The sequence below is a fragment of the Nonomuraea phyllanthi genome, assembly GCF_006334985.2.
GTDB classification, from domain to species: Bacteria; Actinomycetota; Actinomycetes; order Streptosporangiales; family Streptosporangiaceae; genus Nonomuraea; species Nonomuraea phyllanthi.
This window is the reverse complement of the sequence record NZ_VDLX02000004.1, coordinates 1-115,343: the sequence shown is the minus strand read 5'-3', so window position 1 is coordinate 115,343 and position 115,343 is coordinate 1. Positions and strand designations below refer to the sequence as shown.

Genomic DNA, 115,343 nt, shown 5'->3' with positions numbered 1-115,343 from the left:
AGGCGGGGTCTGACGTCGGAGCCTGGAGGCGGGGTCTAGAGCCAGCCCTGGACGCGGGCGCGCTGCACGGCCTCGATGCGGTTGCGGGCGTGCGTCTTCTGGATGGCCGACGACAGGTAGTTGCGTACGGTGCCCTCCGACAGGTGCAGCCGGCGCGCGATGTCGCCGATGGTCGAGCCGTCCGCCGCCGCGCCCAGCACGTCGCGCTCCCGCCCGGACAGCGGGTTGGGCCCCGCGCTGAGCGCCGCCGCGGCGAGCCCCGGGTCGATCACCCGCTCCCCCGCGTGCACCCGCCGGATGGCCGCCGCGAGCTCCCTGGCAGGGCTGTCCTTGACCATGAACGCCGCGGCTCCCGCCTCCATGGCGGTCCGCAGGTAGCCGGGGCGCCCGAACGTGGTCAGGATCATCACCCGGCATCCCGGCACCTCGGCGGTGATCCGGGCGCAGGCCGCGAGCCCGTCCATGCCGGGCATCTCGATGTCCAGCAGCGCGATGTCGGGCCGCACCTCGGCGGCGACCGCGATCGCCTCCGCGCCGTCGGCGGCCTCGCCGGCGACCTCGATGTCGGGCTCCAGGCCCAGCAGGGACGCCAGCGCGCCGCGCACCATGCCCTGGTCCTCCGCCAGCAGCACCCGGATCATGCCCGCTCCCCCGCCCGCCTCGTGGCCACGCGGACGCCCTCGCCCCGGCCGGGATCGGCCACCCTGATCACGCGCACGCCTCCACCCCGGCCGGGACCAGCACGCGGAGCAGGTGGCCGCCCGGCGACGGGCCCGCCGCCATCGCGCCGCCCGCGCCCGCCACCCGCTCGTCCAGCCCGCGCAGCCCGCTGCCCATCGTGTACGGCCCGTCGCCGCCCTTCCCGTTGTCCATGATCTCCAGGGTGGCCTGCCGGCCGTCGAACGTCATCTTGATCTCGCACCGCGTGGCTCCCGAGTGGCGCACGACGTTCGTGATGCCCTCGCGTACGGACCAGCCCAGCAGCTGGTCGAGCAGGCCGGGCAGCGGCGTGCCTGAGACCCGCACCTCGGCGCGCACGCCGGCCGCTCGTAACACGGCTCTGGCGTTGTCGATCTCCTCGGTCAGGCTGCGCTGGCGGTATCCGGTGACGGCCTCGCGCACCTCGGTCAGGGCCTTCCTCGCGACGGACTCGATGTCGCCGATCTCCTTGCGCACCTGCGGCGACTCCTCCGCCAGCCGCCCGGCCAGCTCGCTCTTGAGCACGATCAGCGACAGGCTGTGCCCGAGCAGGTCGTGCAGGTCGCGGGCGATGCGCAGCCGCTCCTCCGTGGCCGCCAGCCTGGCCACCTCGTCCTGGGCCAGGCGCAGCTCGACGGCGAGCACCCGGGTGTTGCGCACGCTGATGAACAGCACGCCGAGCGTGACCACCTGCAGGGCCAGCACGATGATCGTGCCGGCGTCCGTGCCGGTGGCGAGGCCGGCCCCCACCACGACCCCGAGGTCGGCGAGGACGGCCCAGACGGCCCACACGGGCGGCAGCGTGAACCCGTACAGCACGACGCAGTAACACGGCATGCTCAGCCAGCTGCCGCCGAAGCCGACCGCGCCTGCCACGCCGATCACGGTGGTCAGGCCGAGCAGCGGGTAGGTCCAGCGGCTGCGTTCGAGGAAGCTCCTGGCGCTGAGCGACGTGGCGACGAAGGACGCGACGAACGCGACGAGCAGCGCGCCTCCCCAGACCGCGCGGGCCCCGGTGAGCTTCCCCGACAGGATGTCGAGGACCGGGAAGACGAGGTAGACCATGCCGACGGAGAGCCCGAACATCCGCCGCCGCCTGTTCGACGACGCGGGGTCGGCCCCTCCGAAGCTGATCCTGTCTGCGAAGCTCATGCGCGTACGGTAGCCCGCCGGTAGAGGTGGACGGCAGCTCCCCCCAGCGCGACCGCCCATCCCGCGACGACGAGGACGTCCGTCATGTCCAGGCCATGACCGGCGACGAGGCTCTGCCCGAGCCGCGCGTAGTGGAAGGACGGGGTGAAGTCCGCGACCGTGCTGAGGGTGTCGCCGAGCACCTCGGGCGGGAACCACAGGCCGCCGGCGATCGCCAGCGCGAACATGCAGATCATCGCGGCCGGCTGGGCCGCGTCGGCCGACAGCACCGACCCGATGGCCAGCCCCAGCGCGACGAACGGCAGCACGCCCAGCCACATCACGAGCAGCAGCTCCGCCCACGTGCCGAGCGACAGCGACACGCCCTGCTGCAGCACCGCGGCCAGGCTCACCAGCACCAGCGACGGCAGGACGAGCACCAGGGCGGTGATCAGCTTGGTGACGATGATCGCCCAGCTCGGCAGCGGGGTGATCTGGAGCTGGCGCAGCCAGCCGGACTGCCGCTCGGTGGCCCACGGCACCGCCGAGCTCATCATGGAGGAGGCCAGCGCCCCGTACGCGGCCATCGACACCATCAGGATGACGCTGTACGACACGCCGCCCGGGTTGGTCTGGTTGCCGTAGATGTTGGCGTTGATCAGGTAGAGCAGGACGGGGAAGGCGACCACGAAGAAGATGTAGCGCCGGTTGCGCAGCATCCTCAGCGCCTCGGTCTTGGCGTAGTAGAGCATCAGGACTCCCTGGTGAGCGCGAGGAAGGCGGCTTCGAGGTCGGCGCCGGACAGCTTGAGGTCGCGCACGTCGAGCGTGGTGCCCCGGAAGAGCCCGGCGAGGGTGGCGTCGGTGTCAGTGGTGTGCAGGACGGCCGTGCCGGCGTCGACCTCCACGGCGGTGACGCCCGGCAGCCGGTCGAGCCCGGCCACGGGCTGGTCGCCGAGGGCGAAGCTGACGGTGTGCCCGCCGGCCCCGGCCTTGATCTCGGCGGCGGTGCCGTCGGCGGCCAGCCGGCCCTTGGCGATGACGACCACGCGGTCGGAGTGCTCGTCGGCCTCCTCCAGGTAGTGGGTGGCGAACAGCACGGTCCTGCCGCCCGCCGCGTAGTCGTGCATGCCGGCCCAGAACCGCAGCCTGGACTCCACGTCCATGGCCGCGGTCGGCTCGTCGAGCAGCAGGATCCTGGGCGCACCCGCGATGGCCAGGGCGAACCTGACGCGCTGCGACTGGCCGCCGGACAGCTTGTTCGCGCGCCGCCCGGCCAGCTCGGTCAGGTCGGCCAGCTTGAGGATCTCGTCCAGGCCGAGCGGGCGCGGGTAGAGCCGGCGGACGAGGTCGACGAGCTCCCTGACGGACAGCTCGGGGATGAGCGCGCCGTTCTGCAGCATGGCGCCCATCTCACCGGCCTTGACCGCGGTGTCGGGGGAACGCCCGTGCACGGTGACCGTGCCGGCGGTCGGCTTGAGCAGGCCGAGCAGGAGGTTGATGGAGGTGGACTTGCCGGCGCCGTTGGGGCCGAGCAGGGCCACGGTGTTGCCGGGCTCGATGGCGAGGGAGAGGTCGTCGACGGCGAGCACGTCCCCGTAGTGCTTGCTGACGTGGTCGAACACGATGGCGTTCATGGGAAGAACGCTAGAGCGGGGGGTTCGCGGCGGTTAGTGCGTTCCCTCCGGCGTTGACCATGACATTTGTCAGACGGCCACGCCGGAGGGTTCTCTCAGAGGCGGCAGGCGTAGATGTCGGTGACCAGGATGGCCCGCGCGCCGATGTCCCACAGCTGGTCCATCACCCGCTGGTGGCCCTGGCGGCGCACCATGGCCCGCACGGCGACCCAGCCCTCGCGGTGCAGCGGCGAGACGGTCGGGCCCTCCATGCCGGGCGTGAGCGCGATGGCCTCCTCGATGCGCTCGGCGCGGATGTCGTAGTCCATCATGACGAAGTCGCGGGCGTGCACGACGCCCTGGAACCTCCGCACGAGCTGCTCGACGCTTGCGCTGTCGGGCGTGCTCTGCCGCCTGATGAGGACGGCCTCCGAGCGCATGATCGGCTCGCCGAACACCTCGAGGCCGACGTTGCGCAGCGTGGTGCCGGTCTCCACGACGTCGGCCACCGCGTCGGCCACGCCGAGCCGGATGGCGGTCTCCACGGCGCCGTCCAGCTTGATCACGCGGGCGTCGACGCCCTGGTCGGAGAGGTACTTGTCGAGCAGGCCCGCGTAGGAGGTGGCGACGCGGCGGCCGTTGAGGTCGTCGACCGTGCTCATCGTGCCGGCCGCGGCGGCCAGGCGGAAGGTGGAGCCGCCGAAGCCGAGCGGCATGATCTCCTCGACGGGCGCGCCGGAGTCGATCAGCATGTCGCGCCCGGTGATGCCGACATCGAGGGTGCCCTCGCCGACGTAGACGGCGATGTCGCGGGGGCGCAGGAAGAACAGCTCGCAGCCGTTGGCCTCGTCGACGACGACGAGCTCCTTGCTGTCCCTGCGCGGCCGGTAGCCGGCCTCTTTGAGCATGCTCTGGGCGGCCTCGCTCAGCGCGCCCTTGTTGGGTACTGCCAGTCGCAGCATGTCAGGTCCTTTTCTGTCGCTTCTCCAGGGTCCGAAGGCGGGCGCTCGGCGCCCTAGAGATGCTTGTAGACCTGGTCGAGACCGATGCCTTTGGCGATCATGAGCACCTGCACGTGGTAGAGCAGCTGCGAGATCTCCTCGGCGGCCCTGTCGTCGGACTCGTGCTCGGCGGCCATCCAGCTCTCGGCGGCCTCCTCGACGACCTTCTTGCCGATGGCATGGACGCCGGCGTCGAGCGCGGCCACGGTGCCCGAGCCGGTGGGCCGGGTCCTGGCCTTCTCTGACAGCTCGGCGAACAGCTCTTCGAAGGTCTTCATGGGTCTCTCTCGCGGTTGGCTGACGTGCTCGTCAAGCCTAGTCTGCGCGAACAGGTGGCGCCGCCCCGCGTCCGCCACGCGAGACGCCGCCAACTCGCCGGAGCCGTGGTGCGCTATCCGAGCGTCTTCCTGGCCCGCGCGATCCGTTCCATGGCGTGGGCCGACTCGCCGCCCTCGTGCCCGTTGTACGGGTAGACCCTGATGTCCTTCTCGCCGGCGTAGTGGTTGTAGGCGGCGAACACCGTGGACGGCGGCGTGATCCCGTCCTGGAGCCCGACCGAGAAGAGCGCGGGCGTGGCGGCGCGGGCGGCGAAGTTCACCCCGTCGAAGTAGGCGAGGGTCTCGAAGACCGGCTCCACCTGGTCCTTGAACGCCCGGCAGTAGGCGGCGAGCTCCGCGTAGGGGTGCTCGCCGGTGATCTGGGTGGCGTGCCGGATGTGGCACATGAACGGCACGTCGAGGAAGGCGCAGGCCAGGCCGGGCACCAGCGCGGAAACGGCCAGCGCGATGGCCCCGCCCTGGCTGGCGCCGCCGACCGCGATCTCCCCCACCATGGGGTGGGATCTGGCGGCCTCGACCGCGCGTACGGCGTCGGTGTAGAGCCGCCGGTAGTAGTAGGCGTCCGGGTCGTGGATGCCGCTGGTCATGACGCCGGGCGTCTGCGGCCCCGTGCCGGGGAAGGGGTCGGCGGTGTCGCCGCGCCGCCAGCCGCCGGCGCCCTGGCCCCTGCTGTCCATGGCGAAGACGGCGTACCCGTGGCTGGGCCAGAGCAGCCAGTCGATCGGCAGGCCGCGCCCGCCGCCGTACCCCTGGTACTCGACCACGCACGGCACGGGACCCGCGGCGTCGCGCGGGACGAGCAGCCAGCCCTTGATCGGGTGGCCGCCGAACCCGGCGAAGGTCACGTCGAACACCTCGGCGACGGTCAGCGGCGACGGCACGGGGGTGAACTCGGGGGCGAGGTCGTGCCCGCGGGCCTCGGCGAGCGTGCGCTCCCAGAAGGCGTCGAAGTCGGCGGGTTCGGCGCGCTCGGGGAGGTACTCGCGCAGCTGCGGGAGTGGCATGTCGACGAACATCAGCGCTCCAGTGGACACATAGGGACGAGACGCCCATCACCGTACGCGCGGAAACCCCGTCCGCGCAGGCGGTCCAGAGGGTGGCGGAGAGGGCGCTGATACGGTTCAGTGAAATTTTCAAGGAAAGGAGAGCACGGGGTGAAGAGGCCAACGATCGCCGACATCGCCAGGCGGGCCGGCGTGTCCAAAGGGGCGGTCTCCTACGCGCTGAACGGCCAGCCCGGCGTCTCCGAGGCCACCAGGGCGCGGATCATGGCGATCGCCCAGGAGATCGGCTGGCGGCCCAACCTGGCCGCGCGCTCGCTCAGCGGCGCCAGGGCCGACGCCATCGGCCTCGTGCTGTGCCGCCCCGCGCGCTTTCTCGGCGTCGAGCCGTTCTTCATGGAGCTGATCAGCGGCATCGAGGGCGAGCTGGCGGCCAGCTCGTGCGCGCTGATGTTACAGGTGGTGCCCGACCACGAGACCGAGATCGCGGTCTACCGGCGCTGGTGGGGCGAGGGCCGGGTGGACGGCGCGATCCTGGTCGACCTGCACGCCGACGATCCCCGGGTGCCGGTGGTCGAGCGGCTCGGCATGCCGGCGGTGGTGACCGGGCACCCGTCGGGCGCGGGCTCGCTGACCGCGGTGTGGTCGGACGAGGCGGCCGTGATGCGCGAGGTGATCGAGTATCTCGCGGCGCTCGGCCACCGGCGCGTGGCCCGGGTGGCGGGGCTGCCGGGGCTGCTCCACACCAGGATCAGGGACGAGGCGTTCGCGGAGGTCTGCGCCGAGTCGGGGGTGAGCGAGCACCAGGTCGTCCACACCGACTACACCGGCGAGCAGGGCGCCAGGGCGACCAGGCGGCTGCTCAGCTCCCGCTCCAGGCCCACCGCGATCGTCTACGACAACGACATCATGGCGGTGGCGGGGCTTTCGGTGGCCCAGGAGATGCGCCTGGACGTCCCGTCCGAGCTGTCGATCGTGGGCTGGGACGACTCGGCCCTCTCCCAGGTGGTGAGGCCGGCCCTGACGGCGGTGACGCGGGACATCCCGGCCTGCGGCGCGCACGCCGCGCAGACCCTGCTGCGGCTGATCGCGAGCGGGGAGCGGGGCAGCCACGAGGGGCCGTCCGCGCGCCTGCTGCCCCGGGGTTCCACGGCTCCGGCGGGCCGTGACCGAACCGTTTCACACGTCCCGTAGCCACAGGTCGGTGACCTCGTAGAAGGGGAAACGTCCCGGATTTCTCGGCGGCTGCCTATTGTGACTTATCCGTTTAAGTGGTGAGATCCCTACACCATCAGGTATTGGGCACCGGTCGTGGGGATGCCCTCGCACATCCACACGCCCTGGCGAAGGGAAGTATCCGGCGCCCATCCGACCGATAGATCGGATAGCCCCATGCGACGAACGATGGCAGCGTGTACCACGCTCCTTGTGGCGGCTCTGAGCGCGGCCTGCGCCACGAGCGGCCAGACGCAGACCAAGCAGGCGGACCAGAACGCCCCCGCGACCCTGTCCTTCTGGTCCACGGGCGGAGACGACGAGACCGCGACCTTCCAGAAGGCGGCCGACCTCTACCACCAGAAGCACCCGAACGTGACGATCAAGGTGCAGACCCTGTCGTGGAGCGACGCGTACGCCAAGCTGCTGGCGGCGGCCACCAGCCGCAGCGGACCCGACATCATCTCCGGCGGCATGACCTGGACCATCCAGTTCGGCGCCAGGGGCGCCATGGTGGATCTGCGCAAGCACGGCAGCGACGCGCTCAAGGCGCAGGCGCTGCCGGCCCAGTGGGAGTCGGCCGTCTCCCCCGACGGCTCGGTGTACGGCGTGCCGCTGGACATGTCCACCATGGCGCTCTACTACCGCACCGACCTGCTGGAGAAGGCCAAGGTCGAGCCGCCCAAGACGTGGGAGGAGCTGACCGCGGCCATCGACAAGCTCAAGGCGGCCGGGGTGAAGAAGCCGTACAGCCAGGACTGGGGCAACCTGGACTGGATCGGCTACTTCAACTACCTCTACCAGGCCGGCGGCTCGTTCTACACGCCCGACTGCAAGCCCTCGCTCGACACCCCGCAGGCCGAGCAGGCGCTGACGGCCTGGGCGGACCTCTACAGGAAGCACGGCGCGCCGACCGCCACCGTGGAGGGCTCCGACGCGCTGGACACCGGCACCGCGATGGTGGTGGCGGGCAACTGGATCGCCAAGGGCATCGACATCAACAAGCCGAAGCTGAAGGGCAAGTGGGGGATGACCACGATGCCCGCGGGCCCCGCCGGGCCGACCACGTTCATCGGCGGCCGGGCGGTGGGCGTGACCTCCTTCAGCAAGTACGTCAAGACGGCCGCGGACTTCGTCACGTTCATGTACACCGACGAGGCCATCGCGGCGATCACGGACGAGGCCAGGAAGCGGAACATCTCCTACATCCCGCCGCGCCCCGACAAGATCGTGAACGGCTCGGTGTTCACGCCCGAGCAGGCGAAGGTGTTCGAGGCGTCGATCAGGACGGGCAAGGCCGCGCCGGGCTGCCCGGGATGGGACGAGAGCGCGTCGGACGTGGCCAAGCAGCTCCAGTCGGTCATCCTCGGCAAGTCGGACGTCAAGACCGCGCTGGCGGAGGCCGCGAAGGTCATGCAGCGCAACGCCGGATAGCCGCCCGCCGGGGCCGGCACCGCCCGGTCCCGGCCCCGATCCAGGAGCAGAAGCCTGCCTGAGAATCCGACCCAGGAGCTGACATGGCCTCCCCCATCCCCCTGCGCAGCAGGCTACGCCGCTACGGCACCTCGTACGCGATGCTGCTGCCCTTCCTCGCGCTGTTCGCGGGGTTCCTGATCTGGCCGCTGGCCAACTCGCTCTACCTGAGCTTCACCACGTTCGACGGGATCAATCCCGCCGCCTTCGTCGGCCTGGACAACTTCCGGCAACTGGCGGAGGACGACCGCTTCCGCCACGCGCTGGGCAACACCGGCCTGTACGTGGTGGGCTCGGTGGTGATCGGCACCCTGCTGTCGCTGGGCCTCGCCCTGGCCTTCAACGGCACCGGCTGGGCGCACCGCATCATGCGCACCGTGTTCTTCCTGCCCTCGGTGACCTCCTCCATCGCGCTCATGCTGATGTGGAAGTGGGTCCTGTTCCCCAGCGACGTGGGCCTGGCCAACACGATCATGCACTGGTTCGGCGGGAAGGACGTCGCCTGGCTGGCCACGCCGGGCCTCGCGATCCCGATCCTGGTGATGATGTCGGTGTGGGGCGGCATGGGCTACGGCATGGTCCTGTACGTGGCCGGGCTCGGCGCGATCCCCCAGGAGTACTACGAGGCCGCGAGGATCGACGGCGCGTCCACCTGGGCGCAGTTCCGCCACATCACGCTGCCGCTGCTGCGCCCCGTCACGACGTACGTGGTGGTGACCGGCCTGATCGGCGCCTTCCAGGTGTTCGAGGCCGTCTACATCGTCTTCCAGACGGGCGCCAACAACGTCGGCGGCGTGCTCGACTCGGGCCTGATGATCGTCCCCTACCTCTACGACCAGGGGTTCACCCACTTCAAGCTGGGCTACGCCTCGGCGATCGCCTGGGTGCTCTTCCTCATCATCTTCGTGCTCAGCCTGGTCAACCTGCGCGCGGGCCGCGCCATGAAGGAGCTGTGATGGCCGTCGCCCCGATGGACACGATCGCCCCCGTCCAGCGGCCCCGGCACAGGACGGTGAGCGGCGGCCGGCGCTCCCGGATCAACGGGCACCTGCTGCGCCTGCCGTTCTACCTGCTGTCGCTGACGATGATCGCGCCGTTCTACTGGCTGCTCATCACGGTGTTCAAGCCGCCGACCGAGCTGGCCAGGACGCCGCCGTCGTTCGTGCCGCAGTCGCCCACGTTCGCCAACTTCTACGACCCGGAGTGGACCGCCGAGGGCGTCAACCCCGGCCATCTGCAGGGCATCTTCCAGCGCTACCAGGTGGACTTCGGGTTCTGGCGGTTCCTGTTCAACAGCCTCGTCATCACCACGACCATCACCGTCGTGTCGCTGCTGATCTGCTCGCTGGCCGCGTACGTGATCGCCAAGCACGACATCAAGGGCCGCAGGACGATCTTCCTGCTGATCATCGCCTCGATGATGGTGCCCTGGCAGACCACGCTGATCCCCAACTACGTGATCATGCGGAACCTGGGCTGGCTCGACAGCTACGCCGCCTACATCATCCCGGCGCTGGCCAAGGCGTTCGTGCTCTTCTTCCTGGTGCAGTTCCTGCAGTCGATCCCGAACGAGCTGATCCAGGCGGCCCGGGTGGACGGCGCAGGCGAGTGGCGGATCTGGTGGAAGATCGTGCTGCCGCTGCTGCGACCGGCGCTGGCCGCGATGTCGATCTTCATCGTGCTGGCGGAGTGGAACAACTTCCTCTGGCCGCTCATCATCGTGCAGAGCGACGAGATGGCCAACCTGCCGGTCGCGCTGGCCAGGCTCAACTCCTATTTCGCCGGCCCCGACCACCAGGGCGCGATCATGGCGGGCGGGCTGATCGCGTCCGTCCCGACGATCGTCTTCTTCCTGATCTTCCAGAAGTACTTCACGCGCGGCATCGCGCTCAGCGGCCTGAAGGGCTGACCCGGCGCGCTTGGAGCATCCCGCGCCGGGCTGCCCCAAGCGCCGCCTTCGTGACGGCCGGTCCCCCATTGTGTGATGAAACGATGACAGCGCGGTTGATCTGCTGATCCGTCTGTTTTCGTGATGGTCATGCGATCGATGAACCTCTCCCCCGGCTCCTCCGTGTCCCCCGGCCGCCGCCGCGCCGGAGCGATCCTGGCCCTGGCGGCCGGGATCGCTCTCGCCGGGTGCGGGACGTCCACCGCCTCCTCCGGCGACCAGCCGGCGCCGACCCCGGGCGAAGGCGGCGTCAGGGTGCTGTGGATGGGCGACTCCATCGCGGGCGCGCAGGCCCCGGCCCTGGAGGCGGCGCTGGAGGCGGGCGGCGCGGCGTTCAGGAACGCCACGTCCGACGGCGGCGGCAACGTCGTCGCGGGCGACCATCCGGTGACGGCCAAGGCGGCCGAGGACACCTGGAAGACCCTGAAGGAGAACCTCGCGTCCTTCCGCCCGACGGTGATCGCCTACCAGATCACGAGCTACGACTGGGGCACCGCCCGCGAGCAACTGTCGGCCTACCGGAGGCTCGCCGGAGCGGCCGAGGACGCCGGTGCCCGGCTCGTGCTGGTGTCCGCGCCGCCGTTCAAGATCGACGACTTCTTCGCGCCGCACGAGAAGGCGATCAGGCGCGCGCCCGCGATGGCCGCCAAGGCGGCCGGCGCCGGGTTCCTGGACGCCTCCGAGCTGTGGGGGAACGACTACGCCGCCGGCAAGGCCCAGCGCGCCGAGGACGGCATCCACTCCTGCCAGCAGGGGTCGGCGGCCTTCGCCACCTGGTTCGCGAAGAAGCTCGGCGGGCTCACCGGCTTCGCCCCGGCAGCCCCCGGTGACTGGGCCACCGGGCCGTGGACCGGCGACGAGCGCTTCGTCAAGCTCGGCTGCGGCTGATGGCCCCTCGCAGGGCTCCCCGCACGGCCCCTCGCATGGGCCCTCGCACGGGCCCTCGCACGCAGCCCCACGCGGCCCTGCGCGCAGGGCCGGAGCCCCACCTGGCCCCAGGCCGGCCGCACATCGGCGCGCTCGACGGGCTGCGCGGGCTCGCCGTCGCCGCGGTCCTGCTCTTCCACGCCGGGCACCTGCCCGGCGGGTTCCTCGGCGTCGACCTGTTCTTCGTGCTGTCCGGCTTCCTGATCACCGGCCTGCTGCTGGAGGAGCTCGGCGGGCACGGCCGTCCGGCCCTGGTGGCGTTCTGGGGGCGCAGGGCCCGCCGCCTCCTGCCCGCGCTGACCGTCATGGTCATCGCGACGCTGCTGCTGGCCTGGGCGTTCGCCCCGCCCGCCATGCTGGGGCCCGCGCTCGACGACGCGCCGTGGGTGGCCGCCCAGAGCGTGAACTGGCACTTCATCGGCGAGCGGATCGGCTACTGGAACGCCTCCGGCACCCGCCTGTTCGCCCACCTGTGGAGCATCGGCGTCGAATGGCAGTTCTACCTGGCCTGGCCCCTGGTCGTGGCGGTGGCCGGGAGGGGGCGCGGCGGGCAGCGACGGGTCGCGGTCGTCGCGGTCGCCGGCGCGCTCGTCTCGCTCCTGCTCATGATCAGGCTGGGGGTGGCCGTGGACACCACCCGCGCGTACGAGGGCACCGACACCCGGGCGTTCTCGCTGCTGCTCGGCGCGGCCGCCGCCACCGCGCCGCATTTCGGGCCACATTTCGGGCCGGTCCGGGACGCCGTGGCCGCCCTGCCGCGCGCGGCCGCGGACGCGATCTGCGCCGTGCTGCTGGGCGGGCTGTGCGCCGCGTGGCTGCTGACCGCCGGGGAGAAGGCCCCGGGCCTGTTCCAGGGCGGGATGTTCGCCCACTCCCTGGGCTGCGCCGTACTGATCGCGCTGCTGGCCCGCTCCCCGGACGGACGGGCGGGCCGGGTGATCGGCAGCGCCGTGCCGCGTCGGCTGGGCGAGCTGTCCTACAGCCTTTACCTGTGGCACTGGCCCGTCTACCTGCTGCTCCCCCGGCCGCCCGCCGGGAACTGGGTCTGGGACTGGGGCTGGACGCTCCTCGCGGTCGGGCTGTCGCTGCTGGCTGCGGTAGTGTCGAAGGCCGCCGTCGAGGATCCCGTACGGCTGCGCACCCGGTGGGCCACCGGCCGGCGCGGATGGGCGGCGCTGGCCGTGGCCGGGGCGGTGGCGGCGGGGCTGTGGGCGGCGATCCCACGGCCGGTGCCCGGCGCCGGCACGGTGGACGTGAGCAGGCTCGACCAGCTGTAGCCGGAGAGATCATGCCGAGGAACGGTGGAGCGAACATGCCGGGGTGGCGCGTGGCGGCCGTCCTGGCCGCGGCGGTGACGCTGGCGGGCTGCGGGATCGGCGACACCGGCGCGCGCCCGGCGGGCTCGCCCGTCCAGGGCGGCCTGACCGCGAGCAGCGGCAGCCTGCTGCGGGTGTACTTCGTCACCCCCGAGGGCACCTGGCCGGTGTCCCGGCCGGCGTCCTCCGGAGACCGGTTGCAGCAGGCCATGGACGCGCTGCTGGACGGCCCCACGGCGGAGGAGCGGGCCAGGGGCCTGACCACGAAGGTGCCCTCGTCGGCCCGGCCCGTCCGGGCCGAGCCGGCCGGAGGCAAGGTGCGGCTGCGCCTGCCGTGGCTGGTGCGCGACCTGCGGCCGGTGGCGGTGAGCCAGCTGGTGTGCACGGCCGCCGCGGCCCCCGGCGCCGGCGGCGACCCCGTCGTCGAGGTGTTCGAGCCCGGCATGGGAGACCGGCCCTGGCAGGTCCGGTGCGACGAGAGCGGGGCGGCCGCCCCGGTCGGAGAGGACGCCTCCTCGTGACCCGCGTGCTCGTGATAGAGGACGACCCGGCCGTGCGCCGCGGCGTGAGCCTCGGCCTGCGCCACAGGGGCCACGAGACCCTGCTGGTGTCGACCGGCGAGGAGGGGCTGGCCGAGCTGGTCGCGAGCGCGCCCGAGATCGTGCTGCTCGACCTGATGCTGCCCGGCATGAGCGGCCTGGAGACCTGCCGCCGCATCCGCGCCTTCAGCCAGGTGCCGATCGTGATCCTGTCCGCGCGCGACGACGACGTGGACGTCGTGGTGGGCCTGGAGGCCGGCGCCGACGACTACGTGATCAAGCCGGCCAGCAGCGAGGTCATCGAGGCCCGCATGCGGGCGGTACTGCGCCGTACCGGCCGGCCCTCCTCCCCCGACCTGGCCCGCGGCACCTACGGTGACCTGCTCGTCGACCGGGTCGCCCTGCGCGTGCTCAAGCACGGCGAGCAGCTCGCGCTGGCGCCGACGGAGCTGAAGCTGCTGCTGTTCCTGTCGGCCGCGCCCGAGCAGACCTTCAGCCGCCAGCAGCTCCTGGAGCAGGTGTGGGAGCACAGCTTCCACGGCGACTACCGGCTGGTCGACGCCTGCGTGATGCGGCTGCGGGCCAAGATCGAGGACGATCCCCGCAACCCCCGCTACATCCAGACGGTGCGCGGCTTCGGCTACCGGTTCGGGCCGCTGTGATCCGCCCGCGCCTAGCCCGCGGCCTGCGGGCGCAGCTGGTGCTGGTGTTCCTGCTGGTCTCGGTGATCAGCGCGCTGACCGCCGCCACGGTCACCTTCCGCCAGGGCCGCACCGCGATCGTGGAGCGCGCGCAGGCGGACGCGCTGCAGGAGCTGCGCGCCCACCTCACCTCCCGGGCGCCCGACCTGCCCGCCGACCCGGGCGAGGCGGACCTGCGCACGCTGGCGCTGCAGCTGGACCGCGCGGGCACGCGCGGCTGGCGCACGGCCCTGTCCTATCGCGACGGCCCGCTCGTCACCGCCGGGGCGCAGGCGCCGCCGCTGCCCGGCCGGCTGCGCGCCCAGGCCGCCTCGGCGACCACCGCGCTGGCCCAGCGCTTCCACCACGACCGCACGCCCTGGCTGGCCGTGGCCCTCCCCGTCACCTCCGCCGCCCGCCCCGACGGGCCCGCGCCGCTCGTCGTCTACGCCTCCTTCTCCCTGGCCTCCCAGGAGCAGGACGTCGGCACCCTGGCGGCCGCGGCCCGCGCCGGGGCCCTGCCCGTCGCCCTGGCCTCGATCATCCCGGCGCTGCTGGCCGCGCGCAGGCTGCTGCGGCCGGTCCGGCGGCTGCGGTCGGCCGCCGAGCGGATGGCGGCGGGCGGCCTGGACACCCGCGTCACCGTCACCGGCGACGACGAGCTCGCCGACCTCGGCCGCACCTTCAACGCCATGGCCGCCCGGGTCCAGGCCGACGCGGCCACGCTGCGCGACATGGAGGCGCGGGCCCGCCGGTTCGCCGCCGACGTCTCCCACGAGCTGCGCACGCCGCTCGCGGCCATGACCGCCGTGACGGACGTCCTCGACGCCGACGCCGCCTCCGGCCGCCTCGCGCCGCTCACCGCCGAGGCGCTGCGGCTGGTCTCCGGCGAGACGCGCAAGCTCACCCACCTGGTGGAGGACCTGATCGAGGTGTCCAGGTTCGACGCGGGCGCGGCCGTGCTGACTCTCGACGAGGTCGACGTGGGCGAGCTCGTGGTCAAGACGCTCGCCCTGCGGCACTGGTCCGGCCGGGTCCGCACCGACCTGCCGCCGGGCCTGCGCGCCCGCCTCGACCCGCGCCGCGTCGACGTCATCCTCGCCAACCTCGTCGGCAACGCGCTGCGGCACGGCGGCACGGCGGTGCTCGTGCGGGTCCGGGCCGGCGACGACCGGATCGCCATCACGGTCTCCGACGACGGGCCCGGCATCCCCGCCGGGCTCCTGCCGCACGTCTTCGACCGCTTCACGAAGGCCGACGCCGCCCGTACGCGTACCGAGGGCAGCGGGCTGGGCCTGGCGATCGCCCTGGAGAACGCGCGCCTGCACGGCGGCACCCTCACCGCGGCCAACGCCCCGGACGGCGGAGCCGTCCTGACCCTCACGCTCCCCCGCGATCCCGGCACGGAGGACTAGCGGCGCGCCGCCTCGTCCCGGAGGCCCAACGCCGGAGCGCCTCGTCTCGGAGGGCTAACGCCGGGCCGTCTCGTCCCGGAGCGGGGCCACGTCGTTGACGCAGCGCAGCACCGGCGCGCCGGCCAGGGCCCGCTCGTCCAGCCCGGCCGCCCCGCTGATCAGGAACTCGGCCCGCTCCCCCGGCAGCAGCGTGACGAGCTGGTCGTCGGCGTGCGCGGCCGGGTCGAGCCGGTCGGGGAAGACGGCCAGGTCGCGGAGGAGCGTGCGCGCGGTGACCGTCAGCCGCAGCCCGCCCGGCACGGCCTCGGCCGCCGTGTCGTAGCGCGGCTCGGGCAGGCGCAGGTCACGGTCCTCCGCGAAGAACCACAGCGCCCGCGCGCACCCCTCGCTCTCGATCGCGATCAGCTCGTCCGCCGGGTCGCCCGGCCCGGCGACGGGCGCGGCCAGCGGCAGGGTGACCGCCGCCCGCGGCGGCACGTCCAGCGCGAGGTCCTGAGCGGCGAGCGCGGCTCCGTCGAAGCGGTGCCGTACGGCCCGCGCCGAGGCCCGCCACGGGCGGCCGGTGTCGTTGACGGCGACCAGCGCCAGGCCGCCCTCGTGCGGCTGCACGGTCAGCAGCCGGTCGGCGTAGGCCCGGCGCAGCGCGTGGAACAGCGGCTTCTCGCGGCCGTCGCCGTCGACGGCCGACCACGACGTCACCGGCCAGCAGTCGTTGAGCTGCCACACCACGCTGCCCGCGCAGTGCGGCCACAGGGCGCGGAAGTGCTCCACCCCGAGCTGGATGGCGCGCGCCTGGTTGACCTGGGTGAGGTAGTGCCAGTCGTCGAAGGTCTCGGGCACGGGGAAGTGCGGCTTGAGCCCGGCGGCCAGCTTGAGGTTGCCGTCCACGGCCTTCTGGTGGTGCAGCAGGCCGCGGGAGTCGGGCAGCAGCGGCTCGTCGCTGAGCGCCCGGCGGATCGTGGCGTACGCGGCCGGCCCCTGGAAGCCGAACTCGGCGGCCATGCGGGGGCGGTAGTCGCGGTAGACCGTGTAGTCGCGCTGGTTCCACACGTCCCAGATGTGCATGGTGCCGTGGCCCGGGTCGTTGGGCGGCAGGTCCATGGAGCCGGAGTAGGGGCTGCCCGGCCAGTACGGGCGGGTCGGGTCCAGCTCGGCCACGACGCGCGGCAGCGTCTCCAGGTAGAAGCCGCCGCCCCAGCTGCGGCCCTGGAGCGCCTCCTGCCAGCCCCAGTCGGCGTACCCCTCGATGTTCTCGTTGTTGCCGCACCACAGGACCAGGCTCGGGTGCGCGCTCAGCCGGGTGACCTGCTCGCGGGCCTCGGCCTCGACCTCCGCCCCGATCGGGTCCTCCTCGGGGTAGGCGGCGCAGGCGAACGTGAAGTCCTGCCAGACCATCAGTCCGAGCCGGTCGCACAGGTCGTAGAAGTCCTCGCTCTCGTACAGGCCGCCGCCCCACACCCGGACCAGGTTGACGTTGGCCTCGCACGCCTGGGCGAGGCGGGCGGCGTAGCGGTCGCGGCCGACCCTCGTGGGGAAGCAGTCGTCGGGGATCCAGTTCACCCCCTTGGCGAACACCTCGACGCCGTTGACCGCCAGCGTGAACGCGCCGCCCTCGGTGCGCAGGCGCACCTCGCGCAGGCCGATCTCGCGGCGCCACACGTCGTCGCCGGCGGTGACCCGCAACTCGTACAGCGGCTGCTCGCCGTAGCCCCTCGGCCACCACAGCCGTGGTTCGGGCAGCTCCAGCGTGATCACAGCCTCGTCGCGGCCCTCGGGCACCACGGCCCGCCCCGACACGCCGCCCATCGACGCGCTGACCTCGGCGGCGCCGGTCTTCTCCACGTGCACGTGGACGTCCACGCGGGCCGTGCCGTCGCCGAGCGTGACCAGCGGCCGCACGCCGGCGATCCTGGCGCCACTCCACCCGTGCAGCCCGATGGGCCGCCAGATGCCCGCCGTGACCAGCGCGGGGCCCCAGTCCCAGCCGAAGTTGCAGGCCATCTTCCTGATGAAGTTGTACGGCTCGGTGTAGGCGCCCGGCCGCTCCCCCAGCTCCTCGCGCAGCCGCTCGGCGTACGCCGGCGCCGACCCGAACGTCACCGTCAGCCGGTTGCGGCCGACCCGCAGCGCGTCACGCGCGTCGAACCGGTAGGAGCGGTGCATGTTGGCGGTCTCGCCCAGCCGCACGCCGTTGAGCTCGACGACGGCCACCGTGTCGAGCCCCTCGCACACCAGGTCGGTGCGCTCGTGCCCGGTGCCGTCCCACGAGAACTCCGTCTCGTAACACCACTCGGTGCGCCCGATCCAGGTGAGGCGGGTCTCGTTGTCGTCGAGGTAGGGGTCGGGGATCAGGCCCGCGGCGAGCAGGTCGGTGTGCACGCAGCCGGGCACGGCGGCCGGGGCCCGCACGTCGCCGCTCGCCGAGCGGACGGTCCAGGCATCATGCAGGGGACGGAACGGGGTCATCAACCCTCCGAGCGTGAGCAGCGACGCTTGCCATCGCACCACTAAACCCGTTTAGTTTCAATATTCTCAGCCGATCACTGAACGGGTTCATGGCGCGGCCTCATGGTGCGGGATATGTGGCGGTTCATGGGGCGAATTCAGGCATCGGCGTCCGGCGGGCACGGGGCGGTGCTGCCCCTGCTGACGAGACGCGGGTCGCCCTGCCGGGTGTCGGTCACCTCGCCGCCCTGGACCAGGTCGAGCAGCGACCGGGCGGCGTGCGCGCCGAAGGCGGCGATGTCCCTGCTGACCGCCGTCAGGTGCGGCCGGGCCAGCAGGCACAGGGCGGAGTCGTCCCAGGCCACGACCGACAGCTCGGAGGGCACCGAGATCCCGGCCTCGCGGGCGGCGGCGGTGCCGGCGACGGCCATCACGTCGTTGTCGTAGACGATGGCGGTCGGCCTGCCGGGGCCGCGCAGCAGGTCGAGCGTGGCGCGCTCGCCGCTCTCGCCGCTGTAGTCGGCGTACACGGTGCTGCTCCGGACGCCCAGCCGGGCGGCCGTCGCCCGCATGGCCTCAGTCCTGACCTGGGTGTGGCGGAGCTCGCGCGGGCCCGCGACCCTGGCGATCCTGCGGTGCCCCAGCCCGGCCAGGTGCTCGACCACGGCGCTGAGCGCGCCGCCGTCGTCGATCCAGACGGCGGGCAGGCGCCCGGTGCCCTCGGGGCCGCCGATGACCACGGCGGGCAAGCGCAGCTCCTCCAGCACGGCGATCCTGGCGTCCTCGGCCCGCAGGTCGACGACGAACACCCCCGCCACGCGATGCTGCGCCCACCATCGCCGGTATATCCCGATCTCCGCCTCGTGGTCCTCGGTCATCTGCAGCAGCAACCCCACGGACGCCGCCGACAGGGTGGCCTCGATGCCGGAGATCAGCTGCATGAAGAAGGGTTCCAGACCCAGCGTGCGCGCCGGCCGGTCGACGACCAGCCCCAGCACGTCGGGCCTGCCGTCGAACAGCGCCCGGGCCAGGCTGTTGGGCTGCCAGCCCAGCTCGGAGGCGATGGCCTGGATGCGGCGGCGGGTCTCGCTGGAGACGCCGGGGCGGCCGTTCAGCGCGAACGACACCGCCCCTTTCGAAACACCGGCCCTGCGCGCGATGTCGTCGATGGTGGGTCGCTTCATCGGCCGCCTCTCGCATTTACCGGTTCACATCATGCCCCGGCGCGACTCTACGACAAACCACATGTGCGGGTGCATTCCCCCGGCCTCGCCGGTGACGCCTCACGGGTGCCACGGATCCGGCGGGAAGATGGCCGTCATCGGGTGGAGGGCACCTCGGGTGGAGGGCACCTCGGGTGGAGGGCACCTCGGGTGGAGGGCACCTCGGGTGGAGGGCACAACGACAACCGCCCGCCGCCCCATTGCGGGCGGCGGGCGGGTCGGCGATCTGGATGACTACCCGGCGTCGGGCCGAGCGCTCGTGTCAGCGCTTGTCGCGACGCTCGGATCGGCGCTCATGGCGACCGTGGCGCCGCCCCGATGGGCGCTCGGGGCGACCTTCGGGTCAGCGCTCGTGGCGGCGGGTGGACTTGCGGCGGAAGCCGCCGTTGGCGCGCTCGTCCGGGCGGCCGCTGCCCGGGCGGTAACCGTCGCGCGGCCCGTCGGCGCGGTAGCCGCGCTCGCGGTCGGCCGGGGCCGAGAAGGGCCGGCCACGGTCGGAGCCGTAGCGCCCGCTCCGGTCCTCGGAGCGGTAGCCGCCGCGCTGGCCGCGATCGTCCTGCCGGAACGGCCGGTCGTCGGAGCGGTACCCGCCACGCGGCCGCCCGTCGCGGCGCCGGTCGTCGCCGAAGGTGCGCGGCTCGGACGAGCGCCCGAACGGCCGCTCCCCCTCGGCGTGCCGCACGGGCCGCCGCTCGCCGTCGAACTCCCGCCGCGGCCGGCGGTCACCGTCGAAGTCCCGGGCAGGACGACGCTCGCCGTCGAACTCCCGGCGCGGGCGAGCCTCGCCGTCGAAGTCCCGGCGGGCACGACCCTCGCCGTCGAAGTCCCGCCTGGGGCGGCGGTCGGCGTCGAAGGCGCGGTACGGGCGGCGCTCGCCGTCGAACTCACCCTGGCCGCGGCGCTCGTCGCCGGAGCCGAAGGCGCGGTCGCCCTCCTCGTGACGCCGGGGGCGACGGTCGCCGTCGAAGGAGCGGCGCGGGCGGCGGGAGCCGCGGCGTTCGGCGGGGCCGCCGTCGCGGCGCGGGCGCAGCGGCTTGCGGACGTCCGGCTCCCAGACCGGGATGGCCTCGCCGCTCGGCGTGCGGGCGCCGGTCACCTCGGCCACGCGGGGGTGGCCGGGCGTGGCCTTGAGGCGGAACGGGTGGATCCCGGCACGCCGGGTGAGCGCGTCGGTGGAGCGGCGCTCGCTGGGCAGCACCAGCGTGACCACGGTGCCCTTCTCGCCGGCGCGGGCCGTGCGGCCGCCCCGGTGCAGGTAGCTCTTGTGGTCCTGCGGCGGGTCGACGTGCAGCACCAGGCTGATGTTGTCGACGTGGATGCCGCGCGCCGCGACGTCGGTGCAGACGAGCACGCTGATGGCGCCCTCGCGGAACTCGGCGAGGATGCGGGTGCGCTGGTTCTGGCGCTTGCCGCCGTGCAGGCCGCCCGCCTTGACGCCGACCCTGGCGAGCTGCTTGCAGAGCCGGTCGACGCCGTGCTGGGTGCGCACGAAGATGATCGTACGGCCCTCGCGGTTGGCGATCTCGGCGACGACGTCGAACTTCTCGTCGCGCGTCACCTGCATCACGTGGTGCTCCATGGTGTCGACCGGCGAGGTCGCGGGCGCCACGGAGTGGGTGATCGGGTTCTTGAGGAAGCGCTGCACCAGCTTGTCGACGTCGCCGTCGAGCGTGGCGGAGAACAGCAGCCGCTGCCCGTCGGACGGGGTCTGCGCGAGCAGGTCGGTGACGACGGGGAAGAAGCCGAGGTCGCACATGTGGTCGGCCTCGTCCAGGACGCTGACCTCGACGTCGGCGAGCGAGCACTCGCCCTGCCGGATGAGGTCGCCCAGGCGGCCGGGGGTGGCGATGACGATGTCGACGCCGCGCCGCAGCGCCTCGATCTGCTTGCCCATGGACATGCCGCCCACGACGACCTTCATGCGCAGCCCGAGGCCGCGGCCGAGCGGCTCGAGGGCGTCGTGCACCTGGAGGGCGAGCTCGCGGGTGGGCACGAGGATCATGGCGCGGGGATGGCCGGGGGTGGGCCTGACGCCCGCGAGGCGGGCCATGGTGGGCAGGCCGAACGCGAGCGTCTTGCCGGAGCCGGTCTGGCCGCGGCCGAGCACGTCGCCGCCGGCGAGCACGTCGGGGATGGTGGCGCTCTGGATGGGGAACGGGCTGTCGATGCCCTGTCTGGCCAGCCCGCTGACGAGCGGCTTGGGCAGGCCGAGCAGCTCGAACTCGGACGGGCCGGTGGCCTCCGAGCCGGAGGCGGTCTCGTCGAGCGCGGGCATGGCAGCGTCAAGCATGGTCACGAAAGTCGTGCCTTTCCATCGAAGTGGCGCGTCACTTCTGCGAAAGGACGAGCCGGGGCGTGCGGCGCTGTGCCGCACAGGGGTCAGGGCACCCGCCATCGGGGCGGGTCAACTCACATCAGGTGAGGGGGACGCACCGGCGCCGGCCGCAGGCGGCGTAAGACGCGCAATGAGACGTCAGGTGCATCTGTTACCAACGCCGGGGATGCTATCGGAAATTCCCCGGATGGGTACGGACCTTCCGAAACCCTCCATGGCACACTGAAACGGCCGACGTCTTACGCCAGCCGTAACAGCAGCAAAGATCAGACGTTAAAGCCTAGCATACGGAGCTGCTCGCGCCCCTCGTCCGTGATCTTGTCCGGCCCCCATGGCGGCAGCCAGACCCAGTTGATCTTGACGTCGGACACCATGCCGTCGAGGGCCGAGTGCGCCTGGTCCTCGATGACGTCGGTCAGCGGGCAGGCCGCGCTGGTCAGCGTCATGTCGATGGTGGCGACCGGCCGGCCGCCGTCGGAGGGGTCGAGGTTGAGGCCGTAGACCAGGCCGAGATCGACGACGTTGATGCCGAGCTCGGGGTCCACGACGTCCTTGAGCGCCTCCATGACCTCGTCGACGGACGTCTCGCCGTCGAACCCGGTCGGAGTCTCCACAGGCTTGCTCATCGGGCACTCCTCACAACTGCATCCTTATAGGCCATCCACGAAAGCAACGCACATTTAACACGTGCGGGGAACTTGGCCACGCCCGCGAACGCGACCGCGTCGCCGAGCACCTCCTCGTCGGCCTCCACCCGGCCCCTGCCCTGCATGAGCCTGGTGAACTCGTCGACCACGGAGAGCGTCTCGTCGACCGTCGAGCCGGTGGCCAGCTCGTGCAGCACGGAGGCGGCGGCCTGGCTGATCGAGCAGCCCTGCCCGTCGTAGGAGACGTCGATGATCTCGCCGCCGTCGCCGACCTTCACCCTGAGCGTGATCTCGTCGCCGCACGTCGGGTTCACGTGGTGAACCTCGGTGTCGTACGGCTCGCGCAGCCCCCGCCCCTGCGGGTGCTTGTAGTGCTCCAGGATCAGCTCCTGGTACATCGACTCGCCGATCATGGCTATGCGAACACCTTCTGAACGTGGTGGAGACCGCGGACCAGGGCGTCGATCTCGCCCGTGGTGTTGTACAGGTAGAACGACGCCCGCGTGGTCGCCGGTATTCCGAAGCGCAGGTGCAGGGGGCGCGCGCAGTGGTGACCGACGCGTACGGCGACGCCGAACTGGTCGTCCAGGATCTGCCCGACATCGTGCGGATGTATGCCTTCGAGCGTGAACGACAGCGTGCCGCCCCGCTCCTCCAGCGAGTCGGGCCCGATGAGCCGCAGGCCGGGCACCTCGCGTAGGGCGTCGAGCGCGTAGGACGTCAGCGTGCGCTCGTGCGCCTCGACGGCCTCCATGCCGACCTCGGTGAGGTAGTCGACGGCCGCGCCGAGCCCGATGGCCTCGACGATCGGCGGCGTGCCCGCCTCGAACTTGTGCGGCACCGGCGCGTACGTCGAACGGTCCATCCAGACCGCCTCGATCATCTCGCCGCCGCCGAGGAACGGGGGCATGGCCTCGAGCAGCCCGGCCCGCCCCCACAGCACGCCGATGCCCGAGGGCCCGACCATCTTGTGGCCGGTGAAGGCCACGAAGTCGGCGCCCAGCCGGGTGACGTCCACCGGGTGGTGCGGCACGGACTGGGAGGCGTCCAGCATGATCAGCGCGCCCACCTCGTGCGCCCGGGCGGCCACCTCGGCGACCGGGTTGACGGTGCCGAGCACGTTGGACTGGTGGGCGATCGAGACGATCTTCGTCCGCTCGGTGACGACCGACGGGTCGTAGTCGAGCCGTCCGTCGTCGGTGACGCCGAACCACTTCAGCGTCGCGCCGGTGCGCTGGACGAGCAGCTGCCACGGCACGATGTTGGAGTGGTGCTCCATCTCGGAGATGACGATCTCGTCGCCGGGGCCGAGGGTGAAGCGCGGGTCGGTGTTGGCGGGGTTGCCGAAGGAGTAGGCGACCAGGTTGAGCGCCTCGGAGGCGTTCTTGGTGAACACGATCTCGTCGCGCGAGGGCGCCCCGACGAACGCGGCGACCTTGTCGCGGGCGCTCTCGTAGGCGTCGGTCGACTCCGCGCCGAGCACGTGCATGGCCCGGCCGACGTTGCTGTAGTGCAGGGCCAGGTGGTCGCGCATGGTGTCGATGACCTGGCTGGGCTTCTGTGAGGAGTTGCCCGAGTCGAGATAGACGAGCGGGCGCCCGTCGGGCAGCTCGCGGGAGAAGACCGGGAAGTCCTTCCTGATCTTCTCCACGTCAAAGCTGATCTGAGTCATGACATCGACTCCGTCGATCTCATGACTAGAGTGCTGTGCTTATTGATGCCCTCACTGCGTTCGGTCATAGAGACGCCTTCGTGTACTGCTCGTAGCCCTCGGCCTCGAGCTTCTCGGCCAGCTCGGGGCCGCCCTCCTCGACGATCCTGCCGCCCGCGAAGACGTGCACGAAGTCCGGCTTCACGTAGCGCAGGATGCGGGTGTAGTGCGTGATCAGCAGCACGCCGGTGTCGCCGGAGGCACGGAAGCGGTTGATGCCCTCCGACACCACGCGCAGCGCGTCGACGTCGAGGCCGGAGTCGGTCTCGTCGAGCACCGCGATCTTCGGCTTGAGCAGCTCCATCTGGAGGATCTCGTGGCGCTTCTTCTCGCCGCCGGAGAAGCCCTCGTTCAGGTTGCGCTGGGCGAAGGCGCCGTCGATGGACAGCGCGTCCATGCCGTTCTTGAGGTCCTTGGCGAACTCGCGCAGCTTGGGCGCCTCGCCGCGGACGGCGGTGACGGCCGAGCGCAGGAAGTTGGAGACGGAGACGCCGGGGACCTCGACCGGGTACTGCATGGCGAGGAACAGGCCCGCGCGGGCCCGCTCGTCGACCGACAGCTCCAGCAGGTCGACGCCGTCGAGCAGCACCTGGCCACCGGTGATCGTGTACTTCGGGTGACCGGCGATGGCGTAGGCGAGCGTCGACTTGCCCGAGCCGTTCGGGCCCATGATGGCGTGGGTCTTGCCCGACTGGACCGTCAGGTTGACGCCGCGCAGGATTTCCTTGTCCTCGACGGCGACGTGCAGGTCGCGGATCTCTAGGGTTGCCACTTATTACTCCTTCGAGAGCGAGACGAGGACGTCATCGCCGTCGATCTTGACTGTGTAGACGTTCACGGGCTGGGTGGCGGGCGGTCCTGTGGGCTTGCCGGAGCGCACGTCGAAGCACGAGCCGTGCAGCCAGCACTCCAGGGTGCCGTCGTAGACCTCGCCCTCGCTGAGCTTCACCTCGGCGTGGGAGCAGACGTCGTGCAGGGCGTACACCTCGTTGCCCCTGCGCACGAGCGCGACCGGCGTCTCGCCGACCTCCACCCCGATGACGCCCCCGTCGGGGATGTCCTCGAGGCTGCACACCTTCTCGAACGAACTCATCGGGCGAGCTCCGCCTCCAGCGCGCCCAGGACGCGCTCGCGGATCTCCGCTACTTCGATCTTCTCGACGAGCTGGCCGAGGAAGCCCCGGATGACCAGGCGGCGGGCCTCGTCGTAGGGGATGCCGCGGGCCTGGAGGTAGAAGATGTGCTCGTCGTCGAGCCGGCCGGAGGCGGAGGCGTGGCCCGCCCCGGCGACCTCGCCGGTGAGGATCTCCAGGTTGGGCACCGAGTCGGCGCGGGCGCCGTCGGTCAGGATGAGGTTGCGGTTGAGCTCGTACGTGTCGGTGCCCTCGGCCTCGACCCGGATGATCACGTCGCCGATCCAGACGGCGTGGGCGTCCTCGCCCTGGAGCGCGCCGCGGTAGTCGACGTTGCTCTTGCAGTTGGGCTGCGAGTGGTCGACCAGCAGGCGGTGCTCCAGGTGCTGGCCGGCGTCCACGAAGTAGACGCCCGACATGTCGGCGTCGCCGCCGGGAGCGGTGTAGGAGACGTTGGGCGACAGGCGGACGAGGTCGCCGCCGAGCGTCACCACGAAGCTGCGGAACGTCGCGTCCTTGGCGAGCTGGGCGTGGTGGTGCGAGACGTGGACCGCGTCGTCGTCCCAGTCCTGGACGCTGACGACCTTGAGCGAGGCGCCCTCGCCGACGACGAACTCGATGTTGTCGGCGTAGACGGCGCTGCCCTTGTGGTCGAGCACGAGCACGGCCTCGGCCAGCGGCTCCACCTTGACCACGATGTGGCCGTAGGCGGCGCCGTCGCCCGAGCCGGTGAGCGTGAGCACGGTCGGCTCGGAGGTGACGGCCTCGCGCGGCACGGTGATCACCGTGGCCTTCTCGAAGCTCGTCCACGCCTGGGCGCTGACCCGGTCGGAGGGCACGAACGACTTGCCGACGCGCGCGTCGTCACGGCCGACCGTCTCGACGGTGACCTCGGGCGCCGCCTCGACGTCCACGCGCACGTGGCCGGCGGCCTCGGCCTTGCCGTTGTGCAGGCCCTTCAGGCGCGAGAGCGGCGTGAAGCGCCACTGCTCCTCGCGCCCGGTCGGGACCTCGAAGTCGCCCAGGTCGTAGGACGCCTTCTCGTGCAGGGTCGACAGGGGCTTCTCGTTCAGGCCCATCAGCCGACGGCTCCTTCCATCTGCAGCTCGATCAGCCGGTTGAGCTCGAGCGCGTACTCCATGGGCAGCTCGCGCGCGATCGGCTCCACGAAGCCGCGCACGATCATCGCCATCGCCTCGTCCTCGTCGAGCCCGCGGCTCATGAGGTAGAACAGCTGGTCCTCGCTGACCTTGGAGACGGTGGCCTCGTGGCCCATCGACACGTCGTCCTCGCGGACGTCGACGTACGGGTAGGTGTCGGAGCGGCTGATCTGGTCGACCAGCAGGGCGTCGCACTTGACGGTGCTGGCGCTGCCGTGGGCGCCCTCCTCGATCTGCACGAGACCGCGGTAGGAGGTGCGGCCGCCGCCGCGCGCCACCGACTTGGAGATGACGCTGGAGCTGGTGTGCGGCGCCAGGTGCACCATCTTGGAGCCGGCGTCCTGGTGCTGGCCCTCGCCCGCGAACGCGACGCTCAGCGTCTCGCCCTTGGCGTGCTCGCCCATGAGGTAGACGGCCGGGTACTTCATCGTGACCTTGGAACCGATGTTGCCGTCGATCCACTCCATGGTCGCGCCCTCGTAGGCCACGGCGCGCTTGGTGACCAGGTTGTAGACGTTGTTGGACCAGTTCTGGATGGTCGTGTAACGGCAGCGGGCGTTCTTCTTCACGATGATCTCGACGACGGCGCTGTGCAGCGAGTCGCTGGAGTAGATCGGCGCGGTGCAGCCCTCGACGTAGTGGACGTAGGAGTTCTCGTCCACGATGATCAGGGTCCGCTCGAACTGGCCCATGTTCTCGGTGTTGATCCGGAAGTACGCCTGCAGCGGGATCTCGACCTCGACGTTCGGGGGCACGTAGATGAACGAGCCACCGGACCACACGGCGGAGTTGAGGGCGGCGAACTTGTTGTCGCCCACGGGGATGACCGACCCGAAGTACTCCTTGAAGATCTCCGGGTGCTCCTTCAGGCCCGTGTCGGTGTCGAGGAAGATGACGCCCTTCTCCTCGAGGTCCTCACGGATCTTGTGGTAGACGACCTCGGACTCGTACTGGGCGGCGACACCGGCGATGAGGCGCTGCTTCTCCGCCTCGGGGATGCCGAGCTTGTCGTAGGTGTTCTTGATGTCGGGGGGCAGCTCGTCCCAGGAGGCGGCCTGCTTCTCGGTCGAGCGCACGAAGTACTTGATGTTGTCGAAGTCGATGCCGGTGAGGTCGGAGCCCCAGGTGGGCAGCGGCTTCTTGCCGAACAGGCGGAGGCCCTTCAGGCGAAGGTCGAGCATCCACTCCGGCTCGTTCTTGAGACGGGAGATGTCGCGGACGACCTCCTCGGACAGGCCGCGCTTGGCCGCAGCGCCCGCGGCATCCGGGTCGGCCCAGCCGAACTTGTAATTCCCGAGGCCTTCCAGCTCCGGGCGGTCGGTGACAGTCACCTTCCGGTCTCCTTGCTTTGGTCTCTATGTGCGGATTCACCCAGCGACTGCGGGCTCACATGTGTCGTGCAGACCCCGTCGCCGTGGGCGATCGTGGCCAGGCGCTGCACCGGTGTGCCGAGCAGCTGCGCGAACGCCTCCGTCTCGGCCTCGCAGAGCTGCGGGAACTCCGCAGCCGCGTGTGCCACCGGGCAGTGGTGCTGGCAGAGCTGGTCGCCGCCCGACTTGGCCTTGCTGGCCGAGGCCGCGTACCCCTCCGCCGACAGCGCCTGCGCCAGCACCTGAACGCGCTGGTCCGCCGGCACCGTCCGCATGACCGGCTCCAGCCGCCTCAGCAGGCCCGAGACCTGTGATCGCGCGAAGTCGGTCACCGCTTCCTGCCCCATGCGCTCGGCCAGGAAGCGCAGCGCGCTCCCGGCCAGGTCGTCATAGGCGTGCTCGAAAGCACTGCGCCCCGCGTCGGTGATGGCGAACAGCTTGGCCGGCCGCCCGCGCCCGCGCTGACCGCGCGGTCTGCCCACCCGGGGCTCGATCATCCCGTCCGCCAGCAGCGCGTCGAGGTGACGGCGCACGGCCGCGGGCGTGAGCCCGAGCCGCTCGCCCAGAGCGGCGGCCGCGACGGGACCGTGCTCCAGGATCAGCCTGGCCACGCGGGCGCGTGTGCTGCGCTCGCTCCCCGGCTCGATCCCTGGCACGTTTTTCACAACATCAGTGTGCCGTAATTCCTTCCCGGTTCACAAACGGATCTGAGCAGCCCGGGGATGGAATTTCTCACGCAGGGTAGCCTTACCTAACTCTTGCGGAGGAAGGTGAACGTGAGGCCGGAGCAGAGGATGAGCCCGAGCATCACGCAGGCCATGGGCAGGGCGCTGCCGGCGCCCGCCAGGCCGACCAGCGGGGCCGCCGCCGCGCCCATGGCGAACTGCATCACGCCGAGCAGGGCCGAGGCGCTGCCCGCCACCCGCGCGGGCTGCGAGGCCAGGGCGAGCGCTCCGGTGCCGGGCATGACCAGGCCCTGGCCGAGCATGATGACGAACAGCCCGCCCACGATGCCCCACAGGCCCAGCCCGGTCAGCGCGGCGGTCAGCAGCAGCCCGGCCCCGGTCAGGGCGGTGGCGAGCCCGACCAGGACCAGCGTCACCGGCGGCACGCGGCCCGACAGCCGGCCGCCGAGCTGGGCCATGCCGGTCAGGCCGAGGGCGTTGAGCCCGAAGATGAGGGAGTACTGCTGGGGCGAGGCGCCGTACACCTCCTGGAGCACGAACGGCGAGCCGGAGATGTAGCCGAACATCGCCGCGAAGGCCAGGCCCGCGGTGAGCGCGCAGCCCATGAAGGCGCGGTCGCGCAGCAGGCGCCCGAACGTGGCGGCGGTGTGCCTGAGCCCGCCGCCCTCGCGCGCGTGGGCGGGCAGCGTCTCGCGCACGCCCGGCAGCACCGTCACCAGCAGCACCAGCCCGGCGAGGCTGAGCGCCACGAACACGCCGCGCCAGGAGGTGACCGACAGCAGCTGCGCCCCCGCGATGGGGGCGAGGATCGGGGCCAGGCCGCTGACCAGCATGAGCGTGGCGAAGATGCGGGCGATGGCGGCGCCGTCGTACAGGTCGCGGACGATCGCCCGCACGATGACCAGCGCGGTGCCGCCCAGCACGCCCTGCAGCAGGCGGAAGGCGATGAGCATGGGGACGGAGGGCGCGAACGCGCACAGCAGCGAGGCCACCGTGAACCCGGCCACGCCGACGACGAGCGGCACCCGCCTGCCGCGCACGTCGCTCACCGGCCCGGCGATGACCTGCCCGACGGACACGCCGATGAGGCAGGCGGTGAGCGTGAGCTGGACCTGCGCGGGGGCGCTGAGCATCTCGGAGGTGATGGCGGGCAGGGCCGGGAGGTACATGTCGATGGACAGCGGGCCGATCGCCGACAGGGCGCCGAGGATCAGCAGGAGCAGTCCGCGGCGGCCCTTCCTGTCTCCGACGGCGACGGTGGGCGTGGCTTCTGCCACGGACATGACGCGGATCCCCTCTGCTCGCAGGCCTGATGGCCCACGGGGGCCGAAAGAATCAAACCAGCATCCGGTCCTCCGGATTCCCGGTTATCAGATATTTCTTCCCTTTCACCCGAAGTCACCGGACTCCGCCGACAGCGGAGCGGCGCGGGTCAAGATCTGTCCAAATCAGGGCATGCCGGGCGGAAGGCCTTGCCAGCGCACCCGCCCGCGGCCCGGACCGCGTGGTGGAGTCCCTAAACTCGTGGCCATGGAATCCCCAGCCGTCGAGATCGTCGACCTGGTCAAACGCTACGGCGGCAGGACGGCCGTGGACGGCCTCACGCTGAGCGCCGGGCGGGGCGCGGTGACGGCCGTGCTCGGCCCCAACGGCGCCGGCAAGACGTCCACGGTCGAGATCTGCGAGGGGTTCCGCAAGGCCGACGCCGGCACGGTCCGCGTGCTCGGGCTCGCGCCCACGCTGCCGGAGCTGCGGCCCCGGGTGGGCGTCATGCTGCAGTCGGGCGGCGTGCCCCCGGCGATGCGCTGCGCCGAGTGGCTGCGGCTGGTCTCGCGCTTCTACGCGCACCCGCTCGACTCCGGAGCCTTGCTGGCCCGGCTGGGGCTGGCCGACCACGTACGCACCCCCTACCGCCGCCTGTCGGGCGGGCAGCAGCAGCGCCTGTCGCTGGCCGCGGCCGTCGTCGGGCGGCCCGAGCTGGTCTTCCTCGACGAGCCGACGGCGGGCCTCGACCCGCAGGCCCGGCACGCCTGCTGGGACCTGGTGGGCGAGCTGCGCGGGTCGGGCGTGTCGGTGGTGCTGACCACGCACCACATGGACGAGGCCGAACGCCTGGCCGACCACGTCGTGATCATCGACAGGGGCCGGGTGGTGGCCGAGGGCAGCCCGGCCTCGCTCACGGGGGCCGAGCGGCAGCTGCGCTTCCGCGCCCGGCCGGGGCTGGCGCTGGAGGAGCTGCTCAACGCGCTCCCGGCGGGCAGCGCGGCCAAGGAGTCGCCCGCCGGCCACTACATCATCGAGGGCCAGGTCGGCCCCGAGCTGCTGGCCACGGTGACGGCCTGGTGCGCGGCGGAGGGCGTCACGGCCGACGACCTGCGCATCGAGCGCCGCACGCTGGAAGACGTCTTCCTCGAGCTGACGGGCAGGGAGCTGCGATGACCGCCCTCGACTTCACTCCCGCGCCCGGCGCGGCGCCGTTCCCCCGCATGGTCCTGGCCCAGGCGGGGGCGGAGATCAGGGCGATGCTGCGCAACGGCGAGCAGCTGCTGCTCACCATGATCATCCCGGTGCTGCTGCTGGCGGGCTTCTCGCTGGCGCCGCTGGTCGACGTCGGCGGCGGCACGCGGGTCGACTTCCTGGTGCCCGGCGTGCTGGCGCTGGCGGTCATGTCCACGGCCTTCACCGGGCAGGCCATCGCGACCGGCTTCGAGCGCCGCTACGGCGTGCTGAAGCGGCTGGGCGCCACCCCGCTGTCCAGGGCGGGGCTGATGCTGGCCAAGACGTCCGCCGTGGTGGCCGTGGAGATCATCCAGGCCGCGGTGATCGTGGCCGTCGGGCTGGCGCTGGGGTGGCGGCCGCACGGGTCGTTCCTGAGCGCGGCGCTGCTGATCGTGCTCGGCACGGCGGCCTTCAGCGGGCTGGGGCTGCTCATGGCGGGCACGCTGCGCGCCGAGGCCACGCTGGCCGGGGCCAACCTCGTCTACCTCGTGCTGCTGGGCGCCGGCGGGGTGGTCTTCCCGCTGTCGAAGTTCCCCCAGGGCGTGCGGCCGGTCCTCGACGCGCTGCCCATCTCCGCGCTGACGAGCGGCCTGCGCGCCGTGCTCGCGCACGGCGCCGCCCTGCCGCTCGGCCCGCTGGCCGTGCTCGCGGCGTGGGCTGCGCTGTCGCTGGGGCTCGTCTCGCGCACGTTCCGCTGGGAGTGACCGCCCGTCCAGATCATGAGGCCGTCCGAGCCGAGGCCGTGGCCGGGGTCATTCGGGCCGAGGCCGTGGCCGGGGTCGTGGCCGAGGTCGAGCCGGGGTCATTCGGGCTGGGGCTGGGGGCGCTCCAGCAGGCCGTAGCGGCGCCTGGTGAGGGCGGCCACCGCGGTGAGCGGGATCGCGGCGGCGGACGCCAGCCCGAACAGCAGCGCGTATCGCCCGTGCTCGGCCAGCGGCCCGGCCACCCAGGAGGCGACCGCGCTGCCCACGAACAACGCGCAGGCGAAGAACGCGATGGCGGTCCCCCTGGCCTCCGGCACCACCGAGGTGGCCCACGTCTGCAGCGAGGAGTGCAGGAACGACCAGCCGCCCCCGAGCAGCAGCGCCGTGACGGCGACGGTGACCATCCCGACGTGCAGGGAGACGAGCAGGAACCCGGCGGCCAGCTGCGCGCCGCCCACCGTCATCAGCGCGGGAGCGGGCCAGCGCCCCGCCAGCCGCTTGACGAGCTTGGCGAACGACCACAGGCCCAGCCCGTACGCGGTGATGGCGAGCCCCGCGACGGCCGCGGCGTATCCGGCGTGCTCCAGCGCGGTGGCGAGGAACGGCATGGCGCCGAGCATGATCGCGCCCTCCACGAACGCCAGCCCGAACACCAGCAGCGCCCACCCGTGCCCGAGCACCGCGCCCAGGTAGCGGGCCGCGCCGAGCCCGGCGCCCTCCACGCGGGCGCGCGGCGGCTCGGGCAGCGAGCCCAGCGTGAGCGCGCAGACCAGGGCGCACACGGCCGGCACGGTGAAGGCCACCCGCCAGTCCACCAGCCCGGCGACGACCCCGCCCAGCCCGGTGGCCAGGGCGGTGCCGAGCGCGGCGGCGGCCATCAGGTCGGTCAGCGCGCGCTGGCGCACCGCCGGCCGGACCGTGTCGCCCACGTACGTCAGCCCGGTGGGGATCACCGCGCCGAAGCAGGCGCCCGTCACAACCCTGGCCACCACCAGCGCCCCGATCACGGGCATGAGGGCCGAGGCCACCCCGGCCAGCGCCGCGCCGAACAGCGCCACGCGCATCACCCGTACCCGGCCGAACCGGTCGGACAGCAGCCCCCACAGCGGCTGCGTCAGGCCGTAGGCCAGGTAGTAGCCGCTGGCGGCGGCGACCGCGGCGGAGAGCGGGACGTCCAGGTCCACCGCGATGAGCACCAGCATGGGGCTGACGGCGAAGCGGTCGAAGCTGCTGACGAACGACGAGACGGACAGGGCCAGCGGCGGCCCGGTGAGGCTCACGGGAGAGGCAGGGGAGTTCATGCGTCCAAGATTCAGTAGACAGTAGTAACACCCTATGACGGAAATGTCGGGTGACTTGAGTACGCTCTGACCGGTCAGCCCACATCCGACCCCACATCCCAACAGGGAGTCCCGTGACCGCCTTCGCCCTCGACGATCCCCTCGATCGCGGCTCCGGCCTGCCCGGACCCGGCCGGCTGCTGCGCTCCGCCGCCGACTCGGTCCCGCCCTCCGGGCTCGTGGTGCTGGCGATCTTCTCGGTGCAGCTGGGCGCCGGCTTCGCCAAGGAGCTGTTCGCGGCGCTGCCGCCGAGCGCGGTGGTGTTCCTGCGGATCGCGGCCGGCGCGCTGATCATGGGCTCGCTCGTACGGCCCCGCCTCAAGGGACTGTCCTGGGGTGACTGGGCCGTGGGGCTCGGGTTCGGGGTGACGCTCGCCGTCATGAACCTGGCCTTCTACGAGGCCCTGTCACGGCTGCCGATGGGCATCGCCGTGGCGGTCGAGTTCCTGGGCCCGCTGGGCGTGGCCGTGGCCGCCTCCCGGCGCAGGATCGACCTGCTGTGGGTGGGCCTGGCGGGCGCGGGCGTGGCGCTGCTCGCGCCGTGGGGGCAGTCGGCCTCGGTGAGCTGGCTCGGCATCGGGTTCGCGATGGTGGCCGGGGCCTGCTGGGCGGGGTACATCCTGCTGTCGTCGGCGGCCGGGCGCCGGTTCCCCGGAACGAGCGGGCTGTCGTTCGCGATGATCGTGTCCGCCGTGGTGGTCGCGCCGGTGGGCGTCGCCTCCGGCGGGGCGGAGCTGCTGCGGCCGGAGCTGCTGCTGATCGGGCTGGGCGTGGGGCTGCTGTCGTCGGTCATCCCGTACTCGCTGGAGCTTCAGGCGCTGCGGCGGATGCCCAAGCACGTGTTCGGCATCCTGATGAGCCTGGAGCCCGCGGTGGCGGCGCTCATCGGCGTGCTGCTGCTCGGCGAGATCCTGCACGCGCAGCACTGGGCGGCGATCATCTGCATCGTGGCCGCCAGCCTCGGTTCGACCAGGAGGCGCAGACCTTAGACACGAACCCTGAGCCGGGGTGATGGGCCGCCGCGCGCCCGTGGGATGGGATCTCGGGCGCGCGGCGGAGGGCTCGGCTCTGGTGGGCGGGGTGTGCCGAGCCCATGGAAGGTCAGCGGAGTGCGGGTGTCCGCGTGACCAGGCATGCGCCATCCACCTCAGTCGGTGGTGGCCGGTCCGCTGGGGACCAGGACGGCGGGGCCGCGAGCGGACGCGTTCGGCGTCGTTCGTCCGGCCCGCAATGAGATTACCGCGATTGGCGGCCGCGCGATCCCGGAATGTCAGACTTTGATGCCAGAAAACTGGGCATCCGGCTCAGTGCTCGGCCCAGATGCCCCGTACGTGGCCGATGTGCTCTCTCATGATCTGCCCGACGGCCTCGGCCTCGCCCCTCTTCAGCGCGTCGAGCAGCGTGAGGTGCTCCCTGGCGGAGTCGCCGAGCGTGCCGCGCTCCGCGAGCTGGGACAGGCCGTAGAGCCTGGCCCTGTTGCGCAGGTCGCGCACCACCTGGACCAGGTGGACGTTGCCCGCCAGGGACAGCAGCTCGACGTGGAAGCGCAGGTCGGCGTCCACGTACGCGAGCAGGTCGCCGCGCTCCGCGGCCGAGACGATCTCCTCGGCGACGGGCCTGAGCCGCTCGAACTCCTCGGCCCGCTCCTCGCCGGCCAGCCTGGCCACCATGGGCACCTCGATGAGCTGGCGGATCTCGGTGAGCTCGTCGAGGTCGCGGTCGGACAGCTCGGTCACCCTGAAGCCCTTGTTGCGCACCGCCTCGACCAGGCCCTCCTTGGCGAGGTCGAGCATGGCCTCGCGGACCGGCGTGGCGGAGACGCCGAACTGGGCGGCCAGCACCGGCGCGGAGTAGACCACGCCCGGCCGCATCTCGCCGGTGATCAGCGCCGCGCGGAGCGCCTGCGCGACCTGCTCGCGCAGGCTCTGCCGCTCTCCCACCATCGGCAGGTCGAGCCGCTCGTCGGTGGCCATCGGGCCCATCCCTTCCTAAGTCCACGCCTCGTAAGCGGCGGCCGCGACCACGAGGTCCTCCCACGCCATGCCCGTGCTCTTGAACACGCGCGGCCCCGTGCCGATGACGACCTCGCCCGCCACGAGCTCGGCGAGGTTACCGGCGAGATGGCCGGCGGCGATCGTACCGCCGCGGATCGGGATGAGCACATCCCCCGCCTCCTCCAGGGCGGCGGCCCTGGCCTCGACGACCACGGTGGCGCGGGCGACGAGGTCGCCGTCGAGCTCGCGGGCGCCGGGCTCGTGCGACCCGACCGCGACGACGGTGACGCCGTCGGGGGCGAGCTTACCGGGGAACAGCGGCTCCCTCGCCGTCGTGCAGCAGGCGACGATGTCCGCCTCCCCCAGCGCCCGACCGACCGCCTCCCGGGAGGCGGGGTCGTGGGTCAGGGCGCGGGCGGTCAGGCCGAGCGCGCGGCAGCGCTCGGCGAGCGCCCTCGCCCGGCCCGCGTCGCGCCCGACCACCGTGACGTCCGTGACCGGCCGCACCACCCGCATCGCCGGCACGTGCCCCCACGCCTGCGGCCCGCTGCCGAACACCACCAGCCGCCGGGCGTGCTCGCCGGCCAGGTGGCGCACGGCGAGGGCCGAGACGGCGGGGGTGCGCAGCGAGGTGAGCGCGATCCCGTCCATGGCGGCGAGCGGTGTCAGGGTCTCGCCGTCGAACAGCAGGTACGTGCCCTGGACCCGGGGCAGCCCGCGCTCGGGGTTGCCGGGCGCGACCGTGGCGGCCTTCACCCCGGCGTACCGCCCGTAGGAGGCCGGCATGAGCAGGAGCTGGCCGCCCGGCACGGGCACGACCGGCCGCTGCGGCGTGGCCTCGGGGTCGAGCCCGGCCAGCAGCGCGTCCTCCAGCGCCCGGGTGGCGCGCCCCATGGGGACCAGCCGCTCCAGCGTGGCGGCGTCGAGGTACGGCAGGCCGGTCATCGCAGCGTGAACCCCGTTCCCAGGGGATCGCCCGGGTCGAGCTCGAAGGCGTGCCGCCCGGTCCGGTACGCCATGCCCTCGATCTCCGGCACCACCCACCCGTCGCGCGCCTCGGCCACCCGCGCCAGGAACGTGCTGCCGACCACGCTGTCGTGGACCAGCGGTGCGCGCAGCCCGGTGTCGTGCAGCAGCGCCAGCCGGGCCGCGGTGCCCGACCCGCAGGGCGAGCGGTCCACCTCCCCGTCGGCGAACACCGTCACGTTCCGCTGGTGCGCCGCCCTGCCCAGGCCGGGCAGGTCCACGTCGGGCAGCTCGTCGTAGAAGATCACGCCGTAGACGCCGGACAGCCGCTCGTCGGACGGGTGCCGGGCCGCCGGGTGGCCCGCCAGGTCCGCCTTGACGCGGCGGGCGTGGCCGATGAGCTCCGTCAGGTGCGCGGGCTCCACGGACAGGCCCAGCGCCGCCGCCGGGACCGACGCGTAGATCGCGCCGCCGTACGAGATGTCGACCTTCATGCCGCCGGCCGCCACGCCGCGCGCCATCACGTACGACGGCACGCTGACGAACGTCACCCCGCGCACCCGCCCGCCCGAGCAGCGCACCCGGGCCGTGACGCGCCCCGACGGCACGTCGACGACCACGTCCGTCTCGCCGTCGGGATCGGCCGCGACCAGGCCCTCGTGGACGGCGTACGCGCCCAGCGCGATCGTGCCGTGCCCGCAGGCCGTGCTGAAGCCGTCCTTGTGCCAGAACAGCGCCCCGAGCAGGGCTCCGGCGTCGTCGGGCGGGACGAGGAAACAGCCGTACATGTCGGCGTGCCCGCGCGGCTCGTGGCACAGCAGCCGCCGCACGCCGTCGAACTCGGGCTCGGCCATGGCGGTGGCCCGCCGCGAGAGCACGTCGGCGCCGGGGATCTCCCGCACGCCGCCGGTCACGATCCGGAACGGCTCGCCACCGGTGTGATAGTCGACCGTCGTGATCGCGGGACTCGCCTGGCTCACGCGCCCCGCCCCCTCACAGCTCGAACCCGGCCGGGAACGGGTCGCGAGGGTCGAGGAAGTACTGGGCGGTGCCGGTGATCCAGGCGCGGCCGGTGATGGACGGGAGCACGGCCGGGGCGCCGCCCACGGTCGTCTCCTCCAGCAGCCGGCCGACGAACCTGGTGCCGATGAACGACTCGTTCACGAAGTCCCGGCCGAGCGGCAGCTCGCCGCGGGCGTACAGCTGCGCCATGCGGGCGCTGGTGCCGGTGCCGCACGGCGAGCGGTCGAACCAGCCGGGGAAGATGGCCATGGCGTGCCGCGAGTGGTGGGCGTCGGAGCCGGGCGCGGCGAAGTAGACGTGGTGGCAGCCGCGGATGCGGTCGTCCTCGCGGTGCACGGGCTCGTCGGCGGCGTTGATCGCCTCCATGGTGGCCAGGCCGGCGGCGATGATCTCGTTCTTGGCCTTGCGGTCGAAGGGCAGGCCGTAGGAGTCGAGGTCGACGACGGCGTAGAAGTTGCCGCCGTACGCCAGGTCGTACGGGATCTCCCCGAACCCGGGCACGCGCACGACGGCGTCCAGCCGGTCGCTGTAGGACGGAACGTTCCGGAGCGTGACCGACATCGCCTGCCCGTCCTCGACGGCCACGTCCACCTCGACGAGCCCGGCCGGGACCTCCAGGCGCACGGTGGTGACCGGCTCGGTCACCTCCACCATGCCGGTCTCGACGAGCACGGTGGCCACGCCGATGGTGCCGTGCCCGCACATCGGCAGCAGCCCGGACACCTCGATGAACAGCACGCCGTAGTCGGCGTCCGGCCTGGTGGGCGGCTGGAGGATGGCGCCGCTCATGGCCGCGTGGCCGCGCGGCTCGGTCATCAGCAGGGTGCGGACGTGGTCGAGGTGGTCGCGGAAGTAGACCCGCCGCTCCGCCATGCTCGCGCCGGGGATCACGCCGATCCCGCCGGTGATGACGCGGGTGGGCATCCCCTCCGTGTGGGAGTCGACGGCGTGGAAGACCCGCTTCGTCCTCATCGCAGCCCTTCTGCCAGTGCCTTCTCGGTCGCCGATCGCACGATAGCGGCCTGCTCGTCCGTCAGCGACTGCCTCGGCTGCCTGCACGGCCCGCCGTGGCGGCCCGCCAGGTCCATGGACAGCTTGATGGCCTGGACGAACTCCGTCTTGGAGTCCCAGCGCAGCAGCGGATGCAGGGTCCGGTAGAGGGGCAGCGCGGTGCCGAGGTCGCGGGCGACCGCCGCGCGGTAGAGGGCGACGGTGGAGGCGGGCAGCGCGTTGGGGTAGCCGGCGATCCAGCCGACCGCCCCGGCGATGGCGAGCTCCAGCAGCACGTCGTCGGAGCCGATCAGCAGGTCCAGCTCGGGGGCCAGCTCGGCCAGCTCGTACGCCCGCCGCACGTCGCCGCTGAACTCCTTGATCGCCACGATCAGCCCCTCCTCGTGCAGCCTGGCCAGCAGCGCGGGGGTGAGGTCGACCTTGGTGTCGTAGGGGTTGTTGTAGGCCACGACCGGCACGCCCGCCCCGGCGACCTCGCGGTAGTGGGCGACGACGGCCCGCTCGTCGGCGCGGTAGGCGTTCGGGGGCAGCAGGAGCACCGAGCCGCAGCCGGCCTCGCCCGCCCGCTCGGCCCAGCGGCGGGACTCGGCGGAGCCGTACGCGCCGACCCCGGCCATCACGTTGCGCCCGCCGACGGCCTCCACCGCGGTCTCCACCACCTTGGCGCGCTCCTCGTCGGTGAGCGTCTGGTACTCGCCCAGCGACCCGTTCGCGACCACGCCGTCGCAGCCGTTCTCCACCAGCCAGCGGCAGTGCTCGGCGTAGGCGTCGTAGTCGACGGACAGGTCGTCGCGCAGGGGCAGCGCCGTGGCGACCATGACGCCGTGCCAGGCCTTGCTGCGGTTCTCCATCGGGAAGTCCTCCATGTCTGGGGTCACGTGAGCGGTGGGGTCGTGGGGTCGTCGTCGGTGAGCTCGGCCAGGGCGCCGAGGGTGACGGGCTGGGCGATGGGGCGGCGGGGCGGCTGCGGCGGCTCCCCGGCCAGGCAGGAGACGGCGTAGCCGCAGATGCGGCCCTGGCACCAGCCCATGCCGGGCCTGGCCAGCAGCTTGATCGAGCGCGCGTCGGTGGCGCCGAGGTCGCGCGCCTCCCGGACGCGGGCCAGCGGCACCTCCTCGCACCGGCACACCAGGGTGTCGTCGCGCAGCCAGCCCTGCCAGCCGGGCCGGACGGGGTAGGCGTGCTGCAACGCCTCCCCGAACGCGCGCCACCGCTCGCGCCGCCGCGCCAGCACCCCGGCCACCTCGCCATCGCGCCCCTCACGGTCGCGCCCTTCGGCGTCGCGGCTTTCGTCGGTGCGGCTTTCGTCGGTGCGGCTTTCGTCGGTGCGGCCTTCAAGGGCACGGCTTTCAGGGGCGCGGCTTCCGGCGGCGCGGCTTTCGGCGGCGATGGTGAGGCCCGCGATGCGCCCCTCGACCTCCGACAGCCGCCAGCCGCCCACGCCGGTGGGCTCGCCCGCGGCCCAGACCCCCGGGACGCTGGTGCGCTGGCCGGCGTCGACCGCGAGCACGGGGCTGCCGTCCACGTCCTGCCGCGTCCGGCAGCCGAGCTGCACGCCGAGCTCGATCTGCGGCACGAACCCGTACCCGACGGCCACCGTGTCGCATTCGACGACGCGGGTGGCCAGAACGTTCCATTCCTTGTCGAGGCGGGCCACGGTGACGGCCTCCACCTCGCGCTCCCCGTGCGCCGCCACGACCGCCTGGCGGGTCCGGTACGGGACCCGGTGGCGGGCCAGCGCGGCGGCGTACCCGGCGGCCTCCCCGGCCTTGCCGAGGGCCAGCAGCGGGTGCCTGGCCAGGCCGAGCCCGCCGTTCGCCTCGAACACCCCGAGCACCCGCGCGCCCGCCCCGGCCAGCCCGGAGGCCACGGGCAGCAGGAACGGCCCGGTGCCGCCGACCACGATCCGCCGGCCCGCCAGGACGCCGTCGCCCTTGAGCAGCGCCTGCGCGCCGCCGGCGGTGAGCACGCCGGGCAGGTCCCAGCCGGGGAACGGCAGCGGCCGGTCGTACGCGCCGGTCGCGATCAGCACGCGCCGCGCCGCCAGCGGGACCGCGGTCCTGTCGGGGGCCGTGGCGTGCACGGTCAGGCCGCCGCCCGGCTCGCGCGTGACGTTCCACACCTGGTGCCGCAGCCGGACGTCGGCGCGGCGGTCGAGGGCGCGGGCCTGGCGCAGGAAGCGGCCGAGCCCGGGCGCGGGGCGCGGGTCGGCGGAGTGGCGGAAGTACTGGCCGCCGAGGCGTACGGAGGCGTCCACGAGCGCCACCCGCAGCCCGGCCTGGGCCGCGGTCAGCGCGCCCGCCACCCCGGCGGGCCCGCCCCCGATCACCACCAGGTCGTACGTCACGCCGCCTCCAGGGCCGCCCGTCCTGCCTGTCACGTCTGTCACGCCGTCGTCACCTCGTCGCCGGGCGCGGCCTCGGCGAGGCAGGCGCGTTCGGGCGTGCGCCCGTTGACGGAGACCAGGCAGTCGAAGCAGACGCCGATGCCGCAGAACAGCCCGCGCGGCCGACCGCCGAAGCGGGTGCTGCGCCACGAGCGCACCCCGGCGGCGTGCAGGGCCGCCCCGATGCTCTGCCCGGGCGTCACCGGGACGGGCCGCCCGTCGATCGTGATGTGGAACGTCAAGAGGACTCCTCCGGGAAGCGGTCCGGCCGGAAGGGCCGCAGGTCCAGGTCCGGCGGGGTGCCGGTGAGCACCTGCGCGAGCAGGTGGCCGGTGGCCGGGGCGAGCCCGATGCCCGCGCCCTCGTGCCCGCACGCGTGGTACAGCCCGGGGGCGCGCGGATCGGCGCCGATGACGGGCAGGTGGTCGGGGCAGTACGGCCGGAACCCGCAGTACGACCTGATGGCCCGCACGTCGCGCAGCGCGGGGAACAGCGCCACCGCCTGCGCGGCCAGCCGGGCCAGCACCGGCACCGACGTGGTGCGGTCGAAGCCGACCCGCTCCCTGCTCGCCCCGATGAGCACGGTCCCCGCCTGGGTGCCCTCCACGACGGCGGAGGTCTCCAGCCCGGCGGAGTCGCTGGCCACGTTGGTGACGTAGGCGGCGGTGTAGACCTTGTGCCTGATCAGCGGCCTCCTCAGCGGCTCCGTGACCAGGATGAACCCCCGCCTGGGCAGGACCGGCAGCGCCACCCCCGCCAGCGCGGCCACCTCGCCGCCCCAGGTGCCGGCCGCGTTGATGACCGCGTCGCCGAGCACGTCGCCGCGGGAGGTGCGCACGCCCGTCACCCGGTCGCCGTCGCGGACGAACCCGGTCACCGCCGCCCCGAGGCGGAGGTGGAGCGTGCCCCGGCCGAAGCTCTCCGCGCCGTGCCGCAGCAGCCGCGCGGCGGCCAGCATGGGCTGCACCTGCGCGTCCTGCGGGTAGAACACCCCGCCGGCCAGGTCGTCCGCCAGCTCCGGCTCGTAGTCGCGCAGCTCGGCGGCGGGCACCACGGCGTGCTCGACGTCCTGCTTGGCGGCCAGCTCGGCAAGCTGCCGCTGGATTTCCGGCGTCTCGGCGACGACCAGGCCGCCCTTCGCCTCGAACTCGAACCCGCCGTCCGCGCCGCCGTGCCCCGGCACGTCGCGCTGCCCGGAAGCACCGGCGTGCCCGTGGGCGCCGGTCCCCCCGTGGGCGCCGGCCAGCTCGCGCCACAGCCGGTTCGACAGCACGGCGAGGTCCAGCTCAGGGCCCGGCTCCTTGTCGGACACCAGGATGTTGCCCTCGCCCGAGCCCGTCGTGCCGCCCGCGACGGAGCCGCGGTCGACCACGGTCACGTCCAGGCCGGCCCTCGCGGCGTAGTAGGCGCAGGCGGCGCCCACGACTCCGGCGCCGACCACGATGACGTCGGACATCCTCACCTCCCATCAGTAATATGTCACATACTCTTCCCTTTGAGAAGCCCCCCGCGGGCGCTCCTCCCGGGCGGAGAAGGCGGGGTGACCGGTGGCGGGACCGGCCACATCGGCCCGTACCATCGATGACGTGAAGCTACCCACGGACCACCCCAACCCTCTCGTGCGCAGCCTGTTCTCCTTCTGGGCTCCCACAGCGGAGTCCATGCGGGGCTGGGCACTGGCGTCCGTGGTGGTCAACGCCGGCATCGCCGTAACCGGCGCGGGGGTGCGGGTCACCGGGTCCGGGCTCGGCTGCCCGACCTGGCCGAAGTGCACGCCCGACAGCTTCATCCCGGTCGCGCACCCCGAGCTCTCGATGCTCACCATGCTGGTCGAGTTCGGCAACAGGCTGCTGACGTTCCTGGTGCTGGCGGTGGGGCTGGCGTGCGTGGTGGCGGCGTGGCGGCTGGCGCCGCGCAGGCGGTCGCTCATGCGGCTGGCGTTGCTGCAGCCGGTCGGCATCGTGGCCCAGGCGCTGTGGGGCGGGCTGGTGGTGAACACCATGCTCAACCCGTTCACGGTGGGCATGCACTACCTCCTCTCCGTCGGCCTGATCGCGGCCTGCTGGATGCTGTACGCCCGCGCGGGCGAGGGCGACGGCCCGGCCAGGCGGGTGACCCACCGTGACATCCGCAGGCTCGGCTACGTGCTGCTGGCCGCCGTGTTCGCGCTGCTGGTGGTCGGCGTCGCGGTGAGCGGCACGGGCCCGCACTCGGGTGACGAGATGGCCTCCCGCTTCGACCTGGACATCGAGGCCGTGGCCAGGCTGCACGCCGACGTGGTCTACATCGTGGTGGGGCTGACGTTCGCACTGCTGTTCGCGCTGCACATCAGCCGCTCGGAGCGGCCCGCCAGGCGGGCGGCGCTGGTGCTGTTCGCGGTGGAGCTGGGCCAGGGCGTGATCGGCTACACCCAGTACTTCCTGGCCGTGCCGGCGGCGCTGGTGCTCCTGCACGTGCTCGGCTCGACGCTGGTCTGGATCGCCGCGCTCAGGGTGGCCACCTCGCTGCGCACCCGCACGCCGCTGAGCACCGCCCCCTCCCCCACCGAAGAGCCCGCCACCGTCTGAGCGGTTCAGCCCCGATATGGGGTGATAGGTCCGCCACTCCCCCACCCGCCCGAGGGTGCGATTTGCCGAGAAATGTCCGCCCCGCTCGGAGGCTCAGCCAGGCGGCGAGAAGGGCCGGGCCTGCGCCGCCACCACCGGGAAGTCGGCCCGCGCGGTGCTCATGCACTCCAGCAGCGCCCGCTGCTCCTCGTGGAAGGTCTGGTCGTCGACCATGCGGCGGGCGGCGCGCTCGTGCAGCAGGCCCAGCTCGGTGGCGGCCAGCTGGTAGTCGCGCATGGCGCGCAGCCCGCGCTTGCCGCCGTGGAGCCTCGCCCACTGCCGGGCCTGCCGCCTCCTGGGGAACGCCGAGAGCATGAAGACGTCGGCCTCGGTGACCAGCTTGGTCGGCTCGTACGGCGGCAGATAGCGCTGGATGAGGGCCACGATGCGCCGCCGGTCTCTGAACACCACCCCGATGAGCACGATCAGCACGACCAGCAGCGCCAGGTAGGCCACCACGAGCCCGGGGAAGCCGCCGTAGGAGGCCAGGCCGTTCCACAGGCCGTGCAGGATCATCGCGCCCGTCCAGCCGGCCAGGATGTAGAAGACCCGCTCGGGGCCGTCACGCTGGGCCGCGTAGGCGACCGCGATGCCGATCATGGAGCTGAACAGCGGGTGGGCGAACGGCGACAGGATGCCGCGCAGCACCACGGTGACCGCCAGCCCCTTGACCCCGGACGTGGACAGCGCGGCGATGTAGTAGCTGACGTTCTCGCTCATGGCGAAGCCCAGCCCGACCATGCTGGCGTAGATGATGCCGTCGGTGGGGCCGTCGAGCTCGGCCCTGCGGAACCTCAGCAGCCCGAGCAGCACCAGCCCCTTCATCGTCTCCTCCACCACCGGAGCACCGAACGTGGCCGCGATGTTGCGGGCGCTGGACTCCGACAGCCGGGCGGTGTCGATGATGTAGTGCAGGTTGAGCGAGTTGATCACGCCGGCGACCAGCACCGCGACGCCCGCGCCCCACGCGAAGGCGAAGATGAGGTTGCTGCGCGGCTCGGGCTCCATGCGGTCGAGCGCGAGCACCGCCGCGAGCAGCAGCGGCACCGGCGCGAGCGCCAGCCCGAGCCCGATGAAGAACTGCACCGGAGCGCGGTCGAACAGGTCGTAGGAGAACGAGACGAGAGCGCAGATGCCGGTGAGGACCAGCCCGATGATCAACGCGAACGACGGGCGGTCCTTCAACACCCAGCGTGGATCACGGGTCGCCATACGGTGACTTTAACGGATCAGAGATTGGGCCCGGCCTCACCGTACGGTCACGCCTCCGGGAGCTCAGGCCAGCAGCGGGTCGATCGCCACGGCGAGGAACAGCAGCGCCAGGTAGGCGTTGGACCAGTGGAAGAAGCGCATGGGCCGCAGATCGACGCCGCTCTTGCCGGCGTTGAGCCGGGCCAGCAGGCGGTGCACCTCCCACAGGCACATGGCGCCGAGCACGGCCGCCACGAGGGGGTAGAACAGGGTGGTGCCGGCCACCGGCCACAGCGCCAGCGAGCACAGCACGGTCGCCCACGTGTAGGCGACGGACTCGAGGATCACCCGCCGCTCGGTGGCCACCACGGGCAGCATGGGCACCTTGGCCGCCGCGTAGTCCTCCTTGTAGCGCATGGCCAGCGTCCAGGTGTGCGGCGGCGTCCAGAAGAACACCACGCCGAACAGCACGAGCGGCGCCCAGTCGACCCGGTCGGTGATGCCGGCCCAGCCGATCATCACCGGCATGCAGCCCGCGATGCCGCCCCACACGATGTTCTGGGCCGTGCGACGCTTCAGGATCATCGAGTAGACCAGCACGTAGAACAGGATCGCCCCGGTGGACAGCAGCGCGGCCAGCCCGTTGGTGGTCACCCAGAGGCCCACGGTCGACAGCGCGCCGAGCACGATGCCGAAGATCAGCGCGCCGCGCGGCGAGACCTGATGCCTGGCCAGCGGCCTGCGGCGGGTGCGGCGCATCTTCTGGTCGATGTCGCGGTCGACGTAGCAGTTGAGCGCGTTGGCGCTGCCCGCCGATAGGGTGCCGAACACCATGACCGAGATCGACGTCCACAGCGGCGGCAGACCGCCGGCCGCCAGGAACATCACCGGCAGTGTCGTGATCAGCAGCAACTCGATGATCCGCGGCTTGGTGAGCGCGATGTAGGCCTTCACGACCATGCCGATCGAGCGCGGCGCCTCCACCTGCGGAGATCGGGCCGTCGCCTGCCTGTTGGTCAGCACCGTCAAGGCGCTTCCAGCCTGTGCGGAGTCAACGCGTAACCTCTGAATAGAGCGGATCCATGGGTGGGCGCCGTAGCGGCCCTGCGGACAAACAAACTGTAGTCGCAGGGACGGCCGGTCCGGCCAATGGGGGGCTTGAGCCGACATGGACCAGTGCGAGTGGGGACGCGCGGGGGGAAGAGGAATTGATCGCCGACTCGACTCGGTTAGGGTCCCTTGTGGGCGGGATTGCCAACCGGCACAACCAATGACAACTAGATTCCGGAGATCGAGCACTTGAGCACCGAACTCGTGCCAGCCCTCGAATGGACCGACCTGGACAAGCAGGCGGTCGATGTCGTTCGAGCCCTGGCGATGGACGCAGTGGAGAAGGCGGGCTCGGGTCATCCCGGCACCGCCATGAGCCTGGCCCCCGCCGCATACTTGCTGTTCCAGCGTGTGATGCGCCACGACCCGACCGATCCCAACTGGATCGGGCGCGATCGGTTCGTGCTGTCCTGCGGCCACTCCAGCCTGACTCTCTACATCCAGCTCTACCTTTCCGGCTACGGCCTCACGCTCGACGACCTGCGGCGGCTGCGCCAGTGGGACAGCCTGACGCCGGGCCACCCCGAGCACGGCCACACGGCGGGCGTGGAGACCACGACGGGCCCGCTCGGCCAGGGCCTGGGCAACGCGGTCGGCATGGCGATGGCCGCCCGCCGCGAGCGCGGCCTGTTCGATCCCGACACCGACAACGGGTCCTCGCCGTTCGACCACACCATCTGGTGCATCGTCAGCGACGGCGACATCGAGGAGGGCATCAGCCACGAGGCCAGCGCGATCGCCGGCCACCAGAAGCTGGGCAACCTCGTCGTCCTCTATGACGACAACCACATCTCCATCGAGGACGACACCCTCATCGCCAAGTCGGAGGACGTCGTCGCCCGCTACGAGGCGTACGGCTGGCACACCCAGAGCGTCGACTGGACCGCCACCGGCGAGTACGCCGAGGACGTCCAGGCGCTCTACGACGCGCTGCAGGCGGCCAAGGCCGAGACCGACCGGCCGTCGTTCATCCGGCTGCGCACGATCATCGGCTGGCCGGCCCCGAACAAGCAGAACACCGGCAAGATCCACGGCTCGGCCCTGGGTGAGGCGGAGGTCGCCGCCACCAAGGAAGTCCTGGGCATGGACCCGGGCAAGACCTTCGACGTGCCGGCCACGGTGCTGGAGCACGCCCGCGGCATCGCCCAGCGCGGCCGCACCGAGCACGCCGAGTGGGACAAGCGCTACTCCGAATGGCGGCTCGCCAACGAGGAGCGGGCGGCCGAGTTCGACCGCATCTCCCACCATGAGCTGCCCAACGGCTGGGCCAAGGCGCTGCCGTCGTTCGAGCCGGGCGCCTCGATGGCGACCCGCAAGGCGTCCGGCGAGGTGCTGAGCGCGCTGGCGCCGGTGCTGCCCGAGCTGTGGGGCGGCTCGGCCGACCTGGCGGAGTCGAACAACACCACGATGAAGGGCGAGGTGTCCTTCATCCCCGAGGAGTACCAGACCAGGGAGTTCCCGGGTAACCGCTACGGCCGCACGCTGCACTTCGGCATCCGCGAGCACGCCATGGGCGCGATACTCAACGGCATCGCCCTGCACGGCGGCACCCGCCCGTACGGCGCGACGTTCCTGGTCTTCTCCGACTACATGCGCCCGTCCGTGCGGCTGGCCGCGCTGATGAAGCTGCCGGTCACGTACGTGTGGACGCACGACTCCATCGGCCTGGGCGAGGACGGCCCCACCCACCAGCCGATCGAGCACCTGTGGGCGCTGCGCGCGATCCCCGGACTCGACGTGGTCCGCCCGGCCGACGCCAACGAGACCGCCTACGCCTGGAAGACCGTGCTCCAGCACACCGACCGGCCCGCCGGCCTGGCGCTGACCCGGCAGAACCTGCCGGTCCTGGAGGGCACCAGCGCCGACGGCGTGGCCCGCGGCGGCTACGTCCTGCGCGAGGCGTCCGACGGCCAGCCGAAGGTCATCATCATCGCCACCGGCAGCGAGGTGGAGATCGCGGTGCAGGGCCGCGAGCTGCTGGAGGCCAAGGGCATCCCGACGCGGGTCGTGTCGATGCCGTGTGTCGAATGGTTCAAGGGGCAGGACTCCGCATATAGGCAGACGGTCCTGCCGTCGTCGATCCGGGCTCGGGTCGCGGTCGAGGCGGGGGTCGCGCTCGGCTGGCACGAGTTCGTCGGCGAGTGCGGCGAGGTGGTCGGCCTCGACCACTTCGGCGCCTCCGCCCCGTACAAGACGTTGTACGAGCTGTTCGGCCTGACGGCCGAGCGGGTCGCGGCGGCGGCACATGCGAGCCTGGCCAAGCTTGGCCAGGAAAAGGGCGAGACGACGGGAAACTGAACAAGATGAGCGAGATCCTCAACAAGCTGTCCGGTCAGGGCGTGGCCATCTGGCTCGACGACATCAGCCGTGAGCGGCTGCGCAGCGGCAACCTGGAGCAGCTGATCCGCGAGAAGAACGTCGTCGGGGTGACGTCCAACCCGACGATCTTCGCCAACGCGCTCAGCAAGGGCGACGCGTACAACGCGCAGCTGCACGACCTGGCCGTGCGCGGCGTGGAGGTCGGCGAGGCCGTGCGCGCCATCACCACCTACGACATCCGCTGGGCCGCCGACGTGCTGCGCCCGGCCTACGACTCCACCGGCGGCGTGGACGGCCGCGTGTCGCTGGAGGTCGACCCGCGCCTGGCCCGCGACAGCGACAAGACCGTGGCCGAGGCGCGGGCGCTGTGGTGGCTGGTCGACCGGCCCAACCTGTTCATCAAGATCCCGGCGACGGTCGAGGGCCTGCCCGCGATCACGCAGGCGCTCGCGGAGGGCATCAGCGTCAACGTCACGCTGATCTTCTCCCTCGAGCGCTACCGCGCGGTCATGGACGCCTGGCTCGCCGGGCTGGAGGCCGCGCAGGCCAAGGGGCTCAACCTGGCCACGATCGACTCGGTGGCCTCGTTCTTCGTCAGCCGGGTCGACACCGAGATCGACAAGCGGCTCGACAAGCTGGGCAAGCCGGAGCTGAAGGGCAAGGCGGGCGTGGCCAACGCGCGCCTGGCGTACGCGGCGTACGAGGACGTCATGAACTCCGAGCGCTGGCAGCGCCTGCGCGCGGCGGGCGCCCGGCCGCAGCGGCCGCTGTGGGCCTCCACCGGCGTGAAGAACCCCGAATACTCCGACACCCTCTACGTCGACCAGCTCGTCGCGCCCGGCACCGTCAACACGATGCCGGAGAAGACGCTCGACGCCACGGCCGACCACGCCAACATCACCGGCGACACCGTGCGCCCCTTCTACGAGCAGGCCTGGAACACCATGGCCGCGCTCAAGGAGGCCGGCATCGACTACGACGACGTGGTCCAGCTGCTGGAGGACGAAGGCGTCGAGAAGTTCGCGGCGTCCTGGAACGAGCTGCTCGAGAGCGTCACCAAGAACCTGGTTCCGTGATGGAGGTGACCTACCGCGAGGAGGGGGTGGCCTCGGCCGCCTCCTCCGCCGCGGGGCGCCTCGTCGCCGACGGCGTGCCCGCGCGGCTCGCCGGCGGCGACCCCACGCTGTGGGGTGAGGACGCCGAAGCGGAGGCGGCGGTCAGGCTCGGCTGGCTGACCCTGCCCCGCTCCTCTCGCGAGCTGCTGCCCGTGCTGGGCGGGCTCGCCGAGCGGGCCCGCGCGGCGGGCCTGACGAACGTGGTGCTGGCCGGGATGGGCGGCTCGTCGCTGGCGGCGGAGGTCATCTGCGCCACCGCCGACGTGCCGCTCACCGTGCTGGACACGACCGATCCCGGCCAGGTGCGCCGCGCCCTGGCCGACCGGCCGCACGAGACGATCGTGGTCGTCGCCGGCAAGAGCGGCTCCACCGTGGAGACCGACGGTCTCCTGCGGATCTACGAGGGCCTGTTCGCCGGCGCGGGCATCGACCCGGCGACGCGCATCGTCATCGTCACCGATCCCGGCTCTCCGCTGGAGAAGCGGGCCATCGACGCCGGCTACGAGCTGGTGCTCGCCCAGCCGGACGTGGGGGGCCGCTACTCCGCGCTGTCGGCGTACGGGCTGGTGCCGAGCGCGCTGGCGGGGGCCGACGTCGGGCGGCTGCTCGACGAGGCCGCCGACGTGCTGCCGCTGCTGTCGCGCGACAGCGGCAACCCCGGGCTCGACCTGGGGGCCGCGCTCGGCGGCGCCGCGCTGGCCGGGCGCGACAAGCTGGTCCTGGAGGACCAGCTCTCGGCCACGAACGGGCTGCCCGACTGGATCGAGCAGCTCGTCGCGGAGTCCACCGGCAAGCAGGGCAGGGGGATCCTGCCGGTGGTGGGCGCCGACCCCAACGAGACCGGCGACGAGCTGGTCGTCGCCATCGAGACCGACCTCGGGGACGTGCGCGTGGACGGGCCGCTCGGCGCGCAGTTCCTGGTCTGGGAGTACGCCACCGCCGTCGCGGGGCTGCTGCTGGACATCGACCCCTTCGACCAGCCGAACGTGGCCGAGTCGAAGGAGAACACCGCGGCCCTGCTGGCGCTGCCCGACCTGCCGACGGGGGCTCCGGCGTTCGTGGACGGGCCCGTCGAGGTGTACGGCTCGGCCACGGCCAAGGACCTGCCCGGGTTGTTCGCCGAGCTGCTGCACGCGATCCCGGCGGGCGGCTACCTGTCGATCATGGCGTACCTCGACCGGCTGGCCGCCTTCGACGCGCCGGTGCCCGAGGGGGCCGACTTCGAGCAGATGACCGACGCCTGGATGATGGCCGACCCGGCGACGCTGCGGGCGCTGCTCGCGCTGCGCACCGACCGGCCGGTGACCTTCGGGTGGGGGCCTCGGTTCCTGCACTCGACCGGTCAGTACCACAAGGGCGGGCCGCAGAACGGCGTGTTCCTGCAGATCACCGGCGTGGTGGACGAGGACGTCGCCGTCCCTGACCGGCCGTACACGCTGGGGCGGCTCCAGCTCGCCCAGGCGCTCGGCGACCTGGGGGCGCTGGAGACCCGCGGGCGGCCCGCCGTACGCCTGCATTTGACCGACCGCGCGGCGGGAGTCGCGCGCCTGCTCGCAGCCGCACAGGAGGCTTGAGATGACAGACCCGGCAGCACCCGCGGAGGAGGCTGCCACAGCGGCAGTCGCGGTCGCGGGCACCGCCACCACGGAGGAGGTGGCCGCCGCCAACCCGCTGCGCGACGCGCGCGACAAGCGGCTGCCCCGCGTGGCGGGACCTTGTGTGATGGTGTTGTTCGGCGTGACGGGTGACCTGGCCAAGCGCAAGCTGTTGCCCGCGATTTACGACCTGGGCAACCGGGGGCTGCTGCCACCCGGCTTCTCGCTGGTGGGCTTCGCCCGGCGGGATTGGAAGGACCAGGACTTCGCCCAGTTGACCCACGACGCCGTCAAGGCGCACGCCAGGACGCCCTTCCGCGAGGAGGTATGGAAGCAGATCCGCGAGGGCATCCATTTCGTTCCTGGTGAGTTCTCCGACGACGGGGCGTTCGACGCGCTGGCCATGGCGCTCGCCGAGATCGACGAGACCCGCGGCACCGGCGGAAACTACGCGTTCTACCTGTCGGTGCCGCCGAAGTTCTTCCCCGTGGTGGTGGAGCAGCTCAAGCGGACGGGGCTGTCCGACGCGCCCGACGGGTCGTGGCGGCGGGTGGTCATCGAGAAGCCGTTCGGGCACGACCTGCAGTCGGCGCACGAGCTGAACGAGATCACCACCTCGGCCTTCCCGGAGAGCTCGATCTTCCGGATCGACCACTACCTGGGCAAGGAGACCGTCCAGAACATCATGGCGCTGCGGTTCGCCAACAACCTCTACGAGCCCATCTGGAACCGCGGCTTCGTCGACCACGTGCAGATCACGATGGCCGAGGACATCGGCATCGGCGGGCGGGCCGGCTACTACGACGGCATCGGCGCCGCCCGCGACGTGATCCAGAACCACCTGCTCCAGTTGCTCGCGCTGGTCGCGATGGAGGACCCGACGTCGTTCGACGCCTCCGCGCTGCGGCGCGAGAAGGAGAAGGTGCTCAAGGCCGTGCGCCTGCCGGCCAACCTGGCGCTCAACACGGCGCGCGGCCAGTACTCCGCGGGCTGGCAGGGCGGCGAGAAGGTGGTCGGCTACCTGCAGGAGGAGGGCATCTCGCCCGAGTCCACCACGGAGACGTACGCGGCCATCAAGGTGGAGATCGCCAACCGACGGTGGGCGGGCGTGCCGTTCTACCTGCGCACCGGCAAGCGCCTGGGCCGCCGGGTGACCGAGGTCGCCGTGGTGTTCCAGCGGGCGCCGCACCTGCCGTTCAGCAAGGACGACACCGAGATCCTGGGGCAGAACGCGCTGGTGGTGCGGGTGCAGCCGGACGAGGGCATCACCGTGCGGTTCGGCAGCAAGGTGCCGGGCACCGCCATGGAGGTCCGCGACGTGTCCATGGACTTCGCCTACGGCGAGTCGTTCCTGGAGTCGTCTCCCGAGGCGTACGAGCGGCTGCTGCTCGACGTGATGATCGGCGACCCGCCGCTCTTCCCGCACCAGCGGGAGGTCGAGCTGTCGTGGAAGATCCTCGACCCGATCGAGGAGTTCTGGGCCACGCAGGGGCAGCCCGAGGCGTACGAGTCGGGCTCGTGGGGGCCTCCGTCGGCCGACGCGCTGATGGCCCGCGACGGCCGCAAGTGGAGGAGGCTCTGATGACCACGTTCATGTTGGCGGACACGACGGCCGGGAAGATCTCGGCGCAGTTCACGCACCTCCGCCACCAGATGGGCGCGCCGGCCATCGGCATGGTGCTGACGCTCGTCGTCGTCTGCGAGGAGCGCCACCAGTACGACTCCCTGCGCGCGGCCACCGACGCGGCCCGCGAGCACCCGTCGCGCATCATCGTGGTGATCAACCGCGAGCGCGAGGAGCCGAACCGGCTGGACGCGGAGCTGCGCATCGGCGAGTCCACGCCGGGCGAGGTCGTGGTCCTGCGCCTGTACGGCGAGCTGACCGACCACGCCGACTCCGTGGTCAGCCCGCTCCTGCTGCCCGACACGCCGGTCGTGGTGTGGTGGCCCGGCGCCGCCCCCGACGTGCCCTCCAAGGACGCGGTCGGGGCGCTCGGCCAGCGCCGCATCACCGACGCCAGGGGCCTCGACGACGGCGGCGTCAAGTCGCTGGTGACCAGGGCCAAGGGGTACGCGCCCGGCGACACCGACCTCGCCTGGTCGCGGCTGACTCCGTGGCGCAGCCTGCTGGCGGCGGCGTTCGACCAGCCGGTGGGCAAGGTGCGCAAGGGCCTGGTGGAGGCCTCGCCCGGCAACCCGAGCGCGCCGCTGCTGGCCGCCTGGCTGTCCGACCGCCTCGGCGCGCCGGTCAAGGTCACCGACTCGTCCGGCCCCGGGCTGACGTCCGTACGCCTGACCCTGGCCGACGGCGAGCTGAGCGTGGCCAGGCACGACGCGCGGCTCGCGACGCTGTCGCGGCCCGGCCAGCCCGACAGGAACGTGGCGCTGGCCCGGCGGCAGACCTCGGAGCTGATGGCCGAGGAGCTGCGCAGGCTCGACAGCGACGAGATCTACGAGGCGGCGGTCAAGAGGTTCGCCCGCACGTACAAGGGATGACCCGGCGTGGCTGAGGAAGTGGTTGCCGTGAGCGTTGCCAACGTAGTGGTCCACCGCGACGCCGACGTCCTGGCCAAGGCGGTGGCGGCGCGGATCATCACGCGCCTGGTGGACGTGCAGTCGGCCAAGGGGTCGGCGTCGATCGTGCTGACGGGCGGCACGGTCGGCACCGCCACGCTGGCGGCCATCGCCGCCACCCCCGCCCGCGACGCCGTCGACTGGCGGCGTCTGGACATCTGGTGGGGTGACGAGCGGTTCCTGCCCGAGGGCGACGAGGAGCGCAACGAGACCGGCGCCCGCCGGGCGCTGCTCGACCGCGTGGACGTGGACCCCGACCGCGTGCACGTCATGCGCGGGCCCGACTCGGGGCTGACGGCGGAGGAGTCGGCCGACTCCTACGCCGCCGAGCTGCGCCGGGCCGCCCGGCCCGAGGACCACGGCCCCGTGCCGAGCTTCGACGTGATGCTGCTCGGCATGGGCCCAGACTCCCATGTGGCCTCGCTGTTCCCGGGCATGCCGGCCCTGTACGACACCCGCTCGGTGGTGGCCGTGCACGGCGCGCCCAAGCCGCCGCCGACCCGCATCTCGCTGACGCTGCCCGCCATCCAGGCCTCGCGCGAGGTGTGGGTGGTGGCGGCCGGTGACGAGAAGTCGGGCGCGGTCCGGCTGGCGCTGTCGGACTCGGGGCACGTGCAGGTGCCCGCGTCGGGGGCCAGGGGGCGGGCCAGGACGCTGTTCCTGCTGGACCGGGCGGCGGCCGGGAAGATCCCGCCGGAGCTGGGCCGCATCTCGTCCCCCTGATCCCGGCCCCGGGTGGCGGCTCAGGCCTGTGCCCTGGGTGTCGTTCCCGACCCCCGGTGGCGGCTCAGGCCTGGGCCGCCACCAGGTCGTCGATTTCCTTGAGCAGCGCCCGCTTGCGCTGCTCCGGCAGGTAGGACGCGCGGACGCCGTTGGCCGCCAGCCGGGCCAGCTCCGCCTTGCCGAGCCCGAAGACGTCCGCCGCGACCCGGTACTCCCCTGCCAGCGTGGTGGCGAACATGGGCGGGTCGTCGCTGTTGAGCGTCACGTACAGGCCCTCCTCCAGCAGGCGCGGCAGCGGGTGCTCCTCGATCCGGGCGACCTGTCCGGTGCGCAGGTTGGAGGTGGGGCAGACGTCCAGCGGGAGCTGGGTCTCGCGCAGGTGCGCCACGAGGCGGGGGTCGGCGAGGCAGTTGATGCCGTGGCCGATGCGCTCGGCGCCGTAGCCCTCGATGGTCTCCCAGATCGTGTCAGGGCCGCTCATCTCGCCGCCGTGCGGGACGCTGTGCAGGCCCGCCGCTCGGGCGGCGGCGAACGCCGACCGGAACGCGTCCCGATATTTCGGGCGCTCCTGCTCGATGCCCCCGATGCCGAAACCTACCAGCGCGGCGGGAGGTTCCTGGAGCGCGTGCTCCACGGTCACCCGGGCGGCCTCCTCCCCGAACTCGCCGGGGATGTCGAAGATGTAGGCCATCTCCACGCCGTGCTCGTCCAGGGAGCGTCGGGCGGCCAGGTCGAGGGCCTCGGTGACCTCGCGCTTGGGCATGCCGACCACGTGGTGGGCGTACGGCGTCACCTGGAGCTCCGCGTAGCGGGCCCCTTGCGCGGCCAGGTCGCGGGCCAGCCCCAGCACGAGGGTGGCCACGTCCTCGGGCTCGCGTACGAGCGCGTTGACGGCCCCGTACACGCGGGCGAAGTGGGGGAAGTCGGTGAAGGTGTAGAAGCGGCGCAGCTCCTCCTCGGTCGAGGGCACCTCGGAGCCGGGGTGGCGGCGGGAGAGCTCCAGCACGGTGGGGACCGAGGCCGAGCCGACCAGGTGGACGTGGAGCTCCACCTTGGGGAGCGCGTCGATGAAGGCGTCGATGGTCATGCGGACGACCATACGAGGGATATTTCCGCAAATAATAGCGTTTCTGGCTCAATCTCACAGGAAGATGTCAGGTTTCGGGCGTTGGGTTAGGCTGAGGCTCGTGACCAACGCCGAAGCGTACGATCGCGGCTTCGCCCAGCTGAGCTCCCACACGGTCGGCCCGCTGCTCGACCGGGCAGGGCTGCGGCCCTCCGGCGCGCTACGAGCGGACCCAGCGCACGACCCGCCATCCGGCGCACCGCACACCGACCAGGCGCAGGTCCTGTCATCCGGCGCACCACACACCAACCAGGCCCAGAACCGGCCAACCGGCACACCGCGAGCAGACCAGCCGCAGGACCAGTCGGCCGGCGCACCGCACACTGGCGAGGCACACGACCCGCCATCCGGCTCACCGCACGCGAACCAGGCGAAGACCCGGGCAACCGGCACACCGCGGACGGAGCTGCCACAGGACCGGCCGGCCGGCGCACCACACACTGGCGAGGCGCAGATCCGGCCGCCCGGCGGGCCGCGGGGGGACGTGGCGGTGGGGGTGGGTGTCTCGCGGGCGGCGAAAGCGGGTGCTTTTCGCCTGCTCGACGTCGGCTGCGGCACGGGCGTGGTCACCGCGGCGGCGCTCGCGCTGGGTGCCGAGGTCACCGCTGTGGACGCCGACCCCGGCATGGTGGAGTTGACCGCACACCGCCACCCGTACGCGATCGTCCGCCTGGCTACCCTGCCGGGCCTGCCGTTCGGGGACGGGGAGTTCGACGCTGTCGCCGGAAATTTCATCATCAACCACGTTTCCGACACCGCCACGGCGCTGAACGACCTCCACCGCGTGCTGCGCCCGGCCGGAACGCTGGCCCTGACCTGGTGGAAATCCGATGAGATGACCGCCACGAGCGTCTTCGCCGACGCCATCGCCGACGCCGGGGTGCCGTACGAGCCGCCCGCCCGGCCGTTCACGGGCGACGACACGCCGGGGCGCTTCACCGAGCTGCTGGAGGAGGCCGGATTCTCGGGCGCGAAGGTGGAGACCGTGCGCTGGCGCCACCGGGTGGATCTCGCGTCGTGGTGGAGCGACATCGTGCGGGCCGGCGGCCCCAGGTTCGCGGTGATCGCCCGGCAGCCGCCGGAGATCGTCGACCGGATCAGGGCCTGCTGCACCCGGCTGGCGGCCCCGTACGAGCGGGACGGTTTCCCGGTGTGCGCCTACCTGGCGCGCGCCACCCGCCCGGCCCCATGACCGGTGCACGCCGGCCCTGCGCCCACCACCCGCTCAGCCCCATGACTGATACGCGCTTGCCCCTGCGCCCACCACTCGCCCAGACTCGAGACCGGTCACGCGCATGTGCCGCACGGGAGGCCGGTGCGCGTCCACCTGTCGCCCACACCACGGCCAGGCCAGGGGCCGGTGCGCGTCCACCTGCCACCCACACCACGCCCAGGTCAGGAGCCGGTGCGCGTCCGCCCGCCGTCCACCACCCGGTCAGCCCCGTGACCAGGCGAGCGCCACCGGCATGAGCACGCCGTCGACCGACTCCGCGACGAAGTCCGGGCCGAACGGCGGGCCCGTGAAGATCATCTGGTGCCACACGAGCGCCTCGGCCACCGCGAACAGCCGCCCCGCGTCGACCGGCCCCGCCAGCTCCCCGCGCCGCGCAGCCCGCTCCAGCAGCGCCCGCACGTGGCCGAGGTCCTTCGTGGGCATGTGCGCCCGCAGCGTCCGCGCCACCTCCTGGTGGGACACCAGCGTCGAGGACAGCCCCATGATGATGGTGTGCTTGCGCTCCACCGCCTCGCACAGGCCGCGGAAAACGGCCGCGAGGTCGCCGCGGAGCGAGCCGGTGTCCTCCCCCGCCGGCACGTCGCGGTCGAACCGCCGGCAGATGAGGTCGGCCACCAGCTCCGGCTTGCCCGCCCAGCGCCGGTAGATCGTCGCCTTGCTGGCCCTGGCCCGCTTGGCGATCTGGTCGACCGACATCCGGTCGTAGCCCACCTCCGACAGCAGCTCCATCGTGGCGTCGAGGATGGCCCGGTCACGATCGGGGTCGAGTGGAGCCACGAACACGTCCTTCAGCGGTAGGCGATCTCCTCGAATCGTACGCCCGTGAGCTCGGTGGAGACGTCCCACAGCCGCCGGGCGACCTCCTCCGACCTGGCCCTGGCGGAGGGCGTGAGGAGCTGGAGCCTGGGGCCGACGAACTCGCCGCCGCGGATGTCCGGCGAGGTCGCGGCGTAGAGGGAGGACCGCGCTCCCGCCTCCGGCGGCTTGAGGAACAGGCGGATGAGGGGCAGGAGCAGGCGGACCTTGAAGATGTTCGTGGCCGTCATCCCGGGGTGGGTGGCGACGCTGGTCAGGTCCGCGCCGGCCTGCTTCGCGCGCCGCTGGAGCTCCAGCGTGAAGAGCAGGTTGGCGAGCTTGGAGCGTGCGTACGCGGCCATCCCGCCGTACCGCCGTTCCAGGCCGAGGTCGTCGAAGTCGATCCTGCCCGCGGCGTGCGCGTCGCTGGAGACCGTCACCACGCGGGCGCCGGGCGCGGCGAGCAGGCGCGGCAGCAGCAGGCCCGTGAGCGCGAAATGGCCCAGGTGGTTGGTGCCGAACTGCATCTCGAAGCCGTCCTTGGTCTCCTGCCTGGGGATCATGCCGATGCCCGCGTTGTTGATCAGCAGGTCGACCCGGTCGACGCCCTCCGCGAACCGCCTGACCGAGGCCAGGTCCGCCAGGTCGAGTTCGCCGCACTCCACCTGGCCTCCGGGCACGGCACGAAGGATCTCGGCGACGGCCGCGCGGCCCTTCTCCGGCGATCGCGCGGCGACGACGACGCGGGCGCCGTGCCTGGCCAGCTCCAGGGCGGTGGGGAAGCCGATGCCGGTGTTGGCGCCGGTCACGATGGCGGTCCTGCCGGTCAGCTGCGGCATGGAGGCGGGGGTCCAGTCACGGCGTGGGGTCATCGGCACTCCTCAGGATGCTCAGGTGTACGGAACCGTTTCGTACACCCTAGCGCAGGTGGCGCCGCGCGTTGCGCTCCTCGCGCTGGGCCACCTTCAGGCGTTGTTCGCTGTCGGCGAGCCGCTTGCGGGCCTTGGTGAGCTTGCGCTGCAGCCGCGTGACCCTGTCGGCGCGCTCGTCGTACTCCTCCTGAGCTGCCCGCAGCGCCTCCTGCCACTCCTTGTGCGCAGCTTCGGCCTCGACGCGCTCCTCGGCCTCCCTGGCCTCGACCTCCTCCCGTTCCTTCGCTTCCCTGGCCTTGGCCTCCTCCCGTTCCTTCGCCCTTCTGGCCTCGGCCTCCTCACGCTCTTCCGCTCTTCTGGCCTCGGCTTCCTCACGTTCCTTCGCCGTCCTGGCCCGGGCCTTCGCGCCTCCCCCTGTCTCAGCACCTCTTCCGGCCCCAGCACCTTTCCCGGCCCCAGCCGCCTCTCCGGCTCCCGCGGCTTTCCTGCCTTTTCCGGCCCTTCCCGCCTCCTCGCGGTCCCCGGCCTCGTCCGTACGGGGCTCGCGCCCGGCCGGCCGCTCCCGGGTGGCGGGGGCAGGGGCGAATCCGCTGTAGTCGAGCGGCTTGACCAGGCACCCGGCACGCACCTGCCCGGCCGCGGCGGCGTCCACGATCGCGGACTCCAGCGTCCGGTCGACCTCGGCCGCCGCCGCGGGCGACAGGTCGCCCTCCTGCCTGGCGAGCCGGCCCACCTTGCCGGTCACCTCGCCGCGCAGCCGGACCAGCTCGGCCAGCGCGTCCGCGTCCTGCTCCTGCCAGGCCGCGCGCAGCCGCTCCCCCACGTCCAGCAGTTCGTCGAGCTCGTCGGGATGCTCCCGGGCGATGCGGTTCACGGCCCAGGCGGACACCGTGGGCTTGCGCAGCTTCGCGATCTCGCGCGCCAGCCGTACGTCGCCCGCGTCCTTGGCCGAACGGGCCTCCGCCTGGCGTGCGGCGGTGAACTCGGACGGCGGCAGCGCGTAGAGCCGGCCGGCCACCTCGTCAAGATCCACACAGGTCAAATACCCCACACGCCCTGGTTTGTAGCGCATAGTGGAGGAAGCCACTGTCGAACGGAGGCATCCCCCGTGTTCGAACGCTTCACCGACCGTGCGCGCAGGGTCGTCGTCCTCGCCCAGGAAGAGGCCCGGATGATGAGCCACGACTACATCGGCACGGAGCACATCCTGCTCGGCCTGATCCACGAGGGCGAGGGGCTGGCCTCGCTGGTGCTCGGCAACTGCGGCGTGGAGCTCGACAACGTACGCGCCTACGTCGAGCGCGAGGCGGGCCGGGGCGCCAGGTCGCCCAGCGGGCACATCCCCTTCACGCCGCGGGCCAAGAAGGTGCTGGAGCTGTCGCTGCGCGAGGCCCTGCAGCTGCGCCACAACTACATCGGCACGGAGCACATCCTGCTCGGCGTGATCAGGGAGGGCGATGGGCTGGCCGCGCACGCGCTCGTGGACGCGGGGGTGAACCTGCAGGACCTGCGCCAGCGCCTGCTCGACCGCGTGGGGCGCGGGCACGAGGAGCGGCCGAGCGAGATGGTGTTCGCGCGCGGTCCGGGGCTGGGCGAACGGCTCACGCGGATCGAGGAGAGCCTGGCGCGCATCGAACGCCACCTGGGCATCGCGCCTCCCGCCGAAAATCCCGCCCGCGGAAAGCCGGCCACGGAGGAAGCCGCCACCGGACACGACGCCATGGGCAAGGAACCGCCCACTCAGGAGGACACCACGGGAGACGACGTCAAGGGCAAGGAGCCACCCGCCCAGGAGGACTCCGCCTGAGGCCCCCGACCGGGCGACGTGCTCGCGGAGCACCGCCCACCGGGCAGGTCTCTTGCTGAGCGCCACCCATCGGGCAAGTCGCTTGCTGGGCACCACCCACCGGGCGAGTTACTCACTGAGCACCATCCACCGGGCAAGTCGCTCACTGAGCACCATCCACCGGGCAAGTTGCCCGAGCAGCACCGCCTACCGGGCAGGGACCTCAGGCCGACGCCATCGCGCCGACCGGGAGCCTGGCCTCCATCACGCCAGGGTCCTCGGTGTGGGCGAGCGTGGCGCCGAGCGAGATCAGCAGCCTGCGCATCCTGACATTGTCGGCCAGCATGGTCGCCCTGACCTCCGCGTACCCGAGGTCGCGCGCCGCCCGTACCAGCGCCCTGGCCATCGCCGTGCCGAGGCCGCGCCCCTGCCAGCGGTCCTCGACCAGGAACGCCAGCTCGGCGGTGCCGGGATCCGCGGTGAACAGCAGGTTGGCCATGCCGACGACCTGCCCGTCGTACCCGGCGACAAGGGAGTGGCCCCTGTTCCTGTCGCACAGCCGCTCGAACACGCGCGGCGGCAGCGCGGGCATCGAGGTGAAGTAGCGGAACCTGCGTGACTCGGGCGAGCACCTGTCGTGCAGGTCGCGCACGGCCTCGCGGTAGATCGCGGTGAGCGGGTGAAGGGTGACCTGGACGCCGTCGGAGAGCGTGACCGCGCGGTCGGCCGGGTCCGGCTCCGCGGCGGGCTGGGCGAGACGGGCGAAGGCGCCCGCCCTGGCCGCCTCGGTCAGCGTGAACGGCAGCTCCGCGCGGCGTAGGCGGACCGCCCGCCTGGGGGCCACGGGAACGACGAGCCGGGTGGGGTCGGGGAGATCGCTCACCGGGTCACCATAGATCCATCTGGCGTCGTCCGCGCGCAGCAGCTCGGCCAGCAGCTCGGGCAGCCGCCACGGCGCGGCGCGCAGCCTGGAGGCGAGCAGCAGCGCCCGGGTGGGCTCGTCGGTCAGCTCGTGGGCGGTGGCGGGGACCACCCGGACCCGGCGCCCGCCGGCCGCCTCCAGCGCCTCGCGCACGGTCGCGGGGGCGGCGGGGATGTCGGCGACGAACTCGTCGACCGTGCCGTCGGCGTCGGACTGGACGCTCAGCCCGAGGATGTTGCCGCCCCTGGAGGCAAGGGCCGCGGCGAGGGAGGCCAGCCGGCCGGGCCGTTCGTCCACCGTGGTGCGGATGCGCAGGATTCCCATGTGACCGAGCATGCCGGACGGCTGTTACGTGGCCACTAACGACATGTTTCATCCCGTCATGCAGTGATTTATCCAAAAATGTCGCCTTGGCGTGGGCCCGTCAGTGGACCGACGGTTTCACCAGACCCGCGTTGTAGGACAGGACCACCACCTGGGCGCGGCTCCTCAGCCCCAGCTTGCTCATGATCCTGTTGAGGTGGGTCTTGACCGTGCCCTCGCTGACCGACAGCCGCGCCGCGATCTCCCTGTTGGACAGGGCGCGGCCGACCAGGCGCAGGACCTCGGTCTCGCGGGTGGTCAAGCGGTCGAGCTCGGGAAGGAACGCGGTCGTCGGCGGGTCCGTGAACGCCTCGATCAGCCGTTTCGTGGCGATGGGCGAGAGCAGGACATCGCCCGAGGCGACGGTGTTGACGGCGGCGATGAGCCGCTGGGGCGGCGTGTCCTTGAGCAGGAAGCCGCTCGCGCCCAGCCGCAGCGCGCTGTAGACGTACTCGTCCAGGTCGAACGTGGTCAGGATGAGGATCTTCGGCACCGGCGGCTCGGCCGCGAGGATGAGCTCGGCGGCGCGCAGGCCGTTCATGCCCGGCATGCGGATGTCCATGAGGATCACGTCGGGCTTGGCGGAGGCGGCGAGACTGATCGCCTCCTCACCGTCGGCGGCCTCGCCCGCCACGTGCAGCCCCGCCGCCCGCAGCAAGGCCGCAAGGCCGGCGCGGATGAGCACCTGATCGTCGACCACGAGCACGCTGATCATGGACCGGCTTCATTCGCCCTCGTCGGACGCGGACAGTGGGAGGGTCGCGAGCACCTCGAAACCACCTTCCGGTAGTCGGCATGTGATGATCGTTCCCCGGTAGAGCTTGACACGTTCTGTCATACCGATCAACCCGTGTCCCCGGGATCGCCCAGGGGGGACGGCGGCGCCGCCCTCGTTCGTGACGCGCACCGTGAGTGTCGCCGGCGCGTAGGTGACGCGCACCTTGGTACGGACGGTGCCGGCGTGCTTGAGCACGTTCGTCAGCGACTCCTGGACGATCCGGTACGCGCACAGGTTCAGGCCCGGCGGCAGCGCGCGTACCGTGCCCTCGATGACGATCTCCACGGGCAGTCCCGCCACCCGCATCCGCTCGGCCAGAGTGGGCAGGTTCCGCAGGTCGGGGGCGGTGTAGAGGGAACCGTCCTCGTCGGTGGTCTCGACGCGCAGGATCGACAGCAGGCGCCGCATCTCGTGCAGCGCTTCGCGGCTGGTCTGCGAGATCACCCCGAGCGCGGCGTGTGCCGTGGCCGGATCGGACAGCGCCACGAAATGGCCCAGACCCGCCTGCACGGAGATCACGGACATGTGGTGGGCGACGACGTCGTGCAGCTCGCGGGCGATCTTCACGCGTTCCCTGGTGACGGCGCGCCGGGCGGCGGCCTCCTGCTCGTCCTGCAACTGCTGGGCCAGGGCGGCGAGCTGCTTGGTGCGCTCGGCCAGCAGGCGCGTGCTGAGCCCCGCGCCCAGCCCGCAGATCGCGAGGACGACCGCCGAGATCAGCGCCGACCCCAGGACGACGCTCGGCTGGAGCGCCGAGGCCTGCGTCCACACCGCCACCGCCATCGCACCGCTCGCCACGATCGCCTTCCACGAGCTGTGAACGGCCACCGTGTAGAGCGTCACCAGCAGGGCGATGCTGTTGAGGCCGATGTGGTACCCCAGGTGGTGGTACATCAGCGACGTGGCGGCGCACAGCGTCATGACGGCCATCGGCGCCCGCCTACGCATCGCCAGCGGCCCGTTGGCCAGCAGGGTCAGCGTCGATGACAGCAGGTCGGACGGCCTGCCCATGTCGGGGCCGTACCAGTCCCACAGCCAGGTGCCCACGACGAGGGACAGCGCCACCCCACCGTCGAGGACCAGGGGGTGGAGCGCGAACAGGCGCTGCAGCGGCGACGGCCGGGTGAAGAACATCCGTCACGCTAACTCCGCACGGGGCCGCCGCACATCCACCCCGGGTTGTACCACTGAGGTTGAGGCGGTACGGACGCCTGGCCGCCGGCTCGCCCCCGGGCGTGAACCCGGAGGCGGCCGATCCGCCATCTGTCAGAACGGAGAGTCGGACGGGAGCTCCGTGTATCCGGCCAGGGTCTGGATCTGCTCCTGGCTGAGCACCCCCGAGAAGGCCCACACGTCGTCGATCGCTCCCGGCCAGTACTCGCCCCACGCCCCCGCCGCCTTCGCGCGACCTAACTGGAACGCCCCGGTCGCGTCGAACCCGACCGTGTGCCAGCGGACCGAGACCCGCTCCTCGGTCTCCTCGAGCCAGCCGTTGACGTACAGCCGCAGGACGTCCTCGAAGGAGTCGTAGACGACGGCCACGTGGTCCCATGCGAGCTGGCTCTGGTAGGCGGAGTGCTCCGCGCGCTGCCCCGCCGCGCCTGAGGCGTCGGAGTCGGGCATCTCCACCTGCCAGCCGCCCGCGCCGCCCGCCGCGGAGGGGTCGTAGCGGACGGTGAAGCCGCTGTTGACGGCGCCCGCCTGGGAGAAGACGGCCGAGCGGGCGGTGGGCCTGCCCGCGGCGGTCACCCAGCCGGCCACGGTGAAGCTGCGGCTGGTGGAGATCACGGGACCGGCCGTGGCGGCGTAGTCGCCGGCTCCGTCCAGGACGAGCGCGCCCGGCGGGGAGCCCAGCCAGCCCACCTGGTCGACGTGAGCGTCGCCGGCCATGGTGAGGTGGCGGCCGTGGCTCGTTCCGTCCTCCCCGCCGGTGTTGAGCGTCCAGCGGCCGGCGAGCACCGGGTGGTGGCTGAACAGGTCGGCGGCCTCCTCCGCGCTGACCAGCCGGTCGAAGACCTGGACGTCGTCGATCTCGCCGGGGAAGAAGTCCACCTTGGCGCCGTTGTGCTTGGCGCGGCCGATGGCCATCGGGCCGGTGGCGTTCCAGGTCACGGTGAACGGTTTCTCCTCCTGGAGCACCCCGTTGACGTACAGGCGGGCGGTTTTCGCCACCGCGTCGTACACGCCCAGCAGGTGGGTCCACTCGCCGACCTCAGGCGGCGCGACGGAGCGAACCCGCACCCCGCCCTGCACCGCGTCGGCGTTGCTGAGGCTGAACGACCACCGGTTGTCGTCCTGGACGTACTGCAGGTAGAAGCCGCTGACCACGTTGCCGTCCTGGTTGACGGCGGTGGCGAAGCCGTTGGTGTGCGCGAGCTTGACCCAGGCGCCCACCGAGTACGTCTTGGACGTGTCGACGACCGGCCCGGACGTCTCGGCGTAGCCGGTGGAGCCGTCTCCGTGCATCGCGGTGCCCACCTGGCCGTCCACCCCGAGCGTCACGCCGCCGGAGACCTGCGTGGTGACCGCGCCGGTGCCCGGGCGCACACCGGCCGACAGCGAGGTGGCCCCGGCCGGCTCGTCCAGGTTCCAGTGCGCCCGTGGGGCGGCGCCGGCGTTGACGCGGAACATGTACGTGGTGGCCGCGCTGGCGTTGCCCGCCGCGTCGAGCGCCTTGACGTAGAGGAAGTTCACGCCCGCCCTGGTCGGCGCCACCTGGATGGTGACGGGGCCGCCGGGCGTGGCGGGGCGGTACTCGCCCGCCGACGTGGGCGTCGTGTTGATCCCGACCCAGTAGCGGTTCACGTCGCTCTGCGTGGTGCTGACGGTGAAGGAGCCGTAGCGGCCCACGCCGTCGTACCAGGGGTCGTCGGGATCGTCGGGGTCGGACGGCGGGTAGTCGGCCGAGGTCAGCGACGGCGGCGGCGGGGCGGCCGCGTCGTAGGAGAAGTAGCAGCCCGTCGCCTCGCCCGCCGAGCTCCACGGGCTCCACTGGTAGCCGTCCCAGGCGCGGACGTGCCAGCCCAGCAGCTTGTTCTGCGGGATCGTCGGAGGCGCGGACATCTGGAACGTCGAGCCGGTCGTCTTGGCCTCCGTCAGCGGCGAGTCCCACACGCCGGCGCTGTCGTCCCAGAGGATGCGGAACTGGGCCTGCAGCTTGGCCGCCGATCCCGAGTCGGGGTCGGTCAGCACGGCGTACATGATCGGCGGCCGGTTGACCGTGGGCGCCGGCGACGAGACGCATGGCCCGCCCGGGCTCATGGACAGGTTCTTCATCAGGGGCTGCGGCGGCGGGGTGTTGTACTGGATGCGCAGGTCGGCGTCCGCGGTGAAGCGTTTCCACCAGGCCATCGTCGACTCGGAGTACGCGCGCAGCCCGAAGTAGATGTTGGTGTCCTTGTTGGTCACCGCGGTCTTCACGGCGGCCAGCAGGGCGCTGCCGCCGAACTCGACGGGGGTGCGGGAGCAGTAGGCCACGTCACGCGAGGTCAGATGCTTGATCCAGTTGTCGTCGGTGCTGTTCCAGGTCGAGCTGGAGCCGAAGCCGCTGGCGTGCCAGAGCTGGACCGACGTGGGGTTGGAGCAGTTGTAGGCGTGCGTCTCGTAGGCGATGAACTCGGCGGAGAGCACGACCTTCCCCGCGATGGCGCTGATCGGCATGCGGAAGAAGAGCCGCTTCTTCTGGTCCTTGACGCAGGCCCCGTCGAACTGGACGTCGCACAGCCCCACGCCCTGCGTGCCCGACCAGTTGTAGTAGGTCGTGGTGGGGTAGCCGCTGGAGACCATGAGTCTCGCCGCCTCCCCCACCGTCTTCCATACCGGGTCGATGTAGACGGGGAAGTGGGTGCCGGGGTCGGTCAGCAGGTCACGGTCGGGAACGAGGGCCAGCTCGCCCCGCGCCAGGCCGACGCCCACCCGCTCGACGCGGGAGCCCTCGACGGGTCCCGCCTCCCGCGCCTGGCCGTCCGACAGCAGGCCCACGGCCGGCGGCCCGGAGTCCCACATCAGCGGCGCGGGCGCCTCGAACACCTCGCCGCCGGTCACCTTGTCGCTGGCGCGCAGCACCCCGGCGGCGTCGGCCGCGAGGTCCAGGTCGGGCGACTCCGTCCTCAGCCTGAGCCGGGCCAGCGCGGGGTTGCGCGCCGCCTCCGGCGTCTTCACCACGAGAAGGTGCGAGAAGCCGTCGACGTCGGCGCGCACGCTCAGGTCCACGCCGGGCAGCACCTCCGGGTACGTCGCCGTGTCGCCCTCCACCACGGGCGCGGGCAGCGGCTTCGGCCAGGACAGGCTGAGGGTCCGGCCCGCCCTGCCCATCGTCACGAACGGCCCCGAACCGCCCTCGGACAGGCGCAGGTCCACCGTCGAGGCGATCGGCCCGAGACCGCCTCCGGGCAGCCGGGTCAGCTCGGGGTTCACCTGGGTCCACGCGCCGTCCTTGCGGGTGCGGACCGGGCGCTGGTGCTGGACCAGCTCGAAGGTGCCCGAAGGAAGGGCTCGCACCTCGCGCGACTCGCCGCGCAGCGCCAGCACCTCCACCGGCTGCCCCGACGAGCGCGCCTCCCGCGTCGCCTCCGTCTCGGTGACGGCGCTCCCCCTGGGCGGCTCGGGTTCCGTGGCCGCCGCGGAGCTCGTCCTCACCGGAGCGATGGAGACGAGGCAGACGGCCAGGGCGGTCACCATGAGCCGCCGGGCACTCCCACCGGGTGGCATTCGCATGGGCGTGGCTCTCCAATCTCCTTGGCTGCGCGGGTGAGCGTCATTTCCTGCGGCGAGCGCCCTGGGGCGGGCGCTCGCCATCAGCCGGCAGGGCTACGGAGGACAGACGGCCGGATCGGAAGTCCGGGTGGGGATCTTGGGCCCGAACGGTGGCATCACCACGGTGACACCCGCGCATTGCCCGTTCTCCTTCGCCTTCCGCAGCCATTCACTGCCCATGTCGAGGAGGATGCCGATCGCGGTGCCGCAAGCAGCAACAACGGCGAAGGCTGCGCCGCCGCTCATTTGGGCGGGCTTCCCGCAGATGGCAGCTCCCAACATGCCGGCGATGGCGGCAAGCGTGTACCTGCCTGCCCTGCTGTCGAGGAATTCGCTGATGAACTTCACCACCGACCGTGGCAACAGGACGGTGCAACTGAAGCGATTGCACCGCACGCCGACGAACGGGCTGATCCAGTCGAAGTCCGGCGGCTTCAGGCAACCGATGGGAGACGTGAGGCTGCACTTGGACGGGTCCTTCCCGATGGGGGGAAGGGGAGGCAGGCCAGGCAGCCCAGGGAGGTCCGGTATGCCGATGTCCCCGCCCCAGTCGCCGATCTTGTCCTTGATGGCGCACCATCCGGAGCAGATGCGGACCGGGCCGATGGGCGGAGGGTGGTAACCGCCACCGCCACCACCGCCGCCTCCGCCGCGGCCACCACCGCCGCCTCCACCACTCCATCCGCCACCGCCACCGCCGCCTCCACCGCCACCCCTACCGGGACGCGGGTGGTGGTCCTTGTCGTGGTCATTGCCAGGAGGCGGGAAGTAGTCGCCGTCGCTGTTGCAGTCGCGGGCCGCCACGAGTGTCACGCGGGCGTCGCCGCAGTCGGCAAGGCCGCTCGGGTCGCTGAGGGTGACGGGCGTGTTGCCGGCGTAGCTGTAGCCGTGCATCTGCTGGGGGTCGTCCAGCAGCAGCGGGTCGGTGGAGACGAAACGGCCGAGCGCCGGGTCGTAGTCGCGGGCACCGAGATGGGTCAGGCCGGTGCTGTCGTCGGCGGTGCCTCCGACGAAGGTCTTCTCGTCCGGCCAGTCCGCCGTGCTCTGGCCGCGCTCGTCCCCGAAGGGGGTGAGGCGCCGTTGGACGACGGTCTGGTTGCCTGCGTCGATGGCGAGCTGCGTCGTCCCCTGGTGGTCCGGTACGAGGAAGCGCACGCCGGAGGCGGAGTAGCGCATCGCCATCGTCCGGCCGTCGTGCGTGTAGTAGCGGACCGCCGAGAGCTGGGAGGCCAGGGCGGCGCCCGCCGCGACGCGTACTTCCATGCCGGGCAGATAGAGCGTGCTACCGCCGGCATCCCGTCGGATGAGCCGATCGTCGGTCGCGGAATAGACGAAGGACGTGTCGGCGTCTCCTACGGAGACCTTCGCCAGCATGCCCGCCGTGTCCCAGGTGAAGGTCTTGTCCTGCGAACCGGTGGCCTGCGTGGTCAGGTTGCCGGCCGCGTCGTAGCCGAAGCTCTCCGTCCGCGCGCCCGCGCCACCGGTCTGGATGACCGAGGCGAGCCGGTGGCCCCCGCCCGCGGGGGCGTTGGTGTAGGACCGGGTGGTGTCGGCCGTGCCGTCCAGCCCGTGCAGAACCTCCTGGGTGCGGCTGCCGGTCACGTCGTAGGCGTAGCTGTGCCAGTACGGGGCCGGCCCGCCGACGGCGGAACCCGACGGAGCGGCGGCGCAGGACCGCGTGGCCTGGCTCCATGCCTGCTGGAGCCGCTGGAACCGGTCATAGGTGAAGCACTGGGTGTCGGTGCCCGAGCGGGAGACGTCCGAGATCGAGCTGATGGACCCGGCCTGGTCGTAGGTGTAGGCCGCGTCGCGGTCCACCCCGGCCACGCCCTCGCGTTCCGCGCGGGCGCTGGCCAGGCGACCCGTACCGTTCTCGTAGGTGAAGGTCTGCCACACCTTCTTGCCGCCGGTGGACAGCTCGTACTGCAGGGGACGCCCTATCGCGGAGTAGGAGGTGGCGGTGACGTAGCTGGCGAGGTTGCTCGTGAGGCGGGTGGGCCGGGAGAGCTCGTCGTACGTGGTCGTGACGTTCTCGGCGGGCAGGCCGCCGGCTGCCGGGAAGCCCCGGCTGCGGACCGTGCCGTCCGGGTTGTAGGCGATGGTGGAGGTGTAGCTCCCGGCCAGCGCCCCTTCCTCCTGGGGAATGACGAGGGTGTACTTCAGCGCACGCCCGGCGCTGTCGTAGGCGTCGATCCGCTCGGTGTAGGGCCGCCCGTCCGTGTATCGGGTCTGTGAGGTGAGGTATCCCTTGCGCACGGTGTCGTAGGTGTAGGCCGCCACGAGGGTGCCCGTGGCGGAGCCCTCGTGAACCTCGGTCACGCGACCCAGCGGGTCGTAGACCGGTACGAGCGTGCGGCCCCGGGCGTCGGAGGTCTTGACCGGGCGATCCAGGTCGTCGTAGGCCGTGACGGTGGTGCCGCTGTCGGGGTCGGCGGCCTTGATCGTGCGGCCGCGCAGGTCGTAGGTGTAGGACCAGGTGTTGCCGCCGGGGTCACGCATCGTGGCCTTCTGGCCCGCGGGCGTGTAGGTGTAGGTCGTCGCCTGATAGGGGCCCGTCGGGGACGCACCGTCGTGCTGGCGCAGGGCCGTCCTGCGACCCCGGGCGTCGGTGACGGTGACCGTGGGGGTGGCGCCGTCGGGCGGGTCCACGGCCACCCAGTCGCCGCCGTAGCTGGTGGTGACGCGCCACTTCTCCTGGGCGTCGTTGCTGCCCGTGACGAAGCGGCGCACGGTCTCCCGGTTGAGCCCGTCGTAGGAGTACGTCATCTGCGACTCGACGTCGCCGGGCGTGCCGACGCCGAAGAGCGCGGGCTCCGGCTCTCCCTCGGCGTAGTAGAGGTTGTAGGAGCGGGCGACGTTGCCCCGGCTGTCGTAGAAGGTGTCGGTGACGAGCCGGCCGCCGTCCGGGCCCTCGACCTGGGTCTGGCGCGGGCGCTGCAGGCCGTCGAACAGTTCCTGGGTCACCCGCGGGCCGCCCGCGGAGGTCAGGGTCTTGGTGGTGACGGCGCCGATCTTGCCCTCGGCCACCTGGTAGATGTGCTCGGTGTCGGGGTCGCCCGTGGTGGCGTGGCCGGGCAGCCAGACCTTGGTGAGGCGGCCGAGCGCGTCGTAGGCGAGGTGGGTGGTGCTCCCGGCCGCGTCGGTCTGCGCGGTGGGCCGGCCGGACGCGGGCTCCAGGGTCTCGGTCGTGACGAGCGCGCTGGCGGCGTCTCCCGGGGTGACGGGCGGGCTGGTGGTGGTGGTCTTCGTGGTCAGCCCGGCGGTCTCGGTGTACGCGGTCGTGGTCGTGTGGCCGGCCGCGTTGGTGACCGCCGCGACCCGGCCGTAGGCGTCGTACGCGGTGCGGGCGGAGGGCACGTAGGTGGCCGTGGTGCCGTCGTGTGCCGCGATCTTCTCGACCCGGGTGGCGTCCCCCTTGGCCGGAGCGGCGCCGAAGGCGCCCCCGTCGTAGAAGGTGCGTACGTCGGAGACGATCTCGCCGGGCCGGTCGGGCGTGGCGGAGCAGCGCACGGCGACGGTCTCGACGCGGGAGGGCAGGCTGCGGATCCACGCGGCGGCGTTGAGCGCGTACTCGGTGCGGGTGCACAGGTCGTCGTCCTGGCGGGCGGTGTCGCCCTGGTCGTCGACCTGGGTCGGCGCCCCCGTCACGGTGTCGTACGTGGTGTCGACGCGGGTCTGCCGCCAGGCGCCGCCGTCCATGGCGGTCCAGGTGCGGGTGGTGGCGACGCCGGTGAGGACCGCGGCGGAGGTGCCCCAGGGGCGGGTGCGGGAGGCGGTCTCGTGCTGCCAGGGGGTGTTGACGGTCTTGTCGTGCACGGCCCCGCCCGGCCCGGTGTGGACGGTGTGTTTCAGCTCGAACCCGGCCAGCGCGTCCTTGTCGACGTACGTGCCGCCCTCGCCGTCGGAGACGGTGACGTTCTTGACGCCGCCCGAGGCGTTGAGCCGGTCGCCGTCCATGCCGCGGAGGTACAGGTGCTCTTCGGAGGTGAGCGGTTCGCCGTCGCCGCCGGTGGTCACCCGGACCTTGCCGTAGCCGCGCCACTGCGACCAGGTCTTCTCCTTGGTCCTGGTCAGGCCGTCGTCGTCGGCGAAGTGCCAGGCGGCCCCGCCCAGGTAGTCGTAGCCGGTCACCATGTCGGGCGCGCGGCCGGTGCGGTCGGAGCGGATCACCTTGGTGACGACGTACTTGTGGAACCAGTCCCGGATCGGCTCCTCCTTCCCGGCGGGCTGCCAGATGGCGGGGAAGCACCTCTTGGTGTTGGTCTCGGGGGTGGGCAGGGTGGAGAGGCCGCAGTCCTCGCCGGAGTACTGGACCTCGATCTGGCCGCCGTACTCGTCGAAGATCGCGCCGAGCCGGTATTTGACGAACGGCGGGATGTCGTCGCCGACGCGGTCGATGCGGTTTCTCATCTGCACGTGGTTGAAGGTGACCTCGGGGAGCGTCACCGGGTCGCCGGTCGCCTTGCCCGTGTGCTTGATCCCCTCCAGGAGCAGCGACCGGTCGACGTCGGCGTCGCCCCAGTCGTGGCGCAGCGCCCAGGTGTCGACGTCGTGGTAGCCGCCGTCAGCCTGCCTGATCTGGGTGGTGATGCCGACGAGCCGCTGCCGGGACCAGAACGTCGGGGAGATCAGCCCCTTCTTGGTGCACTCCGAGGCGCAGTTCTGGTCCCATGGCACGTCGGGCCACTTGTCGGGCGAGGTCGCGATCTTCCCGGGGGCGCAGTCGAAAGTGCTGTCGGGGATGCACCGCTCGGCGGTCTGGAACACCACCTTGGCCGGCGGCGGGGCGAACAGGTCGCCGGTGCGCAGGCCGTACTCGATGCGGTTGAGCCGGCCGCCGCGCTCGTAGGCGGCGTCCTCGGTCAGGGAGACGTCGCGTCCGTAGTGATTGCCCTCTTTGTCGTAGTAGTACGCGATGGCGCTGCCGTGCGTGTCGACGACATAGTCGAGGTTCCACCGCCACGCCTGCTGACACGACGACTTCGCGAACCCGCCCCCGTCATGACATGGCTCGCCCGAGTCGTCGCCGAAGACGGGCACCGTCCAGGCCGATGCGGTGTGGGCCCGGCCGGAGGTCCAGCCGGGCAGCCGGTCGAGGCCGAAGAAGTATTGTGTGCCGTCGGTCGTGGTGGCCTTCCAGTATTCGCCGTTCTCGTCGCCGTTCTGGGCGCCGGTCACCTTCTCGAAGCGGGTGCCGTCGTCGCCGCGCATGCGCCACGTGCCGTCGGCCGCCTGGATCAGCTCGCCGCCCTTGCCGTTCCAGGTCACGGTCGCGTTGTCGTACGCCCAGCACAGGTCGCCGGGATCGACGCCGTTGCTCTTGGGCGCCCCGTCGTCCGCGCACCCCTTGTAGCTGCGCTCGACGTAGCCCGGCCACAGGTCGAACCCCTCGCCGACCCATGAGGCCTGGTTGTTGGTGCTGGAGGTCCGCCCGTCGGCCGAGCCGGACGAGTAGCCGATCGCCAGTTGCGGGGTCAGCCCGCCGGGCACCGGCGGCACCTGCATCGGATAGGACCAGGTGAAGTCGCCGGAGTTGCCGCCGCTGTCCCAGGTCGCCGTCGCGGCCAGCGGCGTCGCGCGGTAGTCGCCGAACGGGCTCGCGGGACCGGCCTCGGCGGCGAGCACCGCGGAACCGGCCGGGACGTCGGCCGTCAGCGTGCGGGACTCGGCGTCGTTGTCGGCCCGCACCGGCGTGGCGGTGCGGCACTCGTCGGCCTCGGGGGTGGTCAGTGCGCACGTCGGCAGGCTGACGAGCCGGAGGCGCGAGCCGTAGGAGCCGCCGTACGAGCGGGTGATCGAGTCGTAGGACACCCGCACTTCGGCGCTGCCGGGGCTGTCGACGGTGAACATCAGCCCGTCCACTCCGGCCTTCGCCGCCGCGTTCCTGCCGAGGACGCGCACCTCGGCGTCCCCCGTCGCGCGCACCACGCCGGCGTCGCCGGCGGACGGCCACCGGGGCCGCGGCACGCTCGTGCCGACCGCCGGGTCGGAGGTGCGCGGGCGGACAGGCACACGCTCGCCCCGCACGGCGCGATGGTCGTCGGCGACCGCCGGCGGCCCCTCGGAGACCGGCTCCGCACGGGCCGGTGGAGCGTGCAGAAGGTTCGCCACCAGAGCTGCGACCGCCGCCGCGGCCAACGACTTCTTGCCTGCCAGCACGGATCCTCCCTGAGCCGGTGAGCTGAGACGGGAGTAGGGGGGTGGACGGTGAGTTGCCGACATTCACCGGCCGGATCTGGCCGACGCGCACATGCTAGAAAAATCAGGCGGGCCCGGCGTCGGACCGGGGTTGGATCTCTGGCTCTACCGGAAGCCATACATTTCCGGCGGCCTCAACCCTGGGTGGTACGCGCCGTCCAACCAGGGGTGGACACGAAGCCCGCGAGCGGCCCGCCGGGGTTCAGCTGGACGCGGCGTCGTCCGGCGGTGACTCCACGGTGACGGCGATCCCGCTCAGCAGCCAGTCGAGCCCCAGGAGGAAGTAGCGCTCCCGGTCGCGGACGGGGATGGGCTGCACGGGGCCGATGCCGGCCAGGTGGGGGAAGGCGCCGGTGGCGATGAGGCTCGCCTGGTACTGGGCGAGAGCCTCCTGCTCGGCGGTGCGGCCGGGGACTCTCGGCGACCCCTCCTCGTCCATGACGAACGTCGCCTGGCCCACGACGTAGGTCTCGACGGCGACGATGACGGCGAGTTTCGTGGACGGGTCGAGGCGAAGGCCGGAGAGCGCGGCCAGGGTCTGCTCCCGGTGGCGGGTGCCGTTCGGGCCGATCAGCACGTTGTGGCCGATCAGCTCGACCCACCAGGGGTGGCGGAGCAGGACCTCGCGGACGCGGCCGGCGATCGCCCGCAACGCCTCCCGCCAGTCGCCCGGCAGGTCGTCGACGATCATCTCGGCGCACACCTGGTCGGTCATCAGGTCGAACAGCTCCTCTTTCGAGGTGATGCGCGCGTAGGAGTAGACGCTCATCGGCCGGGCGTCCAGCTCCGCCGCCAGCCGCCGGACGGTGAGCGCTGCCAGGCCCTCGGAGTCGGCGATGGGGATCGCGGCCGACACGATGATCTCGCGGGTCAACGGGGCGCGCCGCCTGTCGGGCGGCGGGCGGTCCCACACCAGCGGCGACGGCGGCTCTTCCGTGTCCGGTCGAGGCGCCGCCGGGTCGGGTCGGGAGGGATTCATCACCACCGATGGTATCAGCGTCACGCTTGCGATACATTGTCTCGCATGCGTGACAATGTATCGACACAGTCCGGCGATCAGCCGGCGACCCTGCCCGTCCGGCGCGATCCGGGCTGCCCGTTCGCCCCGCCTCCCGAGCTGGAGCGGCACCGCGCCACCGAGCCGCTGACCCGCCTGGCCTTCCCCGACGGCCATGTCGGCTGGCTCGTCACCGGATACGAGCTCGCCCGGACGATCCTGTCCGACCCCCGCTTCACCGTCCGGCCCGACCTGCGGCACCCCGCGCTGCCGCGGGCGAACGTGCGCCCCGGCGGCGTCACCGGGCCCCCGGCACCCGGCTGGTTCGCCAACATGGACCCGCCCGAGCACACCCGCTACCGGCGCCTGCTCACCGGCCAGTTCACCGTCCGCAGGATGCGGCTGCTCGAACCCCGCATCGCCGAGATCATCCACGAGCGCCTGGACGCGATGGCGACGGCCGGGCCTCCCGCGGACCTCGTGCAGGCGTTCGCGCTCCCGGTCCCGTCGCTGGTGATCTGCGAGCTGCTCGGCGTCCCCTACGCCGACCACGCGTTCTTCGAGGAACAGACCGTCACGATCGTCGACATGGACAGCACCGAGGCCCAGGCCATGACCGCGCTGGAGAACCTGGCCGGCTACCTGCGCGACCTCGTCGCGCGCAAGCGCGCCGAGCCCGCCGACGACCTGCTCAGCGGCCTGATCGGCGACCTCGACGACGAGGAGCTGACCAACATCGCGCTGGTGCTGCTCGTGGCCGGGCACGAGACCACGGCGAACATGCTCGCCCTCGGCACCTTCGCCCTGCTCCGGCATCCCCGACAGCTCGCCGCGCTCCGCGCGGACGACTCGCTGACCGGCACCGCGGTCGAGGAGCTGATGCGCTATCTGACCATCATCCACCTGGGCGGGCCCGGCCGCGCCGCGCTGCGGGACGTCGAGGTGGGCGGCAGGCTCATCCGCGAGGGCGAGACCGTGATCCTGGGGCTGCCCGCGATCAACCGTGACCCCGAGCGGTTCGCCGATCCCGGCGTCCTGCGGCTGGACCGCGTCGACGCCGGGCACCACCTGGCCTTCGGCCACGGCGTGCACCAGTGCCTGGGGCAGCAGCTCGCGCGGATCGAGCTGCGCATCGGCTACCGCGCGCTGCTCGAACGCTTCCCCGCCCTGCGCCTGGCGGTCCCGCCGGAGGAGGTCCCGCTCCGCGAGAGCGCGCTGGTGTACGGCGTGTGGCGGCTCCCGGTGACCTGGTGATCGCCGGAGCAGGCGAGCCGGGCTCGGCGCGGGTCGGTGGAGGCGGGAGGATGTACGGCGGGCTCGGCGTGCGCGAGCCGGATCGACCGCCGAGAAAGGAAACCGATGAACATCCTCTTCCGAGGAGGCCGCGTCTTCACCCCGGAGGGCGTGGCGGCCGAGGCCGTGCTGGTGAGCGACGGGGTGATCGCCGCGGTGGGCGCGGAGGGCGAGCTGGCCCGCCGGGCGCCGTCCCACGAGACGGTCGACCTGGACGGCGGCCTGCTGGTGCCGGGGTTCACGGACGCGCACATCCACCCGGTCCAGGCGGGCCTCGAACGCGCGAAGTGCGACTTGTCCGATATTTTCGGCCTCGACGCGTACAGGGCCGAAATATCGGACTATGCAGCGAAGAATCCTGGCAAGGAATGGATCGACGGCGGTGGCTGGGACATGTCGGCGTTCCCCGGCGGCCTCCCCCACCGCGACCAGATCGACTTCCTCGACCGCCCCGCGTACCTCATCCAGCGTGACCACCACGCCGCCTGGGTCAACACCGCGGCCCTGCGCAGGGCCGGCATCACCAGGGACACCCCCGACCCGGCCGACGGCCGCATCGAGCGCGACGCCGCCGGCGAGCCCACCGGGGTGCTGCACGAGGGCGCGATGGACCTCGTCGGCCTGCTCACCCCCCGCCCCACCGCCGCCGACCTGGAGGAAGCGCTGGCGGACGCGCAGCGGCACCTGTTCTCGCTGGGCGTCACAGGCTGGCAGGACGCCATCGTGGGCTCCTACGCGGGCTCCCAGGACCAACTGCCCGCCTACGTGTCCGCGGCCCGCTCAGGCAGCCTCAGGGCGCGCGTGGTGGGCGCCCTGTGGTGGGACAGGACGCGCGGGCTGGAGCAGGTCGAGGAGCTGGTCGAGCGGCGGGCCGCCGCCGAGGGCCTCGACCGGTTCCGGGCCACCTCGGTCAAGATCATGCAGGACGGCATCACGGAGAACTTCACCGCCGCCACGCTGGAGCCGTACTGCCTGTGCGGCGGCACGGGCCTGTCGTACGTGGACCCGTCCGAGCTCAAGGGCCATGTCGCCGAGCTGGACCGGCTCGGCTTCCAGGTGCACGTGCACGCCATCGGCGAGCGGGCCGTGCGCGAGGCGCTGGACGCCTTCGAGGGCACCGATCCCGGCAACCGGCACCACATCGCCCACCTGCAGATCGTCGAGCCGTCTGATGTGCCCCGCTTCGCCGCCCTGGGCGTCACGGCCAACCTGCAGCCGCTGTGGGCCACGCACCACGCCCAGATGGACGAGCTGACGCTGCCGTACCTGGGTGAGCCGCGCTCGTCGTGGCAGTACCCCTTCGCGGACCTGCTGGCGCACGGCACCCGCTTCTGCGCGGGCAGCGACTGGCCGGTCTCCAGCGCCGACCCGGTGCAGGGCATGCACGTCGCGGTGAACCGTACGGAACCGGGCGGCTCGGTGCACGCCGGCTATCCGACCGCGCAGACCCCGTTCCTGCCCGGCCAGCGCATCGATCTTGCCACCGCCATGACGGCCTACACGGCGGGCTCGGCCTGGGTCAACCGCTCCCCCGCCGGGTCCGTGGAGCCGGGCCGTCCGGCCGACCTGGTGGTGCTGGACCGCGACCCGTTCGAGCTGCCGCCCGGCGATATCTGGACGACGCGGGCGCGCATGACGTTCGTGGACGGCGAGGCGGTCTTCGAGCGCCCCTGAGCGGCGGGGGCGCGGCCCCCGGAAACGACGAGAGGGCCTCGGGGTCACCCCCGCGGCCCTCTCGCCTGGAAACGGTCCTACGCCCTACCAGGGGGACTTGTTGTTACGCAGGCGCTCCAGTGCCTCCTCGAGGATCGCCTTGCCGTCCTTGTCGCTCCTGCGCTCCTTCACATAGGCAAGATGCGTCTTGTACGGCTCGTTCTTGGGCGGGGCAGGCGGCGCCTCCTCGTCCTGTCCGGCTGGGAGGCCGCAACGCGGGCAGTCCCACAGCTCGGGGACCGCAGCGTCGCTGGCGAAACTGGGGCGCGTCTCGTGCATGTTGGCGCACCAGAACGAGACCCGCACTCTCGGAGCTGCCTCGCCGCGCTCGGCCTCCCCCATAGGGCCGGCGCCGACTCGGCTGCCACGGATCGCGTTGCCACTACCCACGGATGAACTCCTCGCTCGATCGCCCCGCGCGCAGACACGGGGGGAGAATCACTGTCACGCGTTTAACTTGTGCTCAGGGCTTCATGAGCAAGCCGAGAGCGATGATGCAGACGAACCAGATCGTGCCCGTGATGACGGTCAGCCGGTCGAGGTTGCGCTCCACCACCGAGGAACCACCGAAGTTCGACGAGAAACCGCCGCCGAACATGTCAGACAGGCCGCCACCCTTGCCCTTGTGGAGCAGCACGAGCAGGATCATGAGCCCGCTCGCCAGGATGAGGGCGATGGAGATTCCGATTTCCACGGTATGCCTGTTCCTTCAATGCTCTGTAACGCGTGACGATTCAGACTTGCCTTCTGAGGGTACGGCCTGGTGTCAAGTCGCACCCCCAGAACGACTCAGTTAGCCTGGCATATCCGAGAAACGGCAGATCTTCGCGAACTCCCCGGCGTCGATGCTGGCACCGCCCACGAGCGCGCCGTCGACATCGGGTTGAGCCATGATCCCCGCGATATTGCCTGACTTGACCGAGCCACCGTAAAGGATACGGACCGCGGAGGCCACTTCGGGGTCGTAGAGCTCAGCGAGTCTGATGCGCAGCGCGCCACAGACCTCCTGGGCGTCCTCCGGGGTGGCCACCTCGCCGGTGCCGATCGCCCACACTGGTTCGTAGGCCACCACTATCGATTTTGCCTGATCAGCGGTGATTTTGCGCAGTGCGCCGTCGAGTTGGCCGAGACAGTGCGCGATGTGGCCGCCCTCTTGACGGATCGCCAGCCCCTCCCCCACGCACAGGATGGGGGTGAGCGAGTGGCGCTGGGCGGCCTGCACCTTGGCGTTGACCATGTCGTCGTCCTCGCCGTGGTACTGCCTGCGCTCGGAGTGTCCGATCACGGCGTACGTGCAGCCGAGCTTGGCCAGCATCGCGCCCGACACCTCGCCGGTGTAGGCGCCGCCGTCGTGCTGCGACAGGTCCTGCCCGCCGTACACGATCCTGAGCTTGTCGCCGTCGACCAGCGTCTGCACGCTGCGCAGGTCGGTGAACGGCGGCAGGACCGCGACCTCGACCTTGTCGAAGTCCTTGTCGTTGAGCGCGAACGCCAGCTTCTGGACGAGAGCGATGGCCTCGAGGTGGTTGAGGTTCATCTTCCAGTTGCCGGCGATGAGCGGCTTGCGCTGGGTCACCTCAGTCCTCCAAGGCCGCGAGTCCGGGGAGGGTCTTGCCCTCGAGGTATTCGAGGCTGGCCCCGCCACCGGTGGAGATGTGCGAGAAGCCGTCCTCGGGCAGCCCGAGCCTGCGCACGGCCGCCGCGGAGTCGCCGCCGCCCACCACGGTGAACGCGCCGCCCTCGGCGGTGCGGGCGATCAGCGCCTCGGCCACCGCCCTGGTGCCGCCGGAGAACGCGTCGAACTCGAACACGCCCATGGGGCCGTTCCAGAAGACGGTGCCGGCGTCGGCCAGCTTGGAGGCGAACAGCTCGCGCGTCTTGGGCCCGATGTCCAGACCCTCCCGATCAGCCGGGATCGCGGTGGACTCGACCACATCGTGCTCGGCGTCCGGCGCGAACGTGACCGCCGCCAGCACGTCCACGGGCAGCACCAGCTCGACGCCGCGCTCGGCGGCCTCGGCGAGGAAACCGCGCACCTGGTCGAGCTGGTCCTCCTGGAGCAGCGACCTGCCCACCTCGTGGCCCTGGGCCTTCAGGAAGGTGTACGCCATGCCGCCGCCGATCAGCAGCCGGTCGACCTTGCTCAGCAGGTTGGCGATGACGCCCAGCTTGTCGGAGACCTTGGCGCCGCCGAGCACCACGGCGTAGGGCCGCTCGGGGCTCTCGGTCAGCTTCTTCAGCACCTCGACCTCGGCCACGACCAGCCCGCCCGCCGCGTGCGGCAGCAGCCGCGGCACGTCATAGACGCTGGCGTGCTTGCGGTGCACCGCGCCGAACCCGTCGCCGACGTAGACCTCGGCCAGCCCGGCCAGCTTCTCCGCGAAGGCCCGCCGCTCGGCGTCGTCCTTGGACTCCTCGCCCGGCTCGTAGCGGAGGTTCTCCAGCAGCGCCACCTGGCCGTCCTGGAGCTTGTCGACCGTGCTCCGCGCGCTGTCGCCCACCACGTCCGTGGCGAAGGCGACGTCCTGGCCCAGCAGCTCGCCCAGCCGCCCGGCCACCGGCCCGAGCGAGTATTTCGGGTCGGCCTTGCCCTTGGGCCTGCCCAGGTGGGCGCAGACGACGACCTTCGCGCCCCGGCCCACCAGCGCCTTGATCGTCGGCACCGACGCGCGGATGCGGCCGTCGTCGGTGATCGTCTCCCCTTCCAGGGGGACGTTGAGGTCGGCGCGCACGAGCACGCGCCGCCCCTTCACGTCGAGATCGTCGAGCGTGCGCATGCTCATGCTCCTCGTGTTCACACCGTGGAGGCGTGCCCGGTCGCCACCGGGCCGCCCTGCTCATGGCCTCCACGCGGTGGAGGCGGATCGCCCTTGACGCAGCCGCCTCCACCCGCACGGGCGCGCCGCGACGGCGGCCCGGCGGCCGGAGGCGCCGGGGTCAGAGGCCGCGGCCGACCAGCTCGACCAGGTCGGCGATGCGGTTGGAGTAGCCCCACTCGTTGTCGTACCAGCCGACGACCTTGACCTGGTTGCCGATCACCTTGGTGAGCCCGGCGTCGAAGATGCACGACGCCGGGTCGGTGACGATGTCGGAGGAGACGATCTCGTCCTCGGTGTAGCTGATGATGCCCTTGAGGGGGCCCTCGGCGGCGGCCTTGACCGCGGCGTTGACCTCCTCGACGCTGACGTCGCGGCTGACGTCGACCGTCAGGTCGGTGGCCGAGCCGGTCGGGATCGGCACGCGCATGGCGAAGCCGTCGAGCTTGCCCTTGAGCTCGGGCAGGACCAGGCCGATGGCCTTGGCGGCGCCGGTGGAGGTGGGCACCACGTTGAGCGCGGCGGCGCGGGCGCGGCGCAGGTCCTTGTGCGGGCCGTCCTGGAGGTTCTGGTCCTGCGTGTAGGCGTGGATGGTGGTCATCAGACCCTTCTCGATGGTGAAGGTGTCGTGGAGGACCTTGGCCATCGGCGCCAGGCAGTTGGTGGTGCAGGACGCGTTGGAGATGATCGTGTGCTTGGCCGGGTCGTAGTCGCCCTCGTTGACGCCGAGGACGACGGTGACGTCCTCGTTCTTCGCCGGGGCGGAGATGATGACCTTCTTCGCGCCGTTGTCGGCGTGCACCTTGGCCTTGGTGGCGTCGGTGAACAGGCCGGTGGACTCCAGCACGACGTCAACGCCGAGGTCGCCCCAGGGCAGCTTGCCCGGGTCGCGCTCCTCGAAGACCTTGATCGCCTTGCCGTCGACGGTGATCTCGTCGCTCGAGGCCTTCACCTCGTAAGGCAGGCGGCCCAGAATGCTGTCGTACTTCAGCAGGTGGGCGAGGGTCGCGTTGTCGGTCAGGTCGTTGACCGCGACGATCTCGATGTCCTTGCCGCTGGCGGCGACAGCGCGCCAGAAGTTGCGACCGATGCGGCCGAAGCCGTTGACGCCTACGCGGATGCTCACGGGAACCGATCTCCTCGAAACCAGATGGCGGGCTTAACCTCAACCACGAACCTTATCGGACCCAAATTGGTTTAGACCACTTCAGGTGCCCGATCTGAATCCGTGTTCAGGAGGCGCATTTTGCGGGGTTCGAGTAAAGTGCCCGACTCGTCGGTGTAAGTTCGTGCATTCTCTGGGGGCTGAGATGTCACACAAGCGGTCCGGCCTGCTGCCCGGGCTGATCACAGGCCTGATCGCCGCGCTCATCTGCGCGGCGGCCCTGGGGGCGGCCGTCCTGTTCCAGACGCGCCTGCCCGCCGCCGTCGCGGGCTTCGGGAACGGCTACCCGCTCTCGGTGGCCTCCTCTCTCGTGATCGCGCTGCTGGTCGCCCTGGCGATGGGCGCGGTACGTCCCCGCAGCGTCGTGCTGGTGCCCATCGCGGCGGTGTACGCGGGCGGCGCCGTGGCCGCGGGACAGGTCGTGGGCTCCTCCATCATGATCGGCACCGCGCTGCGCACGCCGCCGGCCGAGCGCGGCCCCGCCGACCTGTCCGACGTCACCCTGGACAACTTCACCGCCGGCCTCCCCTACGCGCCGTCGCTCTACAAGGATCCGCTGTCGGAGACGTGGGCCGCCTGGCTCTACATCGCCGTGGCGGCCCTGGCCGCCCTGGCCCTGCTCGCCCTCCGCGTCATCCGGATCCGCCGCAGGCAGCGGGTGGAGCAGCCGGAGACGGCCGGGCAGCCGGAGGGGGAACCGGAATACCGAGCCCCCTTCGAACCCCTCCAGGCCCCCACCCCGAAGCCCACCGCGGACCTCTTCACCCCCCGCGGCCCCGCCAAGGACCAGCCTCCAGCCGCTTCGTGAGTGGCGCCCTGGACCCGCCGGACGGGGAACCGCGGCGCGGCCAGGGTCACCACGGAGCCGGCCAAGGACGCGCGTCGTCACGGCGCCCGGCCCGTGAGCCTTCACGACCGGCCATGACGGACGGCCACCGACGTCGGCGCGTGCGGCCGGCCACGCGAAGCCGTAACGGATGGGTCTGGGAAGGAGACTCACCGGGCGGAACCGTCACGGATGCTCGTGGATCAGGGGGAGAGCATGTCGACGGTGAGGTTGGCCTCGGTATTGGGGATCCCCAGGTCGGAGGCGCGCTTGTCGGCCATGGCGAGCAGGCGGCGGATGCGGCCCGCGATGGCGTCCTTGGTCAGCGGCGGGTCGGCGATCTGCCCCAGCTCCTCCAGTGACGCCTGCTTGTGCTCCACCCGGAGCCGCCCCGCCACCACGAGGTGATCCGGCGCCTCGTCCCCGAGGATCTCCAGCGCCCGCTGCACCCGCGCTCCCGCCGCGACGGCCGCGCGGGCCGAGCGCCGCAGGTTGGCGTCGTCGAAGTTGGCGAGGCGGTTGGCGGTGGCCCGCACCTCGCGGCGCATCCGGCGCTCCTCCCACGCCAGGACGCTGTCGTGCGCCCCGAGCCGGGTGAGCAGCGCGCTGATGGCGTCGCCGTCGCGGACCACGACGCGGTCGACGCCGCGCACCTCCCGCGCCTTGGCGTGGATCTTGAGCCGCCGCGCCGAGCCCACCAGCGCGAGCGCCGCCTCCGGGCCGGGGCAGGTGACCTCGAGCGACATCGAGCGCCCCGGCTCGGTGAGCGAGCCGTGCGCGAGGAACGCGCCGCGCCAGGCGGCCTCGGCGTCGCAGGCGGCGCCCGCCACGACCTGGCGGGGCAGGCCGCGCACGGGCCGGCCGTGGTTGTCGATCAGGCCCGTCTGGCGGGCCAGGGCCTCACCGTCGCGGTAGACGCGTACGACGTAGCGCGAGCCCTTGCGCAGCCCGGCGGGCGCGAGCACGAGCACCTCGGCCTTGTGCCCGAACACCTCGCCGATGTCCTTGATCAGCCGCCGCGCGGTGGCATTGGTGTCGAGCTCGGCCTCGATCACGATCCGCCCGCCCACCAGGTGGAGGCCGCTCGCGAACCGCAGCAGTGTCGAAACCTCCGCCTTGCGGCAGCACGGCTTCAGCACCGGCAGGCGACTCAGCTCGTCTTTCACCACACCTGTCATGGCCATGCGTTAGTCCTCTCCCCCATTCAGACCGGCTCACGTCAGTCTCTCGCACCTTCGCGCCACGCCGACCAGGATCAACGCTTCTGGAGGAAAATCTCGTCCAGGACGGAGGCAAGACGTCGTGGGTCGTGCTTCGGCGAGCCGTCGCCGGCGGCCACGTCGGCCATTACGAGCCGGGCGCCGAGCGCCCCCGCGGCCTTCTCCAGCGCGCCGGGGTCGTCCACCACCCCGATGTCGGCGAGTACGACGTCGATCGACAGGTCGGGGGCGTGCTGCCGGAGCACCTCCAGGTGCTGCTGGGGGGAGAAGTCGTCGGTCTCGCCCGGCTGCGGGGCCAGGTTGAGCGTGACGAGGCGCTTGGCCTTGGTGGCGTGCAGCGCCCTGGCCAGCTCGGGCACCTTGAGATGCGGCAGCACGCTGGTGAACCACGACCCCGGCCCGAACACCACCCAGTCGGCGTCCAGCACCGCCTCGACGGCCTCGGGCCGGGCGGGCGGGTCCTCGGGCACGAGGGAGATGGCCTGCACGCGACCGGGCGTCAGCGCGCAGGCCACCTGCCCGCGCACGATCGAGATGACGCCGTCGAGCTCCACCCTGGCCACGATGTCGAGCGGCACGGACGCCATCGGCAGCACCCTGCCGTGCGCGCCGAGCAGCCGCCCGACCCAGTCGAGCCCGGCCACCGGGTCGCCGAGCAGCTCCCACAGGGCGACGATGAGCAGGTTGCCGACGGCGTGCCCGTGCAGCTCCCCCTCGCTGCGGAAGCGGTGCTGCACGACCTCGCTCCACGTGCTGCCCCACTCGTCGTCGCCGCACAGCGCGGCCAGCGCCATCCGCAGGTCGCCGGGCGGCAGCACGCCTAGCTCGCGCCGCAACCGGCCGCTGGAGCCGCCGTCGTCGGCGACGGTGACCACGGCCGTCAGCCGGTCGGTCACCATGCGTAATGCCGACAGAGACGCGTACAGCCCGTGGCCGCCGCCGAGCGCCACGACGTGCGGCCCGAATCCGGAGAACGTCCCCGTGTACGCGCCCAGCTCGGCCGGCATCGGGACCACGCGCGAAAGCCGCACGGGACACACCCCGCCCTCGCCCGAGTCACCCTCGTCCGAGGCGGGGCCGTGATCGTCCTGAGCGCCCCCACCCTCATCCGGAGCCGAGCCTCCGTCACCGTGAGAGGAAACGCTTTCGTCGCGGGCGGGGACGTTCGCGCGTCCCGTCAGGGCCGCGGCCGGGGGCTCGCCTCCTTCGGGAGACGAGCGATCCCCCGGGGGCACGTCCGAGTCTCCGCCACCCGCCACCGGCCGCGGCAAGGCTCCCGCCGCGACGCCTGCATCGGTCACTCCCGCCCCACATCCCGATGACTCACCTGGACCTCCACCTCGCGGTCGCGCAACCGGGCGGCGAGCTGCTCGGCCATGGCCACGCTGCGGTGCTTGCCACCGGTGCAGCCCACCGCCAGCGTCGCGTAGCTCTTGCCCTCGCGCGCGTATCCGGCGGCCACCACCTGCAGGACCTCCTCGTACGCGTCGAGGAACTCCTTGGCACCCGGCTGCCCCAGCACGTAGTCGGCCACGGGGGCGTCGAGCCCGTTCATCGGCCGCAGCTCGGGCACCCAGTGCGGGTTGGGCAGGAACCGGCAGTCGACCACCAGGTCGGCGTCGACCGGCAGGCCGTACTTGAACCCGAAGGACACGATGTTCAGCCGCAGCCCCGGCCGGTCCTCGCCGCCGAAGTAGGCGACGATCTTGTTGCGGAGGTCGTGCACGTTGTGCGAGGACGTGTCGATCACGAGGTCGGCGTTGGCCCTGACCTCCCGCAGGATGCCCCGCTCTCGGGTGATCCCGTCGACCAGCCGCCCCTCGCCCTGGAGGGGGTGCGGCCTGCGGACGTTCTCGAACCTGCGGACCAGCTCCTCGTCGCTGGCCTCCAGGAACACGACCCGCACCCGCACGCCGCGCCCTTCGAGCTCCTCGATGGCCGCGTTGAGGTCGGTCGTGAAGGCCAGGCTGCGCACGTCGACGACGGCCGCCACCTTGTCGGCGGCCAGCTTGACCTTGCCTGCCTCCTCCGCCATCGCGAACAGCAGCCCGGGCGGCAGGTTGTCGATGACGAACCAGCCCAGGTCCTCCAGCGCCTTGGCCGCGGTGCTGCGGCCCGCGCCCGACATGCCGGTGACGATCACGAACGCCGGCTCGGTGCTCATTTCCTCTCTCCGTCCCGCATGTGCTGTCCGGGCGCACCACCATGGCGCCCGGACGCCCAATCGCGTCCTGGCGAGATCAAGGCGACTCTCCCTTCAGCGTCGACACGATGACCTCGGCGATGGACGGGCCGATGCCGGGGACCTCGCAGATCTCCGCCGCAGTGGCCTCGCGTAGCTTCTTCACGGAGCCGAAGTGCTTGAGCAGCGCCTGCCTGCGTGCCGGCCCGAGGCCCGGCACGCCGTCGAGCGCGCTCTCCTTCACCGTCTTGGACCTCTTCGACCGATGGTAGGTGATGGCGAAGCGGTGTGCTTCGTCTCGCACGCGTTGCAGCAGGTAGAGACCTTCGCTTGAACGAGGCATGATCACTGGCTGGTCGTCGCCGGGCAGCCAGACCTCCTCCAGCCGCTTGGCGAGCCCGCACACCGACACGTCGTCGATGCCGAGCTCGTCGAGCGCCCGCTGCGCCGCGGCCGCCTGCGGGCCCGCGCCGTCGACGACCACCAGGTTGGGCGGGTAGGCGAACTTGCGCGGCTTGCCCGTCTCGGGGTCGATGGGGCCGTGGCCGTCGTCGTCGGCGGCCAGCTCGCCGGTCGCCGAGCGCTCCTCGAGATAGCGGCGGAACCGCCGCATGATCACCTCGTGGATCGAGGCGACGTCGCCCTCCTTGGTCTTGACGGCGAAGCGGCGGTATTCGCTCTTGCGCGCCAGGCCGTCCTCGAAGACCACCATGGACGCCACGACGTTCTCGCCCTGCAGGTGGGAGACGTCGTAGCACTCGATGCGCAGCGGCGCCTGGTCGAGGTCGAGCGCGTCGGCGATCTCCTGCAGCGCCTTGCTGCGCGTGGTCAGGTCGCTCGCGCGGCGGATCTTGTGCTGCGCCAGCGACTCCTTGGCGTTGCGCTCGACGGTCTCCATCAGCGACCTCTTGTCGCCGCGCTGCGGCACGCGCACCTCGACGCGGGCGCGGCGCTGCTCGGTCAGCAGCTCGCTCACCGCCTCGCAGTCGGGCGGCAGGGCGGGCACCAGGACCTCGCGGGGCATCGCGTCGGGGCTCGCCTCGGCGTACATCTGGAGCAGGAACTGCTCGACCAGCTCGCCGGGCGAGCTCTCCTCGACCTTGTCGACGACCCAGCCCCGCTGGCCCCTGATGCGGCCGCCGCGCACGTAGAAGACCTGGACGGCGGCTTCGAGCGGATCCTCGGCCAGCGCGATCACGTCGGCGTCGGTGCCCTCGCCGAGCACCACGGCCTGCTTCTCCAGCGCCCGCTGGAGCGCCTGGATGTCGTCGCGCAGCCGGGCCGCCCGCTCGTATTCCTGCTCGGAGGCGGCGTCGCGCATCTCCTTCTCCAGGCGCTTGATGAAGCGGCTGGTGTTGCCCGCCATGAAGTCGCAGAAATCCTCGGCCAGGTCGCGGTGCTCCTCCGGGGTGACCCGGCCGACGCAGGGCGCCGAGCACTTGTCGATGTAGCCGAGCAGGCAGGGGCGGCCGATCTGGCCCGCCCGCTTGAACACCCCGGCGCTGCACGTGCGGACCGGGAAGACCCGCAGCAGCAGGTCGACGGTCTCGCGGATCGCCCAGGCGTGGGAGTAGGGGCCGAAGTAGCGGGTGCCCTTGCGCTTGGCGCCGCGCATGACCTGGACCCGGGGGAACTCCTCGCCCATGGTGACCGCGAGGTAGGGGTAGGACTTGTCGTCGCGGTATTTCACGTTGAAGCGCGGGTCGAACTCCTTGATCCAGGAGTATTCGAGCTGCAGCGCCTCGACCTCGGTGCCGACGACGGTCCAGTCGACGTCGGCGGCCGTGGTCAGCATCGACTGGGTGCGCGGGTGGAGCGCGGAGAAGTCGGCGAAGTACGAATTGAGCCGCTGGCGCAGGCTCTTGGCCTTGCCGACGTAGATCACCCGGCCGTGCGCGTCCCTGAACCGGTAGACCCCCGGCGAATCGGGGATCGAACCCGGCCTGGGCCGGAAACTCAAGGGGCTGCCCGCTGATCTCGCCACATGAAAAGACTAGTGGCCCCTACCGACAAGGTTGCCCGCCGCGCCTTCCTCCGGCGCGACGGGACGGTCTGTCTGCGGCGCCCGGCTAGGCGAGCGTGATCTGGTCTCCCTCCACCTTGATCTGCTGCTCGGGCAGCGGCTGTTGCGCCGGTCCGTCGGTGACCGAGCCGTCCGCGATGGCGAACTTGCTGCCGTGGCACGGGCACACGATCACCCCGTCCGCGACGCTGCCGACGGCGCACCCCTTGTGCGTGCACACGGCGCTGAACGCCTTGAACTCGCCCTCGGTGGGCTGGGTGACCACGATCTTCTGGTCCTTGAGGACCGTGCCGCCGCCGACGGGGATGTCGGCGGTCTTGGCCAGCCCTCCACCGGCCGGCGCGCCCGACCCGGAAGCGGCGGGCTCCGGCGCGCTCGACCCGGTGGCGGCGGGCTGCGCGGTTTCTGTGTCGCCGCCACAGGCGGCCAGTGTCAGCGCCAGGCCGCCCACGCCCACGCTCGCGAACACGGCTCGGCGGCTCTGCAGGTCATCTCCCATGCGGGCACTCAACCGCACGTAAGTGAGAAAATCATGAGATCAGGCGAGCCTGATCTTGTCCCCGTCCACGGTGATCTTCTTCTCCGCGAGCGGCTCGCCCGCCGGCCCGTCGGCGACGGATCCGTCGTTGATGTTGAACTTGCTGCCGTGACACGGGCAGTTGATCGTGTTGTTGGAGACGGTGGCCACCGTGCAGCCCGCGTGCGTGCAGACCGCCGTGAACGCCTTGAACTCCCCGGCGGCGGGCTGCGTGACCACGATCTTCTCGTTCTCGAAGACCTTCCCGCCGCCCTCGGGGATGTCCGATGTGGCGGCCAGCGCCTTGCTCTTCGCCGCCGCCTTCTTTTTCTTGGGGGACGCCGCCTCCGCCGGCTCCTCCACCGGCGGCTCGGCGTTCGCCTCGGTGGTCGGCGAGCCGTAGCTCGCACATGCCGTCAGAATCGCCGCGAGCCCGGCGCCCCCGGCGCCGAGCACCACAGTGCGGCGCGTCGTATCCGTCATGGTGCGTTCCTCCCAGATCGGCTTTCACTTCAGGTACGGCCGGCCCCTCGTGCCGGTTCAGCGTGCCTGAGCCCGATCCGGGTCTCTACGCATAAGTACGGGTTCAGGCGACGACGATGCCGTCCCCTTCGACCCGGACCTTGAACGACGCCAGCGGGGCGCCGGCGGGCCCCTTGGTGGCCTTGCCGCTGTCGGCGGCGAACTCGCTGCCGTGGCAGGCGCACCTGATGACGTTGTCCTTGGGGGCGCTGACCGTGCAGCCCTTGTGCGTGCAAACCGAGCTGAACGCCATGTAGACGCCCTTCGTCGGCTGCGTCACCACGACCTGCAGGTCCTCGACCACCGTGCCGCCGCCCACGGGCACGTCGGCCGTCTTGGCGATGACCTTGCCCTTGAGATTGGGCTGCGCCTTCGCGTCCTGGCCGCTGCACCCGGCCAGCGCGAGCCCGCACGCCGCCACCCCCGCCGCGCCCAGCATCTCGCGCCGCCCGAACCCGTGTGCGGGCATGGCTCCGCCCCGCTCCGTAACCGTCATGATGTGCCGACCCTCCGCGCCGTGCTGACCCCCTGCAGGCCAGGCCGTTACCCTCGCTCAACTTTATGGGCGACCCCCCTCGGTCCCGTGACCGGGTGCCCCGGTCACGGGGGCCGTGACGGCACGCCACGCCCCCCGGACCTCGCCGGGCGGCACGCCACGGTCACCCGGACCTCGCCGGGGCGCACCCGTCGCCCCGGCGAGACGGAAGAACGCGAACGGACCCGCTCAGAAGGCCAGGATCTTGCGCAGGAAGCGCCCGGTGTGGCTCTCCTCCACCAGCGCGACCTCCTCGGGCGTGCCGCTGGCGACGAGCGTGCCGCCACGGGACCCGCCCTCGGGACCCATGTCGATGATCCAGTCGGCCGTCTTGATCACATCGAGGTTGTGCTCGATGACGATCACCGAGTTGCCCCCGTCCACGAGCCGCCCGAGCACCCCCAGCAGGCGCCGGATGTCCTCGAAGTGCAGGCCGGTGGTCGGCTCGTCGAGCACGTAGATGGTCCGCCCGGTCTGCCGCCGCTGCAGCTCGGAGGCGAGCTTGACGCGCTGCGCCTCGCCGCCGGACAGCGTGGTGGCGGGCTGGCCGAGCCGGACGTAGCCCAGGCCCACGTCGTGGAGCGTCTGCAGGTGGCGCTTGATCGCGGGGATCGCGTCGAAGAAGCCCAGGGCCTCCTCGATCGGCATGTCGAGCACCTCGGCGATCGTCTTGCCCTTGTAGTGGACCTCCAGCGTCTCCCGGTTGTAGCGGGCGCCGTGGCAGACCTCGCAGGGGACGTAGACGTCGGGCAGGAAGTTCATCTCGATCTTGATGGTGCCGTCGCCCGCGCACGCCTCGCAGCGCCCGCCCTTGACGTTGAAGCTGAAGCGCCCGGGCTGGTAGCCGCGCACCTTCGCCTCGGTCGTGGCCGCGAACAGCTTGCGGATGTGGTCGAAGACGCCGGTGTAGGTGGCGGGGTTGGAGCGCGGGGTGCGCCCGATCGGCGACTGGTCGACGTGGACGACCTTGTCGACGTGGTCCATGCCGTTGATCCGCGAGTGCCGCCCCGGCACCGTGCGGGCGCCGTTGAGCTCCTTGGCCAGGGCGTTGTAGAGGATGTCGTTGACCAGCGTCGACTTGCCGGACCCCGACACGCCCGTGACGGCCGTGAACACGCCCAGCGGGAACTCGATGTCGACGCCCTGGAGGTTGTGCTCGCGCGCCCCCTTGACCACGATCTGCCGCTTCCTGTCGCGCTTGCGGCGCTTGGGCGGGATCGGAATGGCCTTGCGCCCGGACAGGTACTGGCCGGTGATCGAGTCCTCGTTGGACAGGAGCTCCTGGACGGTGCCGGACACGACGACCTGACCGCCGTGCTCGCCCGCGCCGGGGCCGATGTCGACGACCCAGTCGGCCGCCGCGATCGTGTCCTCGTCGTGCTCGACGACGATCAGCGTGTTGCCCATGTCGCGCAGCCTGATCAGCGTGTCGAGCAGGCGCATGTTGTCGCGCTGGTGAAGCCCGATGGACGGCTCGTCCAGCACGTACAGGACGCCGACCAGGCCGGAGCCGATCTGCGTGGCCAGCCTGATGCGCTGGGCCTCGCCGCCCGCCAGGGTGGCGGCGGCGCGGTCCATGGTGAGGTAGTCGAGGCCGACGTCGAGCAGGAAGCCCATGCGGGCGTTGATCTCCTTGACCACCCGCTCGGCGATCTGCATGTCGCGGTCGGACAGCTTGAGCCCGGCCAGGAACTTCGCGCACTCGCCGATCGACATGGCCGCCACCTCGGCGATCGACCTGTCGGCGACCGTCACGGCCAGCGTGACCGGCTTGAGCCGGGCCCCCTTGCAGGCCGGGCACGGGATCTCGCGCATGTAGCCCTCGAACCGCTCGCGGGTCGAGTCGCTCTCCGCCTCGGCGTGCCGGCGCTGCACCCACGGGATGACGCCGTCGTAGGTGGTGTAGTAGGAGCGCTGCCTGCCGTAGCGGTTGCTGTAGCGGACGTGCACCTGCTCGTCGTGCCCGTACAGCAGGGACTTCTGCGCCTTCTTCGGCAGCTTCTCCCACGGCGTGTCGAGCGTGAACCCCATCGTGTGGCCGAGCGCCTCGATCAGCCTGACGAAGTATTCGCTGGTGTGGCCGCCCGACCAGGGGTGGAGCGCGCCGTCGCCGAGCGCGCGCTCGGGGTCGGGCACGACCAGGTCGGGGTCGACCTCCATCTTGGTGCCGAGGCCCGTGCACTCGGGGCAGGCGCCGAACGGCGAGTTGAAGGAGAACGAGCGCGGCTCCAGCTCCTCGAACGACAGGTCGTCGTAGGGGCAGTAGAGGTGCTCGGAGTAGAAGCGCTCGCGGCCAGGGTCGTCCTCGGGCAGGTCGACGAACTCCAGCGTGATCGTGCCGCCGGACAGCTGCAAGGCCGTCTCGACCGAGTCGTTGAGCCGGCGCCGCGCCGACTCCTTGACCGACAGGCGGTCGACGATGACCTCGATGTCGTGCTTCTCGTACTTCTTCAGCGTCGGCGGCTCCTCCAGCCGCACGACCGTGCCGTCGACCCTGGCCCTGGCGAAGCCCTTGGTCTGCAGCTCGCGGAACAGCTCGGCGTACTCGCCCTTGCGCCCTCTGACGACCGGGGCGAGCACCTGGAAGCGGGTGCCCTCCTCGAGGTCCATGACGCGGTCGACGATCTGCTGGGGCGTCTGCCTGGCGATCGGGCGCGAGCACACCGGGCAGTGGGGCTTGCCGATGCGCGCCCACAGCAGCCGCAGGTAGTCGTAGACCTCGGTGATCGTGCCGACGGTCGAGCGGGGGTTCTTGCTGGTGGCCTTCTGGTCGATCGACACCGCGGGCGACAGGCCCTCGATGAAGTCGACGTCGGGCTTGTCCATCTGGCCGAGGAACTGGCGGGCGTACGCCGACAGGGACTCGACGTAACGGCGCTGCCCCTCCGCGAAGATCGTGTCGAAGGCGAGGCTCGACTTGCCGGAGCCGGACAGGCCCGTGAAGACGATCAGTGAGTCTCGCGGCAGGTCGAGCGAGACGTCTTTGAGGTTGTGTTCTCGTGCACCACGCACGATCAGGCGGTCTGCCACGGCGATCCCGGAGGTCTTAAGGCGGATAGGTCCACGGGGATGGTAGACGGGGGCTCCGACAATTTCGGCGGGCCGATGCCCGGCCCCCGAAAATCCGTCCTTCACAGGTTACGGCCATCTCCCAGCCAGGTAGGAGCCCTTCCGGATTCAACCAGCTGACCTGCGGCTTTATGCCGGTCAGCGTAGTCACCCTAACTCATGAAAAATCTAGATATGACTGTTCTACCCGCGCTGCAGGCCGAGCTGGCCTCGGCCACCAACCAGCTGCTGGCCACGGCCGCGTCGCTTTCGGACGCCGACATCGCCGCGCCCTCCCTCCTGCCGGGCTGGACCAGAGGGCACGTGCTCGCCCACCTCGCCCAGAACGCGGACTCCCACCTCAACCTGCTCACCTGGGCGAGGACGGGGGTGAAGGTCCCCCAGTACGCCTCCGTCGAGGCCCGGGCCGCCGCGATCGAGGAGGCGGCCGCCCGCCCGGCCGCCCGGCACCTGGCCGGCCTGGAAGAGGGGGCCGCCCGCCTGTCCGCCGCCGTCCGCGACCTGCCGCCGGAGCGCTGGTCCGCGCCGGTGGAGGGCATGCGCCCGCCTCCGCACCCCGCCTGGTACCTCCTGGTACGCCGGATCCGGGAGATCGGCCTGCACCACGTGGACCTGGCCGCCGGGTACGGCCCCGCCGAGTGGCCCGAAGCGTTCGTCCTGCGCGAACTGCACGACTGCCGCGCGTGCTGGCCGCGTGACCACAGCGCGATCGGCGAGATCGTCCTCAGGGCCGCCTCGGGCGAGATCGTCGACCGGTGGCCGGACCTAGGACGCGGGCCCGCGGTCGAGGGCGCGCCGGCGGACATGCTCGCCTGGCTCACCGGGAGATCAAGCGGCGCGCGCGTTACCCTGGTGCCTGTGGGGCAGCCGTGCACGTCCGGAGGCCCAGGCCTGCCTGAGCCGCCGCCGTGGCTGACGATGCCGGCCCCCGCTGATCTGCCCGCGACGCCCCCGGAGGGCTACCCATGACCTACACAGGTGACGTCCAGGTCGGCGGTCCCGCCGACGTGCGCGAGTTGCCCGCCCTGACGATCTGCAAGCTCGCCGTAGGCCCGTACGACAACAACGCCTACCTGCTGCGCTGCACCGAGACAGGGGAGGGCCTGCTGATCGACGCGGCCGCCGACGCCGACCGGCTGCTGGCCCTGATCGCCGACGGGCCGGTCGCCTCCATCGTCACGACGCACCAGCACGGGGACCACTGGCAGGCCCTGGAGCAGCTGACCAAGGTCACCGGCGCCCAGACGGTCGCCCACCCGCTCGACGCGCCCGCCCTGCCCGTGCCGGTCGACCGCACGGTGGAGCACGGCGACACGATCGACGTCGGCGCGGCCACCCTGGAGGTCATCCACCTGCGCGGCCACACGCCGGGCTCGATCGCCCTGCTGTACGACGGCGGCGAGGCCGGGCGCCACCTGTTCACGGGCGACTCGCTGTTCCCCGGCGGCGTGGGCAACACCCAGAAGGACCCGCAGCGCTTCACCCAGCTCTACACCGACGTGACCGAGCGCCTCTTCGACCGCCTCCCCGACGACACCTGGGTGTACCCGGGCCACGGCAAGGACACCACCTTGGGCGCGGAACGCCCATCCCTCCCGGAATGGAAGGCCCGCGGCTGGTAACCCGCCCACGAGTTCGACGCCCCACAAGACTGTCACCACTCAGTAACCGCACGCCGCCCTCACATCTGCGAGGGCGGCGAGAGCGGTGCCTCACGACATCCGGCATGACCACGGAGTCGCCTCACGCCTCGGCATGACCACGGAGCCGGCTCACATCCCGGCATGACCACGGAGCCGGCCCAGAACACGCGTCGTCACGGCGCCCGGCCCGTGAGCCTTCACGACCGGCCATGACGGGCCGGCCACCGACGTCGGCGCGTGCGGCCGACCACGCGAAGCCGTAACGGATGGGCCTGAAAAGGCGCGACGCCGCAACAGACCGCGCTAGAACTTGACGCGCGCCTCGCGGCGCTGTTCGCGTTTGTAGACGAGCATGCGGAGGGGGATCGCCGCGACGAGGGCGATCTGCATGCTGGCGCCGATCTTGATCGGCAGGTCGCCGCCCTCCGGCCAGGCCACCCAGAACGTCAGGAACGCGACGTTCACCATGATCCACCCCAGCACGCCCGCGGCGAGCTGCCCCTTCGGCTTGGGGTACTCGATCCGGCTGACCATCAGCCACGCGACGCCCAGCACGGCCAGCAGCGACCAGACGCTCGGCTGGAACAGCAGCACGATGGAGATCACGGTCATGGCGCCCATGGGGATGGGCAGGCCCATGAAATCACCGCTCTTGGTCTTGACGCAGGCGAACCTGGCCAGGCGCACCACGCCCGCCACCAGCACGGCCGCCGCCGCCGCGACCACCATCGCGAACGGCACCTGGTCGGTGAAACCGCCCCAGACGAAGACCATGAACGCGGGCGCGAACCCGAAGCTGATGACGTCGGCGAGGTTGTCCAGCTCGGCGCCCATCGCCGAGGCGCGGAAGCGCCGCGCGACGAGGCCGTCGAACAGGTCGCACGTCGCGCCGATGAGCAGCAGCACGATGGCGGTCGCGAAGTAGCTCGGGTCGGGCGTGAAGTGGTGGAGGCTCTGCAGCTGCTGGATCGCGGAGTACGCCAGGACGCACACGGCGAGGAACCCGCAGACCGCGTTGCCCAGCGAGAGGGAGTCCGCGGCCGACAGGCGGAAGGCCTTGCCGACCGGGCCCCGAGGTTCTTCCTCCTCCGCCTGCCAGCTGCCGGCGTCAGCCGCGGTCAATTCTGGTCACCCCCGCAACCGTCTTCTCGCCCACGGACACCGCGGGAGAGATCCCTTCGGGAAGGTAGATGTCGACGCGCGAACCGAACCTGATGAGCCCGATCCGCTCGGCCTGGGCGACCTTGGCGCCGCCGCTCACGTACGGCACGATCCTGCGCGCCACCGCGCCCGCGATCTGCACCATCTCGATGTCGCCCAGCGCGGTCTCGAAATGCCACACCACGCGCTCGTTCTGGTCGCTGTCCTTGTTGAACGCCGGCAGGAACCCACCTGCCACATGCTGCACGGATGCGACATTTCCCGCAAGAGGGGCGCGGTTGACATGCACGTTCAGGGGGCTCATGAAGATCGCGACCCTGGTGCGCCCGTCCGGCCACGGGTCGATGCTCTGGACGACCCCGTCGGCGGGTGACAGGATCCGGCCCTCGCCCGGCGTGCGGTCGGGGTCGCGGAAGAACCAGAGCATTCCCCCGGTGAGCGCGCTCAGCGGCACCGCCGCGAGCGCCCATCGCCGGTCCTTGCGCGTCAGCAGCGCGGTGGCGGCCGCCGCGGCCGCCGTCGGGATGAGCCACGGGGAGACCCCGCGTGCGAGCCGGACGCGGCTCGACTTAGCAGAATCGTCTGACACGTACAACCTTTGGTGGTGACTGAATTGGGCGCTTTGCCGTGATGTTACAGAACTAGCAACTATGACACGGCGCAACTAGACAAGCAAAGCGCCTCGAAGTCCTTTTCGCTAGACCTGCTCCGGGTGCGGCTCCTCGCCCTGGCGCGCGTCGATGCGGGCTTTGACCAGGCTGGCCACCGTGGTGACGACCATGGTGGCGCCGATGACGGAGAGCGACACCCAGATGGGGATTTCGGGCGCCCAGGAGACATGGCTGGCGTGCAACGCCTCCAATATCAGCTTAACCCCGATGAACCCGAGGATGAACGCCAAACCATAGCTGATGTAGACCAGTCGCTGCAGCAGCCCGCCCAGCAGGAAGTAGAGCTGGCGCAGCCCCATCAGGGCGAACGCGTTGGCCGTGAAGACGATGAAGGCGTCCTGGGTGAGCCCGAAGATCGCCGGAATCGAGTCGAGCGCGAACAGCAGGTCGGTGCTCCCGATCGCGACCATCACGATGAGCATCGGCGTCACCATGCGCTTGCCGTCGATCTTGACGGTGACCTTGGAGCCGACGTACCCCTCGGTGGTGGGGAACGCCCTGCGCACCCACCGCAGCACGACGTTCTCGTTGAACTCGTCCTCCTCGCCCTTGAGGTGCTGCCGGACGAGGTTGACCGCGGTGTAGACGAGGAAGGCGCCGAACACGTAGAACAGCCAGCTGAAGCGCTCCAGCGCCGCGGCGCCGAGCGCGATGAAGATGCCGCGCATCACCAGCGCGAGCAGGATGCCGACGAGCAGCACCTTGTGCTGGTACGCCCGGGGCACGGCGAACCTGCTCATGATGATGAAGAAGATGAAGAGGTTGTCGACGCTCAGGCTGTATTCGGTGATGTAGCCGGCGAAGAACTCACCTGCCTTGCCCGGCCCGAAGGTGACCCACAGGATCGCTCCGAACACGGCGGCGAGCGCGACGTAGAACGTCACCCAGTATCCGGCCTGCCGCATGGAGAACTCTCGGGCCTCCCCGCGATCGACGATCCACAGGTCGATGGCGAGGACAACAAGGAGGCCGCCTATCACGGCCAGCCAGGCCCACACGGGTACGGTCACGTCTCAAGACCTCCGGCATGCACGACTCATTGCCGGAGGTCTCTCCCGCCCGCCTCAACCGCGGACCGGCAGCCCCGGGGGCCCCGTGGAGTGGGGCTGCACCGTGATGACGAGGCTGTCGCGAAGGGATACTCCCCTCCTCTAACCCACGCAGTATACGAGAACGCCTCGACCCGGCCTAATCATCCTCCGGCTTCCCGGAGCCGTACACGGCCAGCACGCTCTCCACGGCGTCGTCGGCGCCGGGCATCTCCCGCCCGCGCCGCTCGGCCGCCGCAGCCAGCCTTTCCGCAGGTCCCGGCGCTGCCACGAGCTCTCGTACGGCCGCGCGCAGCCCCTCGACGTCCCCGTACGGAACCAGAATCCCGGCGTCCCCCAAAATTTCCGGAATTCCCCCCACTTTGGAGGCGATTGCCGGTTTTCCGGACATGAGCGCCTCGCGGAGGGTCAGCGGCTGGCCCTCCCAGCGGCTCGGCATCAGCAGCGCCACAGCGGCCCCCAGCAGGTCGGGCACGTCCTCCCGGTGCCCCAGCAACAGCACGGGCAGGTGCTCCCGCTCGATCCTGGCCCGGAGCTCCTCCCGCAGCGGCCCCTCGCCCGCGACCACGAACAGCGGCTCGGCGGACGCCCACGGCCCGGCGGCGACGTCGAGCAGCGTCTCGAGCCCTTTCTGCTGGGCCAGCCGGGCGACGGTGAGCAGGATCGGCCGCTCGCCCGCTCCCAGCTCCCGCCTGACCTCCTGGGGGGTGCGCCTCGCCGGTCCCGGCCTGGGCGCGGGCACCACGGCGGCCCGCACGTCCCGCGCGCCCAGCCGGATCATGTCCGCGCCGAGGTCGGGAGAGACGGCGAGCACATGATCGGCCCGCCGCGCCACGATCCGCTCCAGCACCCCGTGCACGACCCCGATCAGCCCGCCGGTGGTGAGCGCGTTGTGCAGGGTCACGACCAGCCGCCCCCCGTCACGCCGTCGAGCCGTCCGCGATGCCCGGCTGCGCCCCTGTCCGGCGAGGGCCGCCAGCGCGCCGGCCCTGAGCCCGTGGGCGTGCACCACGTCGGCGTCCCGGGTCAGCCGCCTGATCGCGAGGACGGCGCGCAGGTCGTTCGCCGGGTGCGGCCGGTCCGACACGGTCACCTCCGCGAACCTGGCCCCGGCGCGGGTGAAGGAGAAGCTCTCCTCGACGCTGCGCGGCCCGATGACCGCCACCTGGTGTCCCCGCCGCACCAGCCCGTCCACCAGCATCAGGACGTGCCGCCCTGTACCACCCGACGTGGTGCCCAGCACGAAAGCCACCCGCACGACCCGCTCCTCCCTCAGCCGGCTCCGCCGCCGAACCCACCGCCAGACTCACTGCCAGGCCCACCGCCGGACTTACCCGCCGGACCCATTACCAGACCCACCACCGAGCCCACCGCCAGCTCCGTCGCCGGCACCGCCCCGCCGCAGCCGGCCGGCCACGGCGGCGGCGTCGGCCCGGTCCACGGCGGCCGCGACAGTCGCGCCCGCCGCCAGCGCCACGACGGCGGCCAGCACGGCGGCGAACACGTTCGGCCAGATGCCGCCCGCCCCCAGCACCCCGACGACCGCGGCCCCCGTCAGGTAGCCCACCAGCCCGCCCAGCACCGCGGCCCCGGCCGCCCTGGGCAGCCCCGCCACGGCCGCGCTTCCACGGGCGCGCACCACCGCGACCAGCAGCAGCGCCCCGCCCGCGCTCATGCCGACGCTCATGCCGAGCGCCATCCCCCCGATCCGCCAAGCCTCGGGCAGGGTCAGGGCGAACGCCGTCTGCGCGACCATCGCGACCACCCATCCGGCCACGGTGCCGCCGGCCGCCGCGCGTCCGTGCCCGGCCGCGTAGAGGACCCGGCTCAGGTGCGCGATGAGCGAGTATCCCACCAGCCCGGGCGCGAACAGCGCGATGGCCCGGGCCAGCTCGACGGCGTCGACGTCGGACTTGTAGCCCAGGAACACCACGGCGCCCGGCCCGGAGGCGGCGGCCAGCACCCCGGCGGCCAGCCCTGACACCAGCACGACGGCCCGCGTGGTGCCGGCGGCCAGTTCGGCGAACGCCAGGGGCTCTCCGGCCTGGGCCGACAGCCGGGGGAACGCGCTGGTGGCGATCGGCACCGCCAGCACCGCGTACGGCACCAGGTAGATCGCCCACGCGTAGTTGTAGACGGCGAGCGCGCCGTTGCCGACCGCGTTGTTCGACAGCCACACCACGACGATCATGGTGGCCTGCTGGGCGAGCAGCGCGGCGATCCCGGCCAGGGCGAGCCTGCGCACCTGGGCGGCCACGCCGTCGGGGAACCGTAAGGTGGGCCGCCACCGCAGCCCCAGCCGGGCGGTGGGCCCGAGCACGGCCAGCACCAGCGACAGCACCCCGAGGCTGGTGCCCACCGACAGCGCCAGCTCGGCCGGCCTCGGCACCCTGGCGGGGTCACCGGGATCGATCACGCCGGTGGTGAGCGGGACGAACAGCAGGTAGGCCACGATGACGACGATGCTGGACACCAGCGGCGCGACCGCGGGCCCGGCGAAGCGCTTGTGCGCCTGGAGCACGCCGTAGAGCACGACGGCGACGCCGTACAGCGGGATCTGGGGGGCGAAGACGACCAGCATGCGGGCGGCGACCGCGGTCACGGCCCCGGTGTCTCGGCACCCGTCGATGGACGTGCCGAAGAACAGCCCGGTGATCGGCTCGGCGAACAGGGCGGTGAGCGCCCCGAGCGGCACGAGCACGACGATCACCCAGGTCAGCAGCGCCGAGCTGATCCACCCGGCCCGCTCCCCCACCGCTGACACCTCCGCCCGTCCGGACGGGCCCGTCGGGCTCGCGGACGAGCCGCCCCCGGCGCCGCCCGAACCCGCCGGCCCGATGTCGCCCGGTCCCGCCGGCCCGCCACCACCCGCGCCCGCCGAGCCGACGCCGCCCGCCGACCTGGCGGAGGCCGCGCCCGCCAGCACCGGCACCACCATGCCCGCCAGCGCCCCGCCGACCACCACCTCGAACACGATGTTGGGGATCTGGTTGGCCGTCATGTAGGCCGTGGCCAGGCAGTTGGTGCCCACCGTCTGGGCGAAGGCGTACTGCTTGACGAAGCCGGCGACGCGCGCCAGCACCGTGATGGCACCGATGAGCATGGCACCACCCGCGACGCCTCGCGCCGTCACCACAGCCACCCGGCCTCCTCGGCCCCGCTCCCGTCCACGCCGACGCGGAACATCCTGGCAGGTCGCACCGACAAACGCGGACTCACACGGGGTCGACGGGACGGCGGCCGAGCATGTCGAGGCGGTTGAGGACCGGGTTACCGGCGATGACCTTGGTGAAGCTGACCTTCTCCGCGGCGGCGGTCAGCGCGACGACGGTGCCGAGCAGGGCGTACCGGCCGGGCCTGCCGAGCTTGGTGACGGCGGCGAGCCCGAGCAGGGCGCCCAGGGCGTTGGCGCCGGCGTCGCCGAGCATGGCGCGCTCGCCGAGGTCCTCGGGCAGCAGCGCGGCGGCGGCCCCGAGGGGCGCGGCGGCCAGGGCGGCGGCGGCCGGGGTGTCGCGGAAGAGCGAGGCGGCCAGCAGGGGGCCGCCGGTCAGCAGGCCCACCTTGATGGCGCGGCCGGGGCGCAGGTCGAAGAGGTTGGCGAGGTTGGCGGAGCCGGCGATGGCGGCACCGTTGACCAGGGTGTCGACGGGCCCCTGGGAGACGAGGGCGGCGGCGCCGAGCCCGGTGGCGCCGATGCCGAGGATCTTCACCGCGCCGCTGGTGACCTCACCGCGCGCGAGCGCGCTCAGGTGGCCTTTGAACCCCTTGGAGGACGTGGTGCCGTACAGGTCGTCGTAGGCGCCGAGCGCGCCGCTGCCCCCGCCGGCGACGAGCGCGGCCAGGCGCAGCCGTCCGGGCAGGCCGGGCGTGAGCGCCGCCGCGGCGCCCGCCCCCGCCACGAACGCGGGGCCTTCGAGCAGAGTGATGGGCTCGCCGCGGTGGTTCTTGCGCGTCCAGCGGCCGCTGAGGTCGGCCGGGCGGTTTCGGGTGAAAGCGGCGTAGGCGACGCGGGCTGCCGCGGCGCCTATCGCGGCGCCGGCGAGGGCGTAGAGCAGGCCGCGGGCCCGGGTGGCAGGCATGTCAGCTCCCTGACTCGGTGGTGGGGGACGGGGTGGGGGTCGGCAGCGCCGGCGCGGCGGCCGAGGCTCCCTTGCCCATGCCGTACTGGCCGGCGCGTCCGGCCAGCTGCTCACGGAGAGAGTAGACGATCACGACGCGGCCCGCGGGCATATCGACGGTGTCGACGCTGGAGACGCGCTTGGAGATCTCGCTGTCGTCGCGCAGGGCCGTGATCGGGTCGCCGGACGTGGTCGTGGTGATGACCGACCCGGCCAGGACCGTGCCCATGCCCGCCGCGTCGAGGCCGTTGGCCATGGAGACGAGCGCGCCCGCCTGGCCCTCGCCGGTCTCTCCCTCGTAGGGCTTCTCCGGCGCGAACATCACGGCGAGCGTGGCCCGCTTGAGCGGGTCGCCGTCGGTGGTGAGCAGCCCGCCCGTCTCGAACGCGCTGACGACGTCGGTGGTGGCGGGGTTGGGCGTGCCCATCTGGGTCTGGTCGGTGGTGACGAAGGCGGCCGACAGCAGCGTGGCGGTCCTGTCCCAGGGGGTGGCGGTGGTGGGGAACATCATGTTGGCCGGCTTGAGCTGGTTGACCAGGCCGTCGAGGACGCCCGTGCCTTTGGGGTCGAGGAACTTCTCCGTCAGCGTGACGCGCCCGGAGATCTGCGCGCCGGCCTGGGTGAGCACCTGCTGGACCGACTCGCGTACGGAGGTGCTGGAGCCGGGCGTCTCGACCAGCAGCACCCGCTGCCCGGCCAGCCCGCCCGCCACCAGCTCGGGCGTCACGCCGGTGATGAACGTGTCGTTGCCCGCCTCCCTGCCGCGCAGGGTGTCGAGGTCGGCCCGCAGGCCGTTGTTGGTGTTGGTCAGCTCGGCGCTGGTCCTTCGCGCGAGGTCGATCGCGGGCTCCTGGAGGAGCGTGGTGCCCAGGACGATGCCCACCGCCAGCGCCAGGAAGATGGCGACGATGGAGACGAGGTGATAGCGGAAATCGATCACGAGAAGAGTCCGACCAACCAGAAGATGAACGCGTTCCAGACGTCTTGCAGTCCGCTCAGCCAGGTCTGGCCGAGCGGCGAGATGGACAGCGCGACGCCCATGAGGATCAGCGCCGTGACCACCAGCAACAGTAGCTGCGGGGTCGAGATGCGGCTGCGGTAGAGCCTGCTCACGCCCTTCGCGTCGATGAGCTTGCTGCCGATGATCAGCCGGGTGAGGAAGGTGCTGGCCATGCCGGAGCGCCCCTTGTCGAGGAACTCCTCCAGGGTGCCGTGGGTGCCCACGGCGACGATCAGCTCGGCGCCCTTGTCGTCGGCCAGGAGCATCGCGATGTCCTCGCTGGTGCCCGTGGCGGGAAAGATCACGGCCTCGCGGCCGAGCTGGTGGACGCGCTCCAGGCCGGGCGCCCTGCCGTCGCGGTAGGCGTGGACGACGAGCTCGGCGCCGCAGGTCAGCGCCTTGGTGGAGACGGAGTCGAAGTCGCCCACGATCACGTCGGGCAGGTAGCCGGCCTCCAGCAGCGCGTCGGCCCCGCCGTCGACGCCGACCAGGACGGGGCGGTATTCGCGGATGTAGGGGCGCAGGGTGGCGATGTCTTCCTTGTAGTGATATCCGCGCACCACGATGAGGACGTGCCGGCCCTCCATGGGAGTGCGGATCTCGGGTACGCCGACCCCGTCGATGAGCAGCCTGCCCTCACCGCGGACGTATTCCATCGTATTGACGGCGAAGGCCTCGATCTGCACGGCGAGCCCGGCGCGGGCCTCGGCCATGGCCGCCTCGACGGACTCCATGCACTGCTCGTCGCCCTTGCCGACGATGTCGTCCTCGAGATAGACGACCCCGTCGCTGACCCGGACGACGTCGCCGTCCTTGACGCGTTCGAACAGCTCCTGGTTGGCGTTGTCGATGAACGGCACACCGGCCTCGAGCAGGATCTGCGGCCCCAGGTTGGGGTAGCGGCCGCTGATGCCGCTGGCGACGTTGACCACAGCCGCGGCACCGCACGCGACGAGCGCCTCCGCGCTGACCCGGTCGACGTCGACGTGGTCGATAATCGCTATCTCCCCCGGCTGGAGGCGTTTGGTCAGCCTCTTCGTGCGCCGGTCGATTCTCGCCACTGCCGTTACACCGGGAAGGTCACCAACCTTCCTGCCGCGGAGGCCCGGTATCTTGCTTCCCGGTACCTTCATCAAGACCATCCTGCCAGAGCGAAACAGCGCAGAGGCCACGCATTACCCGGCGTGTCCACTATGTCACCCAGGATCACCTGTCTGCCGCTGCGAGACCGAGCAGCTCTTCGGCGTGCGCGCGACCCAGCTCGGAGTCCTCCAGGCCGGCCAGCATGCGGGAGAGCTCACGTACTCTACCCTCGTGGTCGAGTGTCACCACACCACTGCGGACGACGCTGCCGTCGCTCGCCTTCTCGACCACGAGGTGCTGGTCGGCGAAGGCCGCGACCTGCGGCAGGTGAGTGACCACGATGACCTGCGCGGTGCGGGCCAGCCTGGCCAGCCGGCGCCCGATCTCGACCGCGGCCTTGCCGCCCACGCCCGCGTCGACCTCGTCGAACACGAACGTCGGCACCGGATCGGCCCCGGCGAACACCACCTCGATCGCGAGCATGACGCGGCTCAGCTCGCCTCCGGAGGCGCCCTTGTTGAGCGGCAGGGGCGGCGCGGCGGGATGGGCGGCCATCCGCAGCTCCACCTCGTCGCGGCCCTCCGGCCCGAAGTCGTCGCTCTGCGCGAGCTGGACGACGACCCTGGCATGCGGCATGGCCAGCGCCGTCAGCTCCTCGGTGACCGCGCCGCCGAACCGCTCGGCGGCGGCCTGGCGCACCCGGGTCAGCTCGGCGGCCAGATCGGTGAGCCGGGCGGTCAGCTCCTCGTGCTCGCGGGTCAGCTCCTCGATGCGCTCGTCGTCGCCCTCGAGCTCGCCCAGCCGCGCCGCGGCCTGCTGCGCCCAGGTCAGGACACCCTCGCTGTCTTCGGCATATTTCCGGATCAGGCCGGACAGCACCGACCGGCGTTCCTGCACCGCCGCCAGCCGCGCGGGGTCGGCCTCGACCGACTCCGCGTACGCCGCCAGGTCGGTGGCCACATCGGAGATCAGGTAGCCGGCCTCGGCCAGCCGGTCGGCCACGGAGGCGAGCTGCGGGTCGAAGTCGCGCACCACCTCCACCGCCGAGCGTGCCTCACCGAGCAGGGAGATCACGTCGTGCGGGCTGCCCGCCGCCTCCATCGGGTCTCCGAGCAGCGCCGTGTGCGCGGTGGTGGCGGCGCTGCGCAGCGCGTCGGCGTGCGAGAGCCGCTCCTCCTCCCCGCGCAGCTCGGCGTCCTCGCCCGCCTTGGGGTCGACCTTCTCGATCTCCTCCAGGCCGAAGCGCAGCAGGTCGGCCTCCTGCGCCCGCTCCCTGGCCCTGGTGGTCAGCTCTTCGAGCAGCGCTCCGACCTGCTTGTGCCGTTTGTACGCCTGGGAGTAGGCCCGCAGCGGCTTGACCAGCTCGTCACCGGCGTAACGGTCGAGCGCGGCGCGCTGCCTGGCGGGCTGGAGCAGCCGCTGCTGATCCATCTGCCCGTGCACGGCCACCAGGTCGTCGGCGAGGTAGGTCAGGGTGCCGACGGGCACCGTGCGCCCGCCGAGCCAGGCCCGGGACCTCCCCTCGGCCGAGACGGTGCGCGAGATGATCAGCTCGCCGTCCTCCACCTGGCCGCCGATGTCCTCGACCTGCTGCGAGACGCGCCCGCCCGGCTCGACGACCAGCGTGCCCTCGACGGAGGCGCGCTCGGCGCCCGGACGGATGCGCGAAGGGTCGGCCCGGCCGCCGAACAGCAGCCCGAGCCCGGTCACGACCATCGTCTTGCCCGCGCCGGTCTCACCGGTGACCACGTTGAACCCCGGCGAAAGCTCGAGGACGGCCTCGTCGATGACGCCGAGCCCCTGGATGCGGACCTCCTCGACCCTTGGTCGCACTGGCCACTCCCGTTCACTGCCGTGTCTGATGGTCACCCGGATCGTTTCCGAACACCTGCGCCCATGTGATCCTACGCGCTCTCCCCTCCATTGACTCAGGGTCGCACCCTTCCGCGCCAGCCCTGAACAGGAAGCTCGAACTTGGCGACCAGCCTGTCGGTGAACGGCGCACCGGTGCTCTCCACGCCGTGCAGGCGGGCCACGCGTACGGGGTCGGCGCCCCTGCGCACCTCGACCCTCGAGCCCGACGGCAGCTCGAACCGGCGGCGGCCGTCGCACCACAGGACGCCGCCCGGCGTGTCGGGCAGGATCTCGACGGCCAGCGTGGAGCGCGGCGAGACCAGCAGCGGCCTGGCGAACAGCGCGTGCGCGCTGATCGGCACCATGAGCAGCGCCTCCACCTCCGGCCACACGACCGGGCCGCCCGCCGAGAAGGCGTAGGCGGTCGAGCCCGTCGGGGTGGCGCAGATCACGCCGTCGCAGCCCCAGCGCGACAGGGGCCTGCCGTCGATCTCGGCGACCACTTCGAGCATGCGTTCCTGCTTCTCGACGGTCACCTCGTTGAGCGCCCACGTGTCGGCCAGCACCTGGCCGTTCAGCCTGGCGAGAACATCGATCGTCATGCGCTCCTCGACGTCGTAACGGCCGGCCACGACGCTGTCGACCGCGGACGCCAGATCGGCGACCTCGGCCTCGGCCAGGAACCCGACGTGCCCCAGGTTGACGCCCAGCAGCGGCGTGCCCGCGGGCCTGGCCAGCTCGGCGGCGCGCAGCAGCGTGCCGTCGCCGCCGAGCACCAGCATGACCTCGGCGTCCTTGGCGGCGCCCGGATCGCCGGGCACCGCCTCGGTGCCGCCGCAGCCGATCTCGTCGGCCTCCGTGTCGAGCACCCTGACGGCAATGCCGGCGTCGAGCAACCGGCCGACGACCAGGCGTGCGCTCTCGACTGCGGCGTCGCGCCCGGTGTGGACGGCGACCAGCACGGTCCGTTTCATTGCGGTCCTTCCGCGACGGCACGCCGGATCTCGGCTTCGAGGTCGGAGACCGGTGGCTCGCCCTCTCCCTTGCCCAGCCAGAGCAGATATTCCACATTCCCGGACGGTCCAGGCAGCGGGCTGGCGGTCACGCCCCGTACGGCCAGCCCCAGCTCCCGGGCCTTCGCGGCGGCCTCACGCACGGCACTCGTGCGCAGCGCGGGGTCGCGTACGACGCCGCCCGCCCCCACGAGGTCCTTGCCGACCTCGAACTGCGGCTTGACCAGCATCACGAAGTCGGACAGCGGCGCGGCCACCGAGACCAGGGCGGGCAGCACGAGCCGCAGCGAGATGAACGACAGGTCGCCCACGACCAGCGTGGGCGGCTCGCCCACCATGTCGGGGGTGAGGTCGCGGACGTTGACCCGCTCCATCACCGTCACCCGCTCGTCGGTGCGCAGCGACCAGGCGAGCTGGCCGTAACCGACGTCCACGGCCAGCACGTGGGCGGCGCCGCGGCGCAGCAGCACGTCGGTGAAGCCGCCGGTGGAGGCGCCCGCGTCGAGGCAGCGCCGCCCCTCCACCCGCAGGCTCTCGAACGCCTCCAGCGCGCCGAGCAGTTTGTGCGCTCCTCGCGAAACGTAGTCGGGGCCGTCCTGCGAGGCCGCGACGACGATCGCGGAGGCGGTGTCGACCTGGGTGGCGGGCTTGCGAGCCTGCTGGCCGCCCACACTGACCCGGCCGCCCTCGATGAGCCGGCCGGCCTGCTCGCGCGACCTGGCCAGGCCGCGGCGCACCAGCTCGCTGTCGAGGCGGACCCTGCGGCTCACTGCTCTTCCACGGCGTCGGCCAGCGTGGACTCGAGCCCGGAGAACGCCTCGTCGAAGACCTGCACGTGCTCGCTCACCGGCAATTCGACCAAACGGCCGAGACCGGTCACGATGGCGTCGACCCGCTCATCGCCGGTCTCCTCCGTCAGCTCACTCATGACTCGACCGTAACGCCTCCCGGGAGCACCCGGGACCTCGGCAGGCGTGTCATGCGTTGAGTCTCATACGGGGGTGCTACTCATGTGGAACGCTACCCTCCCGCGACAGGAAGAAAGGATGCGCATCATGGCAAGCGTCGAGGAGTGCCGGTCGGCACTGGCCAAGCTCGTCGCCCAGTTCGACGAGATCGGCGAGGAGGACCGTGCCAAGCACGTGGTCGAGCGCACGGTCAGCTGCCGCGTCGCCGACCTCGGCGTGATCTTCTACGGCCGCCTCCACCCCGACGGGCTCGACCCCTTCACCGAGCAGCCGCCCCCGGACGGCAAGACGGCCGACGTCAAGCTCACGATCGCCAGCGACGACCTGATCGCGCTGGTGGACGGTGAGCTGGACCTCGCCAGGGCGCTCCTCGGAGGCCGGGTGAAGGTCGACGCCAGCTTCGGCGACCTCCTGCGCCTGCGCCGGCTGATCTGACCTCCCGGAGCTCCTCCTTCACCCCAGCCCCTGACATGCCCCAGCCCCACTTCCCTCAGCGAAGCCGGTCCAGCACGGGCTTGACGGCGTCCTCCTCCACCCGCCCATCACCGGCCACGGTCCAGGCGGCCGCGCAGGCGGCCCGCAACCCGTCGATGCGGCTCCCGTCGCCGTCCAGGCGCAGCGCGCCGTACTGCCACCGTGCCCGCCACCCTCCGCACGCCCCGTCACGCACCTCGGGATAGGGCAGGAGCAACGTACGCAGATCCTCGCCGACGTAGGTGGGCCGGTGCCGCGGCTCGGCCGTCAGCACGTCGGCGGGCGTGGACACGCCGGTCAGCACCAGCAGGCTCTCGACGCCGGCGTTGGACGCCCCCTCGATGTCGGTGTCGAGCCGATCCCCCACCACCAGCGGGCGCCGGGCCCCCGTACGGATCATGGACTCGCGGTGCAGCGGCGGATCGGGCTTGCCCGCGTAGACCGGCTCCACCCCCGTGGCGGCGGCGATCACCCGGACCATCGCCCCGTTGCCCGGCAGCTCGCCCCGCCGGGTGGGCATCGTGCTGTCCCGGTTGGACGCCACGAACAGCGCGCCGTGCCGTACCGCGAGCGCCCCTTCCGCCAGCAGGCCGTACGCCAGGCCGGGCGCGATGCCCTGCACCACCGCGGCCGGCGACTCCGCGGCGGTCGACACAGGCCGCAACCCCCGGTCCCGTACGGCCAGGCGCAGCCCGGACCCGCCGACGACCAGCACGCTCGACCCGGGCGGGACCCGCTCGGCGACCAGCCGGGCCGCCGCCTGCGCCGAGGTCACGATGTCGTCGGCCGTGGCGGGCGCGCCGAGCTCGCGCAGGTGACCGGCGATGGCCGCGGGGGTGCGCGAGGCGTTGTTGGTGACGTATGCCAGCCGCGCGCCGCGCCGCTGGGCCTCCTCCAGCGCCTCCGGGGCCCCGGGAACCGCGTGGCTGCCGAGGTAGACCACACCGTCGAGGTCGAGCAGCAGGGTGTCATAGCCGTCGATCAGCACTGGGCCTCTCCCGTTCGCCTTTCACGCCGCGTGAGACTTTAGCGGCGCCCGCGCCCTCACCCGCACGAGGGCCGCCCCATCGGCGGTTCCTGTGGCGACAGCCGGCTCACATCTCGCGGCGGGCCCGCAGGGTGGCGCGCACGCTCTTCAAGGCCGACACATAATGCCGCTCATCGGGCCGCATGGCCACCGCGATGGCGAGCGGTTCCTGCGCTCCCTCCACGTCGCCCGTACGCCACAACGACAATCCCAACCCGAAGTAGGCGTAATCCTCCGCCGGATTGGCGTCCACGATCTGCCGGAAACTGGCCGCCGCCTCCGCGTACTGCCTCGAGTTGAACTGCGCCCGCGCCAACGCCTCGAGAATGCTGCGCGACTCCGGCTCGGCCGCGGCCGCGCGCTCCAGCAACGCGGCGGCGGCCGCCGGGCTGCCGTCCTTCAGCAACTTCACCCCACGCTGGTACCAGTCGTAAACGCCACCTCCGGGAGCGCCCGAGCTGTCATCGTGAACGTTTCCATCGTGGGTCATGCGTGAGGACTCCTTCAGCGCTGAAAGGCGGCCCCGCCCCGCCCTGCTGCGGAACGGGCACGACTGCAACCAAGGGGCGACTTCCGGAAGGCACAAGCATTTATGGGAGCATGCCCGTTATGGGGACTCCTGAACTGCCGCTGCCGGATGGACTGGTGCTCCGTCCCTTCCGAGGTGTGCGTTTCACCGTCGAGGATCCCGCGAAGGTGACCTCTCCGCCGTACGACCTGATCTCCGACGCCGACGTGGACGCCCTCCTCGACTCTCATCCGAACAACGTCGTCCGCCTCATCCTTCCCCGCTCCCCCCGCCTCACCGCCTCAGCAGAGCACCCAGCTCCCCGCCCCCCACGGGCGTCAAGGGTCGAGGCGGTGGAGGCGACGCCCGAGGACCGCTACACCGAGGCCAGGGACACTCTGAGAGCCTGGCTGGACTCGGGTGTCCTGGTGCCGGACGAGGTGCCGGCGCTCTACGTGTACGAGCAGAGCGGCCCGGGTATCCTGCAGCGCGGCCTGATCGGCGACGTGGGCCTCGCCGACCCCGGGCAGCGCATCATCCTGCCCCACGAGGACGTCATGCCGGGGCCCATCGCCGACCGGCTGGCTCTCATGTCCACGACCCAGGCGAACCTCGAACCGATCTTCCTCCTCTACGACGGCGACCACGGCACGGCGAGTGCCATGGTGGACGAGGTGGCCTTGAAGCGACGGCCTCTCGTGACCGCGCACACGGAAGACGGGCTCACGCACCGCCTCTGGGCCATCACGGATCCGTCGGAGATCGACGCCATAAACGCCGACCTCCACAGCCGCCAGGCCCTGATCGCCGACGGCCATCACCGGTACGCGACGTACCGCGTACTCCAGCGCCAGGAGCACGCCACCCACCGCCCTCAGGCGGAGGAACCAACCCGCACAGACGCCACCCCAGAACCTGAAGCCCCTCCTTCCTCTCAGCAGATCACCCCTCAGACCGACCCATCGCCCGCTTCCGCTGGTGACCACGTCGGCGACCGTCCATCCTCAGCAGTCGCGGAGCCCGAGGTCGGCCCCTGGGACTTCGGACTGGCCCTGCTGGTCGACTCCAGCGCGTACCCGCCCAACCTTCAGGCCATCCACCGCGTGATCCCCGGCCTCCCCCTGAGCGAGGCGACCGCGCGGGCCAAGGGCGGGTGGCGCGTCCAGGACTTCGACGACCTGACCCAGGGCCTGGCCGCACTCGCGGAAGCCCCGGAGCCGGCCTTCCTGCTCGCCGGCGAGGACGGCTCGCACCTGCTCACCCACCCCGACCCGGTGCAGCTCGCCCGCGCCATGCCACCCGACCACTCCAACCGCTGGAACTCGCTCAACACCTCCGTTCTCACCGAGTTCGTGCTGCCCAAGGTGTGGGGCATGCGCGACGACGACCAGGCCGTACGCGTCGTGCACCACGACACGGAGGCCGCGGTGCGGCTGGCGGTCCGAACCGGCGGCACCGCGGTGCTGCTCAAGCCCCTGGCGGTCGACGACGTGCTGGCCGTCGCCGCGGGTGGTGAACGAGTGCCCCGCAAGTCCACCTCCTTCGGCCCCAAACCCAGAACCGGCCTGGTTCTCCGCACGTTCGCCATCGACTGACGCCAGCCCGCCTCCTCTCGGCTTCTACGGACGACCGGCAGCTGACCGACCGGCGGCGGCCAAGGGACGTACGGCGAAAGAGCACCACAAGACCGGCAAAGGCCAGCTGAGGAGCGATGAGCCGGACGCCGGACGCCGGACGGCAGACGCTAGGAGCGGGTCGGGGACGACAGACGCCGAGCGACCGACGCCAGGAGCGGGGCAGCGCACGGCGAACACCGGACGGCAGATGCCAGGCGCGGGGCGGCGCACGGCGAACACCGGACGGCGGATGCCAGGCGCGGGGCGGCAGACGCCGGGCCGCTGCGGGCGGACAGCCGACGGCGGACACGGGACACCGGACACCGGGCACCGGGCACCGGGCACCGGACGACCGACGGAGGACACCGAGCGGCCGGCCCAACGCGCCGGACGGAAGCTCCGGTGCCGCATACGAGCACCGAACTGCAAGCGGGGATGCCGACCGACACACGGCGAGCGCCGATGGCCGGGCGGCGGTGGATGGGACGAACGTCGTCACAGGCCATAGCGACGCCTTCAGCCAACTTCGACGGTCGACCACGGGGAAACGCACCGAACGCTCGGATGTCGTTCGCCGGAAATGGGGAAGTCGGGAACCCATCGGCCGCCCTGACTCGCCGTGACGTCGGCGCCCGCGGCAGCGCCTCGCGTGGTCAGCCGGCCTGGGCCAGGTAGGCCACCTGACGAGGGATCAGGGCGACCACGCTGCCGTTGGGAGTGTGCGTGGGGCCGTCAGGGACGATGTCCGGCTCGGGAAGGTCGGCCTCGTACGGTTTGGCCGAGCTGACCTCCACCTCGTACCTCCAGATCTTGGCCGCGGACGGCCCGAAGACGCGGCAGCGGAAGGACCCCGTCACCTCCAGGTAGTCGCGCGGCTTGAGGCCGCGCACGACGGCCGCCGTCTCCGGGTCGAAGGTGACGCACGGGATGCTGTCGGTCAGGGCGGCTCCCCGCCTGTGGCGACGGCGGCACACGATGATGCGCCACTTCGTCACGGTGTCGCCGCTCGGCAAGGACTGCTCCTCGACCCCCGCGGAGAGCCGGCCCACCAGCAAGACTTCGTTTCGGTCCACTGTCGTCCTCCTGTCGTGCTCTGGTGGAGATCACTCTCTACGATGAGGAGGTGGCCGGATCGGCTGGAACGCCGTTCTGGGGATAACGGCTGGACGTTCGGGAGTGCCTGTGGACAACATCACCGCGCTGGGCGGCGACGTCTATGAGATCGACACCAAAATGGCTGGATACCGGGGCATCACTGCCGGTTATTTGATTTTGGGGGATCGGCCATGCCTGGTGGAGACGGGTACGTCGACCTCGGCGCCGGTGGTGCGCGACGCGCTCGCCTCGCTGGGCGTCGGCCCTGACGATCTGGCCACCGTCGTGGTGACCCACATCCATCTCGACCACGCGGGTGGAGTGGGTGACATCGCCGAGTTCTTCCCTTCGGCGCAGATCGTCGTTCACGAAAAGGGCGCCCGCCACCTGGCCGATCCGTCACGGTTGATGGCCAGTGCGCGGATGGTGTGGGGCGACAAGCTCGACACGCTTTTCGGTGAGTTGTCCCCCACCGAGGCCGAACGCATCGTCGCCCTGGGCGACACCGGCGCCATCGACCTGGGCAACGGACGTACGCTGAGCAGCCATTACTCACCCGGACACGCGAAGCATCACGTGGGTCTGGTCGACTCCGCCACCGGCGACCTTTACGTGGGTGACGCCGCGGGCGTCTATCTGCCGGAAACGGGCGACCTGCGGCCCGCCACTCCTCCGCCGGACTTCGACCTCGATACGGCGCTCAACTCGATCGCGTTGTTCGAGGCACTTGGGCCGCAACGACTGCTCTTCAGCCACTACGGACCAGTTGATGCCGTACAGGAGACTTTGGAGCGGTCGGCGGAGGAGCTTCGCGTCTGGGTGGATCTGACCCGGCAGGCCCATTCTGAGGGCATGGATCTGGATCACGCCGTGGCCATGGTGAGGGATCGTACGAAGGAGCGTTACAGCCCGCCGAAGTCCGAGGACGACGGCGGGGTGAGGGAGCAGTTCGAGTTGCTGAGCGGCGCTCCCTCGAACGTCGCCGGCATTCTGCACTGGCTCAACCGGGCCTCACCGCAGAAGCCCGGCTGAGAGGCCACACCCGCGCGCGTGTCGCCGCGCACCGGAGTTCCGTGACGGCTCCGGTACGCGGCGCGAGTGCGGGGCGGGCCCCACTGCCCGACGATCAGTCGTCGGTCTTGGGCTCGCCGTCCGAGGCGCGTTCGTCGCGCTCGCTGAGCACGTCGCCGAAGTCAGGCTCGATGAACGCCGGGGTGATGCCCGGTGCCTCGGCATGTGCCCCAGGCGTCGCCTGCGGCTCGGCGTCCGGTACGGCGGGAGCCGCACCCTTTTCCCGACCCGCCTGGCCGACCTGGCCCGCGGCGTCGCCGAGGTCATCAGACGACGATCCCGCCGGCCCAGGCGCGTCGGATGGCGCAGCTTGCTCGATGTCCTGTTCCGGACCGTCGGACGGCTCGGCAGTGTCCTGCCCCGGACCGTCGGCCGGCGCGGTTTCCTCAGCATCCGGCCCCGGCCCACGGAATGGCGCGGTTTCCTCGGCGTCCTGCGCCGGCTCGTCGGACGGCACGGTTTGCGCGGCGGTCCCGTCCGGCGCGCCGGACGTTTCCGCCTGCTCCGCCGTTCGAGCCGAGGCGTCGGATGCCCCGGCCTGTTCCGCCGTTCGTCCAGCCGTGTCGGACGACCGCCCAACCTGCTCGGCGTTCTCCTCCGACTCGCCGGACGTCCCGGGCCGCTCCGCCGTCCTCTCCGACCCGCCGGAGTGGCCTTCCGAGCGCGGAGCTCCATCCTGTGCGTCGGCTCCACTCTCCGGAGCGTCGGCGTCGTCCAGGAGGTCGCCTGCTTCCGTGCCGGTCGCACCCTCAAGCGCTTCGGCGGCGTCCTCGTCGTCGAAGTCCTCTTCGACGTCCTCGATGACGGCGCCGGTCAGCTCGGCGTACCGCTCAGCCGCGTCCGTCTCGCCGTCCTCGTCGAACGCCATCGCCCTGCCGAACCACTCCGTGGCAGCATCCTGCTGCCCGGCGTCGGCCAGCGCGTCCGCGTACGCGAAGGCCAGCCGCGCCGACCACGGCCTGGGCTGCGGATCGCGCAGCTCGGGGAGCCGCTGCAGGGTGATCACGGCGGCGTCGTGCTGGCCCAGGTCGCGGCGCGCGCCGGACTCGACGATGGTCAGCTCGATGCGCCCGGCCCGGTCGAGGCGTTCGGCTTCTCGCGAACGCACGAGGTCGATCGCCCGCTCCGGACGGCCGAGGCCGCGCTCGCAGTCGGCCATGACCGGCAGGTACGCGTCCGATCCGGTCATCCTCCTGGCCGCGCGCAGGTCGCTCAGCGCCTCCGAGAAGTGTCCCGCCCGGTAGGCGACGATGCCGGCCGCCTCCCGTACGACGCCGATCCTGGCCGCGAACCTCCGGGCCACCTTCGTGTGCTCGTGCGCCCGGTCGGGGTCGTCCTCCTCCAGCGCCTGCTCGGCGGCGACGAGGTGCCGGCCCACCAGGTCGGCGAGGTCGCCGGGGAGGGAGCGCAGCTCCTCCTGCACTTCCTTGTCGAGCTCGTCGGCGGAGATGTGCGGCGGGACCTCGGGCAGCTTCTCACGCTTCGCGCTCTCCGCTTCGCCTTCCGGCCTGCCGAACCTGGCGCGGGTTCCGGAGGCCGCGCCTCGCTCGCCGCGGTCGTCCCGGGAGAACGGGCGGGCGTCGCCACCCTCACGCCGGGGACCACCCTCGCGACGGTCGCCATAGCCTCCATCACGCCGGTCTCCATAGCCTCCATCACGACGCGGGCCGCGGTCGCCCTCGCGCCGACCGCCGAACCCGCCCTCACGGCGCGGACCCCGATCGTCACGGAAGCCACCCTCACGACGGCCCCCGTAACCGCCCTCACGGCGCGGGCCCCGGTCGCCGTAGCCGCCTTCACCGCGAGGTCCCCGGTCCTGACGGAAGCCACCTTCACGACGGTCGCCGTAGCCGCCCTCGCGGCGCGGACCCCGGTCCTGGCGGAAGCCGCCCTCGCGCCGGTCGCCGTGCCTGCCCTCGCGCCGGTCGCCGTAAGCACCCTCACGGCGCGGCCCGCGCTCCTCACGGAACCCGCCGTCCTCGCGGCGCGGACCGCGATCGTCCCTGGAGTACGGACGACCGGAGCCACCCTCGCGACGGGGCTGGTAACCGCTGTCGCGCCGCTCCCCGTAGCCGCCCTCGCGGCGGGGACCCCGGTCGCCCTCGCGCCGACCGCCGAACCCGCCCTCACGGCGCGGACCCCGATCGTCACGGAAGCCACCCTCACGACGCTCGCCGTAGCCGCCTTCACGGCGCGGGCCCCGGTCCTGCCGGAAGCCACCTTCACGACGGTCGCCATACCGGCCCTCGCGCCGGTCGCCGTAGCCGCCCTCGCGGCGCGGCCCGCGATCGTCCCGATCCCGGTACGGGCGACGCTCGCCCCCTTCACCGCGCGGACCACGGTCGTCACGGTCGCGGTAGCTACGACGCTCGTCACCACGAGGCCCGCGATCGTCTCCTTCGCGCCGAGGGCCGCGGTTGTCGCGATATCCGCCCTCGCGGCCCTGCCCGCGATCGCCGTAGCCGCGCTCACGGCGCCCGCCGCGGTCGTCGCGGAAACCTCCCTCACGGCGCGGACCCCGATCGTCACGGGAACCGCCCTCACGCCGGTCGCCGTAGCCGCCCTCGCGGCGCGGACCGCGATCGTCCCTGTCCCGGTACGGGCGACGCTCCTCGCCCTCACGGCGCCACCCGCGATCGTCGCGGTCCCTGTAGCCCTCGTCCCGCCGCGCCGGCCGCTCTCCGCGGCCGTACGAACGAGACCTGTCCTCGGAACGGAACGGACGGTCGCCGCCGGAGTCTCGCCCGCGAGAGCCGTACCCGCCGCTCCTGTCGCCTCCGCCGGAACGCCTGTCCCCGAAGTCACCGCGTCCGCGCTGTCCGCCGTCCGATCCGTTATCTCTGTTCACTTCTGGTCCATTTCGTTGGCTCACCCAGCGGACTCACAACGACGGTCCACCGCGGCTGGTCGCCGCCCGCCCTCGGGCCTTACGCGACGAAGGCCACCCCTGGGGTGGCCCGGTGACTCCAGCCTAGCAAGCCCGGGAACGTCGTCGAGCCCGGACGGAAGCCATATATTGATTGGACCGTTAAAGGCCCCGTCGGCGAGACTGCTCGGCATGTCACTTCGCTTCCACGAAATAGCCGAGGCCCGCAACCGGATTTTGAACCCGCTGACCGAGGAGAAGCTCGATCTGCTCGGCCGGATCTGCAATCTCCCACAGGGCTCCCGCCAGCTCGACCTGGCATGCGGAAAAGGCGAAATGCTTTCCCGCTGGGCGCGCGAATACGGTGTCCAGGGCGTCGGGGTGGACATCAGCAAGGTGTTTCTCGACGCCGCCAGGAACCGTTCCCAGGAGCTCGGGGTGGCCGACCGGCTCGATTTCGTGGAAGCGGACGCGGCGACCTACGAGGACATTCCCGAGTCGTACGACGTGGTCTCCTGCATCGGCGCGACCTGGATCGGCGACGGCCTTGAAGGCACCCTGGCGCTCATGCGCCGCCACCTGCGTCCGGGCGGGATCGTCCTGGTGGGCGAGTGTTACTGGATCTCGCCGCCCCCGCAGGAGGCCTGCGACGCCCTCGGAGTCGACAGGGACAGGAACACATCGCTGATCGGTACGGCCGACCGCATCGAAGAGGCCGGCTTCGAGCTCATCGAGATGGTCCTGGCCGACCCCGACAGCTGGGACAGGTACATGGCCAGTCAGTGGTGGGCGGTCAGCGACTGGCTGCGGGAGAATCCGGCGGACCCTGAGGTCCCGGCGGTCCGCGAGTTCACCACCCGGGCACGCCGCTCGCACCTGGAATACGGCCGCGAGTATCTCGGATGGGGCGTGTTCGTCCTCCGCCGCCGGTAGTTTCAGGGAAAAACAAAAAGGGCCCTACGCGTTCCCGCGTAGGGCCCTTCTCAAAGATTGTCCGGCGGCGACCTACTCTCCCACACCCTCCCGAGTGCAGTACCATCGGCGCAGAGAAGCTTAACTTCCGGGTTCGGAATGTAACCGGGTGTTTCCTTCCCGCCATAACCGCCGTAACCCCGAGAAACAGCACTGCTTGCTGTCTCAGAATCACATAATGGACGCGAGCAACACGACTAGAAAAGTCTGCTTTGTGGTCAAGTCCTCGGCCTATTAGTACCGGTCAGCTCCACACGTTACCGCGCTTCCACCTCCGGCCTATC

98 protein-coding genes, 1 rRNA gene and 1 pseudogene are annotated in these 115,343 nt (G+C 71.8%); 30 read left to right on the top strand and 70 right to left on the bottom strand.

Annotation, left to right across the window (positions count from 1 at the left end):
* Positions 1-35: 35 nt before the first annotated feature.
* From FH608_RS12055 to FH608_RS12025, 7 genes are all read right to left on the bottom strand, one after another.
* Positions 36-641 (bottom strand): response regulator transcription factor, encoded by a 606-nt coding sequence (locus FH608_RS12055; protein WP_139630552.1) that lies wholly within the window; start codon positions 639-641, stop codon positions 36-38.
* 67 nt (positions 642-708) lie between these two features.
* Positions 709-1,851: a sensor histidine kinase gene (locus tag FH608_RS12050; protein WP_193318369.1), complete on the bottom strand. Its 1,143-nt coding sequence runs from the start codon at positions 1,849-1,851 to the stop codon at positions 709-711.
* Complete coding sequence (locus FH608_RS12045; RefSeq protein ID WP_139630550.1) at positions 1,848-2,582, bottom strand: ABC transporter permease; 735 nt, start codon at positions 2,580-2,582, stop codon at positions 1,848-1,850. Before FH608_RS12045 ends, FH608_RS12050 begins: the two co-directional genes overlap by 4 nt.
* Positions 2,582-3,466 (bottom strand): ABC transporter ATP-binding protein, encoded by an 885-nt coding sequence (locus FH608_RS12040; protein ID WP_139630549.1) that lies wholly within the window; start codon positions 3,464-3,466, stop codon positions 2,582-2,584. Before FH608_RS12040 ends, FH608_RS12045 begins: the two co-directional genes overlap by 1 nt.
* 95 nt (positions 3,467-3,561) lie before the next feature.
* A complete protein-coding gene (gene hisG / locus FH608_RS12035) occupies positions 3,562-4,407 on the bottom strand; it encodes an ATP phosphoribosyltransferase (protein WP_139630548.1) in 846 nt (281 codons plus the stop codon).
* Positions 4,408-4,460: 53 nt separating this feature from the next.
* The gene (locus FH608_RS12030) at positions 4,461-4,724 is read right to left on the bottom strand and encodes a phosphoribosyl-ATP diphosphatase (protein ID WP_139630547.1); all 264 of its coding nucleotides are present in this window, start codon (positions 4,722-4,724) and stop codon (positions 4,461-4,463) included.
* A 113-nt stretch (positions 4,725-4,837) separates the two neighbouring features.
* Positions 4,838-5,818 (bottom strand): acetylxylan esterase, encoded by a 981-nt coding sequence (locus FH608_RS12025; protein WP_317135557.1) that lies wholly within the window; start codon positions 5,816-5,818, stop codon positions 4,838-4,840.
* 120 nt (positions 5,819-5,938) lie between these two features.
* Between FH608_RS12025 and FH608_RS12020 the strand changes: the two genes are divergently transcribed.
* The 9 genes from FH608_RS12020 to FH608_RS11980 all read left to right on the top strand — a co-directional run bounded on the left by FH608_RS12020 (position 5,939) and on the right by FH608_RS11980 (position 15,298).
* Positions 5,939-6,979 (top strand): LacI family DNA-binding transcriptional regulator, encoded by a 1,041-nt coding sequence (locus FH608_RS12020; protein ID WP_139630546.1) that lies wholly within the window; start codon positions 5,939-5,941, stop codon positions 6,977-6,979.
* 234 nt (positions 6,980-7,213) lie between these two features.
* Positions 7,214-8,434, top strand: coding sequence for an extracellular solute-binding protein (locus FH608_RS12015; protein ID WP_193318368.1), 1,221 nt, complete (start codon positions 7,214-7,216; stop codon positions 8,432-8,434).
* An 83-nt stretch (positions 8,435-8,517) separates the two neighbouring features.
* Positions 8,518-9,429: a carbohydrate ABC transporter permease gene (locus FH608_RS12010; protein WP_139630544.1), complete on the top strand. Its 912-nt coding sequence runs from the start codon at positions 8,518-8,520 to the stop codon at positions 9,427-9,429.
* Positions 9,429-10,382 carry a carbohydrate ABC transporter permease gene (locus tag FH608_RS12005; protein WP_139630543.1) on the top strand — a complete coding sequence of 318 codons (954 nt, stop codon included), beginning with the start codon at positions 9,429-9,431 and terminating at the stop codon, positions 10,380-10,382. Before FH608_RS12010 ends, FH608_RS12005 begins: the two co-directional genes overlap by 1 nt.
* Positions 10,383-10,511: 129 nt before the next feature.
* Positions 10,512-11,309: an SGNH/GDSL hydrolase family protein gene (locus FH608_RS12000; RefSeq protein ID WP_193318367.1), complete on the top strand. Its 798-nt coding sequence runs from the start codon at positions 10,512-10,514 to the stop codon at positions 11,307-11,309.
* 35 nt (positions 11,310-11,344) lie between these two features.
* Positions 11,345-12,625, top strand: a complete 1,281-nt coding sequence (locus tag FH608_RS11995) for an acyltransferase family protein (protein WP_226899344.1) — start codon at positions 11,345-11,347, stop codon at positions 12,623-12,625.
* A gap of 35 nt (positions 12,626-12,660) precedes the next feature.
* Entirely contained in the window at positions 12,661-13,185 is a 525-nt protein-coding gene (locus FH608_RS11990) for a GerMN domain-containing protein (RefSeq protein ID WP_226899343.1), read from the top strand.
* Positions 13,182-13,865 carry a response regulator transcription factor gene (locus tag FH608_RS11985; RefSeq protein WP_139630541.1) on the top strand — a complete coding sequence of 228 codons (684 nt, stop codon included), beginning with the start codon at positions 13,182-13,184 and terminating at the stop codon, positions 13,863-13,865. The genes FH608_RS11990 and FH608_RS11985 overlap by 4 nt, the downstream gene beginning before the upstream one ends.
* Entirely contained in the window at positions 13,862-15,298 is a 1,437-nt protein-coding gene (locus FH608_RS11980; protein WP_139630540.1) for a sensor histidine kinase, read from the top strand. Before FH608_RS11985 ends, FH608_RS11980 begins: the two co-directional genes overlap by 4 nt.
* Before the next feature lie 54 nt (positions 15,299-15,352).
* On the opposite strand, the gene FH608_RS11975 is transcribed toward FH608_RS11980, so the two are convergent.
* The 12 genes from FH608_RS11975 to FH608_RS11920 all read right to left on the bottom strand — a co-directional run bounded on the left by FH608_RS11975 (position 15,353) and on the right by FH608_RS11920 (position 29,290).
* Positions 15,353-17,764 (bottom strand): glycoside hydrolase family 2 protein, encoded by a 2,412-nt coding sequence (locus tag FH608_RS11975; protein ID WP_139630539.1) that lies wholly within the window; start codon positions 17,762-17,764, stop codon positions 15,353-15,355.
* 137 nt (positions 17,765-17,901) lie between these two features.
* Complete coding sequence (locus FH608_RS11970) at positions 17,902-18,927, bottom strand: LacI family DNA-binding transcriptional regulator (RefSeq protein WP_139630538.1); 1,026 nt, start codon at positions 18,925-18,927, stop codon at positions 17,902-17,904.
* A 382-nt stretch (positions 18,928-19,309) separates the two neighbouring features.
* Positions 19,310-21,256, bottom strand: coding sequence for a DEAD/DEAH box helicase (locus tag FH608_RS11965; RefSeq protein ID WP_226899341.1), 1,947 nt, complete (start codon positions 21,254-21,256; stop codon positions 19,310-19,312).
* A 311-nt stretch (positions 21,257-21,567) separates the two neighbouring features.
* Entirely contained in the window at positions 21,568-21,927 is a 360-nt protein-coding gene (locus FH608_RS11960; RefSeq protein WP_139630537.1) for a metal-sulfur cluster assembly factor, read from the bottom strand.
* Positions 21,924-22,361: a Fe-S cluster assembly sulfur transfer protein SufU gene (gene sufU / locus FH608_RS11955; protein WP_139630536.1), complete on the bottom strand. Its 438-nt coding sequence runs from the start codon at positions 22,359-22,361 to the stop codon at positions 21,924-21,926. The genes FH608_RS11960 and sufU overlap by 4 nt, the downstream gene beginning before the upstream one ends.
* A 2-nt stretch (positions 22,362-22,363) precedes the next feature.
* Positions 22,364-23,620 (bottom strand): cysteine desulfurase, encoded by a 1,257-nt coding sequence (locus FH608_RS11950; RefSeq protein WP_139630535.1) that lies wholly within the window; start codon positions 23,618-23,620, stop codon positions 22,364-22,366.
* A gap of 64 nt (positions 23,621-23,684) precedes the next feature.
* Positions 23,685-24,431 (bottom strand): Fe-S cluster assembly ATPase SufC, encoded by a 747-nt coding sequence (gene sufC / locus FH608_RS11945; RefSeq protein WP_139630534.1) that lies wholly within the window; start codon positions 24,429-24,431, stop codon positions 23,685-23,687.
* Between the two features lie 3 nt (positions 24,432-24,434).
* A complete protein-coding gene (locus FH608_RS11940) occupies positions 24,435-24,752 on the bottom strand; it encodes a non-heme iron oxygenase ferredoxin subunit (protein WP_139630533.1) in 318 nt (105 codons plus the stop codon).
* A complete protein-coding gene (sufD, locus tag FH608_RS11935; RefSeq protein WP_139630532.1) occupies positions 24,749-25,870 on the bottom strand; it encodes a Fe-S cluster assembly protein SufD in 1,122 nt (373 codons plus the stop codon). The genes FH608_RS11940 and sufD overlap by 4 nt, the downstream gene beginning before the upstream one ends.
* Complete coding sequence (sufB, locus tag FH608_RS11930) at positions 25,870-27,282, bottom strand: Fe-S cluster assembly protein SufB (RefSeq protein ID WP_139630531.1); 1,413 nt, start codon at positions 27,280-27,282, stop codon at positions 25,870-25,872. Before sufB ends, sufD begins: the two co-directional genes overlap by 1 nt.
* Positions 27,279-27,977, bottom strand: coding sequence for a helix-turn-helix transcriptional regulator (locus FH608_RS11925; protein ID WP_139630945.1), 699 nt, complete (start codon positions 27,975-27,977; stop codon positions 27,279-27,281). Before FH608_RS11925 ends, sufB begins: the two co-directional genes overlap by 4 nt.
* 95 nt (positions 27,978-28,072) lie before the next feature.
* Positions 28,073-29,290: a multidrug effflux MFS transporter gene (locus tag FH608_RS11920; protein WP_139630530.1), complete on the bottom strand. Its 1,218-nt coding sequence runs from the start codon at positions 29,288-29,290 to the stop codon at positions 28,073-28,075.
* A 247-nt stretch (positions 29,291-29,537) separates the two neighbouring features.
* Between FH608_RS11920 and FH608_RS11915 the strand changes: the two genes are divergently transcribed.
* Together FH608_RS11915 and FH608_RS11910 are read left to right on the top strand one after the other, a co-directional pair.
* The gene (locus FH608_RS11915; RefSeq protein ID WP_139630529.1) at positions 29,538-30,446 is read left to right on the top strand and encodes an ABC transporter ATP-binding protein; all 909 of its coding nucleotides are present in this window, start codon (positions 29,538-29,540) and stop codon (positions 30,444-30,446) included.
* Positions 30,443-31,210 (top strand): ABC transporter permease, encoded by a 768-nt coding sequence (locus FH608_RS11910; RefSeq protein WP_139630528.1) that lies wholly within the window; start codon positions 30,443-30,445, stop codon positions 31,208-31,210. Before FH608_RS11915 ends, FH608_RS11910 begins: the two co-directional genes overlap by 4 nt.
* 98 nt (positions 31,211-31,308) lie before the next feature.
* On the opposite strand, the gene FH608_RS11905 is transcribed toward FH608_RS11910, so the two are convergent.
* Positions 31,309-32,511, bottom strand: a complete 1,203-nt coding sequence (locus FH608_RS11905; RefSeq protein WP_139630527.1) for an MFS transporter — start codon at positions 32,509-32,511, stop codon at positions 31,309-31,311.
* Positions 32,512-32,624: 113 nt separating this feature from the next.
* On the opposite strand from FH608_RS11905, the gene FH608_RS11900 reads away from it, so the two are divergent.
* A complete protein-coding gene (locus FH608_RS11900) occupies positions 32,625-33,539 on the top strand; it encodes an EamA family transporter (RefSeq protein WP_139630526.1) in 915 nt (304 codons plus the stop codon).
* A 315-nt stretch (positions 33,540-33,854) separates the two neighbouring features.
* Here FH608_RS11900 and FH608_RS11895 read toward each other — a convergent pair whose 3' ends face one another.
* From FH608_RS11895 to FH608_RS11860, 8 genes are read right to left on the bottom strand one after another with little or no spacing between them, the layout of a single operon-like run.
* Positions 33,855-34,523 carry a GntR family transcriptional regulator gene (locus tag FH608_RS11895; protein ID WP_139630525.1) on the bottom strand — a complete coding sequence of 223 codons (669 nt, stop codon included), beginning with the start codon at positions 34,521-34,523 and terminating at the stop codon, positions 33,855-33,857.
* 15 nt (positions 34,524-34,538) lie between these two features.
* Positions 34,539-35,489 (bottom strand): ornithine cyclodeaminase family protein, encoded by a 951-nt coding sequence (locus FH608_RS11890; protein ID WP_139630524.1) that lies wholly within the window; start codon positions 35,487-35,489, stop codon positions 34,539-34,541.
* The gene (locus FH608_RS11885; protein ID WP_139630523.1) at positions 35,486-36,490 is read right to left on the bottom strand and encodes a proline racemase family protein; all 1,005 of its coding nucleotides are present in this window, start codon (positions 36,488-36,490) and stop codon (positions 35,486-35,488) included. The genes FH608_RS11890 and FH608_RS11885 overlap by 4 nt, the downstream gene beginning before the upstream one ends.
* Before the next feature lie 13 nt (positions 36,491-36,503).
* Positions 36,504-37,505 carry a proline racemase family protein gene (locus FH608_RS11880; RefSeq protein WP_139630522.1) on the bottom strand — a complete coding sequence of 334 codons (1,002 nt, stop codon included), beginning with the start codon at positions 37,503-37,505 and terminating at the stop codon, positions 36,504-36,506.
* Entirely contained in the window at positions 37,502-38,395 is an 894-nt protein-coding gene (locus FH608_RS11875; protein WP_139630521.1) for a dihydrodipicolinate synthase family protein, read from the bottom strand. The genes FH608_RS11880 and FH608_RS11875 overlap by 4 nt, the downstream gene beginning before the upstream one ends.
* A 23-nt stretch (positions 38,396-38,418) precedes the next feature.
* On the bottom strand, positions 38,419-39,933 hold the full coding sequence (locus tag FH608_RS11870; RefSeq protein WP_226899339.1) for an FAD/NAD(P)-dependent oxidoreductase: 1,515 nt from the start codon (positions 39,931-39,933) through the stop codon (positions 38,419-38,421).
* Positions 39,930-40,172, bottom strand: coding sequence for a (2Fe-2S)-binding protein (locus FH608_RS11865; protein WP_139630520.1), 243 nt, complete (start codon positions 40,170-40,172; stop codon positions 39,930-39,932). Before FH608_RS11865 ends, FH608_RS11870 begins: the two co-directional genes overlap by 4 nt.
* A complete protein-coding gene (locus tag FH608_RS11860) occupies positions 40,169-41,386 on the bottom strand; it encodes an NAD(P)/FAD-dependent oxidoreductase (RefSeq protein WP_139630519.1) in 1,218 nt (405 codons plus the stop codon). Before FH608_RS11860 ends, FH608_RS11865 begins: the two co-directional genes overlap by 4 nt.
* A 130-nt stretch (positions 41,387-41,516) precedes the next feature.
* Between FH608_RS11860 and FH608_RS11855 the strand changes: the two genes are divergently transcribed.
* Positions 41,517-42,497, top strand: a complete 981-nt coding sequence (locus FH608_RS11855; RefSeq protein ID WP_139630518.1) for a COX15/CtaA family protein — start codon at positions 41,517-41,519, stop codon at positions 42,495-42,497.
* Between the two features lie 93 nt (positions 42,498-42,590).
* On the opposite strand, the gene FH608_RS11850 is transcribed toward FH608_RS11855, so the two are convergent.
* Positions 42,591-43,748, bottom strand: coding sequence for a PrsW family intramembrane metalloprotease (locus tag FH608_RS11850; protein ID WP_139630517.1), 1,158 nt, complete (start codon positions 43,746-43,748; stop codon positions 42,591-42,593).
* 63 nt (positions 43,749-43,811) lie between these two features.
* A complete protein-coding gene (locus FH608_RS11845) occupies positions 43,812-44,756 on the bottom strand; it encodes a heme o synthase (RefSeq protein WP_139630516.1) in 945 nt (314 codons plus the stop codon).
* Between the two features lie 348 nt (positions 44,757-45,104).
* Between FH608_RS11845 and tkt the strand changes: the two genes are divergently transcribed.
* Genes tkt through pgl form a run of 6 tightly spaced genes read left to right on the top strand, consistent with a single transcriptional unit; the run spans position 45,105 to position 53,163 of the window.
* Complete coding sequence (gene tkt / locus FH608_RS11840; RefSeq protein WP_394367677.1) at positions 45,105-47,135, top strand: transketolase; 2,031 nt, start codon at positions 45,105-45,107, stop codon at positions 47,133-47,135.
* A 5-nt stretch (positions 47,136-47,140) separates the two neighbouring features.
* The gene (tal, locus tag FH608_RS11835) at positions 47,141-48,232 is read left to right on the top strand and encodes a transaldolase (RefSeq protein ID WP_139630514.1); all 1,092 of its coding nucleotides are present in this window, start codon (positions 47,141-47,143) and stop codon (positions 48,230-48,232) included.
* The gene (locus tag FH608_RS11830) at positions 48,232-49,845 is read left to right on the top strand and encodes a glucose-6-phosphate isomerase (protein ID WP_139630943.1); all 1,614 of its coding nucleotides are present in this window, start codon (positions 48,232-48,234) and stop codon (positions 49,843-49,845) included. Before tal ends, FH608_RS11830 begins: the two co-directional genes overlap by 1 nt.
* 1 nt (position 49,846) lies before the next feature.
* The gene (gene zwf / locus FH608_RS11825; RefSeq protein WP_139630513.1) at positions 49,847-51,448 is read left to right on the top strand and encodes a glucose-6-phosphate dehydrogenase; all 1,602 of its coding nucleotides are present in this window, start codon (positions 49,847-49,849) and stop codon (positions 51,446-51,448) included.
* Complete coding sequence (locus FH608_RS11820; protein ID WP_139630512.1) at positions 51,448-52,362, top strand: glucose-6-phosphate dehydrogenase assembly protein OpcA; 915 nt, start codon at positions 51,448-51,450, stop codon at positions 52,360-52,362. Before zwf ends, FH608_RS11820 begins: the two co-directional genes overlap by 1 nt.
* Positions 52,363-52,389: 27 nt before the next feature.
* Complete coding sequence (gene pgl, locus FH608_RS11815) at positions 52,390-53,163, top strand: 6-phosphogluconolactonase (RefSeq protein WP_139630511.1); 774 nt, start codon at positions 52,390-52,392, stop codon at positions 53,161-53,163.
* 64 nt (positions 53,164-53,227) lie between these two features.
* Here the strand turns inward: pgl and add are convergent, their stop codons facing one another.
* On the bottom strand, positions 53,228-54,250 hold the full coding sequence (gene add, locus FH608_RS11810) for an adenosine deaminase (RefSeq protein ID WP_139630510.1): 1,023 nt from the start codon (positions 54,248-54,250) through the stop codon (positions 53,228-53,230).
* Positions 54,251-54,350: 100 nt separating this feature from the next.
* On the opposite strand from add, the gene FH608_RS11805 reads away from it, so the two are divergent.
* On the top strand, positions 54,351-55,481 hold the full coding sequence (locus FH608_RS11805) for a class I SAM-dependent methyltransferase (protein WP_226899337.1): 1,131 nt from the start codon (positions 54,351-54,353) through the stop codon (positions 55,479-55,481).
* A gap of 243 nt (positions 55,482-55,724) precedes the next feature.
* On the opposite strand, the gene FH608_RS11800 is transcribed toward FH608_RS11805, so the two are convergent.
* The 3 genes from FH608_RS11800 to FH608_RS11790 are packed head-to-tail and all read right to left on the bottom strand — an operon-like array spanning position 55,725 to position 58,223.
* A complete protein-coding gene (locus tag FH608_RS11800) occupies positions 55,725-56,300 on the bottom strand; it encodes a TetR/AcrR family transcriptional regulator (protein ID WP_139630509.1) in 576 nt (191 codons plus the stop codon).
* Positions 56,301-56,311: 11 nt separating this feature from the next.
* Entirely contained in the window at positions 56,312-57,190 is an 879-nt protein-coding gene (locus FH608_RS11795; RefSeq protein WP_139630508.1) for an oxidoreductase, read from the bottom strand.
* A gap of 46 nt (positions 57,191-57,236) precedes the next feature.
* On the bottom strand, positions 57,237-58,223 hold the full coding sequence (locus FH608_RS11790) for a hypothetical protein (protein WP_139630507.1): 987 nt from the start codon (positions 58,221-58,223) through the stop codon (positions 57,237-57,239).
* A 75-nt stretch (positions 58,224-58,298) separates the two neighbouring features.
* On the opposite strand from FH608_RS11790, the pseudogene FH608_RS54710 reads away from it, so the two are divergent.
* Positions 58,299-58,715 (top strand): annotated as a pseudogene (locus FH608_RS54710) (Clp protease N-terminal domain-containing protein); the annotation flags it as partial.
* A 484-nt stretch (positions 58,716-59,199) separates the two neighbouring features.
* Here the strand turns inward: FH608_RS54710 and FH608_RS11780 are convergent.
* The 6 genes from FH608_RS11780 to FH608_RS11755 all read right to left on the bottom strand — a co-directional run bounded on the left by FH608_RS11780 (position 59,200) and on the right by FH608_RS11755 (position 72,971).
* On the bottom strand, positions 59,200-60,222 hold the full coding sequence (locus FH608_RS11780; protein ID WP_139630505.1) for a GNAT family N-acetyltransferase: 1,023 nt from the start codon (positions 60,220-60,222) through the stop codon (positions 59,200-59,202).
* A gap of 100 nt (positions 60,223-60,322) precedes the next feature.
* Complete coding sequence (locus tag FH608_RS11775) at positions 60,323-60,976, bottom strand: response regulator (RefSeq protein ID WP_139630504.1); 654 nt, start codon at positions 60,974-60,976, stop codon at positions 60,323-60,325.
* Positions 60,977-60,985: 9 nt separating this feature from the next.
* Complete coding sequence (locus tag FH608_RS11770) at positions 60,986-62,173, bottom strand: sensor histidine kinase (RefSeq protein WP_139630503.1); 1,188 nt, start codon at positions 62,171-62,173, stop codon at positions 60,986-60,988.
* Between the two features lie 132 nt (positions 62,174-62,305).
* On the bottom strand, positions 62,306-65,755 hold the full coding sequence (locus FH608_RS11765) for a LamG-like jellyroll fold domain-containing protein (protein ID WP_139630502.1): 3,450 nt from the start codon (positions 65,753-65,755) through the stop codon (positions 62,306-62,308).
* 93 nt (positions 65,756-65,848) lie between these two features.
* A complete protein-coding gene (locus FH608_RS11760; RefSeq protein ID WP_139630501.1) occupies positions 65,849-71,953 on the bottom strand; it encodes an RHS repeat domain-containing protein in 6,105 nt (2,034 codons plus the stop codon).
* 241 nt (positions 71,954-72,194) lie between these two features.
* Positions 72,195-72,971 carry a TetR/AcrR family transcriptional regulator gene (locus tag FH608_RS11755; protein WP_139630500.1) on the bottom strand — a complete coding sequence of 259 codons (777 nt, stop codon included), beginning with the start codon at positions 72,969-72,971 and terminating at the stop codon, positions 72,195-72,197.
* Positions 72,972-73,016: 45 nt separating this feature from the next.
* On the opposite strand from FH608_RS11755, the gene FH608_RS11750 reads away from it, so the two are divergent.
* Together FH608_RS11750 and FH608_RS11745 are read left to right on the top strand one after the other, a co-directional pair.
* Positions 73,017-74,243, top strand: coding sequence for a cytochrome P450 (locus FH608_RS11750; protein WP_139630499.1), 1,227 nt, complete (start codon positions 73,017-73,019; stop codon positions 74,241-74,243).
* A 105-nt stretch (positions 74,244-74,348) separates the two neighbouring features.
* On the top strand, positions 74,349-75,956 hold the full coding sequence (locus FH608_RS11745; RefSeq protein ID WP_139630498.1) for an amidohydrolase: 1,608 nt from the start codon (positions 74,349-74,351) through the stop codon (positions 75,954-75,956).
* Between the two features lie 84 nt (positions 75,957-76,040).
* Here the strand turns inward: FH608_RS11745 and FH608_RS11740 are convergent, their stop codons facing one another.
* The 5 genes from FH608_RS11740 to gap all read right to left on the bottom strand — a co-directional run bounded on the left by FH608_RS11740 (position 76,041) and on the right by gap (position 79,937).
* Positions 76,041-76,385, bottom strand: coding sequence for an RNA polymerase-binding protein RbpA (locus FH608_RS11740; protein WP_090942943.1), 345 nt, complete (start codon positions 76,383-76,385; stop codon positions 76,041-76,043).
* 73 nt (positions 76,386-76,458) lie between these two features.
* Positions 76,459-76,689, bottom strand: coding sequence for a preprotein translocase subunit SecG (gene secG, locus FH608_RS11735; RefSeq protein ID WP_139630497.1), 231 nt, complete (start codon positions 76,687-76,689; stop codon positions 76,459-76,461).
* Between the two features lie 99 nt (positions 76,690-76,788).
* Positions 76,789-77,571, bottom strand: a complete 783-nt coding sequence (tpiA, locus tag FH608_RS11730; protein WP_139630496.1) for a triose-phosphate isomerase — start codon at positions 77,569-77,571, stop codon at positions 76,789-76,791.
* Between the two features lies 1 nt (position 77,572).
* A complete protein-coding gene (locus tag FH608_RS11725) occupies positions 77,573-78,772 on the bottom strand; it encodes a phosphoglycerate kinase (RefSeq protein WP_317135556.1) in 1,200 nt (399 codons plus the stop codon).
* 160 nt (positions 78,773-78,932) lie between these two features.
* Positions 78,933-79,937, bottom strand: a complete 1,005-nt coding sequence (gap, locus tag FH608_RS11720) for a type I glyceraldehyde-3-phosphate dehydrogenase (protein ID WP_139630494.1) — start codon at positions 79,935-79,937, stop codon at positions 78,933-78,935.
* A 184-nt stretch (positions 79,938-80,121) separates the two neighbouring features.
* On the opposite strand from gap, the gene FH608_RS11715 reads away from it, so the two are divergent.
* On the top strand, positions 80,122-80,784 hold the full coding sequence (locus FH608_RS11715; protein ID WP_139630493.1) for a hypothetical protein: 663 nt from the start codon (positions 80,122-80,124) through the stop codon (positions 80,782-80,784).
* Positions 80,785-81,005: 221 nt separating this feature from the next.
* Here FH608_RS11715 and whiA read toward each other — a convergent pair whose 3' ends face one another.
* The 8 genes from whiA to uvrA all read right to left on the bottom strand — a co-directional run bounded on the left by whiA (position 81,006) and on the right by uvrA (position 90,831).
* Positions 81,006-81,986 carry a DNA-binding protein WhiA gene (gene whiA, locus FH608_RS11710; protein ID WP_049564205.1) on the bottom strand — a complete coding sequence of 327 codons (981 nt, stop codon included), beginning with the start codon at positions 81,984-81,986 and terminating at the stop codon, positions 81,006-81,008.
* Between the two features lie 71 nt (positions 81,987-82,057).
* Entirely contained in the window at positions 82,058-83,029 is a 972-nt protein-coding gene (locus FH608_RS11705; protein WP_139630942.1) for a gluconeogenesis factor YvcK family protein, read from the bottom strand.
* A 290-nt stretch (positions 83,030-83,319) separates the two neighbouring features.
* Positions 83,320-84,186, bottom strand: coding sequence for an RNase adapter RapZ (rapZ, locus tag FH608_RS11700; RefSeq protein WP_139630492.1), 867 nt, complete (start codon positions 84,184-84,186; stop codon positions 83,320-83,322).
* Between the two features lie 76 nt (positions 84,187-84,262).
* Entirely contained in the window at positions 84,263-86,164 is a 1,902-nt protein-coding gene (gene uvrC / locus FH608_RS11695; protein WP_193318400.1) for an excinuclease ABC subunit UvrC, read from the bottom strand.
* A 109-nt stretch (positions 86,165-86,273) separates the two neighbouring features.
* Entirely contained in the window at positions 86,274-86,726 is a 453-nt protein-coding gene (locus FH608_RS11690) for a Rieske (2Fe-2S) protein (RefSeq protein WP_139630490.1), read from the bottom strand.
* Positions 86,727-86,765: 39 nt separating this feature from the next.
* Positions 86,766-87,227 (bottom strand): Rieske (2Fe-2S) protein, encoded by a 462-nt coding sequence (locus FH608_RS11685; protein WP_139630489.1) that lies wholly within the window; start codon positions 87,225-87,227, stop codon positions 86,766-86,768.
* A 103-nt stretch (positions 87,228-87,330) separates the two neighbouring features.
* Positions 87,331-87,762 (bottom strand): Rieske (2Fe-2S) protein, encoded by a 432-nt coding sequence (locus FH608_RS11680; protein WP_226899335.1) that lies wholly within the window; start codon positions 87,760-87,762, stop codon positions 87,331-87,333.
* Positions 87,763-87,990: 228 nt separating this feature from the next.
* Positions 87,991-90,831, bottom strand: a complete 2,841-nt coding sequence (gene uvrA, locus FH608_RS11675; RefSeq protein ID WP_139630488.1) for an excinuclease ABC subunit UvrA — start codon at positions 90,829-90,831, stop codon at positions 87,991-87,993.
* Positions 90,832-91,044: 213 nt separating this feature from the next.
* Here uvrA and FH608_RS11670 point away from each other — a divergent pair, with 213 nt between their 5' ends.
* Entirely contained in the window at positions 91,045-91,839 is a 795-nt protein-coding gene (locus FH608_RS11670) for a maleylpyruvate isomerase family mycothiol-dependent enzyme (RefSeq protein WP_139630487.1), read from the top strand.
* Positions 91,836-92,492, top strand: a complete 657-nt coding sequence (locus FH608_RS11665; RefSeq protein ID WP_139630486.1) for an MBL fold metallo-hydrolase — start codon at positions 91,836-91,838, stop codon at positions 92,490-92,492. Before FH608_RS11670 ends, FH608_RS11665 begins: the two co-directional genes overlap by 4 nt.
* A 324-nt stretch (positions 92,493-92,816) precedes the next feature.
* On the opposite strand, the gene pssA is transcribed toward FH608_RS11665, so the two are convergent.
* The 12 genes from pssA to FH608_RS51405 all read right to left on the bottom strand — a co-directional run bounded on the left by pssA (position 92,817) and on the right by FH608_RS51405 (position 105,390).
* Complete coding sequence (gene pssA, locus FH608_RS11660) at positions 92,817-93,635, bottom strand: CDP-diacylglycerol--serine O-phosphatidyltransferase (RefSeq protein ID WP_139630485.1); 819 nt, start codon at positions 93,633-93,635, stop codon at positions 92,817-92,819.
* The gene (locus FH608_RS11655) at positions 93,622-94,263 is read right to left on the bottom strand and encodes a phosphatidylserine decarboxylase (protein WP_139630484.1); all 642 of its coding nucleotides are present in this window, start codon (positions 94,261-94,263) and stop codon (positions 93,622-93,624) included. Before FH608_RS11655 ends, pssA begins: the two co-directional genes overlap by 14 nt.
* Positions 94,264-94,371: 108 nt before the next feature.
* A complete protein-coding gene (locus tag FH608_RS11650) occupies positions 94,372-95,355 on the bottom strand; it encodes a TerC family protein (protein ID WP_139630482.1) in 984 nt (327 codons plus the stop codon).
* A gap of 178 nt (positions 95,356-95,533) precedes the next feature.
* Positions 95,534-96,652: a glycosyltransferase family 4 protein gene (locus FH608_RS11645; protein ID WP_139630480.1), complete on the bottom strand. Its 1,119-nt coding sequence runs from the start codon at positions 96,650-96,652 to the stop codon at positions 95,534-95,536.
* Positions 96,653-96,724: 72 nt separating this feature from the next.
* On the bottom strand, positions 96,725-98,536 hold the full coding sequence (murJ, locus tag FH608_RS11640) for a lipid II flippase MurJ (RefSeq protein WP_226899334.1): 1,812 nt from the start codon (positions 98,534-98,536) through the stop codon (positions 96,725-96,727).
* Between the two features lie 73 nt (positions 98,537-98,609).
* Positions 98,610-99,473, bottom strand: a complete 864-nt coding sequence (locus FH608_RS11630; RefSeq protein ID WP_139630478.1) for a hypothetical protein — start codon at positions 99,471-99,473, stop codon at positions 98,610-98,612.
* A gap of 1 nt (position 99,474) precedes the next feature.
* Positions 99,475-100,452, bottom strand: coding sequence for a copper transporter (locus tag FH608_RS11625; RefSeq protein WP_139630476.1), 978 nt, complete (start codon positions 100,450-100,452; stop codon positions 99,475-99,477).
* Positions 100,449-101,645 carry a putative cytokinetic ring protein SteA gene (steA, locus tag FH608_RS11620; protein ID WP_139630474.1) on the bottom strand — a complete coding sequence of 399 codons (1,197 nt, stop codon included), beginning with the start codon at positions 101,643-101,645 and terminating at the stop codon, positions 100,449-100,451. The genes FH608_RS11625 and steA overlap by 4 nt, the downstream gene beginning before the upstream one ends.
* A gap of 73 nt (positions 101,646-101,718) precedes the next feature.
* The gene (gene recN / locus FH608_RS11615) at positions 101,719-103,428 is read right to left on the bottom strand and encodes a DNA repair protein RecN (protein WP_139630473.1); all 1,710 of its coding nucleotides are present in this window, start codon (positions 103,426-103,428) and stop codon (positions 101,719-101,721) included.
* 95 nt (positions 103,429-103,523) lie between these two features.
* Positions 103,524-104,423 carry an NAD kinase gene (locus FH608_RS11610; RefSeq protein ID WP_139630471.1) on the bottom strand — a complete coding sequence of 300 codons (900 nt, stop codon included), beginning with the start codon at positions 104,421-104,423 and terminating at the stop codon, positions 103,524-103,526.
* Positions 104,420-105,232: a TlyA family RNA methyltransferase gene (locus FH608_RS11605; RefSeq protein ID WP_139630470.1), complete on the bottom strand. Its 813-nt coding sequence runs from the start codon at positions 105,230-105,232 to the stop codon at positions 104,420-104,422. Before FH608_RS11605 ends, FH608_RS11610 begins: the two co-directional genes overlap by 4 nt.
* Positions 105,229-105,390, bottom strand: a complete 162-nt coding sequence (locus tag FH608_RS51405) for a hypothetical protein (protein WP_153263956.1) — start codon at positions 105,388-105,390, stop codon at positions 105,229-105,231. Before FH608_RS51405 ends, FH608_RS11605 begins: the two co-directional genes overlap by 4 nt.
* A 127-nt stretch (positions 105,391-105,517) precedes the next feature.
* On the opposite strand from FH608_RS51405, the gene FH608_RS11600 reads away from it, so the two are divergent.
* Positions 105,518-105,865: an SCP2 sterol-binding domain-containing protein gene (locus tag FH608_RS11600; RefSeq protein WP_193318366.1), complete on the top strand. Its 348-nt coding sequence runs from the start codon at positions 105,518-105,520 to the stop codon at positions 105,863-105,865.
* Between the two features lie 55 nt (positions 105,866-105,920).
* Here FH608_RS11600 and FH608_RS11595 read toward each other — a convergent pair whose 3' ends face one another.
* Both FH608_RS11595 and FH608_RS11590 read right to left on the bottom strand, forming a co-directional pair.
* Positions 105,921-106,892, bottom strand: coding sequence for an HAD-IIA family hydrolase (locus tag FH608_RS11595; protein WP_139630467.1), 972 nt, complete (start codon positions 106,890-106,892; stop codon positions 105,921-105,923).
* A gap of 106 nt (positions 106,893-106,998) precedes the next feature.
* Complete coding sequence (locus FH608_RS11590) at positions 106,999-107,421, bottom strand: tetratricopeptide repeat protein (protein ID WP_139630465.1); 423 nt, start codon at positions 107,419-107,421, stop codon at positions 106,999-107,001.
* A gap of 110 nt (positions 107,422-107,531) precedes the next feature.
* Between FH608_RS11590 and FH608_RS11585 the strand changes: the two genes are divergently transcribed.
* A complete protein-coding gene (locus FH608_RS11585) occupies positions 107,532-109,034 on the top strand; it encodes a DUF1015 family protein (RefSeq protein ID WP_139630463.1) in 1,503 nt (500 codons plus the stop codon).
* A 674-nt stretch (positions 109,035-109,708) separates the two neighbouring features.
* On the opposite strand, the gene FH608_RS11580 is transcribed toward FH608_RS11585, so the two are convergent.
* Complete coding sequence (locus tag FH608_RS11580) at positions 109,709-110,128, bottom strand: single-stranded DNA-binding protein (protein ID WP_139630462.1); 420 nt, start codon at positions 110,126-110,128, stop codon at positions 109,709-109,711.
* 109 nt (positions 110,129-110,237) lie between these two features.
* Between FH608_RS11580 and FH608_RS11575 the strand changes: the two genes are divergently transcribed.
* Complete coding sequence (locus FH608_RS11575; protein ID WP_139630461.1) at positions 110,238-111,182, top strand: MBL fold metallo-hydrolase; 945 nt, start codon at positions 110,238-110,240, stop codon at positions 111,180-111,182.
* A gap of 94 nt (positions 111,183-111,276) precedes the next feature.
* On the opposite strand, the gene FH608_RS11570 is transcribed toward FH608_RS11575, so the two are convergent.
* Positions 111,277-112,644, bottom strand: a complete 1,368-nt coding sequence (locus FH608_RS11570) for a hypothetical protein (protein ID WP_193318365.1) — start codon at positions 112,642-112,644, stop codon at positions 111,277-111,279.
* Here FH608_RS11570 and FH608_RS52580 point away from each other — a divergent pair.
* Positions 112,588-115,020 (top strand): SAM-dependent methyltransferase, encoded by a 2,433-nt coding sequence (locus FH608_RS52580; RefSeq protein WP_226899332.1) that lies wholly within the window; start codon positions 112,588-112,590, stop codon positions 115,018-115,020. The genes FH608_RS11570 and FH608_RS52580 overlap by 57 nt on opposite strands.
* A 59-nt stretch (positions 115,021-115,079) precedes the next feature.
* Here FH608_RS52580 and rrf read toward each other — a convergent pair.
* Positions 115,080-115,196, bottom strand: a 5S ribosomal RNA gene (rrf, locus tag FH608_RS11560).
* Positions 115,197-115,343: the final 147 nt, after the last annotated feature.

Coding starts and splice junctions, on each gene's coding strand:
- FH608_RS12055 (WP_139630552.1), bottom strand. CDS start 641: ATGATCCGGGTGCTGCTGGCGGAGGACCAGGGCATGGTGCGCGGCGCG.
- FH608_RS12050 (WP_193318369.1), bottom strand. CDS start 1,851: ATGAGCTTCGCAGACAGGATCAGCTTCGGAGGGGCCGACCCCGCGTCG.
- FH608_RS12045 (WP_139630550.1), bottom strand. CDS start 2,582: ATGCTCTACTACGCCAAGACCGAGGCGCTGAGGATGCTGCGCAACCGG.
- FH608_RS12040 (WP_139630549.1), bottom strand. CDS start 3,466: ATGAACGCCATCGTGTTCGACCACGTCAGCAAGCACTACGGGGACGTG.
- hisG (WP_139630548.1), bottom strand. CDS start 4,407: ATGCTGCGACTGGCAGTACCCAACAAGGGCGCGCTGAGCGAGGCCGCC.
- FH608_RS12030 (WP_139630547.1), bottom strand. CDS start 4,724: ATGAAGACCTTCGAAGAGCTGTTCGCCGAGCTGTCAGAGAAGGCCAGG.
- FH608_RS12010 (WP_139630544.1), top strand. CDS start 8,518: ATGGCCTCCCCCATCCCCCTGCGCAGCAGGCTACGCCGCTACGGCACC.
- FH608_RS12005 (WP_139630543.1), top strand. CDS start 9,429: ATGGCCGTCGCCCCGATGGACACGATCGCCCCCGTCCAGCGGCCCCGG.
- FH608_RS12000 (WP_193318367.1), top strand. CDS start 10,512: ATGCGATCGATGAACCTCTCCCCCGGCTCCTCCGTGTCCCCCGGCCGC.
- FH608_RS11995 (WP_226899344.1), top strand. CDS start 11,345: ATGGGCCCTCGCACGGGCCCTCGCACGCAGCCCCACGCGGCCCTGCGC.
- FH608_RS11990 (WP_226899343.1), top strand. CDS start 12,661: ATGCCGGGGTGGCGCGTGGCGGCCGTCCTGGCCGCGGCGGTGACGCTG.
- FH608_RS11975 (WP_139630539.1), bottom strand. CDS start 17,764: ATGACCCCGTTCCGTCCCCTGCATGATGCCTGGACCGTCCGCTCGGCG.
- FH608_RS11970 (WP_139630538.1), bottom strand. CDS start 18,927: ATGAAGCGACCCACCATCGACGACATCGCGCGCAGGGCCGGTGTTTCG.
- FH608_RS11965 (WP_226899341.1), bottom strand. CDS start 21,256: ATGCTTGACGCTGCCATGCCCGCGCTCGACGAGACCGCCTCCGGCTCG.
- FH608_RS11960 (WP_139630537.1), bottom strand. CDS start 21,927: ATGAGCAAGCCTGTGGAGACTCCGACCGGGTTCGACGGCGAGACGTCC.
- sufU (WP_139630536.1), bottom strand. CDS start 22,361: ATGATCGGCGAGTCGATGTACCAGGAGCTGATCCTGGAGCACTACAAG.
- FH608_RS11950 (WP_139630535.1), bottom strand. CDS start 23,620: ATGACTCAGATCAGCTTTGACGTGGAGAAGATCAGGAAGGACTTCCCG.
- FH608_RS11940 (WP_139630533.1), bottom strand. CDS start 24,752: ATGAGTTCGTTCGAGAAGGTGTGCAGCCTCGAGGACATCCCCGACGGG.
- sufD (WP_139630532.1), bottom strand. CDS start 25,870: ATGGGCCTGAACGAGAAGCCCCTGTCGACCCTGCACGAGAAGGCGTCC.
- FH608_RS11920 (WP_139630530.1), bottom strand. CDS start 29,290: ATGTCCGTGGCAGAAGCCACGCCCACCGTCGCCGTCGGAGACAGGAAG.
- FH608_RS11915 (WP_139630529.1), top strand. CDS start 29,538: ATGGAATCCCCAGCCGTCGAGATCGTCGACCTGGTCAAACGCTACGGC.
- FH608_RS11910 (WP_139630528.1), top strand. CDS start 30,443: ATGACCGCCCTCGACTTCACTCCCGCGCCCGGCGCGGCGCCGTTCCCC.
- FH608_RS11905 (WP_139630527.1), bottom strand. CDS start 32,511: ATGAACTCCCCTGCCTCTCCCGTGAGCCTCACCGGGCCGCCGCTGGCC.
- FH608_RS11895 (WP_139630525.1), bottom strand. CDS start 34,523: ATGGCCACCGACGAGCGGCTCGACCTGCCGATGGTGGGAGAGCGGCAG.
- FH608_RS11890 (WP_139630524.1), bottom strand. CDS start 35,489: ATGACCGGCCTGCCGTACCTCGACGCCGCCACGCTGGAGCGGCTGGTC.
- FH608_RS11880 (WP_139630522.1), bottom strand. CDS start 37,505: ATGAGGACGAAGCGGGTCTTCCACGCCGTCGACTCCCACACGGAGGGG.
- FH608_RS11875 (WP_139630521.1), bottom strand. CDS start 38,395: ATGGAGAACCGCAGCAAGGCCTGGCACGGCGTCATGGTCGCCACGGCG.
- FH608_RS11860 (WP_139630519.1), bottom strand. CDS start 41,386: ATGTCCGACGTCATCGTGGTCGGCGCCGGAGTCGTGGGCGCCGCCTGC.
- FH608_RS11850 (WP_139630517.1), bottom strand. CDS start 43,748: ATGGCGACCCGTGATCCACGCTGGGTGTTGAAGGACCGCCCGTCGTTC.
- tkt (WP_394367677.1), top strand. CDS start 45,105: ATGGACGCAGTGGAGAAGGCGGGCTCGGGTCATCCCGGCACCGCCATG.
- tal (WP_139630514.1), top strand. CDS start 47,141: ATGAGCGAGATCCTCAACAAGCTGTCCGGTCAGGGCGTGGCCATCTGG.
- FH608_RS11830 (WP_139630943.1), top strand. CDS start 48,232: ATGGAGGTGACCTACCGCGAGGAGGGGGTGGCCTCGGCCGCCTCCTCC.
- zwf (WP_139630513.1), top strand. CDS start 49,847: ATGACAGACCCGGCAGCACCCGCGGAGGAGGCTGCCACAGCGGCAGTC.
- FH608_RS11820 (WP_139630512.1), top strand. CDS start 51,448: ATGACCACGTTCATGTTGGCGGACACGACGGCCGGGAAGATCTCGGCG.
- add (WP_139630510.1), bottom strand. CDS start 54,250: ATGACCATCGACGCCTTCATCGACGCGCTCCCCAAGGTGGAGCTCCAC.
- FH608_RS11795 (WP_139630508.1), bottom strand. CDS start 57,190: ATGACCCCACGCCGTGACTGGACCCCCGCCTCCATGCCGCAGCTGACC.
- FH608_RS11780 (WP_139630505.1), bottom strand. CDS start 60,222: ATGGGAATCCTGCGCATCCGCACCACGGTGGACGAACGGCCCGGCCGG.
- FH608_RS11775 (WP_139630504.1), bottom strand. CDS start 60,976: ATGATCAGCGTGCTCGTGGTCGACGATCAGGTGCTCATCCGCGCCGGC.
- FH608_RS11770 (WP_139630503.1), bottom strand. CDS start 62,173: ATGTTCTTCACCCGGCCGTCGCCGCTGCAGCGCCTGTTCGCGCTCCAC.
- FH608_RS11765 (WP_139630502.1), bottom strand. CDS start 65,755: ATGCGAATGCCACCCGGTGGGAGTGCCCGGCGGCTCATGGTGACCGCC.
- FH608_RS11755 (WP_139630500.1), bottom strand. CDS start 72,971: ATGAATCCCTCCCGACCCGACCCGGCGGCGCCTCGACCGGACACGGAA.
- FH608_RS11750 (WP_139630499.1), top strand. CDS start 73,017: ATGCGTGACAATGTATCGACACAGTCCGGCGATCAGCCGGCGACCCTG.
- FH608_RS11745 (WP_139630498.1), top strand. CDS start 74,349: ATGAACATCCTCTTCCGAGGAGGCCGCGTCTTCACCCCGGAGGGCGTG.
- FH608_RS11725 (WP_317135556.1), bottom strand. CDS start 78,772: ATGCGCACGCTCGACGATCTCGACGTGAAGGGGCGGCGCGTGCTCGTG.
- FH608_RS11715 (WP_139630493.1), top strand. CDS start 80,122: ATGTCACACAAGCGGTCCGGCCTGCTGCCCGGGCTGATCACAGGCCTG.
- whiA (WP_049564205.1), bottom strand. CDS start 81,986: ATGGCCATGACAGGTGTGGTGAAAGACGAGCTGAGTCGCCTGCCGGTG.
- FH608_RS11705 (WP_139630942.1), bottom strand. CDS start 83,029: ATGCCGGCCGAGCTGGGCGCGTACACGGGGACGTTCTCCGGATTCGGG.
- rapZ (WP_139630492.1), bottom strand. CDS start 84,186: ATGAGCACCGAGCCGGCGTTCGTGATCGTCACCGGCATGTCGGGCGCG.
- FH608_RS11690 (WP_139630490.1), bottom strand. CDS start 86,726: ATGGGAGATGACCTGCAGAGCCGCCGAGCCGTGTTCGCGAGCGTGGGC.
- FH608_RS11685 (WP_139630489.1), bottom strand. CDS start 87,227: ATGACGGATACGACGCGCCGCACTGTGGTGCTCGGCGCCGGGGGCGCC.
- FH608_RS11680 (WP_226899335.1), bottom strand. CDS start 87,762: ATGACGGTTACGGAGCGGGGCGGAGCCATGCCCGCACACGGGTTCGGG.
- FH608_RS11670 (WP_139630487.1), top strand. CDS start 91,045: ATGACTGTTCTACCCGCGCTGCAGGCCGAGCTGGCCTCGGCCACCAAC.
- FH608_RS11665 (WP_139630486.1), top strand. CDS start 91,836: ATGACCTACACAGGTGACGTCCAGGTCGGCGGTCCCGCCGACGTGCGC.
- FH608_RS11630 (WP_139630478.1), bottom strand. CDS start 99,473: ATGCCTGCCACCCGGGCCCGCGGCCTGCTCTACGCCCTCGCCGGCGCC.
- steA (WP_139630474.1), bottom strand. CDS start 101,645: ATGAAGGTACCGGGAAGCAAGATACCGGGCCTCCGCGGCAGGAAGGTT.
- FH608_RS11610 (WP_139630471.1), bottom strand. CDS start 104,423: ATGAAACGGACCGTGCTGGTCGCCGTCCACACCGGGCGCGACGCCGCA.
- FH608_RS51405 (WP_153263956.1), bottom strand. CDS start 105,390: ATGAGTGAGCTGACGGAGGAGACCGGCGATGAGCGGGTCGACGCCATC.
- FH608_RS11600 (WP_193318366.1), top strand. CDS start 105,518: ATGGCAAGCGTCGAGGAGTGCCGGTCGGCACTGGCCAAGCTCGTCGCC.
- FH608_RS11590 (WP_139630465.1), bottom strand. CDS start 107,421: ATGACCCACGATGGAAACGTTCACGATGACAGCTCGGGCGCTCCCGGA.
- FH608_RS11585 (WP_139630463.1), top strand. CDS start 107,532: ATGCCCGTTATGGGGACTCCTGAACTGCCGCTGCCGGATGGACTGGTG.